This is a genomic window from Roseateles sp. YR242 (assembly GCF_900109745.1).
Classification (GTDB): domain Bacteria; phylum Pseudomonadota; class Gammaproteobacteria; order Burkholderiales; family Burkholderiaceae_C; genus Roseateles.
Genome location: NZ_FOAV01000007.1, coordinates 57672 through 173014, shown reverse-complemented (window position 1 = coordinate 173014; position 115343 = coordinate 57672). Strand labels below are relative to the sequence as shown.

Sequence of the window (115343 nt, the reverse complement as noted above, 5' to 3'; positions counted from 1 at the left end):
GATGCTGCGCGCCTGGGCCGCACCTTCGGCCATGCGCACGCGGGCCACGCGGTCGGCCTCGGCCTCCAGCTGGCGTTGCTCCACCTGCCGTTGCTTGAAGGGCAGCACATGCTTCATGGCTTCTTCCTGGCCCCGTGCGGCAATCACCTGCTCACGCGCGGCCGCCTCCGCCGCCGTCTCGCGGCGCACCTTGTCGGCGGCGGCTTCCAGCTCGGTCTGCTTGACCTTCTTTTCCTGCAGCTCCAGCGTGTAGCGCATCTTTTCGCTGGCCAGGCCTTCGGACAGCAGGTTCTCCAGCCCGGCACGGTATTCCGGCGGCAGGTCCACATTGCCGATGTCCACGCCCCGCAGCACGATGCCGTCCGCTGCCAGCTTGCGCCGCAGTTCGGTCTCCAGCGCCTGCTGGATGACGCCACGCTGGGTGGAGAAGATCTCGCGCACGGTGTGGGTGGCAATCTGGCGGTAGAGGATGCCCTGCAGGGCCGGCGCGATCACCTCGCCCTCGATGTCGTCGGGCAGGCTGGCCGCCAGCACGGACAGGCGCGTGGTATCGACCGACCAGCGCACCGTCAGGTCCAGGCCCAGCGACAGGCCTTCCAGCGACTGCAGCGGTGCTTCACCATTGGCTCGGGCAAATCGCGTGGGCCGGAAACTGCGGTCGCGCAGCGGCAGGTCGCGCACCACATGCAGGCCAGGCACCACCAGCACGGTACCGCTGCGGGCCTCCAGCACGCCCCCGCTGAGCAGGTTCTGGCGCACGCTGACGTCGCCGCGGGGCACCTCGTGGGCCGGGGGATGCGCCATCAACATGACCACGCCTCCCGCCACCGCAGTGACCCCCAGAAGCCAGGGGGCGCAGCGCAGGGCCCCGCGGCCGGCGTGACGCAGCCCCTGGCCGGAGGGAAGGCCGGCACCAGTGCGACGGCCCGCCCGGGACAGGGCCTGGCGCAAGCGTTGGAGACGGGACGTCGGGATGGACGACGGGGCCGGCGATGGAGCCGGCGTGGGCGCCGACGTCGAGTCCTGCGACGCGTTGCTCGGCTGGTCAGGCATCTGGGGCTGGTTCATGAGGGGTCCTCCGGATCCGCCCTCGCGGCGGAGGGCTGTGGTTGATGTCCGTCATGGTCCGCAGAAGGTCCGGAAGGCTCAATGCAGCCCCCAGTGCATGTGTTCACACCCCGGAAGAAACCTTCACACCCCCGCGCGCCCCGCCTCCCGATAATCCGGGCCATGGCGAATCCCAAGAACCGGGTCGCGGTCATCGAAGACGACCGCCCCACCAGCGAGCAACTGGCCGGCTGGATCCGTGCCGCGCGCCCGGAACTGCAGGTCGACCAATGGTTCGACCGCGACGCGGCCGAAGCGGCCCTGGCCCGGGAGGCCTACGACATGGTGGTGCTGGACATCGAGCTGGGCCGCGAGCGGCATGCCGGCGTGGCCCTGATCAATGCCATCAACAAGCTCAATGCCGGCACGCCGGTGCTGGTGGTGTCCGCGATGCCGGCCGCTGTCTACCGCGGCATCATGAAGGCACTGGACGCCTGGGACTACCTGCAAAAGACCAGCTTCGACGAGGCCGAGTTCACCGACACCTTCCTGGACATCCTGCGCGCCGCCCGAGCCCGCCAGGGCCATGCCGCAACGCCGGTCGCCCCGGAGGCGCTGCAGCTGGACCCCCTGTGGCAACGCAGCCCGTTGTGGCGCGGCCAGCGCATCAATCTGCCGCTGACGGCCCAGCGCATCCTGGCCACGCTGCATCAGCGCGCGCCGCAGGTGGTCTCTTACGAAGAGCTTTATGACGTGGTGAAGAGCGGCCGCACCCGGGACAACGTGCGCAAGCATGTCTCCACGTTGAGGGAGGCGCTGCGCGAGGTGGATGCGAGCTTTGACGCGATCGAGAACGTGCCGATGCGCGGGTTCCGCTGGGCGGGGCCGCGATGATGACGAGGCGCACGCCAGGAACGCAGGCCACGATGGCCGCGCCAGCCCCATGAAGCTGGGCCCTGTCGAACTGCCGGCGCTGGCGGTACCGCGCCTGGGCCTGGCGGCCTTCCGCCGCCGCCTGGTGGTGCACCTGGCCTTTCTGTTGCTGGCGCTGGCCACCATCGGGTTGGTGCTCACCGTGCTGAAGGACCAGAAACAGCGCAGCTACCAACGCTATGCCCAGGGCTTCCGGCAATCGCTGTCGGAGATCGTCCTGCAGCTGCGCCACCCCAGCGGCCAGCTGGCGCTGCTCAATCCAGAGATGGGTACCGGCGATGCCCAGGGCCAGGCGCCCGTGATGCTGCCGTTCTCCGCGATCGATTTTGACGACCAGAACAAGGCACAGCGCGCCGTGGAAATGGCGGGCTGCGGCTTGCGCTGGCCGGATGGCGCGAGCTTGTGCGTAGCCATCGGGTCCAACGCGTTTGCCGGCAGCTTTGTCTATGTGGTGGGCGGGCTGGACCTGCCGTTGCTTCAAGGGCGAGTGCGTGGTGCACTGGACATTCACACCGTGCATCGGGCGCGGGTGACCCTTGCCTTGCGAGGACAGTCTCAGACCTGGATTGCCCCGTTCGAGGCCACGGGCAACGCGGGCGCGGGCCCGCAGCGGGGCCGCCTGGCGGGCTTCGTGGAAACCGGGCCGGGGGCCGAATTGGAACGGAAGTCCCGGCCGGTGCGGGAGTTCCGGGGATGGCTGTGGCGGGATGACGCCTCCGGGCGCGGCTTCTACGCCATCCGTCTGCCGGTCGAGTCCTGGCGCGAGGCGTTGTTCAAGCGTTCGCTGCCGATATGGCCTCCTGAAGACCTGGGCCGGACACGCGTCCGTGTCGAGCTGCTGGGCCCCAGTGCCGACAGCAGCGCGCCCGCACCCGTGTTGTTCGACAGTGCGCGGCCCGGTGCATCGCTGGCCCTCTCGCTGGACCGCCTGGGCGCGGGCCTGCAACCCGGCGAGACCCTGCGCATCGACAAGCTTCCAACGGCCCAGCTGGCCACCCCACAGACCATCGCGGAACGACGCGGACCCGAGCTCTCCGAGCAGGCGCTGCCCTGGCTCATCCCGCTGATCCGCCGCCTCCCGGTGGAGGGGGTGGGCGAAGACCAGGGCCGTTGGCTCAACGCTCATGACGTGGTCACCACGCCCAGCGGCCGCTACCAGCTCACCCTGCGCGGAGACCTGCGCAGCCTGGACCGCCAGCTGGCCCTCGAAGCCCGACCGCTGGCCTGGCTGGCTTCCGCGATGCTGGCGGCGATCGCCCTGGCCTGGCTGCTGGTGGAGCTGGGCCTGATCCGCCGGATTGCCGTGCTGACCCGCCGTGCTGCCGCCGTCAGCTACAACATGCAGGACCCACGTGCCGAGCAGCGCATCGGCGAACTGGACGTGGCCGACCTGCGCGGCAGCGACGAGCTCGGCATCCTGGCCGGCGGTCTGGCCGACCTGCTGCAGCGGGTGAAGGACGGCCTGCGCCGCGAGCAGTTGCGCGCGGAACGGGAACGCGACATGTGGCATGCGGTGGGGCACGAGATCATGTCGCCCCTGCAATCGCTGATGCTGCTGCACGGCGCGCCGGATGACCCGAGCCACCGCTATGTGCAGCGCATGCAGCAGGCGGTGAAGGTGCTGTATGGCAGCGCACCGCCCAGCGAGGCCCTGGCCAGTGCCAACCTGCATCCCGAGGCGCTGGATCTGGTCGCCTTCTGTTCCGAGGTGGCCGCCAACGCGCATTACGCCGGCATCGACAACGTCACCTTTGACAGCCTCCTGCCCGCACCCCAACTGGTCCGCGCCGAAGCCTATGCGCTGGAAGATGCCGTCACCCATGTGTTGCGCAATGCCCAGCGCTACCGCGTCAGCGGCACGCCCATTGCCCTCACCTTGCAGGCGGCCGAGCACAGCCAGCCCGGCATGGTCGTGCTCGGCATCCGCAACCAGGGTCCTCCCATCGACCCCGTGCTGCTGGACAGGATCTTCGAGTACGGTGTGTCGGATGTGGATCCGCAGGCGAATGGCGAGCGCCGAGGCCAGGGGCTGTTCGTGGCCAAGACCTATCTGTCCAAGATGGACGGCAGCATCCAGGCGCGCAACCTGCCCGATGGCGTGGTCTTCGAGCTCAGCCTGCGCACCGTTGCGGCGGCTGGATGAGTCACCCCCACATCAGGAGTTGCCCATGCCCATGAATCCCCATTACGCCCTCACCGAGCCACTGCGCGATGCCGTGGACACCCTGTCCGGGGAAGGCCCCGTGCTGGTGGAGTTCGGTGCGCCCTGGTGCCCCCATTGCATCAATGCCCAGCCGCTGCTGGAAGCCGCCTTCGAGGGCGGCCATCCGGACCTGCGCCACATCAAGGTGGAAGACGGCAAGGGCCAGGCGCTGGGGCGCTCGTTCAAGGTCAAGCTCTGGCCCACACTGATCTTCATGAAGGACGGCCAGGAGGTGGAGCGTCTGGTCCGTCCGACCAGCGAGCAGGCCATCCGCGAGGTGCTGCAGCGCATTGATGGGGTCTAGCGGGCCTGGGCCCTGCGCGGTCGCCATCGCCGGCCCGTTGGGTCTCGGAGCGTGGAAACACCCAGCGTCCCAGCGTGGATGTTCCGATCACGCGACAATGTGGCCATGACTCAAGCCTCCTATGTCCTGCTGCCCAAGGACGGCCCTCCCGACCTGCTTTTTGTGCTGCTGCACGGCGCAGGTGCCGATGGCGAACAGATGCGCCCGCTGGCGGAAGCCCTGCACCGCCAGTACCCGCGTGCGGCCCTCGTGCTGCCCAACGGCTTTCAGCCGTTTGATGCCATTCCCGGCGGTGGCGCGGGCTTCCAATGGTTCTCCGAGGAGGGCGATGAGGCGCTGCGTGCACTGCGCCTGACGGCCGCCGTGCCCCCGCTGGTGGCGCTCATTCGGCAATGGGCCGTGAAGCTGGAACTGAGTTGGGAACGCGTGGCATTGGGCGGCTTCTCCCAGGGCGCCATGCTGGCTCTGGAAGCGCTGCAGCAGGAAGAGGCGCTGGCGGGGCGGGTGCTCGCCTTTGCCGGCAGCTATGCCTATTGGCCGCAGCACGCACCGCAGGATGTCTGCATCCATCTGCTGCATGGCAAGGATGACCCGGAGCTGCCTTACCCGCCGCTGCTTGATGCAGCCAAGGAATTGATGTCCCTGGGCGCCGACATCACAGCGGACGTGCTGCCCCATGTGGGCCATGAACTCCACCCTCAGCTGATCGAGCGCGCCATGGAGCAGCTTCGCACCTTCATCCCCGCGCGCCTGTGGCGCGAGGCGGTCCTGACGGCCGCCGAGCAGGACAAGACCGAGCCGCGCCACTGAGCACGGGCGGGTCAGTCCAGCGACACCTCGGCCCGTACCGTTCCAGCCCGCTCGGCGCTGGCCGACACATGGATGCGGGTGCCCTTGGGTGCCCGCACCACCCATTCGCCCACGGCGCGGTCGCCGGTGATCTCCCGCTCCGGCAGGAAGGCCAGTTGCGACTGCCGGGGCGCATGCCCCTCCAGGTGCGGCCCTTCCATGCGGAGCTTGCCGCTGACCAGGCTGATGGCCGGGTCCGGCTGCAGGTGGATCTCGAACATCACCCCCCGCACCTGCTTGCGTGCCAGCGCCTGCTTGGTGACATAGGCGGGTAGCCAGCCACTGTTGGCCACGGCCAGCCGCACCCGCCAGGTGTCGGGCCCCAGTGCCCGCACTTCCGTACGCAGCAGCTCCAGCCGAGGCAGGCTCAAGGCGATCTGCGTCATCCAGGCCGGGAAACGCGCAGCCTCCCGCTCGCGCAGGTGCGCCGGCGGGTTGCGCCAGAAATTCATCTTGTCCCAGCCGCCGATCTCCACCTCGCCCAGTTGCGGATGCAGGAAGGGCCGCCAGTCCACATAGGCCTGGCCCTCGCAGGCCTCATCGCTCCACTTGAGCAGCTTCAGGTCGTCCTCCACCGGATGTTCCCGGAACCAGTCGATCCACTTGTAGCTCTCGACCCCGGCCTCCTTGTTGGGGGACCAGAGTTCCACCACCCAGAACAGTGCGCCCAGGTGTTCGTACACCCAGTCCTGCGTGCCGGTCACCACTTCCTTGGGGTGGTACTTGAACTCGTGCCAGATGCTCACCACCGGGTAGCCGGTGTGTTTCTCGCCCAGGGCGGAGAAACGCTGGAAGGTCCAGAGATCTTCGGGCGGCATGTCCTCGTCCGGCCGGGTGCCGCAGGGCCGCAGGATCACGCCGCTGTAGGTGTGGAAACTCACTGCCGCACCGATGTTGGGGTGGCTGACCAGGAACTCCACCATCGCCCGCACCTCAGGCTCGCTGGCTGGGTAAGGGCCAGCCCCGGGCTGCTCGAACTCCTGGCGCCAGCCGGCGGGAAAGTTGCGGTTCAGGTCCAGGCCTTCCGGGTCCTTGTTGACCCGGATCGACAGCCCGTCGTGATTGAGCAGCGTCCCTTCCGGCATCAGGCGGTAGTACTCACCACCGAATTCACCTGGCTCGCGCGCCACCATCAGGCGCGGCTCGGTCGCATGCTTCTTGTAGGTGCCATGCGGGTCACGCACCCGCATGGAGAGGATGCGACCGTCGCCATCGATGTCCTCGACGGTGAGGCCGTCCACCGGTGCCTCGTCGTAGGGATACCGTCGCGTCGAGGAACGGATGTGGCGGGGGGTATCCGCCAGCGCCAGCTCGGCGCCATCCGGGTTGAGGCGCGGCACCAGGTAGATGGCGCGGGTGTCCAGCAGGTGCGTGGCCTGCGCGTCGGTGCCGTAATGGCTGACGAGGTGGTGCAGGTAGTAGAGGCAGGTGGTGCAGGCCGTGAGTTCAGACGCGTGGATGTTGCCGTCCAGCCAGAACGCGGGCTTGTCGATATCGGCACCGGTGGCCGTGTTGGTGAGGATCACCGCCCAGATGTCCCGCCCTTCATGGCTCTTGCCGATGGAGCGCACGGACACCAGGTTGGGGCAGGCCTGGACATAGGCCATCAGCAGCGCCGTCAGCGCCTCGTACCGGAGGAATTCGTCGAAGCGGGGCGAGGGCAATGCGGTCATGGAGATCCCTGGTCAATCGGTGTGACCGGGTGATTGTGCCGAGAGCGGGGGATCCCTGCACGCCTTCACTGACCCTTGAACAGCCCCTGGAACTGCCGGGAAACCGGCAGCTTCTCGGTGTGGCCCCTGAGGCTGAGCTGCATGGTGTTTTCGTCCAGGCGGGTGGCTGTGGTGATGAAGCGGCTGTTGACCACCACCGAGCGGTGCACCTGCCAGAACAGCTGCGGGTCCAGGTCGGCGAGCAGTTCCTTGAGCGCGGTTCGGATCCAGGCTTCACCGTCCCGATGCACGACGCGGGTGTAGCGGCTGTCGCTCTGGAAGAACAGAACGTCCTCGGGTGCGATCAACTGCACCTCGCGGCCCTGGCTGGCCTGGATCGGGCGCATGGCCGGCCGATGGGCGGGCAGCAATTGCCGCAGCAGCTCCAGCGTGGCGGCGGGCAGGGCCGCCTGTGGCCCGGGCTGCGCCGATGGCGGCAGCCCCTGCCCTGACGGCGTCTGCGCCGGGTTCAGCCGCGTTGGCAGGCGCTGCAGGCACTGCTCCAGGCGATGATCCTCGACCGGCTTGAGCAGGTAGTCCACCGCGCCCGCATCGAAGGCGGACAAGGCGTGATCGCCGTACGCCGTCACAAACACGACCTGCGGCGGCTCGGCCAGTTGCGCCATGCGCTGGGCCACCTCCAGCCCGGAGAGGCCCGGCATGCGGATGTCCAGGAAGCACAGTTGCGGCTCCAGGGCCAGGCAGTCATCCCAGGCATCAACACCGTTGGCGCACTGGGCGACGATCTCCAGGCCCGGCGCCAGCCGGCTCAGCGCCGCACGCAGCTGCTCGCGCGGGCCTTCTTCATCGTCGGCAATCAGGGTGCTGAGCTTCATGCGGGATCCAACGGGGTTGTGGTCACTTCATGGACGGCTGCATGGCCTGATTCAGGGCCGGATGCTTGGCTGACTTCGCGGGCAACAGCATGGGCAACTTCCCGGGCGGACAGTGGCCATTCGATCCATGCCAGGCAGCCTGGCGCAGCGGCTTCCAGGCCCATCTGCGCGGCGCCGCCCGACTGGGCCGCCAGCCGCTCCCGGGTATTGGTCAGGCCCAGGCCGTCGCAGGTGCCGGGCGCCAGGCCCGGGCCGTTGTCCCGTACCTCCAGGCGCAGCCAGCCCCCACCGTCGGCCACACTGGCACTCACGGTCACATGGCCGCCGCGCAGGCTGGGTTCGATGCCGTGGGTGATGGCGTTTTCGGCCAGCGTGAGCAAGGTGCCCGGTGGCAAGGTGACGGTGGCCAGCAACGGCGCAGGGACGGCGTCCACCGCCATCGCCCAGGTCAGCCGGGTGCCCAGCCGGGCCTGCATGATGTCCAGGTAGCTGCTGACGATCTGCAGCTCTTGCGCCACCGGCAGACGGTCGTGCTCGAACATCGGCAGCGTGGCCCGCAGGTAGCGGGTCAGTGAGCGCAGCAGTGGGCCGCCGCGGGCGTCCTGTGTGTCCACCCAGTGCTGCAGGGAGGCCAGTGTGTTGAACAGGAAGTGCGGCTGGATCTGGGCGGCGGCCAGGCGCTGGGCCAGGGCCACGCGCTGCTGCTGCTCATGCTGCTCGCGCAGCCGCCCCTCCAGCTGCTGCGAGCGGTACAGGGTGAGGAACCACCAGGAGGAGAGCATCAACGCCAGGCCCCCGGCCAGCAGGGGCATGGTGTCTCGCATCAGCGCGCGTTGACCCAGCTGCACCATCACCAGCGGAATCAGCCCGGCCACGATACCGGCCATCACGGAGGCCCCGTTGAACCGCGTACGGCTGGGGTGGCGCCAGATCCAGCGAGCGCCCCACAGGCCGGCGCTGGCGCCCACCAGGGCCGCCACCAGTACAAAGCCGCCCACGGCATCTGGCAGGAATTGATAGAAGCACAGCACCAGCACCACGACGTTGCTGTAGACATAGCAGTCGATGCCGCGCGACCAGCCACCGCCGCCTGCACGGGCCAGTTCGGCGTCTGAGAAAACACGCCGCGGCCCGGGAAAGATCCATTGGGTCCAGTCGATCCTCGGGGCTTCGGGCATGGTGTGAAGGCTGCTCATGGGGGCCAAGTCTAGGCAGGCCAGGCTCGCGCGGCCGTGGCCTGCGGCGAATGGCGGCTGGGCGGGACGAGTGGGGGAAGAGAACGACGGATTGGCCGTGGTTGGATGGCGGTGAGGCAGAGCTTAGGCGGCAGATGGGCGATGTTGGGCGATGGTTCGGCGGTTGTCAGGCGCTGGCGGCCCGGCACGCCCGATTCAGCAGAGCGCCTCACCCCCCTGGAACACCTTCAACTCTCCCGGCTCGATGGCGCACCAGGGTTCGTCCCGTGTCAGGGGCTCCGTGGCCACGATGGCGATGCGGTCGCTGTCCGTGTTCTTGGCGGAGAGGTCGATGCTGAGGTCTTCGTCCTGCAGCGTCACCGGGCCGAAGGGCGGCCGGCGCAGCAGGTAGTGCAGCCGGGTGGACCCGTGCGCCCACAAGGCCTGGCCGTTGGACAGCAGCATGTTGAAGGTGCCATGCCGGTTGAGCTGGGGCAGCAGTTCCCGCAGGGTGTGGTTGAGCTCTTCAATGGCCGGCATGTCCGCATGGGCCTTGGCAAGCTCCTGCATCAGCCAGCAGAAGGCACGTTCACTGTCGGTCTGGCCCACGGGGCGGAAGGCGGCATGCAGGCGCGGCTGGAAGGCCTTCAGGTCGCCGTTGTGGGCGAAGACCCAGTACCGGCCCCAGAGTTCGCGTACAAAGGGGTGGGTGTTCTCCAGGGAGATCACCCCCTGGGTGGCCTTGCGAATGTGGGCGATGACCACGTCGCTCTGGATGGGGTAGTGCTTGACCAGCTCAGCCAGCGGCGAGACCCGCGCGCTGTGGTGGTCCACGAAGTGCCGCAGGCCGCTGCCTTCGAAGAAGGCGATGCCGAAGCCGTCCTTGTGCTCGTGCGCGCGCGTGGCCAGGCCGGCAAAGCTGAACATCACATCGGTGGGACGGCGGGCATTCATGCCCATCAGCTGGCACATCGGGAGACTCCGGGAGATCTTGGCAACTTCGGTGACGGCCTCAGGAAAGGTCAGAGGCCGCCGATAAGCGTAGCTTATTCAAGGAACAGCCGGCTCAGCCCCTTCAGGCTCACAAGATTGCCGGGATTGCTGGTCTCATTCAACACACCGGCCATGCGGGCCAACAGACGCGGGCTCTTCTGGGCGCGCCAGATGAGCAGGTCCGCCAGCCAGGGGAACCGGTTGACGCGGTTGCCGCGCTCGTAGAGGTCGTACCTGGGCTGCAGGGCACGCAGGCCTTGCTCGTAGGTGGCGCGGACGGTGGCATCGTCGCTGCGGTGGGCCAGGATCGCTTCTGCGGCCAGCAGGCCGGTTTCCATGGCCTTGCCTATGCCCTCGCCGGTGAAGGAGTAGGTGGAGCCGGCTGCCTCGCCCACCACCAGCAGGCCGGGGCGGGTCCAGCGGGCGCCCTTGAGGGTGCAGCGCAGGGGGGCGCCCTTGAGCTCACCGATCAGTTGGCCTTCGGCCATGAGGCGCTTGGCGGCGGGGTGGTAGCTGACAAAGGCGTCAAAGATGGCGCGCAGGTTGACGTCCTTCTTCTGGCCCTTGCCGGCCAGGTCCTGGTGGCTGTCGGTGACGCCAACCCCGATGTTGAAGCTGCCGTCAGGGGCGGGAAAAATCCAGCCGTACCCGGGTTGGACGGGCTTGCACCAGACAACTTCCAAGGCCTTGATCTCGCTGACCAGCGCGGGGGCGTGGACGTAGCCGCGCAGGGCCACACCGCTGGGGGTGTGGCGCTCGCACATGCCGGCAGCGGTGAGGGCCTTGGGGACCGCGCCGGTAGCCAGCAGCACCCAGTCGGCCTCGATCTCGTGGGTCAGGCCGTTGATGAGGAAACGGGCGCCACGCACACGGCCCTGGGCGTCTTCGAGGGGAGCCTCGAAGCGGGCAGGGGAAAGGAAACGGGCGCCGGACTCCTGGGCCGCCAGGTTGAGGATTTCGTCCAGCTGCTTGCGGGGGAGAACCGCCAGGTGGCCCGGGACGTCCAGGGCGCCACCCCGGGGGCCGACACACCGGACATGGCCGGAACGCTGGGCCTTGGCCATGACCCGCTCAAGGAGCCCCAGGCGTTCGAGAACCTTGTGGGCATCAGGGATGAGGCCGTCACCACAGATCTTGTCGCGGCCCAAGGGGTGCTGGTCGGCCATCACGACGTCCAGGCCGGCGCGCGCCAGCCAGCGGGCAGCGGCGGAACCGGCGGGGCCGGCGCCGATGATGAGGACCTGGGTGCGGGAAGGGAGTTCTGTGTGCGCGTCAGTCATGCGCGTGATTCTCGCCGAGTGAAGCGTTCGGTCGCGTTTTTGCTGGGGTTTGATCGAGAAGCGCTGGTGTTGGGGAGGGACACATGGTTTGGCAAGCAAAAAGGGCCCCCGAAGGGGCCCTTTGCATGGTGCTTGAGTTCTGAGGGATCAGAAGTCGTACGAACCGCGGACGTAGAAGGCACGGCCGGTCGGGTCGGTGAAGCGCGGGTCGTAACCAGCCTGGAACACGGCCTGTTGATACGACAGCGGGGGATCACGGTCGAACAGGTTGCGCACGCCGGCCGTCAGCGACAGGGTCTTGATCGGCTTGTAGCTGCCGAACAGGTCCCACGTCGTGTACGACGCCACGGTATTGGTTTCACCAGCGGCCGTGGACGGATCATCCTTGTAGGACGACTTGAAGTGGCCGGTCACGCCCACGGTGTACTTGTTGGCGTAGCTCCAGATGGCGTTGAGGTTGTGCTGCCAACGGAACACCGGGCCCGCGCCCATGTACTTGCCCACGTTCTGGATCCAGGGACCGTCCTGGTATTCCTGGAACTCGTACTTGGCGACGTAGGTGCTGTTCAGGCCGAAGGTCAGGTTGCCGTAGGCCGTGCGCAGACGGTAGTTGCCGTTCAGGTCGAAACCATTGGTGTTGTTGCCACCCAGGTTCTGCTGACGGGTGTCCACATAGCCGCAGGTCGCGCCCGGGCAATCCTTGGTCGCCTGCGACAGAGCGCCAGAGCCGTTGCGATGGTAGAACTGGCTGAACTGGTCGTAGTTCGCCGGGTCGTACAGCGACGCTTCACCGATCACGCCGATCAGGTTCTTGACGCGGATCCACCAGAAGTCCACACCGAAGGACAGGTCGGTCGTCGGCGCAAACTGGAAGCCCAGGGTCGCGCTCTTGCTCTTTTCCGGCTTCAGTTCGGCGTTGCCGCCGTTCATGGCCGTGAACTGCGTGTCGCAGTTGATGTTGCCGTCGGCACACAGGATCGGGTCGCTGACCGTGCCGGTGTTGGTGAACGTGTTGGCAGCGTGCAGTTCATGCAGCGACGGCGCACGGAAACCGGTCGAGGCCGAGCCACGGATCAGGATTTCCTTGTTCGGCTGGAAGCGGAAGCTGACCTTGGGGTTGGTCGTGTTGCCGAAGTCGTTGTACTTGTCGTAGCGAACGGCACCGGTCACGTCCAGCATCGAGGTCACCGGCAGGTTCAGCTCGGTGTAGACCGCGTAGACCTTGCGCTTGCCCACGACGCTGGTGGCCGGATCCACACCGGTGGAGTCATACACCAGGGTGGCGTAGTCCGAGTTCGCCTTCTGGGTGAACTTTTCCTGGCGATACTCGGCGCCCACGGCGACAGCAGCAGCACGGCCAGCATTCAGCCAGTCACCCAGTTCACGGCTGGCGTGAGCGTCCAGGTTGTAGGTCTCGCCCTTGCCGTACATCAGGGTGCCCAGAGCGGCCGCATCACGGACGTACTGGATGGCCTCGTCGGACTGGTCACCAAACGGGTTGATGATGCCCTTCGTCACGCCGTCGGCGATCAGGCTGCCGTTGGCGTAACCAGCGGTCAGCTTTTCAGTGACACGGTTCTGGTTGTAGCTCAGGCCGGTGGAGTAATCCCAGCCGGACACCGTGCCATCCAGCGTCAGCAGGTAACGCTGCTGCTGGTTGATGTTCTTGTCCTGGCGAGGACCGCTCACGGTGTCGCGCCATTTCACGACCAGCGGCTGCGAAGGATCGAGTGCAGCGTTCGTCGGCCAGAACGGGTTGTCGGACGTCATGCTCAGCGAGCCGTACGGCACCGGCGCAATGGTCGTTTCCACGACGCTGCGGGTGATGAAGTACTCGGCGCCCAGCTGGTGGTCGTTGTTGAGCTTCAGCGTGCCCTTCAGCATGCCGGAAGCGCGCTCGCTCTTGGGGATGTAGTCCACGAAGGACGACGTGGTCATGCGGCAGAACTTGCCAGCCTTGATCAGGTTGGTACCGTTCGTGCAGTCCGGAGCAGCGGGGTTGTACACCACGTCGCCGTCGCCCTGGTAGTAGTTGGCCGGGTCGGTGTTGGTGGACAGGCCACCCGCGTAGCGGGTGTTGAACGGACGCTGGCTGCCGCCAATGTTGTCCTGCTTCTGGTAGTCCACGAAGCCGAAGATGTTGAAGCCCTGCTGGTCCAGATCGCCCAGGCCATAACCCACGTTGAAGTTGGCCGTCTTGCCACCAGCGTGCTGGGGCGAGTCGAAGCCGATGTTCAGCGTGCCGCCGGTGTAATCCTTCTTCGTGATGAAGTTGATCACGCCGCCGATGGCGTCGGTGCCGTACAGCGAGGAAGCGCCGTCACGCAGCACTTCGATGCGTTCGATGGCCGCCAGCGGGATCATGTTCAGGTCGGGAGCCGAACCGTCGAACGCGTTGTTGGCAATACGACGGCCGTTCAACAGGACCAGGGTCTTGTTGGCACCCACGCCGCGCATGTCGGCGAAGGAGGCGCCACCGGTGGACGAACCCACCGACTGGCTGGTACCGAGGCTCGACTGGCTGGCCGTCAGCGTGCTCAGGATCTGCTCGACCGTGGTGAGCCCTTGCTCACGGATCTCGCTCATCTTGAACGTGGTCACGGGGACCGAGCTTTCGGCATCCAGGCGCTTGATGGCGGAGCCGGTGACAACCACCCGCTCCAGCGTCGTTTGCTCGGTTTCTTGGGCCAGCGCCGGGAAGGTCGCAGCCGCAACAATGGTGGCCACTGCCAGGCTCACCGCATTCAGCTTGTGCATCTACACACTCCTACGTGTCGGTCCTCCGGCCTTCTGGGCTGCGGACCACAAACAAAAAACCCCGCGGGCAGGCGAGGCGTTGCTGGAGTTTGCAGACTTTTTCAATTCTGAGGAGGCAACTGTGCGCAGTGCGCATAAAGCACCACCAATAATGGCCAAATTGACATAAAAGCCAGGGTTATCACCGACAGGTTTCTGTTTTGTCGGTCGCAGTAACGCGACAGAGTTGGCGCTTTACACGGCTTTACTTGTACGATTTCCTGGGTTATTTCTGACGGTGTGCTGACGCTACAAATCGATCTGCCATCACCTGCGGCCTCCATGGCTACGAGGTGCGTGCGGTGGATCGCACGTTTTGCCGCTCGCCCTGCGCGCCAAACGCACGCGTACTACATGCGTGCGGCGTATGGCTGCGGTGTTATTTGCAAAGCGTACCGACGAATAAAAAAAGGGTCTCCGAAGAGACCCTTTTGGGGGCGCCGCCAGACTTTCGTGCAGCGCGCGCAAGAGGCCAGTCGGCCTGGTCAGAAGTTGTACGTACCCCGGACGTAGAAGGTGCGGCCGGTCGGATCCGTGTAGCGCGGGTCGTACCCGGCCTGGAAGACCGCCTGCTGGTAGGACAGCGGCGGATCACGGTCGAACAGGTTGCGCACACCGGCCGTCAGCGACAGCTGCTTGGTGGCCTTGTAGTTGCCGAACAGGTCGAAGGTTGTATACGAGCCGACCGTGTTGGCCGCGCCTTCATCGGTGGAGGCGTCATCCTTGTACGACGACTTGTAGTGGCCGGTCAGGCCCACCGTGTAAGTCTCGGCGTAGCTCCACACGGCCGTCAGCGTGTGCTGCCAACGGAACACCGGGCCGTTGCTGGCGTAGGTGCCCACGTTCTGGATCCACGGGCCGTTCTGGTACTCCTGGTACTCGTACTTGGTCACGTAGGTGCTGTTCAGGCCGAACGTGAAGTTGCCATAGGGCGTGCGCAGGCGGTAGTTGCCGTTCAGGTCAAAGCCGTTGGTGTTGTTGCCACCCAGGTTTTGCTGACGCACATCCACGTAGCCGCAGTTCTCACCCGGGCAGGCATTGCCACTCTGGGACAGCTCACCCGCCGAGTTGCGGTGGTAGTACTGGCTGAACTGGTCGTAGTTGTCGGCGCTGTAGAGCGATGCATCGCCGATGGTGCCGATCAGGTTCTTGATGCGGATCCACCAGAGATCAATGCCGAAGGCCAGGTCAGCGGTCGGCGAGAACTGCATGCCCAAGGTCGCGCTCTTGCTCTTCTCGGGCTTGAGTTCGGAGTTGCCGCCGTTCATCACGATGAACTGCGTCTTGCAGTTGATGTTGCTGGCGGTCGTATCCGGGCAGTTCACCGGGTCGCTGACGGTGCTGGAGTTGGTGTACGTGTTGGTGGCGTACAGCTCATACAGCGAGGGCGCACGGAAGCCGGTCGAGAGCGAACCACGGAACAGCACTTCCTTGACCGGCTGGAAGCGGAAGCTCACCTTGGGATTGGTGGTGTTGCCGAAGTCGCTGTACTTGTCATAGCGGATGGCGGCGGTCACATCCAGGGTCTTGTGCAGGGGCACATTCAGCTCGGAGTACAGCGCATAGACGCTGCGGCTGCCGACGCTGTTGGTGTTGGGGTCCACACCAGTGGAATCCTGCACCAGGGTAGCGAAATCGGTGTTGGCCTTCTGGCTGAACTTCTCATGGCGCAGTTCGGTGCCCACCGCCAGCGCGGCTTCACGGCCGGCACCCAGCCAGTCACCCAGTTCACGGCTGGCGTGCGCGTCGAAGTTGTAGGTTTCACCCTTGCCGTACAGCAGAGTGCCCGCGACGGCGGCGCTCTGGATGTAGGCAATGCCGTCGGCGGTCTGGTCGCCGAACGGGTTGATGGTGCCATCCGCCACGCCGGAGGCGATCATGTCGCCGTTGGCATAACCGTGGGTCAGCTTCTCGGTAACGCGGTTCTGGTTGTAGCTCAGGCCGGCCGAGTAGTCCCACCCCGCCACATTGCCGTCCAGCGAAGCCAGGAAGCGCTGCTGCTGGTTGATGTTCTTGTCCTGACGAGGGCCGCTGACCGTGTCGCGCCACTTCACCGTGATGGGCTGGCTGGTGTCCAGCGCCGAGTTGTCGGGCCAGTACTGGTTGTCAGACGTCATGCTCAGGCCGGCGTACGGCACCGGCGCGATCTGGGTCTGCACCACGCTGCGGGTCACGAAATATTCGAGGCCCAGCTGATGGTCGTTGTTGAGTTTGAAGGTGCCCTTGAGCATGCCCGAGGCGCGCTCGCTCTTGGGGACGTAATCCACGTAGGACGAGGTCGACATGCGGCAGAAGGTGCCAGCCTTGACCAGGTTGGTGCCGTTGGTGCAGTCGGTGGCCGCCGGGTTGTAGACCGTGCCGCTGCCCTGGTAGTAGTTGGCCGGGTCGGTGCTGGTGGACAGGCCGCCGTCATAACGCGTGTTGTAGTCGCGCTGGCTGCCGCTGATGCTGTTCTGCTTCTGGTAGTCCACGAAGCCAAACAGGTTGAAGCCGTCCTTGTCCAGGTCGCCGAAGCCGTAACCGACGTTGATGTTGCCGGACTTGCCGCCCGACTTCTGGGGCGCGTCGAAGCCGGCGCTGATGGTGCCGCCGGTGTAGTTGTTCTTCGTGATGAAGTTGATCACGCCGCCGATGGCGTCGGTGCCATACAGCGACGAGGCACCATCGCGCAGCACTTCGATGCGCTCGATGGCCGCCAACGGGATCATGTTCAGGTCAGGCGCCGAACCGTCGAAGGCGTTGTTGGCGATGCGACGGCCATTCAGCAGCACCAGCGTCTTGTTGGCACCGATGCCGCGCATGTCGGCAAAAGACGCGCCGCCGGTGGACGACCCCACCGACTGGCTGGTCCCCATGCTGGATTGGCTGGCTGTCAGCGTGCTGAGGATCTGCTCCACCGTGGTCAGACCCTGCTCACGCAGTTCGGTCATCTTGAAAGTGGTGACGGGGACCGAGGTCTCCGCGTCCAGGCGCTTGATCGCCGATCCGGTCACGACCACGCGTTCCAGCGTCTGGTCTGCTTCCTGGGCCAGCGCCGGGAAAGAGGCCGCCGCCACGATGGTGGCCACTGCCAGGCTCACTGCATTCAGTTTGTGCATGTACACACTCCTACGGGGTTCGGTCCGCGTTTCGCCGGATGGGCAGCGCTGGACCACAAATAAAAAGGCCCCGCGGGCAGGCGGGGCGTGCAGGCAGTTTGCAGAGTTTTCGAATACTCGTGGCGGAGTTGGGCGTCAATCGCCCAAAACTGATTGCGAGCGACTTCAGTTCGTCACAAACAAGGGTTTTTCCTTATTAGTTTGGTAGTGGGGACGCCACATACCGCAGCCTTTACTGATCAATTACTTGAGTTTCGAGGCTGGTTTCTCTGCCTCAAATCAATGCGCAGTGCGCCGAATAGGCGCATTCGTGTGAGAAGCCAGACCTGAAACAGTGCGGCGAAACAAAGATCAGCGCAACAGAAATCTTTTGAAATTCAACCACTTGGCAAAGAATCCATCACGCCTTGCGCAGCCGCCCGACATATTTCAACATTCACAATAAATAACGCAAAATGGCGACAAACACAAAATTCCGAATAGTTTCGCGAGATGAATTTGATGCCTACTCTGTGTCGGCATGAATATAAAAGTGGTCACCATCCTCGTGGATAAACCTCAATAAACCAACTGGGGGTTCACGGCCAGTGGAGTTCGACGGGTATCTCTCGTCGCCCCGATTCATGCAAATATCTGAACAATCTTCCAGGACAAAGAAAAAGCCCGTGGAGATGGACCCCACGGGCTTGTTGGCAACGGTGGCAGGCAACGAAGCCTGCCAGCAGTGAGCGCTCAGGTCTTACTGGAAGGCATAGCGCAGCGTGGCACGCCATTGACGGCCACGGGGGTCATACAGGCTGAAGTCATACAGCGCGGTGGTGCTGAACCCCGGGTCGTACGGCGTCAGACGATCGAACACATTGATCACCCCGATGCTGGCCTGCAGCTGCTTGGTCACGTTGTAGCGTGCAAACAGATCCAGGGTGGTTTGGGACCTGACATGCTCGGGCAGCACACCGTTCTGGAAGCGCGGGTCCTGCGCCACCATGTAGCTGGCCGCGGCGGCCTCCTGCCGGATATGGTGGGTGTAGTTCACCGTGCCGGTCAGCGCCCAAGGGCCGTAGTCGAAATCGATGGACGCGTTGCCACGAATGCGGGGGATGGTGTTGCTGCCGCCGTTGGTCCCCACGTATTCCTCGCCGTCTTCCTTGAACGACCGGATGTAGTTCAAGGCGCCATGGAAGGTGAACTTGCCGTAGCTGGTCGGCAGGCGCCAGGTGCCGTCGATGTCCACGCCACTCGTGGTGCGCTGGGACAAGTTCTCGTAGTTCGACAGGATCGTCGTTACGAAGTTGGTCTCAGGGTCACGAATGATGATGTTCGAGGTCGGGCAGTTGGGGCCGCCATCCGGGCAGGATGCGTCCACCAGGTCCTGGAAGTCCGGTGACGCCACCACATTGCGCCAGTTGATGAAGTAGAGATCGACACCCAGGTTGAAATTCTTGTTGGGCTCGAACACGATGCCGAAGGTACGGCTGGTCGACTTCTCGGCCTTCAGGTTGGGGTTGCCTGCAAACATGCCGGACACGCTCCGGACCACGCCGTCTTCCGGATCCTCCACCGAGGTGAAGAAGGTCGCCACCGAGGGCGAGATCTCCGGCAGCGTCGGCGCACGGAAGCCCTTGCCCCAGTTGGCGCGCAGCAGCAGGCCGTCCGTGGGCTTGAGCTTCAGGCCTACCTTGGGCGTGGTGGAGCTGCCGTAGTCGCTGTAGTGGTCATACCGCAGTGCCGCCTGAACCTCGATCGCCTTGATGAAGGGCAGCGAGAGTTCCGAGAACACCGAGTAGTTGTTGCGGCTGCCGTTGGTGGCGGTGATGCCCTGGCCCAGGATGCCGCCCTCTTCAGCCAGTTCGGTTGGTTGATCCTTCAGCTTCTCGCGCCGATATTCGGCACCGACGGCCAGACCGATCTCACCACCGGGCAGGTGCCCGAAGGTGGTGTTGGCCTTGGTGTCGATGAAGGTCATGTCCGAGGTGGACACCCGCTTGTTGCTGAGCCGCAGGGCGTCACGCACCGCCTGGCTGTTGGTGGTCCAGCGGTCCAGGTTGTAGAGGCTGGCGGTCGACACCGGGACGGGCGGCTGAGGATCCGTGCTGACGCCAAAGGTGGCCGCCGTTCCAGCCAGCGGCATCAGGTTCACGTTGTTCTGTTTCGTCTTGGTGCGGGAATAGCCCACCGCACTGTCCAGGTCCCACTTGCCGACGCTGTAGCTGGCACCGGCAAGCAGACGCGTGGAATCCGAACGGATGTCCGCGTCGCGCGTGCCCAGGTCGTTCATCACGCCCGTGTAGCGCGCGTTGGTCGAGAACGGATTGCCCGCCACACCCGGCGCGAAGGTGATGTTGTAGGTGTAAGGCGTCAGCGTGTCATTGGCCCCCGGGGTCAGACCGGTGGTGCCGGCAAAGAAGGGGGCCTGGAAGGTTTGGAAGGTGTCCACCCGGCTCAGGCCGAGCTCCACATAGGCGGTCGCTTCCGGCGACAACTGCTTGGTGGCACGGGAAATCAAGCCATAACGCTCGGTGCCCGGCAGCGCCGTGAACTGGTCCTTGTAATCACGGGTGCAATAGGTGTTGGTCGCAGCCGATTGCGGACCCGCCGTGGCCAGCGTGGTGTTGATCAGGCCGGCTTCCAGTGCCTGCGGGCCGGTCATCACCGTGCCGCCGCAATCGGTAATCGCCTGATAGTTATTGGTCAGTGCACCGGCTGCGGAAAGCTGGCGCCAGGTGCCGCCCGTGGTGAGCGCCTGGAAGTTGCGGCCGCCGGCGTACTTGCGGAAGTCGCGTGTCTTCCCGAATTCGGTGTCGCCCTGCAGCAGCAGGTCGCGCTTGTAATAGTCCAGGGCCGCAAAGACGTTGTAGCCGTCGGAGGCCAGGTCCCCAAAGCCACCAGCGCCCGTCACACGGTAGTCATTCTTGCCTTCGAAGTAGCCGCTGGAGGCCGTGACGTCAAAGCCCTTGAAGTCCTTGCGCAAGATGATGTTGACCACCCCTGCGATGGCGTCCGACCCATAGATGGCAGAAGCCCCGTCCAGCAGGATGTCCACCCGCTCCACCGCACTGCTGGGGATGGAGTTCAGATCCACAAAGGTGTCCTGCAGGTTCTGGGCGAAACCGTAGCCGGCGACACGGCGGCCGTTCAGCAGCACCAGGGTGGTCTTCTGACCCAAGCCACGCAGCGAGATGCCGGCAGCGCCGGGCGCGAAGCTGTTGCTGAAGCTCTCGCCAAAGCTGCCCGAGTTGGAGGGCAGGTTGCGCAGCACCTCGGCCACCGTGGCCTGGCCCGTGCGTTCAATCTGGTCCCGCGTGATGACCTGCACCGGCGAAACCGTCTCGGCATCGATGCGCTTGATGTTGGAGCCGGTCACTTCCACGCGCTGGAGCTGGGTGGTGCCCGGCGGCGTGGTGGTATCGCCCTGGGTCTGGGCAAACACTTGCGTACCGTAAAGGCTGGCGGCCAACGCGGTCAGCGTCAACCCGAGCTTTGATGGTGTATTCATAGCCTCTTCCTGACAGAAATGGGTCGTAGACCGCCCCAGTGTGTCGGTTGAGCAGAATGCCACAGCCTCGCGGCAACACCACTTGACAAGGCTTCACGGTGCGGAATGCCACCACCCGGAGACAGTCCTGGCGTGAGCGAACTCTCCTAAAAACCGCATCTGTCGAGGCCGCACGTCTGTGGTGCGCCGTACGCCGGTGGGGAAAGTGATGAGAAAGGCGCGCCCCGGAAATGCGTCCGGCGTACGTTTGCGTTGCCTTTTGCTGACACAAAACGTCTGAGTTGTTAGTACTTTGTTGCGAGCCGGTCACACCCCGTGGGTAGCTCGCGCTCCTGGCGCCCCTCAATCGAGGTGGCAAGGTGGCGCCAGCACCGGCGAAAAAAAACGCGACACCGGGATCCGGTGTCGCGTCTGGTCTCAGGCAAGCTCACACCGGTCATCCGGCGTGAGGTCGCTTCAGCTCATCAGAAGTTGTAGCTGCCCGACAGGTAGACAGTACGGCCCAGCGGGCTGGCGTAACGCGGGTCATAGCCCACTTGGTGGCCGGACGAGTTGCGCAGCGTCAGCGGAGGCGCCTCGTTGGTCACGTTGTTGATGCCCAGACGGAAGTCCAGCGCCTTGCTGTAGCGGTAGGTGCCTTGCCAGTCGAAGGTGATGTACTCCGGCACTTGCAACTGAACGGTGGCGGGCTGGTTGGTCGCGACATCCCGCACGCTGGCGGCAATGTCCGTGTACCCGGAACGATAGTTCACGCGGATCAGGTTGCTGACCTTGCCCGAATTCAGGTCGAAGGTCGCGCGAGCGATGTTGCGGAACACCACCGAAGCATCCACACCATACTTGCCCATGCTGCTGGTGAACACGTTGTCGGTACCCGGCATCGTGTACTCCGACTTGATCATGTAGGTGCCATTGATCGTGGTCGTGAGCTTGCCCAGACCGTCGATGTTCAGGCGGCCTTCCAGCTGCCAGTCCAGGCCTTTGTAGACAGACTGACCAATGTTGGTCGAGAGCGCCATGAACGCGTAGTACGGGTTCGTCTCGGCCGGCAGTTGATAGGTCGTGAACAGGGAGGCGTACTTGGTCGGATCCTTGAAGGCCTGGTCTGCGGACACGGCGCTCACCGCATCACGCAGCTTGACCTGCCAGTAGTCCACGCTCACACCGAAGTTGCGGGTGGGGTCGAAGCGCACACCGAAGGTCGCCTGCTTGGACTTCTCGGGCTTCAGGTTCTCGTTGCCACCGGAAAGCTGCGTGTACTGGGACTTGCCGCCCTTGCAGGGAGCAGAGCCGCTGCCGTCGCCAGGGAACGGGCAGTCGTACTGGGAGGCGGTCACACCGTTGGTCACCAGGGGCTGGGCGATGTCCAGCATGTCCGGTGCCTTGAAGCCAGTGCCGTAGGAACCACGGAATAGCAGGGCGTTGTTGACCTTGTAGCGGGCCGACACCTTGTAGGTGGTGGCCGATTCGTCACTACCGAAGTTGCGGGCGTTCAGCGCGTCCTTGATCTTGGTGATCGTGTCGTAGCGCAGCGCGGCGTTCACTTCAAGGTCCTTGACGACCGGGATCACCAGTTCGGCGAAGGCACCGTAGTTGTCACGCTCCAGGTCATATGCCGGGTTGGCAGCGAAGTTGTAGATGACGCCGTTCACAGCATCGTCAGATGGCGTCTGCTTGTAGTGGTAGTTGCGGAAGTCCACACCCGCACCCAGCTTCACCTCGCCTGCAGGCAGGTTGAAGATGGTGCCGGACGCGCCACCGTTCACGGCCTTCATCGTGGTGGAGGCCTTGCGGATAGAGCCGTGATAGATGGAGTCGTCGATCTTGGCTTGCGTGGCTGCATCCACATTGCCGGTGGGAACAAACGGGTCGATCACACCGCTGGAAATCAGGCTGTTGAACTCGGCCTTCTTGAAGTAGCCACCGATGTACTTTTCGTTCAGCGAGTTCTGCGACCAGGTGGCAGAGGCGTTCACGTCCCAGTCGCCGATGGAGCCTTCAGTGCCGATGGCGATGTGCTTGCCATCGGTCAGGGTCTGTGAGTCACGGGTGCCGAAGTCATTTGCACGATAGTTGGCGGTCACCGTGTCGATGTGCGCAATCTGGTTGGCCGTCAGGTACGGCTGCACATACTTGGTGAACAGCGGCGAGGTGGTGGAGATCGCGATGGGCACCGGGTTCGCCGCGATACGGGCGATCACGTCGGTGCGGGTGTAGATCAGGTCGGAGAAGACCTTGAAGTTCTCGCCCACCTTGGCTTCACCGGACGCAAAGAACGAGTCCCGCTTCGTTTCAGGATAGACGTCGATGGTGCCGACGAAGTCATAACCGCAGTTGGCCGTACCTTCCTTGGAAGTGGAGCCGGCCGGGATCGTGTTGGTCAGGTTGTAGTAGTTGTTCGGTGCGCAGGTGCCATTGGCCTGACGATACGGGTTGAACTGGTAACCCTTCAGGACGGCCACCGTGTCGGCCTCGGTCGGCAGGCGCTTGAACGTGACGGCTGCGTTGGCCGGGTCGGCCGAGGCGCTGGTGCGGTCGTAGACGTAGTTCCGGCCATTGGCGGAGAACGGAATCCAGGCCGTACTGGCGAACGCACGGTCGCCCGATTTCATGGCGTCCTGCTCGTCATGGCGATAGGACGTGACCAGGCTGAAGCCGTCGCCGCTCAGGTCGCCGAAGCCGTAGCTGATGCTGGCGGTCTTGGCCGTGGCGCCATTACCCACCGGGTTGCTGTAGTCAACACTGATGTTGCCGCCCTTCTGGTTGCGCTTCAGCACGAAGTTCACCACGCCAGCGATGGCGTCCGAACCGTACAGCGCAGACGCACCGTCCGTCAGCACTTCGATGCGCTCGATGGCGGACATCGGGATGGAATTCAGGTTGATCCGCGAGCCGGAGCCCGTGGGGGCCAGACGGCGGCCGTTCACCAGCACCAGGGTGTAGCTCTCGCCGATGCCGTGCAGCGAAGCCGTCACGATACCGCCGGAGTTGGAGCCAATGGAGATGTCGCCGATGGTGAAGCCCTGCATCGCAGGAATACGCTGCACCAGGTCCGCCACGTTGGTGGTGCCGGTGGCCTTGATTTCCTCGGCGGTGATGATCTGGACGGGCAGCGAGCCTTCGTTGGCGAAGCGCTTGATGCTCGAACCGGTGATCTCGATACGCTCCAGTTGCTGGGTTTGCTCCTGAGCGTGGGCGGCCATCGAGACCACCAGAATCGCTGCTGCCGCGCTGATGGCGCGAATATGCGGCTTGTTCGCCATGTTGAAAAATCCCGAAAGTTTGTAATGCACGCCCGGATTCACCGTTGGTTAACGGAGCACACCGTTTGTGAACAAAACTTTACGGGCAGGCATGGCGTTTGCAGCCCCCGGGCGGACCCTTATTGCCCAGGCAAGGCAAACGCTTCAGTACGCCGTTACTTTTCTCATTGGCGAAGTCTTAGACCCTTTTCTAGGCAATTTTGCACCATAACAGTGCTCACTGAACTGCCTTCGCCTGTTGGCGCCAAGCATGCAGCAGCGGCTCGGTGTAGCCGGAAGGCTGCTCCCTACCGAGGAAAACAAGATCCAACGCCGCCTTCAGCGCCAGGCTTGCCTGCGGATTCACCGCCATGGGGCGGTAGAGGGGGTCGCCCGCGTTTTGGGCATCCACGACCACTGACATGCGGGTGAAGGTCTCAGAAACTTGTTGTTCAGTGACGACGCCATGCAGTAACCAGTTAGCAATGTGCTGACTTGAAATGCGCAATGTTGCACGGTCTTCCATAAGACCGACCCCATTGATGTCAGGCACCTTCGAGCAGCCCACGCCCTGATCGATCCACCGTACGACGTACCCCAGGATGCCCTGGACGTTGTTGTCGAGCTCCTGCTGCTTCTCGGCCTCGCTCCATGTGGGGGCCGCCGCCACCGGGATGGTCAGGATCCGGTCCAGCAGGGCGTTGAAGTCTTCCTGGGCCGCCACGGTTTCCAGCTCACGCTGGACCGTCGCGACGTTGACCTGGTGATAGTGCAACGCATGCAGGGTGGCCGCCGTGGGGCTGGGCACCCAGGCGGTGTTGGCACCGGCCTTGGGGTGGGCAATCTTCTGCTCCAGCATGGCCGCCATCAGGTCCGGCATGGCCCACATGCCTTTGCCGATCTGGGCACGGCCGCGCAGCCCGGCGGCCAGGCCCACCAGCACGTTGCTGCGCTCATAGGCCTGGATCCAGGGGCTGGCCTTCATGTCCCCCTTGCGCAGCATCGGGCCGGCCAGCATGGCGGTGTGCATCTCGTCCCCGGTGCGATCCAGGAAGCCGGTATTGATGAAGGCCACGCGGCTGGGGGCGGCGGCAATGCAGGCAGCCAGGTTCACGCTGGTGCGCCGCTCCTCGTCCATGATGCCCAGCTTGACGGTGGAAGCGGGCAGGCCCAGCAGCTGTTCAACTCGACCGAACAGCTCGTTGGCAAATCCGACTTCCGCCGGGCCATGCATCTTCGGCTTGACGATATAGATGGAGCCTTGGCGGGAGTTGCGCAGGCCGCTGCCAGAGAGCTGCTTCAGGTCATGCAGCGCGATCAGCGTGGTGACCACCGCGTCCATGATGCCCTCGGGGATCTCCTGGCCGCCCTCGATGAGGATGGCCGGGTTGGTCATCAGATGGCCGACATTGCGAACAAACAGCAGCGAGCGGCCCGGCAGCACCACTTCCGCGCCACCATTGGGGGCCTGGTAGCGGCGGTCCGGATTGAGGCGCCGGGTGATGGTCTTGCCGCCCTTGGCGACTTCCTCGGTCAGCGTGCCGCGCAAGATGCCCAGCCAGTTGCGGTAGGCCAGCAGCTTGTCCTGCGCGTCGACGGCGGCAATGGAATCTTCCAGGTCCAGGATGGTGGACAGCGCTGCTTCCATGAGCAGGTCGGACACACCGGCCGGGTCGGTCTTGCCGATGGCGGATTGACGGTCAATCTGCAGCTCGATGTGCAGGCCGTTGTGGCGCAGCAGAACGGCCGTGGGGGCGGCGGCATCGCCCAGAAATCCCACGAATACGGCCGGATCAGCCAGGCCAGCCACGTCGCCGTCGCGCAGGGCCACCGACAATCGGCCGCCCTCCACCCGGTAGCCCACGGCATCCGCATGCGAGGCACCCGCCAGCGGTGCCGCCTGGTCCAGCACCTGGCGGGCGAAGGCAATGACCTTGGCCCCACGCACCGCGTTGTACCCACCGGCGCGGGTGGCGCCATCAGTCTCCGGGATTGCATCGGTGCCGTAGAGCGCGTCGTACAGCGAACCCCAACGGGCGTTGGCGGCATTCAGTGCATAACGGGCATTCAGGATCGGCACGACGAGTTGCGGGCCCGCCTGGATGGCCAGTTCCGCATCGACATTCGAAGTCGTGGCCTTGGCACTGTCGCCCACTGGCACGGGCACCAGGTAACCGATCTTCGTGAGGAATGCCTTGTAGGCCACCATGTCCTGGATAGGGCCGGGGAAGCTGCGGTGCCAGGCGTCGATTTCGGTCTGCAGGCGGTCCCGCTCCTTGAGCAGCGCCGCGTTCTTCGGCGCCAGGTCATGGACCAGGGCGTCGAAACCCGCCCAGAAAGCGGCAGGGTCCAGGCCCGTGCCCGAGAGGGCTTCGGTTTCGATGAAGCGAGCCAGTTCGGCGTCGATCTGGAGGCGGTGTTGCTGAACGCGAGTGGTCATGGTGTCTCCCCGGCTGGGCGTCAATGTCATCAATATCAATAGACCGCCATAGGCGGCGAGGACGGCAGGCTCTGATGCGCGGTGCAGGGCATCAGGCTCCCGTCTGGAGCTTGGCTCCAATGCCGATGACTGTAGGACAGGCGCAGCCCCGGATTGGTGACCGCCGAAAGAAGAGATCCCTGACTTTTTTGCACAAATAACAACGATCAGGGCAGTGATTCATGACGACAGGCGGCGCAACGACCACAATGGCCGCTCATGGACCGCCTCAAACAGATTGAGTCCTTCGTGCTGGTTGCCACCAAGGGCAGCCTGACCGCCGCAGCCCAGGCGGAGGGGGTGGCGCCGGCGGTCATGGGTCGGCGCATCGACGGGCTGGAATCCCGACTGGGCGTCAAGCTGCTGTTGCGCACCACCCGCCGCCTGAGCCTCACGCACGAGGGCATCGCCTTCCTGGAAGACTGCCAGCGCCTGCTGACCGAGTTTGCCAATGCCGAGGCCAGTGTCAGCGCGGGCGGGGTGAAGGCCAGCGGGCATCTCCGAATCACTGCGCCCGCCGGCTTTGGCCGGCGTCACGTGGCGCCGCTGGTGCCGGATTTCCTGGCGCGGCATCCCGAAGTCAGCGTGTCGCTCAACCTGAGCGACCGGGTGGTGGACATCGTCAACGAAGGGTTCGACTGCGCCGTGCGCGTGGGCGACCTGAGCGATTCCAGCCTGATCAGCATGCGGCTGGCCGACAACCGGCGGCTGTGTGTCGGGGCGCCGGCCTACCTCCAACGAGCGGGGGTGCCCAAGCACCCCACCGACCTGGCCCGGCATGAATGCCTCACGCTCAGCTCGGACGCCAGCCAGACACGCGGCTGGGCCTTCCGTGTGGACGGCCAGGTTCAGCATCTGCGCCCGTCCGGCCGGCTGGATTGCAGTGACGGCCAGGTGCTCCATGATTGGTGCCGGCGCGGCCTCGGCCTGGCCTGGCGAAGCACCTGGGAGGTGGCTGACGAGATCCGCAGCGGGCAACTGGTCAGCGTGCTGGACGACTTCGCCGCACCGCCCAATGGCATCTTTGCCCTGGTCCCTCAGCGCAAGCACCTGCCCTTGCGGGTGCGGCTGTGGATTGATTTCCTGAAACAGCACTACGGCAATCCGACCTATTGGGGAGCCTCCGGGGAAACCCCGGGGGAAGCCCCCGCGACACCCAACCCTTCCGTGGAGACCGCATGAACCTCGAAGCCCTGCTGGCCGCCCTGCACATCCTGGCCATCCTCAGCCTGGTGGTGTTCCTGAGCAGCCAGGCGGCCTTGTGCCGCACCGAATGGATGAATGCCGCGGTGGTCCGGCGCCTGGCGCGCCTGGACATCATCTACGCCGTGACGGCGGTGGCGGTATTGCTGACGGGCCTGGCCCGCACCTGGCTGGGCATGAAGGGCGCGGGCTGGTATTGGCATCAGCCACTGCTACACCTCAAGTTGACCCTGTTCATCGTGGTGGGCCTGATCTCCATCAAGCCCACGCTGACCTATCGCCGCTGGGTCAAGACGCTGGATGCGGGCGGTGGCCTGCCTGCGGAGCACGAGATCCGTGCCACCCGGAAGCTGGTGATGGTGGAAGCCCACATCGTGATGCTGATCCCGATTGCCGCCGTGTTGCTCGCCCGCGGCGTTCTTACAAAGGGTTGAATGCGCCGCTACCCGTTCACCGCGCCTCTCTCTCGTCAGAACGGGCAGAACGCGCCGCAGGCGCCGTTCAAGTGGGGCTCTGATTAGCGACGAGGGCCACCGCCGGGCCGCCCCAAGGTGGCCCTCAGCCCCCCCGGGGGGCGGATGGGCGGGCCCGAGGCCCGAACAGCCGGGGGCTCACATCCCCACCAGGGCTCTTCTATGCAAGGCATCGCGCAGAACACGCGCAGCGTCGTTCAAGCGGGGCTCTGGTTAGCGAACAGGGCCACCGCCGGGCCGCCCCAAGGTGGGCCGCAGCCCCCTCGGGGGGCGGGATGGACGGGCCCGAGGCCCGAACAGCCGGGGGCTCCAATTCATGCCGAGAGGCATTCCTTGAGGAAGGCCTTGCGGTCGTCGCCGGTCTTCTTCTTGTCAGACGCTTCCTTGTTGCAGCTGGCCATCTTCTCCTGCTGCGGCGTCATCTTGTGCTCCGGCTCGGACTTGCCAGACAGGCAGGCCTTCATGAAGACCTTGCGGTCATCACCCGTCTTGCCCTTTTCCTTGGCCTCCTTGCTGCACGTCCCCATGCGCTGCTGCTGCGGCGTCAGCGGCTTCTTCTTGTCGTCTTGCGCATAGGCGGGAGCCAGCGCAGCCACGGACAGCAACGCGGCAGCGGTCAGGCTGGTCAAGGTCTTGTTGGTCAACGTCTTCAAAGTCAACTGGGCGCTCATCTCACTCTCCTACAGGGTTGGGGGAAGGACCTCATGGCAGTGAAACACAGCAACGATCGGCTCTCAAGCCGGGTTGACCTTCGTCATGCCGGCCACCGACTCACATGATCCGGCGGGGATGAGCCAGCGTCTCATGGGCCAGATGCAGGCGGCGCACCAGCACCTGGATGAAGGCCCGGTCAAAGCGATGCTGGCACTCGGGGCTGAGCTGAGACAGTGAGTCCGGCGTGAAGGACACCGTGGTGCACAGATCGGTCACGCGGATGTCGGTGCTGTGCCGGCGCAATTCGGGGTTGGGAGCCAGGTAGGCCATTTCGCCCACCGAGGTGCCGCCCCCCAGCGTCGCCACCAGCGCGCCGTCGCGCCAGACCTCCACCTCGCCCTGCGCGATGATGTGGAAGGTATTGCCCTCCTGGCCCTTCTTGAACAGCAGGTAGTCCAGCGGGTAACGCCGCCAGCGCGCCCGGCGCACCACCTCCCACAGCTCCACATCCCCGAAGTTGGCGAAGAACTCCAGCCCGCGCAGCAGGTTGAACCGCTCCGAATCCTTGACCTCGTTGAGACGCGCCAGCGGCACCAGGTGGCGCGCCACCAGCTCGGACAGGGCCAGGCCAAAGGCCTCCCAGTCCGGGTAGCGCTCATGCGGATGCTTGGCCAGTGCCTTGAGGATGACGGCATCCAGCTCCGCCGTCACGCCGCCACGCTGCCCCTGCATGGGCTGCGGCGCCTGGTGGTAGATCTGATGCATCAGCGCCATCTGGTTGGGCGCGTCGAAGGGCGGCCGGCCACAGACCATGTGGTACAGCACCGCACCCAGGGCATAGATGTCGGCCTGGCAACCCACATCGCCGCCCTCGATCTGCTCCGGGGGCATGTAGGCCAGCGAGCCCACCCGGTGCACCTGCGTCATGTCCGCATTCAGGTTGAGCGCGCTGCCAAAGTCGCTCACCTTCACATCGGTCACCTGCCCGCTGCTGTCCAGCACCGCCAGCAGGTTGGCCGGCTTGATGTCCCGGTGCACCAGGCCCTGGCGGAACACATAGGACAGGGCCATGGCGCACTTGAATCCCAGTTCCACGATCTGGTCCAGCGGCAGCAGCCGGTCATTGCGGCAGAAATGCTTGAGGGTGACGCCATGGACATATTCCATGACCAGGTAGGGCGCTGACCCGTCCTGAACCGCGTCCAGGATCTGCACCACGTTGGGATGCTGAAGGCGCCCTGCCAGCGCCGCTTCGGAGGCAAAGAAGCGGTTGCTGAGCGTGTCTTCCTCCGGCCCCTGCCCGGCCCAGCTGCGCATGCGCTTGATGGCAACCTCCTGGCCGCGGAAGTCGTCCATCGCCAGGAAGACGTCGCTGGTGGCCCCCTCCCCCAGCCGGCGAAGGACTCGGTACTTGCCGATCTGCTCGGGCAGGTCCACCCCGGGTGAACCACCAGCCTCGAGTGGGCGACTGTGACTGGGGTGAAGATCGTCGGAAGCACTCATCGTTAGAGGCATCCTGCCCCACAGGGTGTCGAGCGGCAAGTGGAATGACGGTCTATTACAGGGCATGCCCCCTAAAATGCGACACATGATCCAAGCCAAGCAGGAATTGCTCGAAGCCCTGGGGACTGTCCTCCAGGCCTTGAGCCAGGACGCCGTTGCCAGCGGCGCGTTGGCCGCCGCCCCCGCGGCCGCTTTTGAAACGCCCAAGCAGGCCAGCCACGGCGACTACGCCTGTACGGCGGCCATGCAGCTCTCCAAGGCCTTGCGAAAGAACCCGCGCGAACTCGCGCAGACGCTGATCGCACAGCTGCAGGCGCAGCCGGCCGTCCAGCGCTGGGTGGAAGCCCTGGAAATCGCGGGCCCGGGATTCATCAACCTGCGCCTCACGCCGGCGGCGCGCCAGGCCGTGATTGGTGAGGTGCAGACGGCGCAGGCCCGGTTTGGCGAACAGCCGGCCCGTACGGATTCCGTGCTGGTCGAGTTCGTCTCCGCCAACCCGACCGGCCCGCTGCACGTGGGTCACGCTCGCCAGGCCGCCCTGGGCGACTCGCTGTGCCAGCTCTTTGGCACCCAGGGCTGGAAGGTCAACCGGGAGTTCTATTACAACGATGCCGGTGTGCAGATCGCCACCCTGGCCAACTCCACCCAGGCGCGCCTGAACGGCATCAAGCCTGGGGACGCCGGCTGGCCGGAATCCGCCTACAACGGCGACTACATTCAGGACATCGCCGACGCCTTCCTGCGCAAGGAAACCGTCAAGGCCGACGACCGCGAATTCACCGCCTCCGGCGACATCAACGACCTGGACAGCATCCGCCAATTCGCGGTGGCCTACCTGCGTCATGAGCAAGACCTGGACCTGCAGGCCTTTGGTTTGCGCTTCGACAACTACTTCCTGGAATCCAGCCTCTACACGGGTGGCCAGGTGGAAGAAGCCGTCTCGCGCATGATCGCCAACGGCAAGACCTTCGAAGAAGGCGGCGCGCTGTGGCTGCGCTCCACCGACTATGGTGACGACAAGGACCGCGTCATGCGCAAGTCCGACGGCACCTACACCTACTTCGTGCCGGACGTGGCCTACCACGTCAACAAGTTCAAGCGCGGCTTCTCGAAGTGCATCAACATCCAGGGCACCGACCACCACGGCACGATTGCCCGGGTGCGGGGCGGCCTGCAGGCCACCGGCGTGGGCATCCCCCAGGGCTTCCCGGACTACGTGCTGCACAAGATGGTGACGGTGATGAAGGGCGGCGAGGAGGTCAAGATCTCCAAACGGGCCGGCTCCTACGTCACCCTGCGCGACCTGATCGACTGGACCAGCCGGGACGCGGTGCGTTTCTTCCTGATTAGCCGCAAGGCCGACACCGAATTCATCTTCGACGTCGACCTGGCGCTCAAGGCCAATGACGAGAACCCGGTCTTCTACGTGCAGTACGCCCATGCCCGCATCTGCTCCGTGCTGCGGGCCTGGGAAGACAAGGGCGGCGACCTGGCCGCGGTGGGCCAGGCCGATCTCGGCCTGCTGACCGCGCCGACCGAATTCGCGCTGATGCAGAAGCTGGCGGACTTCCCCCGCATGCTCACCAGTGCGGCGGAAGACCTCGCGCCGCATGACGTGGCGTTCTACCTGCGCGATCTGGCCGGCGCCTTCCACAGCTACTATGCGGCCGAGCGTTTCCTGGTCGATGACCCCGCGCTGACCCGGTCCCGCATGGCGCTGCTGGCAGCCACCCGTCAGGTGCTGCGCAATGCGCTAGCGGTGCTGGGCGTGTCCGCCCCGGAAGCGATGGCTCGAGATAACCAGGAGCATCAATGAGCAAGGAGAAACAGCGCGGCGGCTTCGCCATGGGCCTGATCGTGGGCCTGTTGCTGGGGCTGGGCATTGCGCTGGGGGTGGCGTTGTATGTCACCAAGGCACCGGTCCCCTTCATCAACAAGCTGCCTCAGCGCACGGCCGAGCAGGACGCACAGGAAGCGGAGCGCAACCGCAACTGGGATCCGAATGCCCCGCTCGCGGGCCGCGCTGGCGCCAAGGCAGCCTCCGGCGTCGTCACAGCGGCACCGGCGGTGGTTCCGCCAGCGGCCACGCCGGCACCGATACCAGCAACTCCCGCACCCGCGACAGCGGCCACGCAGCCGGTCACGCCGCCAGCAGTGGACGGGCGTGCGGCCAATACCGCCAAGGTGGATGCCAGCAAGCCGGCGGACAAACCCGTTGACAAACCTGCCGACAAGCCAGCCGATGGCACCCGTGCGGGCAGCGGCTACTTCGTGCAGGCGGGGGCGTTCACTCGCATGGAAGATGCGGAGCAGCAGCGCGCCAAGCTGGCCATCCAGGGTTTTTCCGCCAAGGTGATGGAGCGTGAGCAGTCGGGCCGCACCGTCTACCGGGTGCGCCTGGGCCCATTCGACAGCCGCGATGAAGCCGAAGGCCAGCAGAAGAAGCTGGAGTCGGCCGGCATCGAAGCCAATCTGGTGGCGGTGCAGCGCTGAATTAATGTCAGCCTAAGTTTGATTCCCTAGCATCGCGGCGCCGGTTCGACCGGTGATCCGCAAAGGAACTTGAAGATGAAGCGTCGCGAATTCACCCACCTGTCCGCCGCCTCGGCTCTGGCGGCCGGCAGCGCCGGTGGCTTGCTGGTCACCCAACCGGCCCTGGCCCAGGGGGGCCCGGTCGAAGGCCGCCAATACCAGAAGCTGGCCAACAAGATCCCGGGCGCCGCGCCCGGCAAGATCGAGGTCATCGAGTTCTTCTGGTATGGATGCCCGCACTGCTACGTCTTCGAGCCCACGATTGAAGCCTGGGCCAAGCAGTTGCCGGCGGACGTGACCTATCGCAAGGTGCATGTGGCCTTCCGCGAAAACGTGAAGATCCACCAGCGCCTGTTCTTCACGCTGGAAGCCATGGGCAAGGAAGCACAGGTCCGCCCGGCCATCTTCAATGCCATCCACCGCGGCGGGCAGGCCCTGACCGACCCCAAGGCCATGGCGACCTTCCTGGCGCCGCTGGGTGTGGATTCAGCCAAGTTCCTGGAGACCTACAACTCGTTCACCGTGCAGACCAAGTGCCTGCAGGCGACCAAGCTGCAGGACAGCTACAACATTGACGGCGTGCCCACGATCGCCATCGGTGGCCGCTTCCTGACCTCCCCGGCCATGGCGGGTTTCGGCCTGCGCGCAAGCGAGGAAGAGCTGGGCCAGCGAGCGATCGCTGTCGCTACTTTCCTTCTCGAACAATCCAGAAAGTAAGGCCCCCCAGTCGCTCTCGCTCCTGCCACCAGGGGGCGCCACCCGGTGGCCTGGCAAAGCCAAAGGACTCTGGGCCCCCCAGTCGCTCCCGCTCCTGCCCCCTAGGGGCGCCACCCAGTGGCCTGGCAAAGCCAGATCCACGGGTGTGGCTTGGGGATGCTGGGGAGGATCCATGGTTGTGGCCTTGGATGCTGGGATCCGCGGGGTGGGCCTGGAAGCGGGTGCGCTGATGTGAATGAAAGAGGCGCCTTCGGGTGCCTTTGTTGTTTCGGCTATGGGGAATGCCCTTGGTCGGGGCCAGTAATGCTTCTGCAGCCCGGAGCGGGGCCTCCACCAAGCGCGAAGCCTGCAGGAGTTCGGAGCGGGCACAGTGCTCGTCTCGCGGCTAATTGACCACAGACGCCCTCGAGATAGGGCCGGCACGCCTCCTGTGACTTTCCATCGCAGGGCTAGAATGGCTTGCAAGTTTTGTGCCGCCAGGATTCCACCATGCCCCTTCGCCGCCCCCTGATGTTGTCCGGAGCACTCGCCCTGGCGTTGGCCGTGCCCTGGGCCCAGGCTGCCAAGGACGACCGCCAGAAGCCCTTGAACCTTGTCTTTGACAAGGAAGGCGCCGTCGACAAGGCCAAGCAACGGGCCGAGTTCAATGGCAATGTCATCCTGACCAAGGGCTCCCTGATGCTGCGCGCCGAGCGCATGGACGTCCAGGAAACCAACGACGGTTACTACACGGCCTACGCCAATGGCGACACCAGCCGCCAAGTGCAGTTCCGGCAGGACCGGGACACCCCGGGTGAGCGCATCGAAGGGCGTGCCGACCAGATCGAGTACGACACCCGCAGCGAAACCATCCGCCTGGTCGGGAATGCTGAAGCCAAGGTCATGCGGGGCGACCAGCTCATGCAGACCATGGCGGGTGCCACCCTCAATTACGACAACCGGACGGAGCGGCTGCTGGTGGAAACCGGCGCGTCCTCACCGCATCCCTCCGGCCGGGGGCGTGTGGTGCTGATGCCCAAGAACGCGCCCGCCGAACCCGCCTCCGCCGCCAGTGCCCCCTTGGGTCTGCGCCCCAGTCTCAACCTGAACTCGCGCCAGCCCCAATGAGTGAAGCCCGTGCCTCCACCCCCAGGAGCCGCCTGCAGGCCTGGGGGCTGCAGAAGACTTATGGCGTGCGCAAGGTGGTCAAGGATGTCCACCTGGATCTGCACAGCGGTGAAGTGATTGGTTTGCTGGGCCCCAATGGCGCCGGCAAGACCACCAGCTTCTACATGATCGTGGGTCTGGTCCGCGCCGATGCCGGCGAGATCCAGATCGACGGCCAGCCCGTGCAGCGCCTGCCCATCCACCAGCGTTCGCGTCTGGGATTGAGCTACCTGCCGCAGGAAGCCTCCATCTTCCGCAAGCTCAATGTGGAAGAGAACATCCGTGCCGTGCTGGAACTGCAGCGCGACGACCAGGGCAAGGCCTGGCCGACTGCGCGCATCAATGCCGAGCTGGACAAGCTGCTGCAGGAGCTCTCCATCGAGAAGCTGCGCGACACCCCGGCGCCGGCACTTTCCGGTGGCGAACGCCGCCGGGTGGAAATCGCCCGCGCCCTGGCCACGCAGCCGCGTTTCATCCTGCTGGACGAGCCTTTCGCCGGCGTGGACCCCATTGCTGTCCTGGAGATCCAGCGCATCATCCGCTTCCTCAAGCAGCGCGGCATTGGTGTGCTCATCACGGACCACAACGTCCGCGAGACCCTGGGCATCTGCGACCGCGCCTACATCATCAGCGAGGGGGCGGTTCTGGCGGAAGGTACGCCGCAGCACATCGTCGAACATCAGGACGTGCGCCGGGTCTACCTCGGCGAGCACTTCCGGATGTAAGCGCTGGAGCGACGATGAGGCCGACGCTACAGGTACGCCTGTCCCAGCATCTTGCGCTGACGCCTCAGCTGCAGCAGTCCATCCGTCTGTTGCAGCTTTCCACGCTGGAGCTTCATCAAGAGGTCGAGCAGATGCTCGCCAGCAACCCCTTGCTGGAAGCCGAGGAAGAGCATGACGTGGGGCCGGCCCCGACGCCGCCGGAACGGGTGGCGGAGCGTGATGACCGCCAGACCGAACGAGACGAGCGCACGGCCGACGCTGGTGACGCCGAGGCGGGTGGTGAGGCCGGCGGTGCCGAAGAAATGCGTGCCGAAGACTTCGGCACCACCGAGCGGGACGACTGGGAGAACGGCACGGAGCGTGACGACTTCGACGGCATTCGTGAGCAGCCGTCGAGCGCATCGAATTCAGGCGGCGACGATGACGAGCGCCCCGAGACCGAAGCCCCGGATGCTTCGCTGCAGGATGTGCTGCGCGGCCAGATGGCGGGCATGCACCTGGGCGAAGTGGACCGTGCGGCCCTGCTGGCGCTCATTGAATCCCTGAACGACGACGGCTACCTCGAAGACCCGCTGGAGGACCTGGTCCTGGCCCTGCTGGGTGAAGAGGCGGACGAAGAGCAGCGGGAAGACCTGCTCGACACCTTCAAGTGCGCGCTCAAGTGGCTGCAATCCATGGAGCCGGCGGGTGTGGGGGCCCGCGACCTGGGCGAGTGCCTGGAACTGCAGCTGCGCACCCATCCCCGCTCACCTGAACAGGCCCTGGCCATCGTCATCTGCCGCCGCCACCTCGAACTGCTGGCCAAGCGCGACTGGCGCCGGCTCATGTCCCTCACCGGGGCGGATGACGAGTTGCTGCGTGGTGCGCAGGCCATGATTGCCACGCTGGAGCCCAAGCCTGGCCGCCGCTTCGCCCGCAGCGAAAACCGGCCGGTGGTGCCTGACGTCATCGTGCAGAAGGCGGGTCGCGGCTTCCGGGTCATGATCAATCCGGATGTCCTGCCCAAGCTGCGCATCAACGACCTCTATGCCCAGGCTTTGCGGGCCACGCGCGGGGGCGTCAGCAACTCGCCGCTGGGTGGGCAACTGCAGGAGGCGCGCTGGTTCATCAAGAACATCCAGCAGCGCTTCGACACCATCCTGCGGGTCAGCGAGGCCATCGTGGAGCGCCAGCGCGGCTTCTTCACCCATGGCGAGCTGGCCATGAAGCCGCTGGTTCTGCGCGAGATTGCGGACGAACTTGGTCTGCACGAATCCACCATTTCACGCGTCACCACGGCCAAGTACATGTCCACGCCGTGGGGCACCTTCGAACTCAAGTATTTCTTCGGTTCCAGCCTCTCCACCGAAGCGGGCGGCAATGCCTCTTCCACGGCGGTGCGTGCCCTCATCAAGCAATTCATTGCTGCGGAAGACACGGCCAGCCCGCTCTCGGACAGCCAGCTCTCCACCATGCTCGGTGAACAGGGCATCACCGTGGCCCGGCGCACGGTGGCCAAGTACCGTGAAGCGCTCAAACTGGCGCCAGCCAATCTGCGCAAGGCTCGCTGATTCACCGAGGCTCGGTCTGCGCGTTGCCGTTCGAGGCCGCCTCACGCGGTCATCAGTCGAGGGCCGTTGCCTATCTCGGTTGCGGGAGCTGCCGGTCCGGGGGGTATTTGCGCAAATATTAGGGGGAGACCGCGGAGCGGGCGGAGGACATGGAGCCAATGCCCCCCGGACCGGCACTTCCCGCGCGCAGTCAGCCTCCCCCAATGACATGCAGCGAACCGCCTCCCCCCACTTGAAGCACGGTGGGACAATCCCCCTAATCCGCACGACACCCGACGTCGTGCAACCTGCCCCCATCTCCCCCCAGACTGTCGCGATGTCCGCCCCCTCCTTCCATCTGTTCCTCCCCTGCCCTGCCGGCGTCGAAGCCTGGCTGGAAGAAGAAGTCCGCGACATCCTCTCCGCGCAGGAGTGCCTGGAGGGGCCTCGGGCATTCCGAGGCGGTGTGGGCCTGCTTGGCACGCTGGAGGCGGTGATGCGCCTCAACCTCCACAGCCGCCTGGCCCAGCGCGTGCTGGTGGAGGTGGCTTACGGCGAGTACTACCACGAGGACGATATCTACGCCCTCGCCAACCGCATCGACTGGAGCGCGTGGATCACGCCCAACCAGACCCTGCGGGTGGACACCACCGCCCAGCACTCCCCCCTGCACAGCCTCAACTTTGCGACCTTGCGCGTCAAGGATGCCGTCTGCGACGTCATGCGTGAAATCACGGGCGAGCGCCCCAGCGTGGACACCCGCTGGCCGGACCTCCCACTGCAGCTGCACCTCACCGAGCAACACGCCACCCTCTACGTGGACAGCTCCGGCGAGCCGCTGTTCAAGCGTGGCTGGCGCGAAGACAAGGGCGACGCGCCGCTGAAGGAAACCCTGGCCGCCGCCATGCTGGCGGCCGCCGGCTGGAAGGGCACGCCCGAGCAGGGCGGCGCCCTGCATGACCCCTGCTGCGGCTCCGGCACCATCGTGGTCGAGGCGGCCACTATTGCCTGCGGCATCGCCCCGGGCATCCAGCGCCGTTTCGCCTTCGAAAAGCTGCGTCCCTTCCAATCGCTGCTGCCTGCCTGGCGCAGCATGAAGGACGAGGCCCGCGCCAACGAGCATCCCCCGGCCGTGCCGCTCTTCGCCAGCGATGTCGCCTTCCGGATGGTGGACTTCGCCCGCCGCAACGCGCAGCGGGCTGGTGTCGAGTCTTACATCCAGTTCAACGGTGGCGACGCCCTCGAGCGCCCGGCGCCCAAGCTGCCAGCCGATGTGCCCGGCACCCTGATGCTCAACCCGCCCTATGGCGAGCGCATCGAAGTTCGCGGCAAGGCCGGCACGGGCAGCCAGCGCGCCTCCTTCGAGCCCCTCTCCGAGGAACGCGACGCGGGTGACGACTTCTTCCCTCGCCTCTCGGCGCATTGGAAGCGTGCCTACACCCAGCACGAAGCGGGCTGGACAGCCTGGCTGCTGTGCCCGGAAATGAAACTGCCCAGCAAGATGCGCCTCAAGGAGTCACGCCGCATTCCCATGTGGAATGGCCCCATTGAGTGCCGTCTCTTCAAGTTTGATCTGGTCGCCGGATCGGCCCGCAAGCCAGCGGCAGAGCCGGGTGATCGGGGTGAACCTGTTGAACGGGGCGAAGCAGGCAAGGCGGGCGAGGCGGATTAAGCCGACCCGCCCAACGCCACCCATCCCAGCACCGCCAGCGGTGCCGTGTCCGCCCGCAGGATGCGGGGGCCGAGTTGCACCGCCTGGAAGCCGCGCGCGCGGGCGGATTGCTCTTCATCCGCACTGAGCCCGCCCTCCGGGCCGCTCAGCACAAGGATGGGCCCCTGCCCTTCACGGGCGCGTCGGGACAGCGGCTCCGCCGCCACCGGGCTCAAGAGCCAGCGGCGCTCCTCGGCCGCCTCCGCCGCCAGTGAGGCCAGCCATGCGGACAAGGTCTGCACCGGCGCCACCGTCAACGGCCGTGTCCGCCCGCACTGCTCGGCCGCAGCCACCGCCACGCCCTGCCAGTGCGCCTGCTTCTTCTGCGCCCGCTCGCCACTGAGCCGCAACACCGAACGCTCGCTCATCAGCGGCTGGATGGCCACCGCCCCCAACTCGCAGGCTTTTTCCACAATGCCGTCCATGCGGTCGTTGGCGGGCATCACCACCGCCAATGTCACCGATGGATGCAATTCACGGTCAACGCTGTGGCGCTCACGCAGCACCACGCGGACCTCGCTGCGGCCCATGGCCGTCACTTCCGCCGTCCACTCGTCGCCGCTGCCGTCAAACAGCGTGACCTGGCCGCCGGGTTGCAGGCGCAAGACCTGCACATGGCGGGCTGCCCCGGCCGGCAGGGCGAAATCTTCTTCAGACGCAGCCGCCGCCAGCGGCTGCTCCACAAACAGACGCGACACCAGGCTCAACCCTTCTGCTTGCCTACCCAGTCCGCCAGCGTAGCGAGGTACTTGGCCATGAACGCTTCGGTATCGGGCTTCACGAAACCACCGTCGGCATTGAACATGTCGGCCGCGCCGCCCACATACATCTCGGGCGTCGGCAAGGTGGCCACATTCAGGCACACCAGCACCTGGCGCAGATGGTGATGGGCGCCAAACCCACCCAGCGCCCCCGGGGACAAGGTGATCAGACCGGCGGGCTTGCCATTGAAGGCATTCTGGCCATACGGCCGCGACCCCACATCCAGCGCGTTCTTCAACACCGCTGGAATGGACCGGTTGTATTCAGGGCTCAGGAAGAGCACGGCATCCGCCGCCTTGATGGTGGCGCGGAACTCGGCATAACCGGCCGGCGGCGAGGCGGCCTCGTCCTCGTTGTAGAAGGAGAGATGCCCGATCTCGACGATCTCGAGCTGGAGGGAAGGCGGTGCGATCTTCTGCAGCGCCAGTGCCAGCTTGCGGTTGAACGAGGCTTGTCGCAGGCTGCCGATCAGCACCGCAACACGATAGGGCGTGGACATACGTGCTCTCCTGGGGTGAATTCAGTTGAATCCCAGTGTCTCACGCAGGGCGTGGGCCGCCGCATCTCCCTTGGTCGCGCGGACACGGTCCACCACGTCCAGCGCCAGGGTCTGCAGCTGTTCGAAGTCCTGGCACTGCTCCACTTCCAGCGCCATCCGGTAGCCCTTGAGCAGCCCCTGCTGTTTCGCAAACACGGTCAGCGCCGTGTAGAGCTGCTGGAAATCCAGCTGCGACACGGGCGCGCCCATGGGGCGCGTTGAACTCACAGGCACCGAGCGGGTCGAGGGCGGCCCCCCCACGGCGGGCGCCGCTGGCGCTGCCGGGGCAGCCACGGATGCTGGTGCAGGTGCTGGCGACGATGCCGGCTCCGGCCCCAACGGGGCTGGCCGGCTCAGGGCCGCAGCAGCCACAGACGAGATCAGGCCGTGCTGCAGCAGCAATTCCAGATCGGCGGGTGCGGCGCCTTGCACCACCCCCACCCATTGCCCCCCGGTCTTGCTCGGGTCGATCACCAGCAGCAGGTTGCGCGCAATCCGGGCCTGCACCAGTGCCCTCTTCTTAATTTCCGCTCGTCCGGCCTCGGACTTCTCGTAGCGTTCTTCCAACACGGCCTCGCCTCCTCAGGAGCGCGAAGCTTAGGCTGTCACGGGCGCTATGCGGCCAGGGAAACTGCTACTTTTTGTCGCGCAATTCACGCCGTAGCACCTTGCCCACCGGGGTTTTCGGCAGCTCGGTGCGGAACTCGATGATGCGCGGACGCTTGTAGCCGGTCAGGTTGGCTTCGCAGAAGGCCTTGACGTCCGCCTCGGTCAGCGCCGGATTCTTGCGGACGATCACCACCTTCACGGCTTCACCGGCCTTTTCATCCGGCACACCGACTGCCGCACATTCCAGCACGCCCGGCATCAGCGTCAGCACATCCTCGATCTCGTTCGGGTAGACGTTGAAGCCGCTGACCAGGATCATGTCCTTCTTGCGGTCCACGATGCGGAAATAACCCCGCTCGTCCACTGTGCCGATGTCGCCGGTGCGGAAGAACGCGTCCGGCGTCATGACCTTGGCGGTCTCGTCCGGGCGTTGCCAGTAGCCCGCCATGACCTGCGGGCCACGGATGGCGATCTCGCCGGAGCTGCCGGCCGGCACTTCCCGGCCGTCGTCGTCCAGCAGCGTCACCTCGGTGCCGGGCAGCGGCAGGCCGATGGAACCGGTATAGGCGGTGCTGTCGGTCGGGTTGCAGCAGGCCACAGGCGAGGTCTCGGAAAGACCGTAGCCTTCCACGATCGGGCAGCCGGTCTTTTCCAGCCACAGCTTGGCCGTGGCTTGCTGCACGGCCATGCCGCCGCCCACCGAGATCACCAGCCCGCTCCAGTCCACCGTGCCGAAGGACGGATGGTTGGCCATGGCCATGAACAGGGTGTTGACCGCCGGCAGGCTGTGGAAACGATGCTTGCTCAGCTCCTTGAACACCGCCGGCAGGTCGCGCGGATTGGGGATCAGCACGTTGCAGCCGCCCACGCGCATCGACAGCATCAGGTTGGTTGTGAAACCGAAGATGTGATACAGCGGCAGCGCACAGATGCTGACCAGTTGCTCGCCCTGGGGAATCTTGCGCAGCGCCGGCTGGTACCAGGCCTCGCACTGCAAGGTGTTGGCCACCAGGTTGCGGTGCAGGAGCACCGCACCCTTGGAGACGCCGGTGGTCCCGCCGGTGTACTGCAACACTGCGATGTCATTGGGGCCGATGGCCGGACGCTTGTAGGTCTGGCTGCGGCCCTTGGACAGTGCGTCGTTGAAGCGCACCGCGGTCGGGAGCTCGAACGCCGGCACCAGCTTCTTGACCTTGCGCACCACGTAATTGACGACGGCGCCCTTGGCAAAGCCCAGCATGTCGCCCATCGAGGCCAGCACCACATGCTTGGTCGGCACATGGGCCAGCACCTGCTGCAGCGTGGCGGCGAAGTTCTCGATGATGACGATGGCCTTGGCTCCAGCGTCCTTGAGCTGATGCTCCAGTTCACGCGGCGTGTAGAGCGGGTTGACGTTCACCACCACAAAGCCGGCGCGCAGCACCGCAGCCACGGCCACCGGGTATTGCGGCACGTTGGGCATCATGATGGCCACGCGGTCACCCTTGTCCAGGCCCAGGCCCTGGAAGTAGGCCGCCAGCGCACGGGAGGCCTCGTCGATCTGCGCGAAGCTGACCGACTTGCCCAGGATCTTGTAGGCCGGCCGGTCCGGAAACTGCTTGAATGCCGTCTCCATCAGCTCGACCAGCGACGGGTAGACATCCGCATCGATCTCGGCGGGCATGCCCTCCGGATAGTGCTTCAGCCAGGTTTTCTCCATTGTTATGTCTCCAAGGTACGGCGCAGATTCTCGCTTATCCCTGCGCATGCCCCATCAGGGGATTCGATAGACCGCACAACAGCCACCGAACGGCAACAAATGCGACTTTGATGGGGACAGATGAAACCAGAACCGTACGAACTAGGGTGGGTTCACTACTCAGTAGCGTCGCGAACTTTGCGCAAGGTCAATCCTGCGCTTCTTGGGTCAGCGCAGCGGCATCCACACCATCAGTTCCGTGCCAGGCCCTCCGGGGCTGTCGGTCGGCACACGCCATTCGATGCGGGCAGAGATGCGCTCGGCGCGGCGGCGCATGCCACGCAGGCCGTTACCCTGCCGCAGTTGATCGGGCAGACCACAGCCGTCGTCGGCAATGGTGAGCGCCACACCCGCACCATCCGCATCGACTTGCGTGGCAAAGCGCACCCGCGTGGCGCGGGCGTGGTGGATCACGTTGCTGAGGCACTCCTGCACGATGCGGATCAGTTCGCGCCCGCCCGTGCCCCGCAGCACCGGCACCAGTGGAACATCTGCCAACTGCCAGTCCAGCGCCAGCCCCGCAGCGCCCAGACGCGGCCCCATGCGGTGGCGCAGGTTGGCCAGCAGCAGGGTCAGATCCCCATCGGTCACGGCCAGTGCATCCACGGTCAGGCGCATCTCGCGAATGCATTCATCCAGCACCTCCACCAAGGCTTCCGACGGCACGCCACGTTCAGCACTGAGGCGCGCGGTGACGAGCTGGGAGCCCAGGCCGTCATGCATCTCCTGCAACAGGCGTTCACGCTCCTGGGCCGCCGTTCGCTGGCGCTCGCTGTCCTGCAGTTCCAGCCAGCGCGCTTCCAGCTCTCGCGTGCGGTCATCCAGGGCGCGTTCCAGCACGGTGCGCGCCTCAGCCTGGTCTCGCAGCGACCGGACAAAACGGCGCTGCAACGCCACGCCGGCCATCGCAATCAGCACGGCATGGCCGATCACGTTGATGTCCACCACATTCAGCTGCTGGGACGCCACCAGCGAGAAGTAGCTGACATACAGCCACACCCAACCCGACAAGGCCACCGCCAGGGCCCCCACCAGCGGGGCGCCCTGCCGGCTGACCAGGGCGGCCCGCGCGGCCAGCAGGGCGGCGCCCAGCAGCACCAGCAGGCGGCTGCCCAAGGCCCACCAGGGCCAGGGCGTGCGGAAGTCCGTCCAGCTCCATCCCATCAGGGCCGCCGTGCCGTCGATGAGGGTGCCCGCCACCAGATAGGCAATCACCACCACCAGCAGCCAGCGTTCATCGTGGCCGGTAAACCGTGCCACCAGAAACAGCAGCAACGCCTTGGCCACCACGTCGGCCACATCTAGCGTGACGCGCCACCACGGCGCAGGCAGCAAGGCGCCGTTGAGCAGATAGGGCGACAGCAGCAACGCCAGGCACAGGCAGAAGAGCCCGGTGACCCCAAACAGCCACTCCTGCCGCAGGGCCAGCCACACCAGCACCATGAACAGCCCGATGGCCAGGCCGATGAGCGCCGTCGTCACCCGGACCACCTGCCAGAAGCGCCGCCCTTCCTGCAGGGAACGCATTTGCGGCGCCGGCCCGAGCAGGGGCGCTGACAGGCCTGCCCCTTCGAAGCCAGGTCTGGCCAGGCGCACGCTCAGCCGGTGGACACCAGCGCCCAGCAATGCCGGAGGAATGCTGACCTGCATGCGTCGTCCAGCCAGCAGCAGGCCGCGTTGCGCCATGTCGTCCTCATCCTCGGCCGAGAAGCCCTGGCCCATGCTGGAATGCGCCAGCAACTGGCCGTCGAGGTAGATGCTGGCCGCTGGCCGATGCTGAATCACCAGCCAGTACGGTTGCTCCGCTGCCTGCGCCAGACGGAAGTCCATGGCGAACCACAAGGGGCCTGGTGCCTCGGATTCATGGATCTGCAGCGGCAATGGCCGCAACGTACGCCCGAAGACCTGGGGGGACGATGCGGCTGACGGCCGAACGTCATCGGTCAGCGGCGCACTGGCCTGTGACGCGCCAGGCACCTGTGCGGGGTCGAGCGCACTGCCCGCCAGCAGATGCGCCTCGGTCAGGCGCACCACTTGCGGCGGCAACGAGGTCCCGTATTGCTGCGAGAGCAGGTGCACCACCCACAGCAGGGCCACCGGCAGCGCCAGCAGCAGGACCAGCCGGCGTGCGCCCGTAGCCGACATCAAGGCTCACTCCACGGCCTTGAGCATGGCTTCAACGACCTTCTTGGCGTCGCCGAAGACCATCATGGTCTTGTCCATGTAAAACAGCTCGTTGTCCAGGCCGGCATAACCAGCAGCCATGGATCGCTTGTTCACGATGATGGTGCGGGCCTTGTAGGCCTCCAGGATGGGCATGCCATAGATGGCCGAGCCCTTCTGCAGGGCTGCGGGGTTCACCACGTCGTTCGCGCCGAGGATGATGGCCACATCCGTCTGGCCGAATTCCGCATTGATGTCTTCCATCTCGTGCACCTGGTCATAAGGCACCTCGGCCTCCGCCAGCAGCACGTTCATGTGGCCAGGCATGCGGCCGGCCACGGGGTGGATGGCATACCGCACCGTCACGCCCTTGTCGATCAGCTTCTGGGCCAGTTCCTTGACCGCATGCTGGGCGCGTGCCACCGCCAGGCCATACCCGGGCACGATGATGACGCTCTCGGCATTGCCCAGGATGAAGGCGGCATCGTCCGCGCTGCCGCTCTTGACGTTGCGCTGCACGGCCGTGCCGGTGCTGGCGCTGGCCTCCGCACCGAAGCCTCCCAGGATCACGTTGAAGAACGAGCGGTTCATCGCCTTGCACATGATGTAGCTCAGGATGGCGCCCGAGCTGCCCACCAGCGAGCCGGCAATGATCAGCATGCTGTTGTTGAGGGAGAAGCCGATACCGGCCGCCGCCCAGCCGGAATAGCTGTTGAGCATGGACACCACCACCGGCATGTCCGCGCCGCCGATGGGGATGATGAGCAGCACGCCCAGCGCAAAACCCAGCACCGCCACCAGCACGAAGTCCGTCCAGCTCTGCGAATGCCAGAAGCCGAAGATAAAGAACAGCGCCGCCACGCCCAGCGCCAGGTTCAACCAGTGTTGCCCGGCGAAGGCGACGGGGGCGCCCTGGAACAGGCGGAACTTGTATTTGCCGCTGAGCTTGCCAAATGCGATCACGGAGCCGGAGAACGTCACCGCGCCGATGAAGCAGCCCAACGCCAGCTCGATCCGGTTGCCTCCGGGCAGCGGCTCGCCCGGCTGCGCGATGCCCAGCGCATGCGGCTCGGCCACGGCCGCCACCGCGATGCACACGGCCGCCAGGCCGATCATGCTGTGCATGAAGGCGACCAGTTCCGGCATCTTGGTCATCTCCACCCGTTGCGCCATGACCGCACCGACACCGCCGCCCATCACCAGCCCGGCCAGCACCAGGCCAAAACCGCCGGCATGCCCGCCCGCCAGCTTGACGATCAGCGCGCCGGTGGTGAACACCGCAATGGCCATGCCGGCCATGCCAAACACATTGCCGCGGATGGAAGTGGTGGGGTGGGATAGGCCCTTCAGCGCCTGGATGAAACAGACACTGGCCACCAGGTACAGCAGCGTGACGAGATTCATGGACATGGGCAGCTAGCTCCTAATCGCGGTCATTCGCGGTGGGTAACGCATCCCTGCGGGGGGGTCGGACAAGGCACTCGGTGGACGAGCCGCCGATCTACTTGCGCTCTTTCTTCTTGAACATCTCCAGCATTCGCCGCGTGACCAGGAAACCCCCGAAGACATTCACTGCGGCCAGGGCGACTGCCACGGTGCCCATGACCTGCCCCAGCGTGGTCTCGGTCAGCGCCGCGGCCAGCATGGCCCCCACGATGACGATGGCGGAGATCGCGTTGGTCACCGCCATCAGCGGCGTGTGCAGTGCGGGGGTCACGGTCCACACCACGTGGTAGCCCACGTAGATGGCCAGCACAAAGATCGTGAGGTTGATCAAGGTGGGAGAAACGACATCCATCGGAAACCTCCAGGATTGACAGAAGACGCTGGGCAAGAGATCAACTGCGAAGCAAACGGCCCTCATGCGCCACCAGGCAGGCGGTGACGATGTCGTCGTCCGGCGGCAGGGTCACGCCGGCTTCGCCGGTCAGCACCAGCTTGAGAAAGTCCAGCACGTTGCGGGCATACAGCGAGGAGGCATCGGCCGCCACCAGCGCTGGCAGGTTGGTCTCGCCGACCAGCGTGACCCCGTGCTTGACCACGGTTCGCCCCGGCTCGGTCAGCGGGCAATTGCCACCGGCCGGCGCGGCGATGTCCACAATCACCGACCCGGGCTTCATGGCGCGAACCATCTCCTCGGTCACCAGCACGGGCGCTGCGCGGCCAGGAATCAACGCCGTGGTGATCACCACGTCCGCCTGCGCCACGCGTTTGGCCACCTCCAGTTGCTGGCGCGCCAGCCAGCTGGGCGGCATGGGCCGGGCGTAACCGCCTACCCCCTCCGCAGCTTCCCGCTCTTCGGCGGTCTCGAACGCCACGTCGATGAACTTGGCGCCCAGGGACTCGACCTGCTCCTTGACCGAGGGCCGCACGTCCGAAGCCTCGATGACCGCGCCCAGCCGCTTGGCGGTGGCAATGGCCTGCAAACCAGCGACGCCGACTCCCAACACGACCACCCGTGCCGCCTTGATGGTGCCGGCGGCTGTCATCAGCATCGGGAACAGACGCTGGTAGTGGAAGGCGGCCAGCATCACCGCCTTGTACCCGGCAATGTTGGCCTGGCTGGACAGCACATCCATGCTCTGCGCCCGGGTGGTGCGCGGCGCGGCCTCCAGCGCAAAGGCGGTGAGGCCGGCGTCCGCCAGCCGTTGCAGGCCGTCTCGGTCAAATGGGTTGAGCATGCCCACCAGGGCGGCGCCACGCTTGAAGGCGGGCCACTCGTCCGGACCGGGGGGCCGCACCTTGAGCACGAGATCGGCCCCCAGGGCCTGCGCCGAGCTGCCCACCTCCGCGCCAGCGGCGACATAGGCCTCGTCGGTGGCACTGGCCTGGACGCCGGCACCCGCCTCCACCAGCACGCGGTGCCCTTGCGCCACCAGCTTCTTCACCGTCTCCGGTGTGGCGGCGACACGGGTTTCCCCGGCCGCGGTTTCACGCGGTACACCGATCAGCATCTGGAACTCCTCCAAGTCTGAGTGCGGGAAGCAGCATCCCACCGTGCCCGCAGGGCAAGACGCCTGGGTCGCACGCTTCGTTCAGTGCTGTGAGTGGCGACTTGCGCCCCATCCCGGATCGGGGCTGCCTCGGCTTGCGGGCGTCATGCAGAGGTGCCCTAGCTTAACGGCGGGATTCGTGCGAATGGCGCACCCTGGTGACAGGGATTTCACTATGACGCCGGGGTAGGATGGCCTTCTGAAACAAAACTACATGCTGTACCGAGTTGTGTGAACCGGTCCACCGGAGTCCGAGCCGCACGTTAATTGGGTGTAGAAAGGAGCCACCATGCTCAAGCACATTCTTGTTTCCTCCGCATTGGCCGTGACCGCTCTGGCGGCACCGGTCCTTTCCCAAGCTGCGGATGTTGGCGTCTCCGTCAGCATTGGCCAGCCGGGCTTCTATGGCCAGATCGACATCGGCAACACCCGCCCGGAAGTGGTCTACGCCCAACCGATGATCATTGAGCGCGTGGCCGCTCCTCCGCCGCCCGTCTACCTGCGTGTGCCTCCGGGCCACCAGAAGAACTGGAAGCGCTACTGCGGCCAGTACGGTGCCTGCGGCCGTCCGGTGTATTTCGTGCGCGACAACTGGTACAGCAACGTCTATGCGCCGCAATATCGCCGCGACCACCCGCACGGCGGCCCTGGCCCGCGTGGCCCGGAATATCGTGACGACCATCGTGGCCCGGACCACGGCCGTGGTCCCGACCGCCGGGACGACCGTCGCGATGACCGCCGTGATGACCGCCGCGACGATCGACATGACAACCGTCGCGACGACCGCGGTCCGGATCGCGATCACCGCTGAGCCGACATCGGCACCCCTGATGCAAAAGGGCCCCTCGTCGGGGCCCTTTTTGCGTTCATGGGCTCCTCGGCGCCCATGCGTTGATAGGCCATAGGCCCTTCAACCCTGCACCAGCCTCGCCCGCTCCAGCATGGCCCGCAGCAGCACGTTGCACCCCGCCTCGATGTGATCGGGCTGCGCGTCCTCGATCTCGTTGTGGGAGATGCCGTCCTTGCACGGGATGAAGATCATGCCGGCTGGCGCCAGCCGCGCCATGTAGACCGCGTCATGCCCCGCGCCCGACACCACCGGCATGCTGCTGTAGCCCAGCGCCTCGGCCGCCGAGGCCACCGCCTGGATGCAGTCGCCATGGAACGGCTGCGCCGGGTAAGCGCTCACCGGGTGGATCTCGATGGACAGGCCGGTCTCGGCCGCCAACGCAGCGGCCCGGGCGCGGATGTCCGCATCCATCGCTTCACACAGCGCATCAGTGGCATTGCGCAGGTCGATGCTGAATTTCACCCGGCCCGGGATGACGTTGCGGCTGTTGGGATGCACCTGCACCATGCCGACCGTGCCCCGACCATGAGGCGGATGCCGATGCGCACAGGCCACCACCTCCTGCATCAGCCGGCTGGCCACCTGCAGCGCATCCTTGCGCAGCGCCATGGGTGTGGGGCCCGCATGCGCCTCCATGCCGGTCACGATGCAGTCATACCAGCGGATGCCCAGCACACCGGTCACCACACCGATGGTCTTGCCGTGGTCCTCCAGCACCGGGCCCTGCTCGATGTGGGTTTCGAAATAGCTGCCGATGGGATGGTCGCCCGGCGTCTGACTGCCCACATAGCCGATGCGCGTCAGCTCGTCCTTGACGCTTTTGCCGTCCACGTCGGTGGCGGCATAGGCATGGTCCAGCGTGAACGCGTTCGCAAAGACCCCGGAGCCCATCATCACCGGGACGAACCGGGACCCTTCCTCATTGGTCCAGAACACCACCTCGATGGGCGCTTCGGTCTGCACCCCATGGTCATTGAGCGTGCGCACCACTTCCAGGCCGGCCAGCACGCCATAGTTCCCGTCGAACTTGCCCCCGGTCGGCTGGGTGTCGATGTGGCTGCCCGTCATCACCGGCGGCAAGGCCGGGTTGAGCCCTTCGCGGCGCATGAAAACATTGCCGATCTGGTCCACCGTGACCGTCAGGCCGGCCTCGCGGGCCCAGCGGGTGACGAGGTCACGGCCCTGGCGGTCCAGGTCGGTGAGGGCCAGACGGCACACGCCCCCTTTCTCGGTGGCACCGATGCGGGCCAGTTGCATCAATGAATCCCAGAGGCGGGATCCGTTCACACGCAAGGTTTGCAGCGAGGTCATGTCGGCTCTCCGGAAGGTTCAGGTGCGGACAACCGCAGTGGGGGTGAGATCCAGGTTGCGGCGCTTCTGGGCATCGAATTGCGGGCCGAACGGCGGTCGCTTCAGGTAGCGGCCGGCACCCTGGCGCGCGCGCAACTCACCGTCGATGAAGACCACCTCGCCCTGGCTGATCGTCACCCGGGGGATACCGCGCACCTCACGGCCCTCGAACAGGTTGAAATCGCCCTTGGAATGCTGGGTGCTGGCAGAGAGCGTCTTGTGGCCTTCTGGATCCCAGAGCACCAGGTCTGCGTCCGCTCCCTCGGTGATGCAGCCCTTGCGCGGGTACATGTTGAACAGCTTGGCTGCGTTGGCGGACGTGGCGGCCACAAACTCGCTGGGCGTGAGGCGTCCGGTATTGACACCGGCGTCCCACAGCACCGTCATGCGTTCCTCCACGCCGCCGCAGCCATTGGGGATCTTGGCGAAGTCCTGCCGGCCGGCCGCCTTCTGGGCGGCGCAGAAGGTGCAGTGGTCGGTGGCGGTGGTGTGCAGGGTGCCTGCCTGCAGGGCGCGCCACAGGTGTTCCTGGTGCTCCTTCGAGCGGAAGGGCGGGCTCATCACATGCGCGGCGGCGCGGGTGAAGTCCGGGTCCCGATAAACGCTTTCATCAATGAGCAGGTGCCCCGCCAGCACCTCGCCGAACACCCGCTGCCCACGCGCCCGGGCACGCGCGATGGCCTCGGCCGACTCGATGCAGGAGACATGCACCACGTAGATCGGCACGCCCAGCACGTCGGCAATGGCAATGGCGCGGTGGGCGGCCTCGCCCTCCACCATCGGCGGGCGGGACAAGGGGTGCCCCTCCGGCCCCGTGATGCCCATGCGCGCCACCTCCTGCTGCAGCAGGTAGACGAGTTCCCCGTTTTCCGCGTGCACTGTGGGCATCGCCCCCAGCGCCAGGGCGCGGCGGAAGCTGTTCACCAGCGTCTCGTCGTCGCACATGATGGCGTTCTTGTAGGCCATGAAGTGCTTGAAGCTGTTCACGCCCTCCTCGGCCACCAGGCGGCCCATGTCATCGTGCACGGTCTCGTCCCACCAGGTGATCGCGACGTGGAAGGCGTAGTCCGACGCCGCCTTCTCGGCCCAGCCGCGCCACTTCCAGTAGGCATCGAGCAGCGGCTCCTTCGGTGAGGGGATGACGAAGTCGATGATGGTGGTGGTGCCGCCCGCCAGGCCTGCAGCGGTGCCGGTGAAGAAGTCGTCCATGGTGACAGTGCCCATGAACGGCAGCTGCATGTGCGTGTGGGGATCGATGCCGCCGGGCAGCAGGTATTGGCCGCTGCCATCGATGTGCTGGGCGTGGCTGGGCGCCATCGCCTGCGCACGCGGGCCCACGGCGGCGATCTGTCCGCCCAGAGTCAACACATCGGCCTCGAACTGGCGGTCGGCATTCACCACCGTGGCGCCACGGATGAAAAGGGCGGTAGGGTTCATGGGAGTCTCCTTGGCTGCGATGCGATCGGGGGGCGCCTGCTTCCAGCTGGCTTCAAGCTTGTTTCAGTACAGGTGCACGGACCCGACCCAGCATGGCAAGGTAATAAACCACCGCCGCGATGGCCAGGCCCGCAAACCACGCGTAGGTGTAGAGCTGCTGGAAGGATTCACCGACGGACGGGAAGGCCGAGGGGAAGGCAGCATGGAGGAATCCCGGGACGTTGGGAGCCACGCCCAACACAAAGGCCAGTACCGCAGCCCAGTTCCAGCCGCCCCGGTAGCTGTAGGCGCCCTGATCGCGATAGAGCTCGTCCACCTCCAGGCGGGTGCGTCGGATCACGTAGTAATCAACGATCAGGATCCCGGCGACAGGGCCTAGCAGCGCGGAGTAGCCGATCAGCCAGGTGAAGATGTAGCCCTGCGTGGAGGCCAGGATCTTCCAGGGCATCATCAGGATGGCGATGGCGGCGGTGACGATGCCGCCGATGCGATAGCTGATGCGCGCCGGGTTCAGGGCGGAGAAGTCATACGCTGGCCCGACCAGGTTGGCCGCCAGGTTCACACTGACGGTATCCACCAGCAGCACCACCAGCGCGATGAGCACGGCGGCCCCTGTCATGCGGCTGGCCAGGTCCACCGGATCCCAGATGGCCTTGCCGTAAATGACCACGGTGGCGGAAGTCACGATCACCGCCAGCCCCGCCAGCAGCCCCATGGGCGCGGGCAGGCCGAGCGTCTGGCCGATGAGCTGATCGCGTTGTGTCTTGGCGAAACGGGTGAAGTCCGGGATGTTGAGCGCCAGCGTGGCCCAGAAACCCACCATGGCGGTGAGCGAGGGCCAGAACACCGAAGCGAACTGGCCTTCCTTCTTGCCGCCCGGCGAGAAGGCGGAAGGCTGGTCCAGGACGGGCCCGAAGCCCCCTGCCTTGCTGTAAGCCCAGTACAGCAGCACCAGGCAGATCAGGATCTTGATCGGCGCCGTCCAGGTCTCCAGCTTGCGGATGGCTTCGATGCCATGCAGCACGTAATAGAACTGCAGCCCCCAGAACAGCAGGAAGCACAGCAGCTGGGACAGGCTGATGTCCAGGCCGGGCAGCGGTTCGCCACCCAGCGGATGGCCGATGAGCACGCCAGCCAGCGTGTGGATCATCATGCCGCCGAACCAGGTCTGGATGCCGTACCAGCCGCAGGCCACCAACGCCCGCAGCAAGGCAGGCAGACGGGCCCCACGGGTGCCGAACGCGGCGCGGGCGAGAACCGCATAGGGAATGCCGTAACGTGCGCCGGCATGGCCGATCAGCAGCATGGGCACCAGCACGATGAGGTTGCCCAGGAACACCGTCAGCACCGCCTGGCCGGCGGACATGCCGGACTCCACCAGGCTGGCCGCCAGCGTGTAGGCGGGGATGCACATCACCATGCCCACCCACAGCGCGGCAAAGTGCCACCAGCGCCAGGTGCGCTGAGCGGCCGTGGTGGGGGCCAGGTCGGCATTCCACAGCGCCTGTGAGCGCTGCTGGTCGGAACTGCTGCTCATGCGTTTCTCCTTGGGGGCCCTGCTGGGTTGGGAAAGGGACTGCGATGGCATGCGGGCCGGTGCAACATCCATGCAAGGGTCATGCCCCGGGGATCAGAGGGGCGTGAAGGCTCAGGCGGCCACCCGCGATGGATTGTTGGGATGGGTGGTCCAGTTGGCGTAGTCAGCGCTGACGGCATGGCCGGTCCGCTGGTCCACCTCGCCGGGCTTGAGCACCCGCATCGTGATGGTGTCCGGCACCGGGCACATCGAGACGCAGAGATTGCAGCCCACGCATTCGGCCTCGTTGATCTCGAAGCGGCGCGCGCCCGGCGTGGTGGTGGCGAAGATCGCCTGGTGCGAGGTGTCCTCGCACACCACGTGGCAGCGGCCGCACTGGATGCAGCTGTCCTGGTTGATCACTGCCTTCTCGACATGCTGCAGGTTGAGCTGGTTCCAGTTCTTCACCGTGGACACGGCGCGGCCCCGCATGTCGTCCAGCGTGGCGTAGCCTTGCTGGTCCATGAAGTTTTCCAGGCCACTGCACAGGTCCTGCACGATCTTGAAGCCATACACCATGGCGGCGGTGCAGACCTGCACCGTGCCTGCGCCCAGGGCGATGAACTCGGCGGCGTCGCGCCAGGTGCTGACACCACCAATGCCGGAGATGGGCAGGCCGGTGGTGGCCGGGTCCCGGGCGATCTCGGCCACCATGTTCAGGGCGATGGGCTTGACCGCCGGGCCACAGTAGCCGCCATGGGAGCCCCAGCCTGCGGTGGAGGGGCTCATCACCATGCGCTCCAGATCCACGCCAATCACCGAGTTGATCGTGTTGATCAGCGAGACGGCGTCGGCGCCCCCGGCGGCAGCGGCGCGGGCGGGTTGGCGGATATCCGTGATGTTGGGCGTGAGCTTCACGATCACGGGCAATCTGGAGTAATGCTTGCACCAGGCCGTGACCATCTGGATGTATTCCGGCACCTGGCCCACGGCCGCGCCCATGCCGCGCTCGCTCATGCCGTGCGGGCAGCCGAAGTTGAGTTCGATGCCGTCCGCGCCGGTGTCCTCCACCTGCGGCAGGATGGACTTCCAGCTCTGCTCCTCGCAAGGCACCATCAGCGACACGATCATGGCGCGGTCCGGCCAGGCGCGCTTCACGCGGCGGATCTCCTCCAGGTTGGTCTGCAACGGCCGGTCCGAGATCAGCTCGATGTTGTTGAGGCCGAGCACACGCCGGTCGGCGCCCAGCAGCGTGCCGTAGCGGGGTCCATGCACATTGACCACGGGCGGGTCCTCGCCCAGGGTCTTCCAGACCACCCCGCCCCAGCCGGCCTCGAAGGCCCGCACGACGTTGATCTCCTTGTCGGTCGGCGGCGCGGAGGCCAGCCAGAACGGGTTGGGGCTGCGGATGCCCAGAAAGTTGCTGCTGATGTCGGCCATCGTGGTCTCCCGGGTCAGGCGCTGAGGCCAACGACAGATGCTGCGGATGCTGCAGATGCCGCAGAGGCGGCGCCAGCAGCTGCGAGGGCAGTCCCGCTGCCGGGGGCGTGGGTAGCGTTCATGCGCAGGTCTGCATCGATGGACACGGCGGCTCGCTTGCCGTGTTCGACGGCTTCGACCGTCAGGTCCTGGCCACCGAAACGGCAGTCGCCACCGGCCCACACGCGGCTCAGCGACGTGCGTCCGTCCTCGTCGGTCAGGATGCGACCGGCGCGTCGTTCGAGGGCATCGCCCAGGGGTTGGGGCAGGAAGCTTTGTCCGATGGCCTTGAGCACCATGTCGGCCGGCAGGTGAAGGTGGTCCTCCGTGAGCTGCAGCTTCCCGTCATTCATGAGGGTCCGCGCCACCTGCACGCCGGTGAGGTGGCCGCCCTCGCCTTCAACCGCCACCGGCGCCATCCAGGTCAGCAGCCGCACGCCGTTCTTCAGCGCCCAGTCCTGTTCCACCGTGGAGGCGGACATGGACTCGCGGCCACGGCGGTAGACGATGCTGACCTCCTCCGCGCCGAGCAGCCGGGCCTGCACGGCCGCATCGACGGCGGTCATGCCGCCACCCACCACCACCACGCGGCGCCCCACCGGCACGGTGGCCGGTGCGTTCTGGCGCAGCGTGGCGATGAAGTCCACCGCGTTCATGAGCCCGGGCAGCGCGGGTTCGGCGATGCCCAGGGCGTTCACCCCGCCCAGCCCCAGGCCGAGGAAGACGGCATCGTGGCTCGCCAGCAAGCCGTCCAGCGTGAAGTCCCGGCCGAGTTGCTGATCACAGCGGGGCGTGATGCCGCCGATGGACAGCAGCCAGTCGATCTCGCGTTGGGCGTACTGATCCACCGTCTTGTAGGTGGCCAGACCGTATTCATTCAGGCCACCCAGCTTGGGGCGCGCCTCGTAGAGGAACACCTCGTGGCCACGGCGTGCCAGACCGTGGGCGCAAGCCAGGCCGGCCGGGCCGGCACCCACCACAGCGATACGGCGGCCCGTGGATGCGGCACGCTGAAACAGCGGGGCGCCGGGATTCTCGAAATGCGCATCCGTGGCGAAGCGCTGCAGCAGGCCAATCTCCACGGGCTTGCCGTCCTTGGCCATGCGCACGCAATCACGCTCGCACAGCTGCTCGGTGGGGCAGACGCGTGCGCACATGCCGCCCAGCGGGTTCGACTCCAGGATGGTCTGCGCGGCGCCGCGCAGGTTCTCCTGCGCGATGCGGTGGATGAAGCTGGGAATGTCGATGCCGGTCGGGCAGATCTGTGTGCACGGGGCATCGAAGCAGTAATAGCAGCGTTCCGCCTCCACCAGCGCCTGGGCCCGTGTGAGCGGCGGGTGCGCATCGGAGAAGTGCTGGTCGTACTGCGCATCGTCAAGCCGGCCGGCGACCAATCCGTCGCTGAGATGGCGGCCGTCGGCACTGGGGGTGACGGACATGGAAGGCTCTCTCGTGTTGGGGCGTCGCCATGTTTTACTGGTTGGTAAGTTTTGACCAGTTGGTGATTTCCCGCGCTCGCGAAAAGCACCGATCGACGACAGCCCCGATGGGATCGACCCATCCGGGTGCATGACCCCTTCTTTTGTGACGCGATGCACCACCGTCGCGCCGCCATCACCGTAGCAACGCCCCGGCCTGGGGATTCCGTGCCCCGTCATCGCACAAACGAGGGGGCCCTGCCGCCGGGACCGTCATCAAGAACGAGCACAATGGCGGCCCATGAAAGAAGCCGACCTTCTGGAGCAACGTCCTGTCCGCGCCACACGTGTGCAGAAGGAGCAGCGCATCCTGGTGGAGGCCGAGCGTCAGTTTGCGCAGTTCGGCTTCGAGGGCGCGTCGCTGGAGACGATTGCTGCCGCAGTGGGCATCAGCCGCCACAACCTGCTGTATTACTTCCCCAGCAAGGACGCGCTGTACCGGCGCGTGCTGGACGACGTGCTGGATCAATGGCTGGCCGGCATGGGGGCGCTCTCGGCGGCGGAGGACCCGGAGGCGGCCGTGAGCGCCTACATCGCAGCCAAGGTGCGCAACTCCCTGGAGCGGCCGACCGGCGCCAAGATCTTTGCCAAGGAGGTCATCGCCGGCGCGCCGCGTTATGCCGATGTCATCCAGGCCCGCGTGCAGCCACTGCTGCAGGCAGATGTGAAGACCTTCGAGCGCTGGGCCCGGCAGGGCCGCATCGCCAAGCTCAATTTCACCCACCTGATGTTCATCATCTGGTCCACGACCCAGGCCTACGCGGAACTGGGCGCGCAATTCGCGCTGCTGCTCGGCAAACCCGAGCTGGAGCCCAAGGACTTCAAGCAGGCCGAGACGCTCATCACCCGGCTGGTGGTGGCCGGCCTGCAACAGCATCCATCGACTTGAGGAGACCCATGACCGAACGCTTCAAGCCCAGCGTGACCGTCGCCGCCGTGATTGAACGCGACGGCCGTTACCTGCTCGTGGAGGAACAGACCTCCGAGGGGCTGCTGCTCAACAATCCCGCCGGGCATCTGGAACAGGGCGAGTCACCCGTGGAGGGCGTCATCCGCGAGGTGCTGGAAGAGACCGCGCGCGACTTCACTGCGACCGCCTGGCTGGGCATGTACATGTCCCGATTCCTGCGCCCCGCCCGTGGCCAGGACGTGACCTATGTGCGGGTCGCCTTTGTGGGTGATGTGGGAGAGCAGATTCCGGGGCGGGCGTTTGACGCGCCGATACAGCGCACCTTGTGGATGACGCTGGAGGAAGTGCGGGCCTGCCGCGACCGGCATCGCAGCCCGCTGGTGCTGCAGTGCATCGAGGACCATGCCGCCGGGCGGCGGCTGCCGCTGGATGCGTTGTATACCCATCCATCGCTGTACGAGCCCCCCGTGCATCACTGATCGGGCGGGCGCGCGGGCGTTAGGCCGATCCGCCCGTGCGCGGGCGTGATGTCGAGATGTCTCAAAGCGCCATCGCCGCCGTGATCGCCTGGTCCAGCCGCTCGGAATGGCGGCGGGTGGATTCCAGTTCGTTGATGGCGCAGCGGGAGAGAGTCAGCAAGGCTTCACGCTGACGCTCGCGCAGGCGGCGCGGCAGGCGGTCCAGCACGCACAGGCTGCCCACCACCTCACCACCGGACAGGGCCAGCGGGACGGCGGCGTAAAAGCGCACGTAGGGCGCGCCCTGCACCAATGGGTGGTCGGCAAATCGGGCGTCGTGCCAGGTATCGGGCACCTCCACCAGCGGACCTTCATGCAGGATCTGCGCGCAGAAACCGCGTGAGCGCGGCAACTGGCCGATGGTCAGGCCGGAGGTGCCGATGAAGCGTTGCAGATCCGCATTGATCAGGCTGATGGCCGCCATGCCGCTGCCGCTGATGTCGCAGGCAAGGTCGGCCAATTCGTCGAAGGCCGGGAAGGCCAGGGCCCGCACGTCCACTTCATGGACGGCAGCCAGGCGTTCGGGCTCGTCGGCAAAGATCGGGGGCAGCCAGCTGCGCAGCAGGTCCAGCGCGGACTCCACCTGGCAGCTCTTGTCGAAGAAGCCGGAGATGCCGTGTTCCGAGCAGGCCCGGCGCATCTCCTCGTAATAGCTGTTGCTCAGCACGATCACGCGGGCACCGCAGCCGAGCTGACGGATGGCGCGCAACACACGCAGGCCGCTTCCGGGCTGCAGGGCCAGGTCCATCAGCACGGCGTCCGGCTGGGTCTGGGCGATGACCTGGATCGCGCTTTGTTCGTCGGCCGCCTCGCCCACCACGTGGATGCGTTTTTCTCGCGCCAGCAAAGCCTGCAGTTGGGCACGGATGGTGATGGAACCTTCAACGATCACAACATTCATGATGGAACTCCCTTGTGCTGCCAGTTTGCGGCGGCCGCCCGGGCGGCGGGAGTCAGCGAAACCGGTGGCGGTTGTGAGCGGTGGCGCAAAGCCGTGTCGGTGGTTTGCCTACAGAGGGCGGAGTCGGTGGGGTGGACCGTGGGGAGGCCCCCCGGTTCGTGACAGAACGCACGTGCGCACCCGGCCAAGCCCCCAGCCGGGCGACGGCGGGCGGCATGGCGGACAATCGGCGGCATGAATCCCAAGAAGCAACGCATCGTCGTCGGACTGTCCGGCGGTGTTGATTCCGCCGTTTCCGCCTGGCTGCTCAAGCAGGCGGGGCATGAGGTCGTCGGCATCTTCATGAAGAACTGGGAAGACGACGACGACAGCGAGTACTGCTCCTCGAACATCGACTTCGTGGATGCGGCGGCGGTGGCCGACGTCATTGGCATCGAGATCGAGCACGTCAACTTCGCGGCGGAATACAAGGACCGCGTCTTTGCCGAGTTCCTGCGCGAATACCAGGCCGGCCGCACGCCCAACCCGGACGTGCTGTGCAACGCCGAGATCAAGTTCAAGGCCTTCCTCGACCACGCCATGCGCCTGGGCGCCGAGAAGATCGCCACGGGCCACTACGCCCGCGTGCGGGAGGTGGGCAGCCGGGTGCAACTGCTCAAGGGGCTGGACCCCTTGAAGGACCAGAGCTACTTCCTGCATCGGCTCAATCAGGCCCAACTGCAGAAGACCATCTTCCCGGTGGGCGAACTGCCCAAGACCGAGGTGCGCCGCCTGGCGGAAGAGATCGGCCTGCCCAATGCCAAGAAGAAGGACTCCACCGGCATCTGCTTCATCGGCGAGCGGCCCTTCCGGGAGTTCCTCAACCGTTACCTCTCCCACAAGCCCGGCCCGATCAAGGACGACCGGGGGCGCAAGCTGGGCGAACACGTCGGCCTCTCCTTCTACACCCTGGGGCAGCGCCAGGGTCTGGGCATTGGTGGCATCAAGGAAAAGGGGGCCGCACGGGGGGGCGGAGAACATGAACCCTGGTTTGTGGCCCGCAAGGATCTGGAGACCAACACGCTGGTGGTGGTGCAGGGCCATGAGCACCCGCTGCTGCAAAGCCACAGCCTGGTGGCCAACGACCTCAGCTGGACGGATGAAGCACCCGCCTTTGGCGGCTATGGCGCGAAGACCCGTTACCGGCAGGCGGATGCGGCCTGTGCCCTCACCCCCGGCGACGGTCAGATCCGGCTGGACTTTCCGCAGGCTCAGTGGGCGGTGACGCCTGGCCAGAGCGCGGTGCTCTATGACGGCGAGGTCTGCCTCGGCGGTGGGGTGATCGTCAGCACGCCGCCCGTGAATTGAGCAGGTGGCGTGACCACTCACACGTCTGAAATCCAGCGCTTTGTGGCACGCTAGCGGACTTCCCGGAAACCGCCCCCCGCCTTGGACCGCCTCCTCGCCCGCATCGCCCAGCCCGCCTTTGTGCTGCGCATTGCCGCCCTTGCGGTGTGCCTGCTGGAGCTGGCTTCCGCGGCCTGGGGCCTCATGGGCCACCCCACCGAGCCCTATGACGGGGTGCTGGCCAGCCTTTACCGCCGCATGGGTGGCGACACCCACGACGCCCCCTTCGTCCTCACCTGCCTGGCGCTGGTGGCGGCCTTTGCCTGGCATTTCTGGCGCATTGCCCGCCAACGCCACCTGGACCTGCCGCCGCGCAACGCCCTGCGCCACGTCGTCCTCCTGGACGCCCTGGCCCTGCTCGTCACCCCCGGCCTGCCTTTCCTCGTCACCGTCCTGGGCACGCTGATCCTCAACGTCCGCAAGGCCTTCGGCTTCGCGCTGGCCCAGGTGGTCATCAACGTCACCCTCTACTGGCTGTTCCCCAGCGAAGCGCAGCGCACCGAGCAACTCACTGCCGGCATGCCCTGGTGGCTCAACAGCCTGGGCCTGGCCATTTCCATGGTGGCACTGCACGGCATGGCCTTCGGCCTGGGCCGGCTGGCGGCCACCGAAGCCGAGCGCCGCCGCTGGTTCCAGGCCATGCTGGCGGAACGGGACAGCGGTGAACGCCTTCAGGTGGAGCAACTGCGTTATGCGGAGCGTCTGAGCATGGCCCGAGAGCTGCACGACGTCATGGGCCATCACCTCACCGCACTCAACCTGCACCTGCAGCTCAGCGATGCCCTGCTCAAGCGGCACGACGACGCTGGCGCCGCCCAGGCGGTGGAAAAGGCCCGCCTCGGCGCCGCCGGCCTGCTGGCCGAGGTGCGTGCCGCGGTTTCCCGCGAGCGGGAGAGCCAGCGCATCAACCTGGAAGCCGCGCTACGCACGCTCGCCGAGGGCATTGCCAGTACCCAGATCGAACTGAGCCTGGACCCGGTAGCGCAGGATCTTTCCCCGCGCTGCGCCCACGCCTTGCTGCGCTGCGTACAGGAATCCGTGACCAATGCGGTGCGCCATGCCAGCGCCACCCACGTGCGGGTCACCCTGACCGTCATGGGTGAAGGTGAATCCATGCAGGTTCGTGTGCTGGTTGACGACAATGGGCGGGGCACACGGAAATTGCGCGAAGGCAACGGCTTGAAGGGCATGCAGGAACGCATGGCCGAGCTGGGGGGGGCCATGCGGGTGCTGCGGCACCATCCGGGGTTCCTGATCGAGCTGGATTGCCCACGGTTTGCCTGAGGTTTACCTGGTGTCTGTCTGCCTGGTGTCTGCCTGGATCTGGCAACAGCACGTTGAGTTTGAGGTCGAGGCCTTGAGGAGAAGCGAGATGAGCGAAACGATCAAACTGCTGCTGGTGGAGGACCAGCAACTGGTGCGCGAAGGCCTCAAGGGTCTGCTGGCGCTGCATGAGGACATCCGCCTGGTCGGCGAGGCCGCCGACGGCGCGGAGGCGCTGGAACTGCTGGCGCGTGAACAGCCCGACATCATTCTCTCGGACATGCGCATGCCACGGCTGGACGGCATTGGCCTGATCCGGGCGCTGGCGGCACGGGCCCTCAAGATTCCGGTGGTGCTGCTCACCACGTTTGATGACACGGTGGCCTTTGATGAAGCGGTGCGCGCGGGCGCCCGTGGTTTCCTGCTCAAGGCCATCAGTCCGGACACGCTGGTGCAGGCGTTGCATGATGTGGTGGGGGGTGGCACGGCACTCAGGCCGCTGCTGACAGAACGTATGGAGCGCGCACCGATGGAGCGCGCTTTCAGCGCCACGCCGGAGCCGGAGCCGTTGAGCCCGAAGGAGCTTCAGGTGTTGCGGCTAGTGGCCAGCGGGCGCAGCAATACCGAGATCGCGGCCCTGCTGGGCAACAGCGAAGGCGTGATCAAGAACCACTGCTCGTCGGTGTTCGCCAAGATGGGTGTGCGGGACCGGACGCAGGCGGTCCTTCGGGCGATTGATCTGGGGTGGATCTGAGCCGGGGTGCCGAGAGGGCGCCCACACCTTCAGCGGGAAAGGCGTTGGGCAAGAACGGCTTGTGGGCGTGTCTGGACTGGAGCGGCCCGGGCTTGCAGGAGGTTCTTCAGGACCGCGCCATCAGCGGACTGCGGGGCCGTCGCTGGGCAACAGCCCTTCGGGCACCTGCGAAAGCTGGGCACTTGCCTGGATGGGGCGGATGTTGCGCGGCCGGCCCAGCTCCAGCACCCAATATGGCTGGGCTTGATGCCCTTCGCGGATGTCGCAGGCCAGGCCCACTTCGGTGAAGTCCGCGCCCATCAGGTTCTCGCAATGGCCGGGGCTCTGCAACCACAGCCCGATCACTTCCTCGATGGAATCCGGCCCGGAAGCCAGGTTCTCACCAGCCAGGCGCATCGGATAACGCGCGGCGTCCAGGCGTTCAGCCAACGTGGCCCCGGACAGGCTGGTGTGGGTGAGCTTGTCGCGGCCGGAAAGCTCGGCCGCGTAACGAGAGGCGGCATCCACCAGCGTGGGCTGCCAACGCAGCGGTGCGGCAGCCCCCATGGCCTGTTTGCCGCAGACACGTGCCTGGGCTCGCAAGGCATTCAATTGCTTCAGCACCTGCTCGGTACGCAGGTTCAGATCACACGGCGCGGCAACGGCCGGCGGCGTCAAGATGACGGCTGCGCTCAGCAACGCAGCCAGGGTGGCGGCTTTCATGCCGGCAGTTTCGTGCGGCGGATTTGGGGCAGGGGAAAGCGGACGTAACGGCGGAGGTGGTTCGCGAATTAGTTCACGAATGATGGGCGCCTGCCCGTTCGTCTGCGGGTGACCCTAGTGTTTTAAGAAGCCTTGCCGCGTCTGGGTGCCCTTGCTTCGCTGCCTGTCTCAAGCTTTTCTTCGCCTGAGGGATATCTTTCTCTACTCCTTCTCCGTGGAGCAGGCACCACCCTACTTTGAATTGTGCTTCGAGATGTCCCCGTTCTGCGGCCAATTGAAAGTGGTCATACGCTTTTTTGAAGTTTTTACTCAGGCCAACACCGGTTGAATAACACACCCCAAGGTTGTGAATTGCGTTGGGCTCGCCACAGCGGGCTGCGCGTTTATAAAGCTTCACACCCTCTGCACGCTCCTGTGGAGTTTTGGCGTGCTGCCAATATGAAGCCGCCAACGACGTGGCCGCGCCAGCAGAACCTAGCTTAGCTGCCAGCTTCAATAAGCGGAGAGATTCTTCCGGACACTTTTTTATGCCCTCTCCGTATTCATATGCATCTGCGGCACGCCACGCCATCTCAGCGTCCCCGAGATTGGCACCAGCCAAATATAGCGCCAATGCCACTCGTCTGTTTTTTCCGACGCGGTCTCCGTACGCATATTGCTGCGCGACACGTCCGATATCTTCTAATATGCCGGCATCAATGGTGACCTTGGCCAACAACGGCAATCTTAAATTCAGTTGCGTCATATTACTTTGGCTTGTTTTTTGGCTTCCAGCCGGGCTTATTCGACAAGATCAAAGGCCAAATTTCGCGCGCTCTCCCTGACAGAGGCACAGACAGACGCGCAGACGGCAACTCGCCGCACGCTTCGAGGGGCAGGCAAGTAGGCAACTGTGGTTATTCCTCCCCGGCGATTCCTGGAAAGGAATCGCTAACAAAGACGCGGTTTATGCTGCTGCGTTCTTTGCACTGACGATTCTGTCACGCTAGCAAATAAAAGTCGATGCGTGCAGACACAAACAGGCGCTCAGTACATTCAGCGAGTGGCCAGCAATAGCCATTACACCGTCTTCAATGGAATGCCTGAGTCTGCGGGAATGGTCTCTTGCGGAAATGAGATCTGGTGCCGGGCAACTATCACCCGGGCCCGGACCGAAACCCACTCACCCGGCGCGATTGCCGCAGCATGACATAACGACCCAGGGCGAACGCCAGATAAAGCGCCACCAAGGCCGTCAGGCCGAATGCCTTGGATGACACCACCCAGCCGATGGTGGCCAGATGTGGGCGAAGCAGGAGCAAGGTGCCAACAGCACCGACCATCACGGTCAGCGAGAGCACCGAAGCCAGAATCAAGCGGCGAGACTTCATCAGTTCAATTCAGAGCACAGCCAGCGCAATGCTAGGCCAGGGATGCATAGGCGTTCCAGTGGCCAGCGCCGGACTTGCGCTAATTCAAAAACAGCGGCGAAAAACAAAAGCCCGGCTAGCAGGATGCGAACCGGGCTTGCCGCCGATGTAGCAGGGATCAGAACGGAATGTCGTCGTCCATGTCATCAAAACCGGTCGCCGGCTTGGCCGCGGGGGCCGGTGCGGGACGCGGCGCGCTGCGGGGCGCGGGTGCGCGCGGGCTGTCGAAATCACCGGCATCACGGCCGCTGCCGCCAGCCGACTCACGGCCACCGCCGGATTCACGGCCAGCGCTGCGTTCGCGGCTGTAGCCACCACCACCGCCACCGCCCATCTCATCACCACCATCACGGCCGCCCAGCAGCTGCATGGTTTCGGCAATGATTTCGGTCGTGTAGTTGTCCTTGCCTTCCTTGTCCTGCCACTTGCGGGTCTTCAGGCGGCCTTCCACATACACCGGGCGGCCCTTCTTCAAGTACTCACCGGCGATTTCGGCCAGGCGGTCATAGAACACCACACGGTGCCATTCGGTTTCTTCCTGGCGCTCACCGCCTTCGCGGCTCTTCCAGTTGCGGGTGGTGGCGATGCTCACATTGCACACCGCGCTGCCGCTGGGGGTGTAGCGCAGTTCAGGGTCACGGCCGAGATTGCCGAGGATGATGACTTTGTTGACCGAGGCCATGGTTGCCGTCCGCTTGCGTATGGTTCAAAAATAGTGAGCCGCCCGGGCCCCACTGGGCGGCGCGGCGGCGCTGACCGCAATTATGCCGTCTGGCCCCACCTGCACGGGTTGGTGGAACTTCCTGCGCTTTTCAGGCAACTTGCTGCCGGGCCTGCTTGTTCCGGTACATGGCGGCATCCGCCTCGGCCATCAACGCCTCCAGCTCCCTGGGCTGGCCGGCCTCCATCGCCGCGCTGCCCACGCTGAACGCCAAGGCGTAACCCCGTTGGGAGCGCTGATTGAATGCGTCGAGCTGGATCTGCAGCCGTTCCAGGGCGCGCACCTGGTCATGGATGGCGGTGCCACTCAGCAGGGCAACGAATTCGTCACCGCCGTTGCGTGCCACCACGTCCGAGGACCGCAGACAGGTCCGCATCAGGTCTGCAAAGGCCTTGAGCGCCCAGTCCCCTTCGGCGTGACCATAGTGGTCGTTGACCTGCTTGAAACGGTCCAGGTCAAAGAACAGCAACGTGGCCGGCAACCCCTTGCGCTGGCACAGGGCCAGGACATGCCCGGCCTGGGAGTCAAAGCCGCGCCGGTTGGCCAGGCCGGTCAGTTCGTCCACCATGGCGCCGTACAGCCCGGCGAACTGCTGTTCCACCATGTAGGCGAGATCGCGCAGGGTGGTCTGGTCGTCCAGGTCGAACCCCCGGGGTTCCTGGTCGATCAGGCACAAGGTGCCCAACCGGTGTCCGGACGGCGCGCGCACCGGACAGCCCGCATAGAACCGCACATGGGGTGGCCCCGTGACCAGGGGGTTGTTCACAAAGCGCGGGTCCCGATGCGAGTCCGGCACCAGCAGGATGTCATCGGAAAGGATGGCATGGCCGCAGAAGGAGATGTCGCGCGGCGTCTCAAAAATCGCCAGACCCTGGGCGGACTTGAACCATTGACGGTCCGCATCCACCAGGCTGACCAGGGCAATCGGCACCTGAAAGATGCGTTTGGCCATGCGGGTGATCCGGTCGAACCGCTCGTCCGGGCCGGTGTCCAGGATCTGGAGCACCCGTAAGGTGGCCAGACGGACGTTTTCGTCAGGGGGTAGCGGGGGAGAGATCATGGAATGGCTGCTCCGAAGCCCACCAAATGGGGTTGGCGGGCGTCCTTTGACCGGTCCGGCATTCGTGCCATCACCCGGTCGGGCTTTCTCCTGGACAATCGCGGGCTCCATGAGTCCGCCGAAGCATCATCCCGTTCCGATCAACATCCTGCAAGAGGTGTTCGGCTATAGCGCGTTCCGCGGCCAGCAGGCCGAGATCGTTGACCACGTCACCCAAGGCGGCGACGCCCTGGTGCTGATGCCCACCGGCGGGGGCAAAAGCCTCTGTTACCAGGTGCCGGCCATCGTCCGGCAACGCGCCGGCCACGGCGTCACGGTGGTGGTCAGCCCACTGATCGCCCTGATGCATGACCAGGTGGGCGCGCTGGAAGAAGCCGGTGTTCACGCCGCCTTCCTGAATTCCAGCCAGTCCCAGGAGGAAGCCCAGCACATCGAGCGTGAAATGCTCGCCGGGCGGCTTTCGCTGTTGTACGCCGCACCGGAGCGGCTCAATACCCCGCGTTTCCTGGCCCAGCTCACCTCCTTGCATGAGCGGGGGCTGCTCAGCCTGTTCGCCATCGATGAGGCGCACTGCGTGAGCCAGTGGGGCCATGACTTCCGCAGCGAATACCTGTCGCTGAACCTGCTGCATGAACGTTTTCCGGATGTCCCGCGCATTGCGCTGACGGCCACGGCCGACGACATCACCCGTGCCGACATCATCGAGCGGCTGCAACTGCAGGACTCGCGGGTTTTCATCGCCAGCTTCGACCGGCCCAATATCCGCTATCTCATTGTGGAGAAGGACAAGCCGAAGGAACAGCTGCTGCGCTTCATCCAGGAAGACCACGACGGCGACGCCGGGGTGGTGTACTGCCAGAGCCGCAAGAAGGTTGAAGAGACCGCCGAGTGGCTGCGTGCCGAGGGCGTCTCCGCCCTGGCCTATCACGCCGGCATGGACAGCGACATCCGCCGGCGCCACCAGGACCGCTTCCTGCGGGAAGACGGCATCGTGATGGTGGCCACGGTGGCCTTTGGCATGGGCATCGACAAACCGGACGTCCGCTTTGTGGCCCACCTGGACCTGCCCAAGAACATCGAAGGTTATTACCAGGAAACCGGCCGCGCCGGCCGGGATGGTGAAGCCGCCCAGGCGTGGATGGCCTACGGGCTGGCAGACGTGGTGAACCAGCGCCGCATGATCGACGAGAGCCCCTCTACCGAGGAGTTCAAACAGGTTCAGCGCGGCAAGCTGGACGCGTTGCTCGCGCTGGCCGAGGCCACCGACTGCCGCCGCCAGCGGCTGCTGGCGTATTTCGGCGAGGAGAGCGAGCCCTGCGGGAATTGCGACAACTGCCTGCATGCGCCGGCCACCTGGGACGCCACCGAATCGGCGCGCATGGCCTTGTCCTGCATCTATCGTTTTCGCCAGAACGGCGGCCAGCGTTTTGGTGCCGGTCACCTGATCGATGTGCTGCGCGGCAAGGAGACGGAGAAGGTGCGCCAGTACGGCCATCAGCATCTGTCCACCTGGGCCATTGGCGCCAGCCTGGGCGAGCAGCAGTGGCGCGCGGTGCTGCGCCAGCTGATTGCGCTGGGGCACGTGGTGACGGAAGGGGAGTTCCACACCATCTCGCTGACTGAATCCGCCCGGGCGGTGCTCAAGGGTGAGGTGCAGTTGCTGCTGCGCCAGCCCACCACGCCGGCACGCAAGGGCAAAACCAGCCGGACCGGCACAAGCGGCAAACGTGCCACGCTGGTGGATCCGGAACTGGCACCGGACGCACAATTTCGCTTCAACTCGCTCAAGGCTTGGCGGGCGGAGGTGGCCCGGGAGCATGGGCTGCCCGCCTATGTCATCTTCCAGAACGTCACCCTGGCGGAAATGGCCCGGCAGCATCCACGCAGCCTGGAGGAACTCTCCGGCATCAGCGGCGTGGGCGCCAAGAAGCTGGAAGCCTACGGCGAGGACCTGCTGCGGGTGCTGGGCGCGCATTGATGCGGCGACCTCTCTTCCATGACGGCCCCGCTGCGGGCGCTTCCCCGTCCTGACTATTTCATTTACCAACCAAAACGCCCGGCAGAAGCCGGGCGTTCTTCTTCACACTGAAACAGCGACCGCTGGATTCGGCGCTGAATTCAGAGCTGAGGGGTGGTGCTCACCGCTTCGGCGGCAGCCACTTGGGTGTCTTCGGCGGTGGCGGCGCGACGGCCGGTGATGTAGACGGTGGGCAGGGTCTGCGCCTGGGCGACCACACGCTTGCCGGTGATGTAGACGGTGTCGAGCTTCACCACGGTGGTGGCGGTGCGTTCGTGTTGTGCTTCAGCGTGGCTGATGCCGACGGTCAGGGCCATGGTGGCGACAACGCCAAAGGCGAAGGCCTTGAAGCTGGTGGCGGTGCTGAGGTTGGTGCGGATGGTGTTCATGTCGATCTCCTGGGGGCTGCGTCAGTGGTGGGTCAGTGATTGCAGTGTCGTCATCCGCCCCGCCGTGCTCCAGGCGGAAGCGACGAAGCGGCATGAACACGGCGTGAATTGCAGCCATGGACGATCAGGAGGAAGGTTCAAGCCGTCCGCACCCCCATGAAGCATCAAGGATTCGCCGCAGGGAGCACCACCGTCGGTGGGCGCACCAGAAGACCGGCCTCACGGAGCCGCTTGAGCACGTCAAAGAGCAGATCGCTCTTCACCCCGTAGGCGGCTCGTGGTGAATCGACGAAACCGCTGGCGTTGAGGATGAGGCTGGTGCCGTCCGCAGCGATGCCGTCCATCTGCACATTGGGCGCTGGCGTGGACAGCACCCGGCTGTGGGACTGGAAAGCCGCCAGGATCAGGGTACGGGCCTGATCAAGATCCGTGGCCAGCGGCATCGGCAACTTGAACTGCACCATGCCCAGCGACTCCCCATAGGTGACGTTACGGACAATCTTGGTGATGAACTCGGAATTGGGAACGATCACCGTGGACCGGTCGCCCATCTGGATCTCGGTCGCACGCACATTGATGCGCCGGATGTCCCCTTCCACCCCCGACAGGGCCACCCAGTCCCCCACCTTGACCGGCCGCTCGGCCAGCAGGATCAGCCCGGACACGAAGTTCTGCACCACCGCCTGCAAACCAAAACCGATGCCCACGGACAGCGCACTGGCCACCCACGCCACCCGCTCCAGCCCCACCCCCACCGCCGACATGGCCGCGGCAATCACCGCCACCGCGCCCATGTATCCGAACAGCGTGGTGACCGAGAGACGCATGCCCGCATCCATGCGGGTGGTGGGCATGTAGCGCGCGGACAGCCACTGCTTCAGCAGACGCACCGCCAGCAAACCAAACACCAGCACCAGCACGCCTTGCAACAGCGACATCGGCCGCAGGCTCAACTCACCGATCGACAGCCCCTCCTGCACCCGCCCTGCGCGCGCGAACAGCTCCACCGGCCCTTCGCCGAACGGCGCCAACAACAGCACCACCGCGAACACCCCCACCAGCACGCGCAGGGTGCCCGACATCAGCACCGCCGCTTGGGCGCGGGTGCGGGAGGCAGTCGAGGCCTCGGCCAGTTCTTCCGCGTCATGCGCGTCGGGCGGGTTCGACTCGGAGGCCGCACGGGTGCCGCGCTTGAGCAACCACATGCAGACGTCGTCCACCAGGACCGCGACCAGATACGCCGCACTGAGCACGATCAGCGCCCACACCAGTTGGTTGACGACAAAACTGGCCAGCGCCACAAAACCGATCAACAGCGCCAGCAAGGCCCCCCCGAGCACGACCCACGCGGTGGAACGCAACAGGGAGAGCCACAGGGGCGAGGCCACCGCCTCATCGCCAGTGCCCGGCGTGGGGCTTGAGGCAGAGGCAGAGGCAGAGGCCGAATCCGAGCTCGCGGTCGGCGCTTGCACGGCCCGGCGCTGCGCCAGCCCTAGCGCAGCAGACAGCACGGCGATGAACACCAGCGCCGCACAGCCGTTGACGGCCCACAGCGCGGTGTCGCTGGCATCCAGCGCCGCGACCAGCCGGGTGCAGGCCCACGAGAGCACCACCGTGGAGGCAAACACGGCCGGGAACCATTGCAGGCGCGCGGCCGTGGCGTCCGCGATGGGCGCCAGACGCCAGGAGGGTTTGCGCGGCATCAGCAGCGCCGCGCCCAACCCGTAGACAAAGCCACCGAACCAGACCATGGCTTCGGCGTTGTGCAGCCAGCGATCCAGCCGGTTGGTCGTGGTGTCGCCGTCGCTCAGCACCAGCATCGTGAAGTGGCCGATCAGGCCCGGCGTCAGCATGCGGACCAGCAGTACGCCCAGGGCATACAGCGAGCGGCGCAGCCGACCGGGAGCAATGCGATGCGCGCTGAGATAGGCGACCCCACGCTGCAGCCCGACATGTACCAGCAGCAGCACCACGATGGCGCCAGCCAGGGCCAGCCAGGCGCCGGGCGTCACGCCGGACAACCGTGCCGAGAAGTCCCGGCCGAAGGCGCTCAGGCGTTGCAGGTCCGCGCCACCATCACGCGCAAGGGTGCGCCAGAAGCGCGCGCCGAGCACGGAATCGCCATGTTCGCCGAGGCGCGCACCCAGTTGCGAGCGGCGGCTTTCCAGGGCTGTTGCCGCCGCCTGCTCCGCCTCCACCGCCATCAGCCGCGCCAGCTTGATCTGGGAATCCAGCTTGGAGACCGCAGCCATGAGCTCGGACCGCTGGCGGGCCACATCGGCGGATTCCTTGACGCCGTCCGCAGGCTTGCCGAGTTGGGCCAGGCGGGCCTGCACGTCTTCCAGTTCAGGCGTGAGTGCGGCGGCGGCCTCCTGGGCCTGCGTCTGTGCGGACAGGGCGCGCTTGCGCAACTGCAGTGTGCCGGCCTCATCCAGGGTCTGGTCCTGGGCGGCGCGCACCGCGTCCATGTCCTTGCGGGCCGCCTCCAGCATCTGGGCAGGGTCCGGGGGCGCGTCGGCGGGGGCCTGGGCGTGGACGGCAAATGCGGCGGCCCACAACAGCAGCCCGAGGGTCAACCAACGGGACACCGTGAACCGGGGGGTCGTGCCTGGGGTGCGGCTCGGGACGAGACGTCCTGCGGCTGGGTTCGCCCATGAGGGCCAGCGGCCAGGACGGCGGGTGGCGATGGAAGTCATGCACCGATTGTGACGGCGGGTGGTGCGACGTGTCGGTGCGGACGATGACACAGCGACATCTCGACCCATGAATGCAAAACGCCCGGCCGAAGCCGGGCGTTTGCGAGTGCTTGCGCGCTCCTGATGCAGCGTTCCCGCTGGTGCTCAGCAGAGCTGCGTTGCGCAGGCCACCGTGTTGGCGGCCAGGGTCTCGTCGCGGCCGCGCTGGGAAGCACGGCTGCCGGTGATGTAGACGGTGGGCAGTTGCTTCACTTCCATCTTGTCTGCCCGCTTGCCGGTGATGTAGACCGGTTCGAGCTTGATGATGGAGGCGGTGCGCACTTGCTCTGCCTGGTGATGATGGATGCTCAGGGTCACGGCGATGGTGGCGCCGATACCGAAAGCGAAGGCCTTGAAACTGGTGCTGCTCATGATGATCTCCTTGGGTTTGCTGCGTCAGTGATCACAGTTTCGGCAACGCCCGCCCGTCTTTCCAGGTGCTCGCGACGAATGCGCGGCAATCGGGTGTGAATTGCATCCGGCAACGACGAACGTCTGTCCGCTTCCGCCACCACCGACCCACACCCCCGATCAACAGGGCGTTGTGAGCCGTTCAGCCGCGTCGCCCCTCTCACCATCACGCATCACAGTGATGACGCCCACGCATGCAAGACGTTGGTGCATGACACCTATCAGTCAGGCACCCACCCCTTTTGGGGGGTGCCTGGCCAGGGGCATCCCTTGAGAGGGAGGAAAGAAAAAAGCCCGCCAGAAGGCGGGCTCAAGATGCAGGGGAAAAAGGGCTTAACCGTGCGGCTTGCTGGCCTGATCCGCCTGAGGTCCGGGCGCTGTTTTCGTGGCCAGTTGGGAGGTCAATGGCAGCGGGTGCCCGCCTTCGGCGCGGTCCGCCAGCCAGACGGCAATGACAGCGGCGCTGGCCACGGCGGCCAGGGCGGTGAAAAAGGTTTTGGTGACGTCGCTCATGGGGGCTCCCTGCATGTCGCTCATTGGAAGATTGCTCGGCATTGGCTCAGCATGTTGTTATGGGGTGATCGGTGTCTCGGCGGCATCGAACGGGACGATGGCATGGGACGATGGTCAGTCAATCTCCAGTCGCCGCAGACCACCCTTTGGTTCCAGGAGACGACAGCGCAAGTGGGACTGTGCGCGCACAGCGGTCGGACCACCATGCCCAGGCGACGAATTGCGGACTGGCCGCGATGAACTGCCGTTTCGCTGTCTGAGTGCGGATGATGGCGAAGAAGCCGTCGCACGCCCTCCCTCTTCGTGGGGAGCATCCAGTGCCGTAGCGGGACTATCGGCCAGGTTCACGCCGGCCGCGGGGCTGACGCAGAGGGTTCCTGGACGGGCCATGGGGAAAGCCGTTCCGTGATGGCCTCGACTGCCTGTGGGCGCGCAAAGAAGTAGCCTTGCTGCCACCAGCAGCCCAGCTCCAGCAGGGTCTGACGCTGCTCGTCGGTCTCCACCCCTTCACCCACCACTTCGATGGACAAGGCGCTCGCCATCCCCATCATCGCCTGCACCAGCGCCCGGTCATCCGCACTGCTGGCGATCTCGCGCACAAAGGCCCGGTCGATCTTCAACCGGGCCGGCCGGAGCAGCTTGAGATAAGCCAGCGAGGAATAACCGGTACCGAAGTCGTCCACCGACAGACTCAGCCCCAGGGCCTGCAGCCGGCCCAGGGTTTGCAGGGCGATGTCGGAGTCGCTCAAGAGCGTGCTCTCCGTCAGCTCGATGGCCAGTTCACCGGGCGCCACCCCATGGCGGCGCATGGCGTCCGCCAGGCGTTCCGGCAGCCCCTGCTCGCGAAACTGCAGCGCCGACAGATTGATGGCGATGACACCGGGATGACGGCCGGCCGCCTTCCAGCTGGCCAGTTGGGCACAGGCGATCTCGATGGTCTGCCAGCCCAGGTCCAGGATCAGGCCGGTCTCCTCCGCCAGGGTGATGAAGTGGCCCGGCGCCAGCAGCCCGCGCTGCGGATGCTGCCAGCGCATCAGCGCCTCCAGGCCGCGCCATTCACCGGTGCGGGCATCCACCAGCGCCTGGTAGTGCAGCACCAGCTCCTTGCGTTCCAGCGCCAGCTTGAGTTCGCGTTCCATCTCCAGGCGCTGGGTGGCGGCCTCGTCCATGTCCTGATGGAAAAAGCTGTAGCGGGAGCGGCCCAGTTGCTTGGCCCGGTACATGGCCAGGTCGGCATGACGAACGAGGGTCTCGAAATCCTCCCCGTCCCGCGGGAACAAGGCGATGCCGACGCTGGCCGACACGCTGGCCACACCGCCCGCCAGCTGGAGCGGCGCCGCCAGCGTCTCGATCAGGCGAGCGGCGGCATGGGCCACGTCCTCGCTGTCGGCCCGCATGAGCATCAGGAATTCGTCCCCGCTCACCCGGCAGGCCAGGTCCGATTCCCGCACTGTCTGGCGCAGGCGTTCGCTGGCCTGCAGCAGCATGCGGTCGCCCGCGGCATGGCCCAGCGAATCGTTGATGGCCTTGAACCGGTCCAGGTCCACGAAGAGCAGGGCCAGGGGGCTGCGGCCACGCCGTGCCACCGCCGCCTCATGCAAAAACACCTCTCGGAACAGGGTGCGGTTGGGCAGCCCGGTGAGGTGGTCGTACATGGCCAGCTGATGCAACTGGGCATTCTTGCTTTCCATGTCCGCCAGCAGGCCGGCGATCTGCTCGCCGGCTTCGTCCAGGTGGACACCCAGCTGGCCCAGTTCATCCTTGCGATTCCAGCGCAGGCGCGGCACGGGCCTACGCTGGGCAATGGCGCTGGCCACCTGCTTGAGGCGGTCGATGGGGCGGACCAGCCTCACATACAGCACCAGCAGCACGATGGTGATGCCCGCCAGGATCTGGATCCCCACGATCAGCGCGGTCTGCCGGCGCCCCTCGGCCAGCATGCGCTCCTGCGCCGCATCGTCGAACTGCACCCGCAAGGTGCCCAGCACGCGGTCGTCCTTGCGGATCATGGCCACCAGCGTCACGATGGGCCACTCCGGGCTGCATTTGGCGCGCACGATGGCCGGCGTCTCCGGCCGCTCCTCGCTCAGTTCCACACCGCAGACATTCACATCGGCCAGCAACTGGTCGAGGGCACGCTGAACCGCCGGGCTGTCCACCGTCCACAAGGGGTCCGCCAGCCCGGTGGCCGCCAGGGTGAGCACGGCGGCACGCTGGTTCTCCAGCACCGGCTCCAGGCTGCGCCGCATGACGGAGTCGCTGAAGACCACCAGCAGCGCCGCTGGCGCCACGATCCCCACCACCACCGCCAGCAGGATGACACTGCGCAGTGAAAGTGATGGAGCTTTGAGCTTGATCAAGGCGTGGCGTCAGGCGTAGCGTTGCAGAGGCAGGGCCGTGCTCGCTGGCATTGTGCATCGCGGCCCTGGAGATACCCGCCCTCAGGCAAGGGGGATCCTTGACGGCGGCATCGTCCTGGGCGCCGGGCGATCCCAGGCACGGGCGCTGCCACAGTCCTGGCTCTATCATGGCGAGTTCGCCTCTTGTTGTGTCCAGGCCCATGTCCACGAATGTCTCGCCCGCAGCCACTGCCACTCCCGATGTTGCCGACGCCCTGGAGCAACGGGGGCCATTGACGCCCGGCCCGACGGTGGACAGTGGCCGCGTTCAGCCCGGGACGGTCATCGGCGAAGTGCCGATGATCCGGGTTCGCGGCGCGCGCACCCACAACCTCAAGAACATCGACGTCGACCTGCCGCGCAACCAGTTGGTGGTTATTACCGGGCTGTCCGGCTCTGGCAAATCCAGCCTGGCCTTCGACACGCTGTACGCCGAGGGCCAGCGCCGCTACGTGGAAAGCCTGTCGGCCTACGCGCGCCAGTTCCTGCAGTTGATGGACAAGCCCGAAGTGGATGTGATTGAGGGGCTCTCCCCCGCCATCTCCATCGAACAGAAGGCCACCAGCCACAACCCGCGCTCCACCGTGGGCACGGTGACCGAGATCCACGACTACCTGCGCCTGCTCTATGCCCGTGCCGGCACCCCGTTCTGCCCGGACCACCATCTGCCGCTGGAAGCGCAGAGCGTGGGCCAGATGGTGGATGCGGTGCTGGCCATGCCCGACGAGTCCCGGCTGATGCTGCTGGCCCCGGTGGTGCGGGACCGCAAGGGGGAGTTCCTGGAGCTGTTCCAGGACCTGCAGGCCCAGGGTTATGTGCGCTTTCGCGTGGACGGCCAGACGGTGGAAGTGCCCGACTTGCCGGCGCTGAAGAAGGCGGAGAAGCACGACATCGACGTGGTGGTGGACCGCATCAAGCTGCGCCATGACAGCGCCGACACCCTGCGCCAGCGCCTGGCCGAGAGCTTTGAAGCCGCGCTGCGCCTGGCCGAGGGCCGTGCGCTGGTCCTCAACATGGACACGGCGTCCGAGGCCATCTATTCCAGCAAGTTCGCCTGCCCGATCTGCAGCTATTCGCTGCCGGAGCTGGAGCCACGGTTGTTCTCCTTCAATTCCCCGGTGGGCGCCTGCCCGTCCTGCGAGGGCCTGGGCCAGGTGACGGTGTTCGACCCGGAGCGCGTGGTGGCCTTCCCCACGCTCAGCATGGCCAGCGGTGCGGTGAAGGGCTGGGACCGGCGCAATGCCTACACCTTCTCGATGCTCGAGTCGGTGGCCAAGCACTATGCCTTCGACATCGAACAGCCGTTCGAAGAACTGCCGCCCACTGCGCAGCAGGTCCTGCTTCAGGGCTCCGGGGAGGACGAGATCACCTTCGTCTACCAGGCTGAGGGGGCCAACGGCCGCAAGCGCAGCGTCAAGCGCGCCCATCCCTTTGAAGGCATCCTGCCCACGCTGCAACGCCGGTTCCGGGAGACCGACTCGGCCACGGTGCGTGAGGAACTGGCGCGTTACCAGAGCGCCAAGCCCTGCCCGCACTGCGAGGGCTCGCGCCTGCGCCGGGAAGCACGCAACGTGCTGCTGCAGCCGGCCGAGGCGCCGGACGGCACGCGCGGCAAACCCATCTATGAGGTGGAGCACGCCACGCTGCGCGAGGCGCTGGCCTACTTCGAACAATTGCGCCTCAAGGGCGCCAAGGCCGAGATCGCCGACAAGGTGATCCGCGAGATCGCCTCCCGGCTGCGCTTCCTCAACGACGTCGGCTTGAACTACCTGAGCCTGGACCGCAGTGCCGACACGCTCTCCGGCGGCGAGGCGCAGCGCATCCGGCTGGCCTCGCAGATCGGCTCCGGCCTGACCGGTGTCATGTACGTCCTGGATGAGCCCAGCATCGGCCTGCACCAGCGCGACAACGACCGCCTGATCGCCACGCTGCGCCGCCTGCGGGACCTGGGCAACAGCGTGCTGGTGGTCGAGCATGATGAGGACGCCATCCGCGCCGCAGACCATGTGCTGGACCTCGGGCCTGGCGCCGGGGTGCACGGCGGCCGCATCATGGCGCAGGGGACGCCGGAAGAGGTTGCGGCGAATCCCAACTCCTCCACGGGCCGCTACCTGAGCGGGCTGGATCGCATCGAGGTGCCGCGCAAGCGCCACTCCCTGGCCGACCTGCCGGAGGCGCGCACGCTCAAGATCGTCAATGCCACCGGCAACAACCTCAAGGGTGTGTCGGCGGAATTCCCCGTGGGCCTGTTGACTTGTGTGACGGGGGTCTCTGGCTCCGGCAAGAGCACGCTGGTGAACGACACGCTGTATGCCGCCGTGTCCCGCAAGCTCTACCAGAGCCATCAGGAACCGGCGCCGTATGACGAGATCGATGGCATGGATGCCTTCGACAAGGTGATCAACGTGGACCAGTCCCCCATCGGGCGCACACCACGCTCCAACCCCGCCACCTACACCGGCCTCTTCACCCCCATCCGCGAGCTGTTTGCGGAAATGCCCACGGCCCGCGAGCGGGGTTACGGCGCTGGCCGCTTCAGCTTCAATGTGGCCGGTGGCCGCTGCGAGTCCTGCCAGGGGGACGGTGTGCTGAAGGTGGAGATGCACTTCCTGCCAGACGTCTACGTTCCCTGCGACACCTGCGGCGGCAAGCGCTACAACCGCGAGACGCTGGAAGTGCTCTACAAGGGCAGGAACATCTCCGAAGTGCTGGGCCTGACCGTGGAGGATGCGCTCAGCTTCTTCAGCGCGGTGCCCACGCTCGCCCGCAAGTTGCAGACGCTGATGGATGTGGGCCTGGGCTACGTGAAGCTGGGGCAGAGTGCCACCACGCTGTCCGGCGGCGAGGCGCAGCGGGTGAAGCTGGCGCTGGAGCTCTCCAAGCGTGACACCGGGCGCACGCTGTACATCCTGGACGAACCGACCACCGGGCTGCACTTCGCGGACATTGCGCTGCTGCTCAAGGTGCTGCACCAGTTGCGCGATGCGGGCAACACCATTGTGATCATCGAGCACAACCTGGACGTCATCAAGACGGCGGATTGGCTGATCGACATGGGGCCCGAGGGTGGCTCTGGTGGCGGCCAACTGCTGGTGGCAGGTACGCCCGAAACGGTGGCGGCCTGCGAGGCCAGCCATACGGGGCGGTATTTGAAGCCGCTGCTGGCGCGGGGCTGAGGGAGGCGCGGCGGCACGACTACAGCGGCGTGCAATCAGCCGATGGAGGTCAGTGGCGTGCCGTCGGTCCGCTCTCGGCCGCCCGACTTCAGCGGCCCGACTTCAGCGAAAACCGCGCCAGCAGCGCCACCAACCCCAGGGCAAACAGCGCCCAGGTCTGTGGCTCGGGCACTGCGGGCGGTGGCGACGGGATTTCCGTTGGCGAGGTATTGGGCGGCAGCACGATCAGGCCTGGGCCTGCCGACGGGGGCGTGAGGTAGCCACCCGCCACGGGGAGGCTCTCCACCGAGGGTGTAGACAGGGCAGACGCACGAGCAAAGCTGCCGGTGTCGCCGTTGCCTGCACCGCCGCCTTCGACATTGGGGGCACCGGCGGCTGGTGGATCGAACATCAGCGGGGTGTTGTCTTCTTCGGTGGATGCGACGGGGGCACCGGCGCCTTTCAGCGGGCCGCGGGTGATGCGGCTGACATTGCGGCACACGGTGGGCACCAGCAGGCACTGGCCATCTTCGCAATACACGAGGCCGCGTTCCAGCGTCGTGTCCTTCCACTTGGCGCGGGAGACGGTCTGGCAGACCTGGCCGGTGCCAAAGTGCATGTCGCGGATGGCGGCGTCGTAGTCATAACGGCCCACGATGGCGTCCCGGCGGATGTCCACGATCTCGTCGTAGCGGCGCTCCTGCATCCGCGCTTTCAGCTTGGCGCGTGTGGCGGCGGGAATGTCCTTGTACCGATCCACGGCCGCCACCAGGTCGCCCATGAAGGGATTGACCCCAGGCCTGTCCCAGGAGCATTGCGGCAACGTCAGGCTCGACGCGGCCAAGGCGACGGTGGCGACCAACGACATGGGTGTTCTCGGTGCGGCGGACTGACCGGGGTCAGACCTTGCCGATACGCGCCGTATCAAGATGTATTCGACGCTTGGTCGCAGTGTAGGGAGCGCGTACAGGTGCGCAAGCACCTGCCCCCTCAGCCGGGGGTGTCGTCATGATGGCGATTTGTCACAGTTGACTCACATATCGCACGGCAGGCCGACATCGTGAACAGGCAGGTAGGGGCGGCGGCCCGCGGCGGCGGCCCGCGGCGGCAGCCGCACAGTCGTCATGGGCATGATCAAGTCCCGCCCTTGGCGTGAGGGACAACACGGACCACTGCGGGATTTCACTGGTATCGTGATGGCGAGATGTACCCCGCTGCCATGTCCGACGCCTCTGCCACCCGTCATGTCCTGTATGTTGAGGACGACCGCATCAACATCGTGTTGATGGAGGAGGTGTTTCGTCTGATGCCTGGGTGGACGCTGCACATTGCGGAAACGGGCGGTCAGGCGTTGGAGATGTTGCCGCGCGTGATGCCGACGCTGGTGTTGATGGACATGAACTTGCCGGACATGAATGGCCTGCAGTTGATGGGCCACGTGCGGGCTGATGCGCGGCTGGCTGGCCTGCGCTGCGTGGCGCTTTCTGCGGACGTGATGGACGACCAACGCCAGCGCGCTCGCGCGGCCGGTTTCCAGGATTACTGGCTCAAGCCCATCGACGTCCGAAAGTTGCGCCAGGCCCTCGAACGGCTTTGAACCCCAGAAGGCGCTCCTCCGGGAACGATTTGGGCACAGCCTTCCGCCAGGGCTCCTCTACGCACGCAGTCGTGCCGAACGCGCGCAGCGCCGTTCAAGCGGGGCTCTGGTATGCGCAGAGAGCCACCGCCGGGCCACCCCAAGGCGGCCCGCAGCCCCTCCGGGAGGCGATTTGCGCCGAGCCTTCCGCCAGGGCTCCTCTACGCACGCAGTCGTGCCGAACGCGCGCAGCGCCGTTCAAGCGGGGCTCTGATTAGCGACGAGGGCCACCGCCGGGCCGCCCCAAGGTGGCCCGCAGCCCCCTCGGGGGGCGGGATGGGCGGGCCCTAGGCCCGAACAGCCGGGGGCCCACATCCCTCCGGGGGCACAAAAAAACCCGCACAAAGCGGGATTTGTTCTGAAGCGAAGGCCCGTAAGGCCTCCAGGCTCAGTCCTTGAGATGGCTGTTGATCAGCTTGGTCATCTCGAACATGTCAGCCTTGGGTTTGCCGAAGATTTCCTTCAGCTTCGCGTCTGCAATGATGACGCGCTTTTGCGCTTCGTCCTGCAGCTTGTTCTTCTTGATGTATTCCCAGACCTTCTTCACCACGTCGGTCCGCGGCAGCGGCGTAGCGCCGACGATCGCGGCCAGCGCGGGGCTGGGGGTCAGGGCCTTCATGAAGGCGGCATTGGGCGTACGCTTCTTTGCAGGAGCTGCTGCCTTCTTTGCAGGGGCGGCGGCCTTCTTGGCGGGAGCAGCCTTCTTTGCAGGAGCTGCTGCCTTCTTCGCCGGGGCCGCCTTCTTTGCAGGAGCCGCCGCCTTCTTCGCCGGGGCCGCCGGTGCCGCCTTCTTGGCCGCCGGCGCCTTCTTGGCGGGCGCGGCCTTCTTCGCAGTTGCCATTTCGATTCTCTCCATCAAGGGTTGTTGATGTGCCGGGCCCTGGTGAAGGTCTGACGCCTTCGGTACTCGTTAGCACCCTGCGCGGGCAATGGTACTGCGGGCCTTTCTCATTGAGAAGGCTTTACTAGGGAGAAAACGGCCCCGAAGTCAACGCCGGCCCCCCTGTTTGTCGCGGTCGCGCATCATTTGATGGCTCGGAGCGATGCTGGAGCTAGGCTGGAGCGATTACGGCGCGTGGCGAGAGCGCGGTGCACGCACGATCAGAGCGACCTCAGCAATGCTTCAGTAGACGTCTCTTCGATACCGACCCTGCTGGATCAATGCGTCCACAACACCGTCGCCCACGGTCTCGCGCAACACCGCGTCCACGGCGCCGGCCATGCCTTGAAGGCTGCCGCACACATAGATCGCTGCACCATCGGCCACCCATTCGCGCAGGCGCTGTGCGTGTCGGGCCAGCAGATGCTGGACATGGACGCGCTCGGCCTGGTCGCGGGAGAACGCCCAATCAACATGGCGCAGGACACCCGCTCGTTGCCACGCTTCGATCTCGTCGCGGTAGTGCGCGTCGTGGGCCGATTGGCGCTCACCGAAGAGCAGCCACGCTGGCGCAACCGGGCGGGTCGACGCCGGCACGGTTGATGCCTGCTCGGCAGACCTGGCCTGCAAGTGCGCACGTAGGCCGGCGAGCCCGGTCCCGTTGCCAATCAGAATCAAGGGGCGCGCCGCGTTCTCGCCAATGCGAAAGCCCGGATGCGCACGCAGCCGCAGCGGCACCAAGCCGCCAACAGCCAGTTGATCCGTGAGCAATCCGGAGGCCCGGCCCAACTCACCGTCGTCCCGGCGGGTCTGGCGCACCATCAGCTCCACGCAGCCGCGCGTCGGCAATGAGGCGATCGTGTATTCACGCGGTCGGCCGGGGTCGGCATCCGGGAGCACCTGCACCAGATCCCCGGCGGCCCAGTCCGGCAGCGGCTCACCGTCAGGCGGCAACAGCGCCAGATGGAACACCGGTCCACCCTGGCTGCCAGGATTGAGATGGGTGCGGGCGGCCAAGCGCCAGGGTTGGAAGATGGGCCCGGCCCAATCGGCGTTATTCGCCTGATCAGCGTGATCGGGCATATCCGCCGTGCCGGCGACATGGCTCAGGCGTTGGCGCCAGGCGGTGATCGCCGCAGGGTCGGCGCGGTCCACCTCGATCCGATCAAACAAGGGCACGGCACCCTGGCGCAGGAACCAGGCATCCACGGCGCGGCCGAAGCCGCAGAAGTGCGCATAGGTCCGGTCACCCAGCGCCATCACGCCAACCTGCAAACCCCGCAGATCCAGTGGCTGATCGTCCGCCATGAAGTCGCGGGCAAACGTCGCGGCGCTGTCCGGTGCATCGCCTTCGCCATAGGTGCTGGCGATGACCAGCGCGTGGCGCGCCGTCAGCAGGTCGGCACGCTGGAGCTGCCCCAACGCGCAGACGCGCACCGGCATGCCGGCCAGGTGCAGTGACTTCGCCGTCTGCCAAGCCAGTTCCTCGCCCTGGCCGGTCTGGCTGGCGTGGAGCACCAGCACGGTTGGGCCGGCGTCGGCAGTGGGCAGCAAGGCGGCCGCTTCGACGGCTGCACGCCGCTGCAGGCCGCGGTGGCGCCACCACACCGCCGCACACAACACAACATAGAGGAGGACAAACAACAGCGCAAGCGCCAGGCGGGACCAGATCACGGGAGAACCATCAAATCAGAAGCTCACGCAGCGCCGACGAAAGCTGCTCGTCGAAACCACCGCCGGACCGCCGGGTCACCAGCAGCGCGGCCAGGCCCAGGCGCTCGGCCAGGGCCAGACCTTCCGCCGGGCCCAGCACCATGAGGGCGGTGGACCAGCCGTCGGCCCACATGGCGCTGTCGTGGATCACGGTGACGGACGCCAGGCCATGCGCCACCGGCCGGCGGTCGCGCGGGTCCACGGTGTGGGAGCGGCGCTGCCCCTGTGCGTCCAGGTAGAACTTGCGGTAGTCGCCAGAGGTGGCAATGGCCAGGCCATGCAATGCCACCCGCATCGGGGCGAGCCCACAAGCTTCGGCGGGTGGCTCGAGATCCACCCACCAGGGTTGCCCTTCCGGCTTGAGGCCCGCACCGCGCAGTTCGCCGCCAATCTCCACCAGGTGGTTCGGCAGTCCGAGCGAGGTCAGCAGCGCGCTCACGCGGTCCACCGCGTCGCCCTTGGCAATGGCGGAGAGATCCAGGGTGAGGCCACCCGGCTGGATCAGGCGCTGCTCCGAGGCATGCCAGACAAGCGTGTGCCACCCGCAGTGGGCTTGCGCGCAATCGGCCTCTGAGGGCGGCCGGAACCCTGCATCATCGTGACGTGGCCAGCGGGCGGAGGGGCCGGAAGGGCCGAATCCCCACATCGACACCAGTTCGCCAGCGCTGGGGTCGTAGGCCCCACCGCTGGTTTCAGCGATCTGCAGAGCAGCCGCCAGCACCCGGGCGAAGCCTTCCGGCAGCGCGTGGCTGGATCCGGCCGGTGCGGCGTTGAAGCGGCTGAGCAGCGAGTCCGGTGTCCACTGGCTCATCTCGGCAATGACGTCTTCGCAGACACGCATGATCGCCGTCTCGATCGGCGACAGCCGCAGACCGGCCGGGCCGATGACGGCCACCGACCAGGTCGTGCCCATCGTCGCGCCTGCCAGGCGGTGCACCGCCTGGTCGAGCGAGGGCGGCGCGCCCTCGATCTGAAGAGGTACCAGCACCCGGGGGGCCAACGCCTCCTGAAGCGGGGCAGGCCTTTGAGCCCCCATCGCCGTCGCGCTCACGCCAGGCCCTTACTTGGGCAGCACTTCAAAGGTGGCGCTGACGCTGGCACGCTGCAGCGGCGCTTCCCGGGTGCCACCGGCGGCACCGGGACCACCCCGGGCACCCGCATTGGCCCCGATCCAGTAGCGACCGGGTTCGCTCCACGCCACCGTGAACTCGCCTTGCGCGTCCGTCTTCAGGCTCACCTCCCCCAGCTTGTAGCGGTAGCGGTTGCCCTCACGCAGCACCTTCACCGCCACATCGGCAGCCGGCTTGCCATCCAGCACCAGGCGGAACTTCGTCGTGTCCCCATGGCTCAAGTCAGTCGCCTGGCCCAAGGGCAGCAGCTCCAGGCCCTGACCTTCCGGCGCGAACTGCACCTTGCCCGGCTCTTCCTTGCTGACAAAGGTCTGTTGGCGATTGGTCATCAGCGTCAGTGAGGTGATCTCCGCATCCGCCGGCACGTCCTTGGCCAGGGTGGCCGGCGTGCTGCGAAAACGCTTGGTCTCGGTGCCCTGCTTATAGCTGCCCATCAGCGACTGGCTCAGATTGCTGATGCGATAGGTGCCGTCTTCCGGCAGCTTCACGTCGAAACTCTCGCGGTGGCGGGCCGTGCTGCGGTTCTCCGCTTCCAGGCTCTGACCGTTGGGGCCGGTGATGCGCAGCGTCTCCAGCTTGAGGCCACGTTCGAAGTTGAACAGGTCCTCGGAAACGGCCGCATCCACGGACACCACACCATCACGGCTGGTGACGTTGGCGCTGTTGGGCAGCAGCCAGAGCATGTGGGCGCTGGCGGACAGCGGCAGCAGCGTGGCGGCGGCCAGGGCCAGCGGGGCCAGGCGCACGATGAGCCTGGAAGCAATGGCAGGGGATGCAATGGTCTGGTTCATGGCTTGTTCCTCTTTCAGGCTCAGGGCTTGGCGGTCAGTTCAATCGCACCGAGCTCATGCTCGCCTTGCACCGTGGCCTTCTGCTCCGACTTGATCGGCCAGGTCAGCGGCACGCGTTGCACCTCACGCCCACCGGCTTCACGGCCGGACTCCACGACGATCTCGTACTTGCCCGCCGGCAGGCTGGCCAGGCTGGGGTGGTTGTCCAGGTTGAGGACCTGCTCGCCGGGCGCACGCGTGGCGCCGCTGATACCGTCGGCCGGCACCGTCAGGTTGCGGCCGCCCTGGCGCCACCACTGGCGCATGTCGCGCAGCCACTTGGTGCCGGCATTGTTTTGCTTCTTGATGTCGTACCAAATGGCCAGTTGTGCCACGGCAGGGCCGGACTCGCCGGCCTTTTCCACCCACACGGCAACATAGGGACGGTGATATTCCGCGACGTTCAGGCGCGGCAGTTCCAGCTTGAGCTGGACGGTGGCGGCCCAGGCCGAGGAGCCGGCGGCCAGGGTGCCGAGCGCGCCGAGCGCAATGAGGGAGCGACTGGTGGAGCTGTTCATGGTCTTCGTTCGTGATGCGTGAATCGGAGGGAAGAGGCCTGGCGATGGCTCGGCGGGAAGTGGGTTTGTCGTTTTGTTGTGTTGCTGTCTTGTGTGTGGACACCAGCATCGCGTGGATACCGGGTTGGGCCTCAGTGCATCAGCAGCAGGGCCAGCAAGGCTGGAATGAGGAAACCCAGCCCGACGATCGGCCAGGTGCTGGGCCGGCTGACCGCATGGAATTTGAGGATCAGCAGCCCGGTGATGGAGAACAACAGGCAGGCCACGGCAAAGATGTCGATGAACCAGCTCCAGGCCACGCCGGCATGGCGCCCTTTGTGCAGGTCGTTGAAATACGAGATCCAGCCACGGTCGGTGTCCTCGAACTCCACCTCGCCGGTGGCGCGGTCGATGCGCACCCAGGCGTCACCACCGGGGCGCGGCATGGAGAGATAGATCTCCTCGCGGGACCATTCGGCCTCGCGGTCGTCCACGGCGCGGCCCAGGGCCTGGCTGAGCCAGTCGCGCAGCGGCGTGGGCAGGGCGACCTTCTGGTCCTTGCTCCTCGCGTCCGCCTTGCCGTGCTGGTCATTCCCCTCGTCAGGGCGAACAGCCGCCATCAGCGTGTCCGGCACCTGCGCCTGGCGGTTCACCACCGTGGGCTTGGACTCGATGCTGGCTGCGTGGTTGAGCGTGATGCCGGTGGCAGCAAACAGCAACATGCCGATCAGGCACAGCGCGGAGCTGATCCAGTGCCATTGATGCAGGGTCTTGAGCCAGGCCGCGCGGGCTGCGGGGCCCTTGGTGACGGCAGGGGTTGCGGTGGCGGCGGCTGGCGTGGAAGGGGTCTCTTGGGACATCAGGTGTCGGCCCAGAGCCGCAGCAGGTTGTGATAGTGGCCGGTCAGCGTGGTGGTCTCGGCGTTGTCGCCCAGCGTGGCCCGCAGGCGCTGAATGGTCTGGTCCAACTCGAACATCATGTGGCGCTGCCAGTCCTGGCGGATCATGCTCTGCGTCCAGAAGAAAGCGCAGACACGTACGCCACGGGTGACCGGCATGACGCGGTGCAGGCTGGTGCTGGCGTAGACGATCATGTCGCCGGCCGGCAGTTTCACTTCGTGCGTGCCGTAGGTGTCCACCACCTCCAGCTCGCCGCCTTCGTATTCCTCCGGCTCGCACAGGAAGAGCGTGGTGGAGACATCGCTGCGCAGCGGCTGCGACGAGCCCTGCTGGCGCATGATGGCACCGTCCACATGGAAGCCGTAGTGCTCGCCCCCTTCATAGCGGTTGAACAGCGGCTCCAGCGTGCGCAGCGGCAAGGCGGCGGAGATGAACAGCGGGTGTCGCTTCAGCACCTGCTGGATGTGTTCCGCGATCTGTTTGGCCACCGGGTGGTCCGCCGGCATCTGCCGGTTCTGCTTGACCTTGGCCCCCTGTTCACCCACGGTGGCCCGACCGTCGGTCCAGTCGGCGGCATCGAGCAGGCGGCGCATCTCGCGGACGTCCTCCTTGCTGAGCACTTCAGGGATGTGAAGAAGCATGTGGTTCTCGAAATATCGGCAGCTGCAATGGCACAAAGGCCTGCCCCCGCCATGACTGCTGGCGGGGGCAGGCCTGCAAACCCTACACCATGAAGCTCAGAAACCGATGTTGGCGGAGAGGCTCACGGCACGAGGAGCGCCCAGGGTCAGGCGGCTGCCACCATTGTTCAACGAAGACATGTATTCCTTGTCGAACAGGTTGGTGACGTTCAGCTGCAGGCTGACATTCTTGTTGACGCGGTAGGCGGCCATGGCGTTGGCGACCGTATAGGCCGGCAGCGTTGCCAGGCCGGTGCTGGCAGGCGCGGCCACCGTGACCACCCGCTTTTGTTCGGCGGTGTGGCTGACACCGCCACCCACGGTGATGTCACCCCACTGATAGGAGGTCCACAAGGTGGCGGACCACTTCGGCGACCACTGCACGCCATCCGTCTGCGTCTGCACACCAGTGGTGGCATTCGCGGAACGCTGGTTGATCTGCTTGGTGTTCATGGTCTGGACACCGGCCGTGACCTGCCAGAAGTTGGTCAGTTGGCCCACGGCGGCCAGTTCAATGCCCTGCACGCGGGTCTTGCCGCCTTGCGTGGCAACGCCGGTCACGGAGTCCACGCTGACCTGGCCGTCGTTGTCGCTGCGGTAGAGCGCCGCCGTCAGGTTCAGCCGCTTGTTCAACAGGTCCCACTTGGTGCCCAACTCGTAGTTCTGGGTTTCCTGCGGGTCGGCGGCGGTGGATTGCTGGCCGGTCGCCGCCAGCTGGAAGTTGGTGCCTCCGGGCGGGGTGATCGAGTTCGCAGCGGCCACATAGACGGTACCGTTGTCGGCCAGCTTGTACAGCAACGCCGTGTTCCAGCTGGTCACCCACTTGGACGTGTTGAAGGCAGCGGTCGCAGTGGCGTACTTGGCGGTGTAGTGGTCGCTGCGCAGGCCCAGGGTCAGCTTCAGCGCCTCGGTCAGTGCCAGCGTGTCGAGCGCGTAGATGGCCTCGGTGGTGGTGCTGCCGGACGTGTCGCTAGCGGTATTGCGGACCGAGCCGCCCAGTTGCACATTGGGGTTGGGGTTGTAGAGGTTGGCCGGGTCGGCGGCAGTCGCCGTGAAGGCGCGGTTGTCCTGGCTTTCGTAGGTCAGCTCGATCCCGGTGGCCAAGTCATGCTTGACACCGGCTGTGGCGAAGCTGGTGGTCAGGCTGGTCTGGTTGGTCAGGATCTCGTTGGTCTGATTGACACGCTGACGCGAGCGGCTGACGGTCCAGGTGCTGGGGTCCGCAGGCGTGACCGCTGTGATGGTGTTGACACCGGTGACCATGCGGTCCATGAAGGTGCGGCCATAACGGGCGATATTGCGCACGGTGGTGCCATTGCCCAGGTCCATTTCCAGCTTGGTGGTGACCATGTCGGCCTTCACGTCCTCATAGTCATGGACGCTGCCGTAGAAGTTGCTGGTGTCCACCTTGGGCGCGGCCAGCAGCGCTTCACGCGCGGCACCGGTATACGTGGCGCCCAGCGTGTAGCCAGGCCAGCCGATCGAAGGAATGCCACCGTCGGGCAGGTTGTTCTGCCGCACGTGCTGCGAATAGACATAGAAACGGGTGGGCGTTCCCAGGCCAAAGGCCACGGAGGGTGCAAAGCCATAGGTCTTCTTCTTGACCTGGTCGCGGCCCGGCACGCCGAAGTCCTGCCACACACCGTTCAGCCGGACGGCGGTGTTCTCGCCCAGCTTCTGATTGACGTCAACGGAGGCGCGCTTGCGATCGGCATCGCCGATGGTGGCGGTGCCTTCGATGAAGGTGTCGGCCTGCGGCAGCTTGGTGATCAGGTTGATGTAGCCGGCGCTGGCAGCACGGCCGGTGTCGGCCCCGGCGGGGCCCTTCACCACTTCGATCTGATCGGTGTTGAAGATGTCGCGCGTCACAGCGCCCAGGTCGCGGATACCGTCCACGAAGGTGGACGTACTGGCGGAGAAACCACGCATCCGGAAGGTGTCGCCGGCGGACGTGTTGCCGTTCTCCCCCAACTGCATCGTGATGCCCGGGGTGTTCTGCAGGGCTTCCACCAGGGAGACCGCCCCCTGCTCACGGAGCACTTCCTTGCGGATCACCTGGATGGTCTTGGGCGTTTCCAGCAGCGGCTGGGTCAGCTTGGAGGAAGCGCTCTTGTCGACCTTGTAGTCGGAGGTGGCGGTACCGTCCACCTTCACCGTGGGCAGGAAGGTGCTGCTGCTGGCGGAGGGTGCGGTGTCGGCCGCGGCCGGTGCTGCGGCGGGGTCTGCCTGCGCGGCCAGCGGCAGGGCGAAGGACGCGGCGAGCGCAGCGAGGGGGGCCACCGCGTGCTTGCGGCTCTTGATGTACGTAGCCATGGGGAAGAGAGCTCCGAAGTTTCTTGTAGAAATGGATCGAATCGGCTCTGCTGGCTACGTGCAAATCGGCCTTGCCGGCGGCGCTCTGTGGCGCACCTGATGCAAGGCCCCTCCCCGTGTTCACGACTGGCTGGCGGCAACTCGTTCAGATTCCGTCGCCGGAACCGAAGGGCTAGATGCTAGTCATTCTCATTTGGCCATGTCAAAGACTTCATGTCATGAATGACATAGATACGTGGTGACCACACCACGAAAACTGAACTTGCACGTCGGAAAAACGAAAACGGGCACCGGTAAGGTGCCCGTGGCGGAAAGCGCGTAGATCAGGTCAGTTGCTGCGGCTCGTGCTGCGCGGGCAACTTAGGGGCGGTACGCAAGCTCAGCCACATGGTGAAGGCCAGGATGCCCACCACCACTCCCAGCGAGAACAGCACCGGAATCTTGATCACATCGATCAACATCATCTTGCTGCCGATGAACACCAGCACCACCGCCAGGCCGTAGCTCAGCAGATGGAACTTGGACGCCATGGCCGCCAGCAGGAAGTACATGGCGCGCAGGCCGAGGATGGCGAAGATGTTGGAGCTCAGCACGATGAAGGGGTCGGCCGTGATGGCAAAGATGGCGGGGATGGAGTCCACCGCGAAGATCACGTCCGTCATGCCCACCAGCGCAATGACCAGCAGCATGGGCGTTGCCAGGCGTTTGCCGTTTTCGATGGTGAAGAACTTTTCGCCGTCGAACTTCTGGCTCACCGGCAGCACCTTGCGCAGCAGCTTCAAGGCCGGGTTGCTTTCCAGATCCGGCTCCTGGCCAGCGGCCCACCACATCTTGATGCCGGTGATCAGCAGGAAGGCCCCGAAGAGATAAAGCACCCAGTGGAACTGTGCGATGAGCCAGCCGCCCACCAGGATCATCACCGTGCGCAGCACAATGGCGCCGATGATGCCCAGCATCAGCACCCGCTTCTGGTAGGCGCTGGGCACCGCGAAGTAGGTGAAGATCATCAGGAAGACAAAGATGTTGTCCACCGCCAGCGACTTCTCGATCAGATAGCCGGTGATGAACTCCAGGGCCTTGGTGTTGGCCAGCTCCACGCTGCCCGTGCCATCACGGACGGACCACCAGAGCAGGCCGGCGAAGGCCAGGCTGAGCGCCACCCAGACGGCGGACCAATTGATCGCTTCCTTGACGGACACCTCATGGTCGCCCTGCTTGCGCAGCACCACAAAGTCCAGAATGAGCGCCAGCACCACGATGCCGACGAAGACGGCCCACAACCAACTTGGCACGATCGTGCTCATGGAAACCCCTTGCAAGTCTGGCGCTACCGCGGATGTTGCGCCATTACCGAGACAACCGCCTGCCAGATGAGGACAGGCGCCTAACGGCCGAAAGGTCTTGCAAGGCTGGAGGAAGGATGCGGAGATCCAGGTTCCAGGTGCAGCGTCCGGCTGTCCGAGGACAACGTATTGACGAACCACTGCCGCGGCGGGGCGCCGCGTTACTACTCCCCTTTCGGAAGATTCGGATTATGCATATGCATCAAGTGTTGCAACTTCGGTTTTTTCTACTTGCGGCTACCGGTATGCTGCGCGCATGAAGACCTTGATCCGTTGGTTGCTGCTGGCCGGCGCCCTGCTGCTGGTGGCGCATCTCTACCCCGGCGTGCAGGTGAAGAGCTTCACCACGGCTTTGATTGCGGCGCTGGTGCTGGGGCTGTTCAACACCATCCTGCGGCCAGTGCTGGTGCTGCTGACCCTGCCGGTCACGCTGCTGACGCTGGGCCTGTTCCTGTTCGTGATCAATGCCCTGCTGTTCTGGGCCACGGCCACGGTGCTGGATGGGTTCACGGTCGCCGGCTTTGCAGCGGCGCTGATCGGCTCGCTGATCTACAGCCTGTGTGGCATGGCGATCGATGTCGTGATGGAGCGGCTGTTCCCGGACGCCGAGTAAGCGCAGCCGCAGCCATACGCCAGACAGAAAAAGGGCCTGGCGCTGTGGCGTCCAGGCCCTTGGGCATTCCAGGAATTCCCGCTTGATTCTCCGCTTGATTCCCGCTGGTGCCGTCGCCTCAGGGCTCGGCGCCGACGGGCACGCCCCGCGGGTACATCTCGGCCAGCATCTGGCGTTGCTCATACAGCAGGCTGCGCAGGCGGGCATCGATCACCGACGCTTCGATCTGGTCCGAATCCCGGCTGCGCGACTGCCTCAGCGCCGAGCGCATGCGGTCGATGGCACCGTTGATATCACCCAGTGCGGCGCGGGCTTCGCCTTGCGCGCGCACCGAGCGCAGGGGCTGGTTCAGTTGCTGCCACAGCGGCGCAATCTCCTGCCAACCCAGGGAATCGGCGCTGTTCAGGCTCAGGTAGGTTTGCAGCGAATCCACCACGTCGCGCTTGATCTCGGGGCGGTCGTCCGCCTTGGCCAGTTCCGCCTTCAACATCAGCATGGGACGAGAACGGTCGCCCTTGAGGGCATCCAGCGCTGCAAAACCCGCCGCGGGCTTGCCTCGGGCCAGCTCGAACTCCGCGTGGAGGAAGACCATCATGCGCTGGGCGCCGGGGTCCGCTCCCAGCAGGCCGGCGATGGCGTCCGCGGTCTTGAGCGTGGCCTCGGCGCGGGAGAAGTCCCGCAGCTTGATGGAGGCCAGCGCGCTGGTATAGCGCGCGGCCAACTGGTCCGTGCGGGCCCCCTGGCGCGCACCGGCATCCAGGCCCTGCAACTGGCGCCAGGCTTCGGCGCGCTGGTCCATCAGCACCTTGGAACGCGCCGCCATCAGCGCGTGTTCGGTGGTGCCCACCAGCTTGGTTTCGGCATTGGTGCCCAGGCGGGCGCGGGCCTCGCCAATACGCTCGCTGGTCAATGGGTGGCTGCGCAAGTAAGGGTATGCGCCGGAATCCATCAGGTGATAGGCCTGCTCCATGCGTTCGAACATGCTGGCCATGCCGGCGGGCGCATAACCGGCCTGCGTCATGACCTGGAAGCCGACCCGGTCGGCCTCCCGCTCCATGTCCCGCGAGAAGTTCAGCGAGGCCTGCGCAGCCGCCGCCTGGCTACCCAGCACCGCCGCCTGGACGCCATCCGTGCTGCGGCTGCGGGCGGCGGCCAGGATGCCCAGGATCATGCCGGCCGTGGCCAGCATGGAGTTGCGTGAATCCCCGATGATGCTGCGCGCAATGTGGCGCTGCGTGATGTGCGAGAGCTCGTGCCCCAGCACTGAGGCCAGTTCATCCCGCGCGCCGGTCATGGCGATCAGGCCCAGGTGCACGCCGATATAACCGCCGGGCAGTGCGAAGGCGTTGACCGACTTGTCTCGCACCAGGAAGACTTCCCACGCAAAGCGGTCGGCGGTGTCGTCACTGATATTGCCGAGGCGGCGCGCCGCCTTCACCAACGGGTTGAAGGTGCCCTGTACATATTCGAGCAGCAGGGGGTCGTCGATGAAATCGGGATCGGGGCGGATCTGGCGCATGACCTGGTCGCCCAGCTTCTTCTCCGCACCGATGCTCACCTCGGCGGACACGGAATCTCCGAGGGCCGGCAGGTTCACCTGCGCCCATACGCTCTGGCTGAGCAGCGTGACGCTCAACAGGGCCGCCAGGCACCGCCGGCCACGGCTGACGGAAGAAGCACCACCCCGGGAAGTGGGCACGCTGGAATTCACTCGCTTCAAAGCATCTCCAAGACCACGATCTATCATGGCGCTATGACGGTTTCGCGATTGTTGCCCTATTTATGAGCTCGCCTCTCACCCATTTTGACGCCGAGGGCCAGGCCCATATGGTGGACGTTGCCGGCAAGGATGTCACCCACCGCATCGCTCGCGCCGCGGGACGTATCCGTATGCTGCCAGAGACCTTGGCCTTGATCATGAAAGGCGAGGCAAAAAAGGGAGACGTGCTGGGTGTGGCCCGCATCGCCGCCATCCAGGCCGCGAAGCGGACTTCAGACCTGATTCCCTTGTGCCATCCGCTGCCCATCACGCGGGTCGCGATCGAATTCGAGGTCGACGAAGCGGCCAGCGCGGTGGTGTGTATCGCCCAGGTGGAGACCCTGGGCCGCACCGGTGTGGAAATGGAAGCGCTGACCGCCGTGCAGGTCGGGCTGCTCACCGTCTACGACATGTGCAAGGCGGCGGACCGCGGCATGGTGATGGAGCAGATCCGGGTGCTGGAGAAGCATGGCGGGAAGTCGGGGGATTGGGTGGCGCAGGTCTGAGCGCCCCGCCAGGGCCTCGGCACGGTTCCGCGGCAGCCCCGCTCCAGCCCCAACCGAGTCAGCGCATTTCCTGGAACTGGTAGACCCGCGACGGTGGGTCACATTGGAACGGGCGCGGGTCGAGCTTGACTGTCTCCAGTGCCTTGCATTCCGCGAAGAACTCGTCGCCCACCGGATTGCGGAATTCCTTGAGACGCTGAGCGACAAAGCGCGCCTTGTCGGTCTCGCCCACTGCCGCGAGAGAACGCGCCCAGGCGACCATGAGCCGCGTGTCGATCAGATGGTGGCCTGTGCGCTGCGCCGCCACCAGGGCCTCTGCGCCCGGGGGCAGTACGGTCGCCAACGCGTAGTCCGCCTGCAGGTCAAACAGCGGCGAGCGCTGGCCGATGGCCATCCGCTCCTCCAGCGAGGCCGCGCCCTGCGGCGGCGCGTAGATGTGCACGATGCGCAGGTAGTCCCAGACCGTCACAGGCACCAGCAACACGGTGATGGCGCCGAGGGTGACCAGGTCCCAGCGCTTGGCCCGCGGGGATGCCACGGATGCCACCGCGGCTGCGGGGGCCGAGACGGCATCGGCACTCACGGTGTCGCCTTTGGCCGGCCGCACGAAACACAGGCCCAAGGCAAATGCTGCCGGCAGCAGGAAGTAGGCATACCAGAGCGGATATTCCGACATGCTGTGCAGCCCGATCATCAGCACGATCATGAAGGCGCACAAGCCCGCCCCGCGGCGGTCCGCATGGCCGCGGAGGCCGGCGACTACAAAACCCACCACCAGCAGCACGATCACCAACAGGCCCAGCGGCCAGCCCATTTCCGCCAGCAGCTGAAGCACGATGTTGTGGCAATGATCGAAGAAGGCGACCGGACGGTCCGGGAAGGGCGTCATGGTCCAGGCGAAATTGAAGTCGCCCCAGCCGGTGCCGGTCCAGGGGTGCTGCTTGAGCAGCGACCAGGTGTTGCGCAGGATCGCGAGCCGGGATGGCGAGCCCGCGCCTTCATCGCTCAGGCGGGACTCTGCGCCAAAGGCGTGGCCACTGGCATGGGTCCACCAGCGGACCAGGCCCCAACTGGCCGCAAACATGACGGGGGTGAGCGCCAGCACGATACGCGGCCCTTTGCGCAAGCGGGCGGCGGCGGGGCGCCCCCAGGCCAGCAGCAATTCAGTCCAGCCCCAGAGGGCCAGCAGGCCAACGCCGATGAAGCCGGTGCGCGATGCGCTGAACAGCACACACAGCACAAAGAGGAACAACAGCCCCCCCAAGGCGACGGCAGCGCGCACGCCCCCCCGCAGGCGCCGTTCGAGCCAACCGCCCTGGGCCAACCACACGGCAGCAACACAGCTCCAGAGCAGCAGGCTGGCCAGATGGTTCGGCTGGCGCATGTTGCCCACGGCCCGGCCTGCCAGGCCGGTGCGGGCGATGACATTGCCATCGGCCCATGAGGGAATGAAGAACTGGACGAAGCTGACAACGACGCTGAGCAGGCCGGCAGTGACAAGGGCCAGGCAGAACAGGGTGAGGATGGATTCGCGCTGATCTTCGCGGACAGCGCGCGCGGTCTGCACCAGCACCCAGGCCCCGAACAGCATGGCCCCGCCGGCCAGGGCCATGGACCACGGCAGGTCGTTGATGACGGGGGCGGACAGGGCCACCGCCAGCATCACCAGCAAGGCGATGCTCACACCGTCCAACCGCCAGCCGCGTTGCAGCGCGCCGCCAACGCCCAGGCCGATCAACGCCAGGCCGAAACCGAAGAAGGCCAGCAACTGGTTGTAGAGCGTGGCGGACGGTGTCTGGTTGAAGGCGAGCATCGGCGCCAGGGTGACGCCGATCAGCAGGCCGAGGAGGGTGAGGGGGTGGCGGTGACCAGCGGGGGCGGCCGCTTGCGTTGCCGCAGCATGGGCCGCAGCGGCAGCGTCAGGCGTCGAATCGGGAGCGGCAGAGGCCGGCGTCGTCGCGGCGATCGTCATGAGGGGTCCAGGTCGGGCAGACAGGGCGGAACTCTAAACCTTCCTGAGAGCCCTAACGATCAACGCATTTCGCTGGGCAGGTAGTTACGCGATGGTGGTGTGCACTGGAACGGCAGCGTCGTGTGCGCCTCTTCAGCCAGCTCGCATTCCTTGAAGAACGCATCTCCCAGCGGATGATGGAATTCCCGCAGGCGGTCGGCCAGGTAACGAGCCTTGTCAGTCTGGCCCGCGGCGTTCAGCGAACGGGCCCAGGCGACCATGAGACGGGCGTCGATAAGGCGGTGACTGGCCTTGTGCGCCGCTTGCAGTGCCAGGGGACCCGGCGGTAGCACCGTCGCAATGGCGTGATCCGCATGGAGGTCGAACAACGGGGAGCCATCACCTGCGGCCAGTCGCTCGACCAGCGGGGCGGCACCAGGCCGTGGTGAATAGATATGGACGATGGTCAGATAGTCGATCACTGCCCACGGCACCAGAATCACCATCAGGACACCTGCAAGCGCGAAGTCCTTGCGCTGTACCGGGGTATCTTCCTTAGGATCTCGCACGGGACGCTCTGCAGGATTGCGCAGCACGCAGAGCCCATAGGCGAATGCCGTCGGCAAAAGGAAGTACGCGTACCAGAGCGGGTACTCGGACTGACTGTGGAGGCCGATAACCAACACAATCATGAACGCACAGACGGCGGCACCCTGACGATCTGTCACGCTTCTCCATGCTGCCAAACCGGCGGCTGCCAGCAGCAGCAGCGATGCGACGGCGCCCAACGGCACCCCAAGCTCCACCACGAACTGCAGGAACACGTTATGGGTGTGGTCTACAAAGGCGGTATAGCGATGCGGGAACGGCGTCATTGTCCAAGCGAAATTGAACTGACCCCACCCCGTTCCGGCCCATGGATACTGCTTCACCAGTTCAAAGGTGTCCCGCAGGATCATCAGGCGTTCTTGCGATTGAGCACCTTGTGTGGTGAGGCGCGTCTGGCCGAAGAAGGCCAAGCCATGAGTCTCAGCCCACCACGACACAAAGCACCAGCCAAGGCCCCACATCACCGGCATCAACAGGATGGCGATGCGCACACTGCGCGTGAGACGTGCCCTGCCGGAGCGGGCGAGCACCGCGTCAACAAGGGCCCAGATCACCACGAGCAAAATGCCAATGGTGCCCGTGCGAGAGGCACTGAAAAGGATGCCCAGCACCAGTAGCCACAGCAAGACACCCAGCGCAACGACGGCGCGCCTGGGTGTGCCAAGCCGGCGTGCCAGCCAGCCGCTCTGGGCCAGCCACACAGCGCCTACACAGCTCCACAACAGCAGGCTGGCCAACTGATTGGGCTGGCGCACGTTGCCCACGGCACGACCTTCATTGTTGGTATGGGCAATAAAGAGATCGTCTGTCCAGCCGGGCTGGAAGAACTGGACCGCCCCCACGACGGTACTCAGCAGACCTGCCAGCACGAGCGCCAAGCTGAACATGGTCAATATGTCTTCGCGCATTTCCCACCGCACCGCACGCGCCGCCTGCAGGGTGAGGAAGGCGGTCACCAACAGCGCTCCGCAACTCAGTACCCCAGATAGCGGTGCACCGTGCGTTACCGGCGATAACAGGGTGATCAGCAACAGCAGCAACAGCAGGAGGCTGCCCCCATCCAGCAAGCGCCAACCTGCGTGCAATGCCCCACCGAGGCTCAAACCAATCAGCACCAGGCCGAAGCCGAAGATGGCCAGGAGCTGGTTGTACATCGATGGCGCAGGCAGGTCACTGTAGGCGAACAGCGGTGCCAGCACGACACCGATAAACAGTCCGACTAGCGTGACAGGGTGGCGATGCATAGCAGAGGTCGACGCAGCAATGGACATGTCGTTTGAGGCTCGGACGATCTAGGCCCGCCTGATGCAATCAGAAATTATTGATGGGCGCAAAACCGACGGGGTCTCCCGAGGTCTTGTTCAGCAGCACCGACCAGTCCATGCGGTGGGCCAACATGGGGACATACACCAAGTTCTGCGCCGGCTGGCCAGTGCGGCTGATGGCCTCGACAACAGCTACGCCCTCCTGTGGGTGCTTGGCCAACCAGTCGTCCACCGGATGGGCCACCTTGAGCGCCTGACGGCGGGCTTCATCGTCCCAGGCCCGCCAGTAGGTGGGACGCGCGCCGAGATCGGCGCCATTCATGCCCATGACGATGGCCTCAAGCCGTTGATCCTCCCGCGGCGTGGCGGTATTAACCAGACGTGGTCCGGTCATCGACAACGAGCGGAATTCCGCTGCGGCCTGGGGCAGCTCGGTCTCTACCACTTCAATGGCCGATGTAACGCGGAAGCGATCCACTTCCAATGCCAGCACGACTGGACGTGCCAAGTACACCGCATGGAGCCCATAACCCAACGCGCACAACTGCAGCGTAACGATGATGGCCAGGTCTCGCCGCAGTTCTTTGCGCGGCTTGTTGAGGTTGAATACGGCCAGCGTCAACATCGGGCCGATGACCACGTCCACCGACATCAGGATGAACAGCAGGTTCTCCCCGCCCGACACGATTCGGTAGGGCCAGGGATACCAGACAAAAAGCACCACCGATGCTGCGATGGCGGCCACCGCCAACGACGAGATCAGATGAATGCCAGCGGCGCGGAGTCGATGATGCCAATTCATAAGAGTCAAAACCAGCCAATGATCCAGAAGCGTGGGTTGGGATTGGTTGTCTCGCCATGCGCTGCATGCACCGCGCCGGACGTACCGAGGGTCGGCTGGGAACTGTGCAGCACTTCGCGGTAGCTCTGCACTGTCATCCACAGCATGGCTGCAACAACCAGCCATGGTAAGCCCCCCCGAGCGCGAGACCAGGTCGATGAAGTGGCGATACCCGACGCAGGTGCGGCATTTGTGCGCTTATCTGCGCGCATGGCCAGGACCATGGCGATAGCCATGGCGATCCAGAGCTGGGACACGGGCATCACGAAATTGCCAGAGAACGCGGCGTCTACAGCGATGCCGATCAAGGCGCCCCAAAGGCCGACACCGACATTGGTGTGTTGCTCTGGCAGCGTACGCAATGCTCTAAGAGAAGCTGCGAACCAGCGGCCGGCCCCCAACAGGATCAGGATCGTGGCCGGTGCCCCATACTCCGCGAGCAGTTGGAAGTAGAGGTCGTGCGGATGCGCAGCTTCGCCGTTGTACCAATGCGAGAAATGCATCGGTCCGACGCCGAGCCAAGGGGATGTTTGCCACAATTTGACGGCCTGGCCGATGAGATAGTCCCGGTAATGGACATGGGCGAACTGGTCCGGGTCTATGACGTAGCCGGCCGGTCGAAACCACAGCAAATAACACACCCACATCAACAGCATGCCCACGATCGTGGGGGGGACGGTACGTCGCGCATACGGCAAGCCACGCCGGCCAAATGCCCATAGCCCCGCGAGCAGCCCCAAGAGCAATGCTAACAATGTGGCGCGTCCATACGTGATGAACAGCAGCATGCCGCCCAGCACCAGTGTCGCCCAGGCCAACTGCCGCCACCGCTTCGAGCTGTCATCGGCGGAGACGATGGCGACAAGCGGCAATGCAACGGTTTGTGCGTGATTCAGGAAGCGAGGATTATCGAAGCCGACCAGTGCAGCCCAAGGTTCGCTCAGGTTGCCTTCGAGAACTGACACCGCCAGTAGCAGAAGCACCAGGACCGAATGTGCCATTGCACCAAGCACCAGGGTCCTTAGAACGGCTCTGCGCGTTTGCGTATTGGCCATCGCGTTGGCCATGGTTTGCGCCCATGCCCACAGCCCAACGAAGATCAGCAGTTCGCGCAGAGCGATGGTGGGATAGGCAGACAGTAACGTCGAAGCTGAGACCAGAACGACCAGCGTGCCGCTGACAATGAGCGTGGACCATCGTGAGTTTTGCCGAAGCTGGACTCTGGTCCCGTGCCAAGCCCAACACGTTGATGCCAGCAGGAGCAACGCCAACTGAACCCCACGGGCAAAGTCGTGGGCTGCCAGCCCCATACCCAACAAGGGATAGGCAATCGGGATTCCCCAAGGCAGACAGGCAGCCCCAACAGCGGTTCGGTTCATAAGCAAGGTGGCAGAGGTCTGGCAGGTCCCGCGCATTAAAGCAGAGGCCCAAGACAAAAGGGAGCCCGGAGGCTCCCTTTGAACTTAAGCAGAAAGCCTGCTTAGGTGCGCTTGCAAGCAGCGCTCAGGTATTGGTTGGGGATCGTGGCGTTCGTGCCGCACACCCAGGCCAGGGTCAGCGACGAGGCGCTCACAGTGCCCACCAGGGTCAACGTTTGTTCGTTAACGTCGGAGCCAATGTTTTGAGCCTTTGCCGTCAGGGTTGCCGTGTCGGCGTCGGTGGCGGTAGCGCCTGCGGCAGTGTCGCCGGTCGGGGCGTAAACGATCGACTTCACGTACTTGCTGGTGCCGCTGGCGCCCAGTTCCGACACGGTCGGCAGGTGGGCGTTGGTCGTCAGGTATTCCTGAATCGGGTTCTTGAAAGCCGACAGAGCCAGCACCAGTTCGCTGATCTTGGCCTTCTTCATGTAGTCAGAGTAAGCCGGCAGAGCCACGGCAGCCAGAATACCGATGATCGCCACGACGATCATCAGTTCGATCAGGGTGAAACCCTTTTGCAGAGTGCGCTTCATAAATTTCCTAAAGAGGTGAGGGGTGAGACTCCCGACATTGCGCAGGAGGCGTGCCAGCCTCTCCAGGACCAGAGATCGTGATCTACGTCACGACTTTTTTGACTTCGTCGCTTGAATCCGTGACGAATTTGGTCACCCTGAAGGACCAAAAATGAAAAAGGGGCCCAAAAAGGGCCCCCTTGTATCAGAGTGTTCGAAGCAATTAGGTGCGCTTGCAGGAGGCGCTCAGGTATTGGTTGGGAATCGTGGCGTTCGTGCCGCACACCCAGGCCAGGGTCAGCGACGAAGCGCTCACGGTGCCCACCAGGGTCAATGTTGCGTTGTCAACGCCGGACCCGATGTTTTGAGCCGTTGCTGTCAGAGTTGCCGTGTCGGTGTCGCTGGCGCTAGTGCCCGCGCCCGTGTTGCCAGTCGGGGTGTAAGCGATCGTCTTCACGTACTTGCTGGTGCCGCTGGCGCCCAGTTCCGACACGGTCGGCAGGTGGGCGTTGGTCGTCAGGTATTCCTGAATCGGGTTCTTAAAAGCCGACAGAGCCAGCACGATTTCGCTGATCTTGGCTTTCTTCATGTAGTCGGAGTAAGCCGGCAGAGCCACAGCGGCCAGGATGCCGATGATCGCCACAACGATCATCAGTTCGATCAGGGTGAAACCCTTTTGGAAAGTACGCTTCATAGAGAACTCCTAGGAAAGAAGGGAGGGGTCGGTAGAGACATCCCTTCTGATCGCAGAGCTCATGCCAGCGCGGTTCAGGTGATTTGATGTGCGCTACCGCACGAACTGTCCGCGACTGGGGATTTGCAAGTGACTATTTTTGTCTGGAAATGAACAAAGTTCGCAAGACGGGCGACATACGACCAAAAGTGTCATTTTTGTTGATCGCTGGTCGAACGAAATTGCGATTTCCGATACTGCGGAAGGGCCTTTGGGGCCACTTTCACAGGTTCAGCTTGCCGAGCGGCACGCGACCGTGAGGTATTTGTCCGGAATGGTTCCAGCACACGTCCAGTCCACAGCCGCATTTGTCAGGCCGGCGCCGCCAGTCTTGCCCGTGAGGACCAATTGCGTCCCGTCCAGGTCCGAACTGATAGAACCGGCACGGACCTGGGCGGTAATGGAGACTTCGCTCTCGCTGGCCTTCTCATAGGTCACGCTCTGGACATACTTGCTGGACTGCGCCGACAGATTCAGTTGATCTGCCGTCGGGAACGAGGACGCCGAGTTGACGTACTCCAGCACCTGCGCCTTGGGCGGCGTCAGTGCCAGCATCACCTCCGTGATCTTGGTCTTCTTGGTGTAGTCCGAATAGGAGGGCAGCGCGATCGCTGCGAGGATGCCGATGATGGCCACCACGATGATCAGTTCGATGAGGGTAAAGCCTTGTTGGGTGCGTTTCATGGTGGCGCCAGCGGGTCAGTGAGATCACCCGTATTGCAGGGGCCATGCCAGCCTCAAGTACGTCTTCATTCCCCCGCCGTCCAGAGGCAAAGCGCCGCGTGCTTGTCAGTAATGTGACAAATTGCGCCCCTCAGCACTGCCCAGCTTGGTCGCTATACAGACGAGAGGCCACAAAGTGTCAGGGGCCTTCGGGCGCTTGCTCGGGTCTTCAACCCAGCTCGAATTCCTGGAAATGCTCCAGCGCCGTCACCCGATGCGCGGACTTCAGGGCTTCCACGGCGGCCATCACGGCGGCCCGCTCGCCCGGCTTGATGTGGGTGATGTGCACCCGCACCGACGGTGTCTTCAGCTTGGTGAGCTCTTCACCCAACGTGATGGGGCAATGATGCTGGCTGATACCAGCCAGCTCACACTCATCGTTGCCAAACGCGCACTCGATCACCAGATCGGAAAGCTTCAGCTCACCCAGGCGCTTCCACAGCGCCGGATTCGGCCCCGTGTCCCCCGTGAACACCCAGTGCGCACCCGAACCCGGGTTCACCGCAAAACCCACGGCTGGCACGGTGTGAGCCGCACTCAGCACCTCGATCTCCCGACCACGCCCGATGTCCAGACGATCGCCGATGGCGAACTCATGGAAAGTCAGTGCTGGCTTCTCAATGGTTGGCAACCGGGTGAAGTCGGGCCAGATCACGCCGTTGAAGATGTGGTCCTTCAGCGCCTTCAGCGTCTGCGGCAGCGCATGCACCTGCACGGCCGGACGGCCTTCTTGCGCGCGGCGGCGCTGCACCGTGTCGGCCAGCAGCCCGATGGACAGCACATGATCCAGGTGGGAGTGCGAGACAAAGATGTGGTCAATCCGCGCCATCGCTTCCAGCGACAGCTCGCCCACGCCGCTGCCGGCGTCGATGAGCACATCGTCGTCGAGCAGAAAGGAAGTGGTTTTGTGCCCGGCCGCCATGGCACCGGCGCACCCGAGCACGCGAATCTTCATGCGCTCACTGTAGGGCCACCCTCGGCGCTTGCTAAGCGCTGAATTGGAGATTCCCCGGCTTTTTGCCTTAGGTTACGACTTCCCAACGGGATGCCGTGAAAACCTCCACGTGTAGGCAAACGCCCTACAACGCGCGCCCCTGGTGGGATACCGCTGTCCAGCGTGCGGTAGCGCGCTCTGGGCCCATTCAATGGCGGGGAGCGCGCCCTTGGGTCAGCCCTGCATGAACTGCATCTGGGTGCCGGCCAGCTCAATCACGTCGCCGTTCTTGAGCGGTACGGACTCGGCTGCCAACGGCGCGCCGTTCACCACAGGACGGACACTGCCTTCCACATGGGCAAACACATAACCGCTGGGCCGCTTGGTGATGGAGGCCACCTGCACGCCGGGCTTGCCCACGGTCGTGACCACCTTGCTCAGGGCCACCTCGCGGCCAGCCGCCGGGCCATTGAGCACCTTGATAGCCGCCGGCGCAGCCGTTGTGGCACCGGCACCGCCGCTCAGCCCACCGAACGACGAGGGAAGGCCAAAACCGCTGCTCGGGGCGGATTGGCCCGGGCGCAGGATCATGGTTTTTTCGTAATCGGCGTTGTCCTCGACCAGATACTTGATCTTGTACTTGCCGACCTCGATCACGTCCCCATGCGACAGCAACTGCTTTTTGACAGCCTTGCCATTGATGTAGGTACCGTTGGTCGAGTTGAGGTCTTCAATAAAGACATCCGAACCCACCATCTGCATCACGGCGTGTTCGCCGCTGACCGCCAGATTGTCGATCACGATGTCGTTGTAGGGGCGCCGACCCAGTGTGGTCTTGTCCTTGGTGACCTGCACCTCTTTGATCACCACACCGTCGAGCGAAACCACCAGTTTGCCCATCTTTGACCTCGTGTCCTGTCTATAGTTGTGATGGCGCGCTCAGCGACGCCCGTGGTTACGACTGAAGGGCCACCACGCCCACGGCTTGGTACGACTTTCCGCGCGAACCAGAACGATCGCAATATTATCCTTGCCGCCCATGTCATTGGCGGCGTCCACCAGCGCCTGTGCTGCCTCAGGAAGGTCTGCGTGACTCTGCAGGATCTGACCCACAGAGGCGTCATCCACCATATCAGACAGCCCATCGCTGCACAGCAGAATCTGGTCACCGGGTTGCAGTTCATGCTGGTGGATTTCCAGCATGACGGTGTCTTCCACCCCCACAGCCCGTGTCACCAGATTCTTGTTGCTGGAAAACACCGCCTCTTCAGGCGTAAGCAGACCAGCATCGATCTGCTCTTGCAGTAACGAATGGTCTCTGGTCATTTGCACCAGCTGACCGTCACGCAGCCGGTAGGCGCGGGAATCGCCCACGTGCCCCATGAGCACACTTTGCTCCCGGAAAACCGCCACCACCAAGGTGGTGCCCATTCCGGCATATCGGGGATTCGTATTGGCGGCGTTGAATATCGCCCGGTTGGCGTTGTCCACGCAGATATCCATGGCCCGCCGCACGTCCGCGTCGGACGCATGCTGGCCGGCCTCCGCCAGCCACCTGCCCAACTCCGCCTTGATGAAGGAGGTCAGCATCTGGCTGGCCACCTCCCCGGCGTTGTAGCCGCCCATGCCGTCTGCCAGCACCGCCAGCCCCACACCGGGTTCCAGGGCGATCGAGTCTTCATTGTTGTCGCGCACGCGTCCGGTGTCGGTGGCGCTGAAGAACTCCAGGGTCATGTCTTGCTGGCGGGATCGGCTGGGGGAGGATGATTGTGCACCGCGTCTCCAGTGTGAAGGCGTAAAGTTTCCTCGAAAGCCAGCCCCGTTGTCGGGGGGGTTGTCGCTTCAGCACCATCAACGGTGCGGTCTGCGCTACCACTTCCGGGGGATGTTGACGCCGAGCCAGGGGAATGGGTCGATGGGATGTCAGGCGGGTTGCCGGTACTGCCCGCCAGTTCCGCCGGCACTTCCGCCAGCACGGCTTCCAGATCCTGGGCCAGCTGTTCGCCCGATTGATACCTCAGCTCAGGCCGTTTTTCCAGGGAAAGCGCCAGCACCATGGCCAGGGATTCGGGCAATTCCGGTCGGAACTGCCGCACGTCGGGTGGGCGTTGGGTGGCAATCTGCTGCATCAGTGCGGCCATGGAGTCCGACTGATGAGGCAAGTGCGCTGTCAAAAGCTGAAACAACATGACGCCTAAAGAATACAGGTCGCTGCGACCATCCACCTTCAGGCCAGCCAGTTGTTCCGGGGACATGTAGGACGGCGTTCCCAGCACCAAGCCGGTCCGGGTTCGGCTACCGTCCGCCACGCGGGCGATGCCGAAGTCCATGATCTTCACGCTGCCCGATGGCCGGTCCAGCATGACATTGGCAGGCTTGATGTCGCGGTGCACCACGCCATGGCTGTGGGCGTAATGCAGCGCCCGCGCCAGGCGGGCCACCAGCAGCAGCACTTCCCTCAGGGGCAAGCGCTGAGCGGCCCGGGTGTGGTGGCTCAGGTCGTGGCCGACCACCAGCTCCATCGCAATCCAGGTGTCGCCACCACTCTCGCCGGCATCCAGCACGCGCAGGATGTCCGGGTGCTCAAGATGCTGCGCGGCACTGGCCTCGCGCATGAAGCGCTCTCGAACGTCCAGCAGGTCCTCGGGGGCGAACTCCCGCTGCAGGGAGAGACGCTTGATGGCAACAGCCAAGCCGTTGCGGCGGTCCACGGCCTGGTGAACCATCGCCATGGCGCCGCGGCCGATTTCTTCGCCCAGGTCGTAGTTGTCCAGCTTGGCGCTGGCCATCCGGGGCATGGGCTGAGTGGTCGGCAGCGCGCTGGGCGGATCATCATCCGCAGACCGCGGGGCCGCTCGACCCAGCAGTCGCTTGAAGAACCCAGCAGCGCTCATGACATGGCTGACCTTTCGTCAGGCTTCGGACGGGCGACGGCTGGCCAGGGCCTTGCCGACCCCCAACACCAGCAGTGCGCCAAGCACGCCAGCACCGTATTGCAGCCAGGTCACCACCACGGTCGTGCCCGGCTTGCTACCAGGCTGGCTGGGGACCCAGCCACTCAGGGCCGGGTCGGTCACCAGCATGGTACCCGCAATCCAACCCAGCAACATGGCGCCCAGGACGATCACGGTGGGGTAGCGGTCCATCAACTTGATGACCAACTGGCTGCCCCAGACGATGATGGGAATGGAGACCAGCAGGCCAAAGATCACCAGGATCAGTTGATGGCCATGGCCCGCACCTTCGGCCGCGCCCGCGATGGCAATCACGTTATCGAGCGACATGACGAAGTCGGCCACGATCACTGTCTTGACGGCCGCCCACAGCTTGTCGCTGGCCTGGATGTTGGCATGGTCTTCTTCGTCCTCCGGCAGGATCAGCTTGATGCCGATCCAGAACAGCAGCAAGCCACCGACCAGCTTCAGGAAGGGCAATTGCAGCAGCTGCAGCGCGAAGAAGATCAGCACCACCCGCAGGACGATGGCGCCGGCCGTGCCCCACAGAATGCCCTGGGTGCGCAGCTTGGGCGGCAGCTTGCGGCAGGCAAGCGCTATCACCACGGCGTTGTCGCCGCCGAGCAGGATGTCGATCGCGATGATCTGGAGAACCGCCAGCCAGAACGGGGCGTGGAGAAGCATGTCCATATGCGAAGACCTGCTGGGCGCGGCGCGGAAACGTAGCACCCAGATAAAAGCGGTTGGGGGCACCAATGACAAGAGGGGCACAAGGCCCCTCCTGAATCGTCGGCGGAAGCTGACGCATTGTCCGCGTCACCCCCCTGGCTCTCCGATGCGTGGAATTACGCATCAGACGCCGCAACAGGTTTTTCCTGTGTCACTCAGAGCCCTTGCGGGTTACCCCGCCTTCCGGATCACCCCTTCTTTGGGGCGGCCCGGCGGAGGCCCTCAGCCACAGGGACCTGTCCTTTTTACAGCAGGCCCTTGAGCAGCTTGCCCATTTCCGACGGGTTGCGCGTGATCGTGAAACCGCACTCTTCCATGATGGCGAGCTTGGCATCAGCGGTGTCAGCGCCGCCGGAGATCAGCGCGCCGGCGTGGCCCATGCGCTTTCCGGGAGGGGCGGTGACGCCGGCGATGAAACCGACCACCGGCTTCTTCATGTTGGCCTTGCACCAACGAGCGGCTTCGGCCTCGTCCGGACCACCGATCTCACCGATCATGATCACGGCGTCCGTATCCGGATCGTCGTTGAAGGCCTTCATCACGTCGATGTGCTTCAGACCATTGATGGGGTCACCACCGATACCGACGGCGGAGGACTGGCCCAGACCCAGATCGGTCAGTTGAGCCACGGCTTCATAGGTCAGCGTGCCGGAACGGGACACCACACCGATACGACCCTTGCGATGGATGTGACCGGGCATGATGCCGATCTTGATCTCTTCGGGGGTGATCAGGCCAGGGCAGTTGGGGCCCAGCAGCAGTGTCTTCTTGCCGCCGGCGGCTTCCTTGGCGCGCATCTTGTTGCGCACTTCCAGCATGTCGCGCACGGGGATGCCTTCGGTGATGCAGATGGCCAGGTCCAGGTCGGCCTCGACGGCTTCCCAGATGGCAGCAGCAGCACCGGCGGGCGGCACGTAGATCACCGACACGGTGGCGCCGGTCTGGGCAGCAGCTTCCTTGACCGTACCGTAGATGGGGATCTCGGAGAACTTCTCACCGGCCTTCTTGGGGTTCACGCCGGCCACGAACGCGTTCTTGCCGTTCGCGTAAGCCTGGCAGCCCAGGGTGTGGAACTGACCGGTCTTGCCCGTGATGCCCTGGGTGATGACCTTGGTGTCCTTGTTGATGTAGATGCTCATGTCGTATTCCTTGGCTGGGTCTTCGGCTTACTTGACGGCAGCGACGATCTTGGTCGCGGCTTCGGCCATGGTGTCGGCGGAGATGATGGGCAGGCCGGACTCGGCCAGCATCTTCTTGCCCAGCTCTTCGTTGGTGCCCTTCATGCGCACGACCAGCGGCACAGACAGATTGACGGCCTTGCAAGCCGTGATCACGCCTTCAGCGATGGTGTCGCACTTCATGATGCCGCCGAAGATGTTGACGAGAATGCCCTTCACGTCGGGATTCTTCAGCATGATCTTGAAGGCTTCGGTGACCTTCTCGGCCGTGGCGCCACCGCCCACGTCCAGGAAGTTGGCCGGCTCGCCGCCGAACAGCTTGATGGTGTCCATGGTGGCCATGGCCAGGCCGGCACCGTTCACCAGGCAGCCGATGTTGCCTTCCAGCGAAATGTAGGCCAGGTCGAACTTCGAAGCTTCGACTTCAGCCGGATCTTCTTCGTCCAGATCGCGATAGGCCACGATTTCCGGGTGACGGAACAGCGCGTTGGCGTCGAAGTTGAACTTGGCGTCCAGCGCAACCAGGTTGCCCTTGGAGTCGCAGTTCAGCGGGTTGATTTCAACCAGCGACGCGTCGGTGTCCATGTAGCACTTGTACAGCTTGGCGAACAGGTCCACGGCCTGGTCCACCGAAGCACCGCTCAGGCCGATGGCCGCGGCAATCTTCTTGGACTGCTCGGTCGTGATGCCGGTCAGCGGGTCGATGTACTCGGTGATGATCTTCTCGGGCGTGGCGTGAGCCACTTCCTCGATGTCCATGCCGCCTTCGCTCGAAGCGATGAACGCCACCTTCTGGGTGCCACGGTCGGTCACCAGCGAGACGTACAGCTCGTTCTTGATGTCCGCGCCTTCTTCGATGTAGAGGCGGCGAACCTTCTGGCCTTCCGGGCCGGTCTGGTGCGTGACCAGCTGCATGCCCAGGATCTGCTCGGAAAGCGCCTTCACGTCATCCAGGCTCTTGCCCAGCTTCACGCCACCGCCCTTGCCGCGACCACCTGCGTGGATCTGCGCCTTGACCACCCACACCGGGCCGCCCAGCTTTTGCGCGGCTTCCACCGCCTCTTGCACCGTGAACGCGGGAATACCGCGCGGAACCGGCACGCCGAACTGGCGCAGGATTTCCTTGCCCTGGTACTCGTGAATCTTCATAGGGACGTCTCGCTTGATGAATGATCAGGAAGAGAAAGCCGAGGCCGCAGCGCCACCACCGTGACGACGGCTCGGGTAATGAGTTTGCATGTGCACGGCCTTGTTGACAGCCTTGGGCGCAGGATCCAGGTCTCGACAAGGGACCGCCAGGCTGGTGGAACCAGCTGATCCTGAAAATCCGACTGACCAATAGGCGTGGTCGTCGGCGATGCGACGATCCGGCCGGTGGCGTGCGGAGGAGGCGATGGAAGACATAGACCCGATGCAAACACGCAAAAACAGGCCCGCGGCCGATGGCCAGCGGGCATGTTTGCGAAGCCGCCAATGTAGCATGCTGCGTCGCATCAAGGCTTTCATGGGAATGACACGCGCCCAGGGATGCTCGAAATAGGGGCGTCCGACTAGGATGCGCCGGGCGAACTGCAATCATTTCGCTGCGCCGTGGTGCACCAGCGTTGCCGACCACGCCGACAAGCCCTTCGCCAGATACTTGGACAGGTTGTTAGTAGACAGGTAGTCAGACAGACACTTGGCACCACGCACTTGGCCAAACTCTGCCCAACTCTGGCCGCTTCGGCCAGGGTGGACTTGAGAATGTCCCGAAAGCCGGGGGCGCGTGGCGCGCCGCCGGACAGCGCGTCTAGTCCTGAACCTGCTCACCGGCACGCACGGCTCGGATGGCGCGTCGACAAAGTTCCGAGCCAAAACCCCGGCCCATCAGAAAGCGCATCTGCCGTGCTTCTGCGGCGGCATCCAGTTCTGTTGCCGCACCGAACTTCCGGCGCAGCAACTCGCAGGCGCGACCGAGTTCAGACTGCGCCAGAGCGGCGCGCTGCTCGGCATCCAGGCTCAGCCCGTGCTGGGCCAACTCCTGTTCGATGCGGCGTTGCCCCCAGCGGGAAGCACGGGCATGCAGACGAGATTCCACAAAGCGTGATTCGTCCAGATAGCCCTGGGCCCGCACCCAGACCAAAACGGCCTCCACCTCCTGGCTGACGTCCGCCGTGTCCGCTTCGTCGTCCAGATCTACCGCAGTGACGGGATCGAAGTCTTCGAGGAGGCTGGCACTCAGCGGGGCATGGGGGGGATGGGCGAGATGGGCGCTTTGGGAAGCCACAGTTGTGACCATACTTCGGGCCGTATCTCTGGCTGCATCTCTGGCTGCATCTCTGGCGATGCGGCCCAGCTTGCGCCGCAACTCCAGTTCACTGTGCTCCCGCTGTGCCAGCAACGCCACGGCACGGGCTCTCAGCGAGAGCGGCTGCCTGGCCATGCGGCGCCTTATTCAGCGGCCGCGACACCCAGCAAGGGGATGCCCAGCGAGTCGCGGATCTTGTTCTCGATTTCCACCGCCAGATCGGCGTTCTCACGCAGGAACTCGCGGGCGTTGTCCTTGCCCTGGCCGATCTTCTCGCCGCTGTAGGCGTACCAGGCACCGGCCTTGTCCACGATCTTGGCGGTCACCCCCATGTCGATGATTTCGCCTTCGCGGCTGATGCCTTCGCCGTAGAGGATGTCGAACTCGGCGGTCTTGAACGGGGGAGCCACCTTGTTCTTCACCACCTTGACCTTGGTTTCGGAACCAATCACCTCTTCACCCTTCTTGATGGAGCCGATGCGGCGGATGTCCAGACGCACGGAGGCGTAGAACTTCAGCGCATTGCCGCCGGTGGTGGTTTCCGGGGAGCCGAACATCACACCGATCTTCATGCGGATCTGGTTGATGAACACAACGGTGCAATTGGTCTTCTTGATGGTGGCGGTGAGCTTGCGCAGCGCCTGGCTCATCAGGCGGGCCTGCAGGCCGGGCAGGGCATCGCCCATTTCGCCTTCGAGTTCGGCCTTGGGGGTCAGCGCGGCGACCGAGTCGATGATGATGAGGTCCACCGAACCGGAGCGCACCAGCGCATCCACGATTTCCAGGGCCTGTTCACCGGTGTCGGGCTGGCTGATGAGCAGGTCTTGCAGATTCACGCCCAGCTTCTGCGCGTATTGCGCGTCCAGTGCGTGTTCCGCGTCGATAAAGGCGCAGACGCCTTGCAGCTTCTGCATCTGGGCGATGACCTGCAGCGTCAGCGTGGTCTTGCCGGAGGATTCAGGGCCGTAGATCTCGATCACACGGCCGCGGGGCAGGCCACCCACACCCAGCGCGATGTCCAGGCCCAGCGAGCCGGTGGACACAACCTGGATGTCTTCAATCTTCTCGCCTTCGCCCAGGCGCATGATGGAGCCCTTGCCGAACTGCTTTTCGATCTGGGCAAGAGCGGCCTGCAGGGCCTTGGCTTTTTCACCGTTCTTTTCGGGTTGGGCGTTTTTGACGGGGGCGTCCATGAATCATCTCCGGTTGGCTGCGCGGATTATGGCTGTAAATCTGTATATCTGTACAGTGGTTGTACAGTGATTCCCAGCCACCCCGTCGCGGTTGCAATGAAGGCATCCTAGGTCTCCACTGGCTCATGGGGTGAGCCACCCCCTCCCCAACCCATCCAAGGAAGGATCTCGCCGGCCACTTTGGAGCGAGCGGCCGCTGGTGGCCAGGCTGGCAAACGCCTACAGCGGGCGCCACGGGGGCTCCCTAGAATCAACTCATTAGAAAATGATAGGGGACAAACCAATGCGCATCTTGATTGCGGAAGACGATCAGGTCCTGGCCGACGGTCTGCTGCGCTCGCTGCGGGCATCCGGCTGTGCCGTGGATCAGGTCAGTAGCGGCAGCGAGGCGGATGCCGCGCTGGCCTCCCACGAGTTCGACCTGCTGATCCTGGATCTGGGTCTGCCTCGACTGCATGGCCTGGAGGTGCTGCGGCGTCTGCGCGCACGGGGTTCGGCGTTGCCGGTGCTGATCCTGACGGCCGCGGACAGCATCGAAGAGCGCGTCAAGGGGCTGGACTTGGGCGCTGATGACTACATGGCCAAACCCTTCTCCCTCCAGGAGCTGGAGGCCCGGGTGCGTGCGCTGACCCGGCGTGGCCTGGGCACCGCGTCCAGTGTCATCAAACATGGACCGTTGAGCTTTGATGCCACGGGGCGCGTGGCCTACATCAACGAGCAGATGGTGGAACTCTCGGCCCGGGAGCTCTCCTTGCTGGAGGTCCTGCTGCAACGAGCAGGCCGGCTCGTGAGCAAGGACCAACTGGTGGAGCGCCTGTGTGAATGGGGTGAAGAAGTCAGCAACAACGCCATCGAGGTCTACATCCACCGCCTGCGCAAGAAGATCGAGCAAGGCCCCATTCGCATCGCCACTGTCCGTGGCCTGGGCTATTGCCTTGAAAAGATCCCCGGTTGACCCACCACGCTCCCGGCCCCGGCCGGCCGGCGACTGCCACGGAACCTGGACCTGGGCTGCCCGATGCACATAGTCGCGCAGAGTGCGCGTAGCGCCGTTCAAGCGGGGCTGGTGGTTGACGCTGTGGGCCGCCACCGGGCTGCCCCAAGGCGGCCCATAGCTCGCTCGTGCGGCGGGTTTCCCGCGCCCGAGCGTCGGCAGTCCGGGGGCTAGCCAATGCATCGTTCCCTGTTCGGCGAAATCCTTGACTGGATGCTCGCCCCGCTGCTGGTGATCTGGCCGATCAGCGTAGCACTGACCTGGCTGGTGGCGCAGGGCATCGCCAACAAGCCCTATGACCGTGAACTCGGCGAGATGGCGCGCACCTTGGGCCTGCAGGTGGCCACAGAACCCGGCCCCGGCGACAACCGCGCGGGCCGCTCCCGCTACGCCCTCGCCCCCGAAGCCGCCGCCCTGTTGCGTGCGGACGAGTCCGACACCATCTATTACCAGGTCCTTGGGCTGCGGGGCGAACTCCTCAGCGGCGACCAGCTCCTGGCCATCCCCGAAAGAGAGCCACCGGTCGTCCCCTGGGAACTGCACTTCCGCGATGACGAGATGGGCAACGAGTCGGTCCGGGTGGCGTTCCTATGGGTTGCCCCCGAAGGCTCGGCGGGTAGCGACCGGATGATGCTGGTGCAGGTGGCGGAGACACTGGGCAAGCGCTCGCGGCTGACCAACGAGATCATCAAGGGCGTGATCCTGCCGCAGTTCGTCATCCTGCCGCTGGCCGTCCTGCTGGTGTGGCTGGCACTGGCGCGCGGCATCGCGCCACTCAACGAGCTGCAGCGCCGTATCCGCTCGCGCGACAGCTCCGACCTCAGCCCCATTGACGAGGAGCGTATCCCGGACGAAGTGGCGCCGCTGGTCCAAGCCATCAACGACCTGCTGGAGCGGCTGGACCAGTCCATCCGTGCGCAGAAGCACTTCCTCGCCGATGCCGCCCATCAGCTCAAGACGCCGCTGGCAGGGCTTCGCACCCAGGCCGAACTGGCCCAGCGCGAGATCGATGAAGGCCGCGGCTCCCCGGCGGACCTGCGGCGCTCGCTGCAGCACATTGCGCTCTCCAGCCAACGTGCTGCGCACATGGTCAACCAGTTGCTGGCCATGGCCCGGGCCGAGGACCAGGAACACGCCTCCCGCCGCAGCGAAGTCAGCCTGCCGGTGCTGGCCGTGGAGACGGTGCGCGACTTCGTGCCCCGCGCCATGGAAAAGCGGTTGGACCTCGGTTACGAAGGGCCGGAGCCCGACCTGGCCAGCCTGCGGCTGAATGGTCACCCTCTGCTGATCCGGGAACTGATCCGCAACCTCGTGGACAACGCCCTGCTCTACACACCGGCCGGCGGCACCATCACCGTTCGTGTGGTGGAGGATCCGTTCGGCCAGGTCTGCGTGTTGCAGGTGGAAGATTCGGGCCCGGGCATCGCGGAATCGGAGCGGGAGAAGGTCTTCCAGCCGTTCTACCGCGCGCTGGGCACCAATGTGGATGGGTCCGGCCTGGGCCTGGCCATCGTGCGGGAAATCGTGCAGCAGCACGAGGCCGAGATCAGCGTGGACGACACCCGTCCGCGCCGCCAGGCAGAGGCCGAAGGCACCGGCCCGGGCGCCCGCTTCACGATCCGGTTCCCGGCTCACCCGCAGAGGGGTTAGGCGCGGCGCACGCCCGTCGTGCAGGACTTGCAGGTCCCCTAGCGCTGGGTCGCGCCGCGGCTTCTGGCGATGGACATCAGCATCCCCAGCGCCAGCCCCAACGTCACCATGGCCGTCCCGCCATAGGAGATGAAGGGCAGCGGCACCCCCACCACCGGGAGGATGCCGGTCACCATGCCCATGTTCACGAACACATAGGTGAAGAAGCTCAGCGTGATCGCCCCCGCCAGCAGGCGGGAAAACAGGGTGGGCGCCTCATGGGCAATGGCCAGCCCGCGCAGGATCAACGCCGTGAAGCCTGCCAGCAGGCCCAGCGCACCGATCAGGCCGAACTCCTCGCCATAGGCCGCAAAGATGAAGTCTGTGGTGCGTTCCGGAATGAATTCCAGGTGGGTCTGCGTTCCCTTCATGAAGCCCTTGCCAGTCACGCCGCCCGAGCCGATGGCAATCTCGCCCTGGATGATGTGGAAGCCTTTGCCCAGCGGATCCTTGGTCGGGTCCAGCAGCGTGCAAACGCGGTCCTTCTGATATTCCTTGAGCACCGGCCATTTCACGTCCGGCTGGCAGATCTTGTCTTCGCTCATCACCAGGGTGGTAATGCCGGCCGCGGCCAGCACCAGGGCCGGCAGGATCAGCTTCCAGGACAGGCCGGCAAAGAAAATCACGTACAGGCCGGCCGCCAGCACCAGGATGGCGGTACCCAGGTCCGGCTGCTTGGCAATCAGCCCCACCGGTACGGTCAACAGCACAAAGGCCGCCACGAAGTCGGGCAGGCGCAATTGCCCCTCGCGCTTCTGGAACCACCAGGCCAGCATCAGCGGCATCGCAATCTTCAGCATCTCGGAGGGCTGGAACTCCAGCCCCAGCCGGATCCACCGTGTAGAGCCCTTCTTGGTAATGCCGAACAGCGCCACCGCCACCAGCAGCACCACCCCCAGGGTGTACAGCGGCACGGCCGCCTGCATCAGGCGCTGGGGCGGCACCTGGGCCACCACGAACAGCACGATCAGGGCCAGCACGCCGTTGCGCAGATGGTCCACGAAGCGTGTGCCATGGTCATAACCGGCCGAATACATGCACATCAGCCCCAGCCCCATGATCCACAGAAGGGCCAGCAGCAGCGGCAGGTCGAAGCCAGCAAACAAGGGCCGCAGACGCTGAAGCCAGCTGGGCTTGTTGAAGACGGCACTCATCGTGAAGCTCCCGGGCTGGGTCGCGACGCTGCACGCGAGGCGGGTGGCGGCGCGGCCGGAGGGACATGGGCAGAGGACGGCGGCGTACCGGGCGGCGTGCCCGGGGTCGGCGTCAATGCGGGTGCGGGTGCAGGTGCGGCCGCAGCCGCCGGAGCAGATGCAGATCCAGGTGCAGCACTCGCGGCATCCGACGCTGCACCGGCGGCACTTGCGGCGTTCGTCAACTGCCCCGGCAGCGGCACATCCACCGCCCTGCGCGGCGTGCCGATCGGTGCGGTGGTCTGGCCCAACTGGGTCTTGGCGATGTCTTCCTCGCTCGGATACTGCCCCTCCAGCACATAGTCAAACACCCGGCGGGCGATCGGTGCCGCTGACGTGGAACCGAACCCGGCGTTCTCCACGATCAGCGCCAGCGCAATACGCGGAGCGTCATACGGTGCGAAGGCAATGTAGAGCGAATGGTCGCGCTTGCGTTCATCGGCCTTGATGCTGCTGTACGTCTGGCCGGCACGCAGGCTCACCGCCTGCGCCGTGCCGGTCTTGCCGGCGCTCTGGTAGGCCGCCCCCGCAAACACGGCGCGGGAGGTCCCCTCCAGCGTCACGTCGTGCATGGCGTTGCGGATCACGTCCACATCCGCACGTCGCAGCGCCAGCGGCTCCAGCGCATCGCTGGCGGTGCGCTGCTCGGTGTGCTTGACCACATCCTCGATCTCCCGCACCAGACGGGGCCGGAAGCGCTGGCCGCCGGTGGAGAGTGTGGAGATGGCCGTGGCCAGCTGCAGCATGGTGAAGTTGTTGTAGCCCTGGCCGATGCCCAACGAGATGGTCTCGCCGGGGAACCATTTCTGCTGCTCCGGCCGGCGGAATTTCTTCTTCTTCCACTCAATGGACGGCAGATCCCCGGTCACTTCGCCCTGCAGGTCGATCTCGGTCTTGCGGCCAAAGCCGAAGGGCTCCAGCTGGTCATGGATCAGGTCCACGCCCATCTCGTTGGCCAACGAATAAAAATAGACGTTGGAGGAGGTGACGATAGCCAGCCGCATGTCCTTCGGGCCGGCGCGGTCGCCCTCGGCGCTGCCGAAGGTGCGGCCGCCAAAGCTGTAGGTCAGGTTGTCCTGGATCACCAGGCTGGGCGACCGCTTGCGGGTGTTGAGCGCCGCCATGGCCATATAGGGTTTGAAGGTCGAGCCCGGCGGGTAGGTACCGCGCAGCGCCCGGTTCAGCAGCGGCTTGTCGATGTTCTCGTTGAGGTCGCGCCAGTTGTCCGCATCAATGCCGTCCACAAACAGGTTGGGGTCGAAGGCCGGCTTGGAGACAAAGGCCAGCACCTCGCCCGTGCGCGGGTCGATGGCCACCAGGGCGCCACGGCGCTCTCCGTAGAGCCGCTCCACCATCGCCTGCAGCTTGATGTCGATGGACAGGTGCAAGGTGTTGCCCGGCGTTGGCGGCCGGTTGCGCAGGCGCCGGATGGCGCGCCCACCGGCGCTCGTCTCCATCTCCTCGAAGCCGGTCTGGCCATGCAGCTCGCGCTCGTAGGCCTGTTCCAGCCCCAGCTTGCCGATGTATTCGGTGCCGCGGTAGTTGGAGACATCCTCTTCGGGCCAGTCATCCATGGCCTTCTTTTCGGCCTGGTTGATGCGGCCGATGTAGCCCAGCATGTGGCTGCCGGCCTCGCCCATGGGGTAGCTGCGGAACAGCCGCGCCTTGATGTCCACACCAGGGAAGCGGAAGCGCTGGGCGGCAAACCGGGCCACCTCGGTATCCGTCAGCTTGGTGCGGATGGGCAGGGACTCGAAGTTCTTGCTCTCTTCCATCAGCCGCTTGAAGCGGCGACGGTCGCGCGGCTGGATATCGATGACCTTGGTGAGCTGGTCGATGGTGTCTTCAAGATCCGCCACCTTGGACGGTGTGATTTCCAGCGTGTAGGCCGAGTAGTTGCTGGCCAGCACCACGCCATTGCGATCCACGATCAGGCCGCGGTTGGGCACGATGGGCACCACCGAAATGCGGTTGGATTCAGCGCGCTCCAGCAGCGTGTCGTGCTGCGCCACCTGCAGGAACAGCAGGCGAGACACCAGCAAGGCAAAGCAGAACAGCACGAAGATGACAGCCGCGACCAGCCGTAGCCGGAAGCGGGACAACTCCTGGTGCAGGTTCTTCAGAACCGTCATGACCGGCGGATCCCTTCAGCTCACAGCGGTCGGTGGGCGTCGGGGTCCGGTGCCCGGCGTTGCGGCGCCAGCAGCAGGACCGCCGCCACTGGCCACAACGCCGACTCCAGCACGGGGGCCAGGAACAGGCTCCAGCCCGGCCACATGCCGCCCACCATCAGGCGCACCACCACCGCAATAACCTGGGCCAGCAGGAACAGCGGCAGCACATGCACGGCCTGGGCACTCAAGGAGAACCACAGCAGGCGGCGATGCAGGGCCACGGCACCGAAGGCGAGCAGGCTGTACGCCAGCGCATGCTGGCCCAGCAAGGCGCCGTGATGCACGTCAATCATCAGCCCGAAGAAGAAGGCCCAGCCCACACCCACACGGCGGGGCTGGTGCACGTTCCAGAACACCAGGGTGAGTGCCAGCACA

The 115343-nt window shown here is 65.2% G+C and carries 93 protein-coding genes and 1 pseudogene (2 of these 94 cut by a window edge); 26 read left to right on the top strand and 68 right to left on the bottom strand.

Going from position 1 to position 115343, the window contains the following annotated elements; genetic code table 11:
• On the bottom strand, positions 1-1068 hold the 5' portion of the coding sequence (locus BMY53_RS15070; RefSeq protein ID WP_255370211.1) for an SPFH domain-containing protein. It extends 318 nt beyond the left edge of the window; 1068 of the gene's 1386 nt are visible here — the first part of the coding sequence; its start codon is at positions 1066-1068; its stop codon lies off the left edge, out of view.
• A 162-nt stretch (positions 1069-1230) separates the two neighbouring features.
• On the opposite strand from BMY53_RS15070, the gene BMY53_RS15065 reads away from it, so the two are divergent.
• The 4 genes from BMY53_RS15065 to ypfH all read left to right on the top strand — a co-directional run bounded on the left by BMY53_RS15065 (position 1231) and on the right by ypfH (position 5297).
• A complete protein-coding gene (locus BMY53_RS15065) occupies positions 1231-1941 on the top strand; it encodes a response regulator (protein WP_092947309.1) in 711 nt (236 codons plus the stop codon).
• 49 nt (positions 1942-1990) lie between these two features.
• Complete coding sequence (locus BMY53_RS15060) at positions 1991-4123, top strand: sensor histidine kinase (protein WP_092947308.1); 2133 nt, start codon at positions 1991-1993, stop codon at positions 4121-4123.
• 25 nt (positions 4124-4148) lie between these two features.
• Complete coding sequence (locus tag BMY53_RS15055) at positions 4149-4487, top strand: thioredoxin family protein (protein WP_092947307.1); 339 nt, start codon at positions 4149-4151, stop codon at positions 4485-4487.
• A gap of 105 nt (positions 4488-4592) precedes the next feature.
• Positions 4593-5297 (top strand): esterase, encoded by a 705-nt coding sequence (ypfH, locus tag BMY53_RS15050; RefSeq protein ID WP_177200892.1) that lies wholly within the window; start codon positions 4593-4595, stop codon positions 5295-5297.
• 11 nt (positions 5298-5308) lie between these two features.
• Here the strand turns inward: ypfH and BMY53_RS15045 are convergent, their stop codons facing one another.
• The 10 genes from BMY53_RS15045 to BMY53_RS15000 all read right to left on the bottom strand — a co-directional run bounded on the left by BMY53_RS15045 (position 5309) and on the right by BMY53_RS15000 (position 26404).
• A complete protein-coding gene (locus BMY53_RS15045; RefSeq protein WP_092947305.1) occupies positions 5309-7009 on the bottom strand; it encodes a M14 family metallopeptidase in 1701 nt (566 codons plus the stop codon).
• A 65-nt stretch (positions 7010-7074) separates the two neighbouring features.
• Positions 7075-7884, bottom strand: coding sequence for a LytR/AlgR family response regulator transcription factor (locus BMY53_RS15040; protein WP_092947304.1), 810 nt, complete (start codon positions 7882-7884; stop codon positions 7075-7077).
• A complete protein-coding gene (locus tag BMY53_RS15035; RefSeq protein ID WP_092947303.1) occupies positions 7881-9080 on the bottom strand; it encodes a sensor histidine kinase in 1200 nt (399 codons plus the stop codon). Before BMY53_RS15035 ends, BMY53_RS15040 begins: the two co-directional genes overlap by 4 nt.
• 195 nt (positions 9081-9275) lie before the next feature.
• A complete protein-coding gene (locus BMY53_RS15030; RefSeq protein WP_092947302.1) occupies positions 9276-10031 on the bottom strand; it encodes a class II glutamine amidotransferase in 756 nt (251 codons plus the stop codon).
• Positions 10032-10105: 74 nt separating this feature from the next.
• On the bottom strand, positions 10106-11332 hold the full coding sequence (locus BMY53_RS15025) for an NAD(P)/FAD-dependent oxidoreductase (RefSeq protein WP_092947301.1): 1227 nt from the start codon (positions 11330-11332) through the stop codon (positions 10106-10108).
• A gap of 147 nt (positions 11333-11479) precedes the next feature.
• Positions 11480-14089, bottom strand: a complete 2610-nt coding sequence (locus tag BMY53_RS15020; RefSeq protein WP_092947300.1) for a TonB-dependent receptor — start codon at positions 14087-14089, stop codon at positions 11480-11482.
• A gap of 524 nt (positions 14090-14613) precedes the next feature.
• Positions 14614-17226: a TonB-dependent receptor gene (locus tag BMY53_RS15015; RefSeq protein ID WP_092947299.1), complete on the bottom strand. Its 2613-nt coding sequence runs from the start codon at positions 17224-17226 to the stop codon at positions 14614-14616.
• 739 nt (positions 17227-17965) lie between these two features.
• Positions 17966-20722 (bottom strand): TonB-dependent receptor, encoded by a 2757-nt coding sequence (locus BMY53_RS15010; protein WP_092947298.1) that lies wholly within the window; start codon positions 20720-20722, stop codon positions 17966-17968.
• Positions 20723-21186: 464 nt separating this feature from the next.
• Positions 21187-23985, bottom strand: a complete 2799-nt coding sequence (locus tag BMY53_RS15005) for a TonB-dependent receptor (protein WP_092947297.1) — start codon at positions 23983-23985, stop codon at positions 21187-21189.
• A gap of 217 nt (positions 23986-24202) precedes the next feature.
• Positions 24203-26404 (bottom strand): malate synthase G, encoded by a 2202-nt coding sequence (locus BMY53_RS15000; protein ID WP_092947296.1) that lies wholly within the window; start codon positions 26402-26404, stop codon positions 24203-24205.
• Positions 26405-26662: 258 nt separating this feature from the next.
• Here BMY53_RS15000 and BMY53_RS14995 point away from each other — a divergent pair, with 258 nt between their 5' ends.
• Both BMY53_RS14995 and BMY53_RS14990 read left to right on the top strand, forming a co-directional pair.
• Positions 26663-27625, top strand: a complete 963-nt coding sequence (locus BMY53_RS14995) for a LysR family transcriptional regulator (protein ID WP_092947295.1) — start codon at positions 26663-26665, stop codon at positions 27623-27625.
• Entirely contained in the window at positions 27622-28080 is a 459-nt protein-coding gene (locus BMY53_RS14990) for a DUF2214 family protein (RefSeq protein WP_092947294.1), read from the top strand. Before BMY53_RS14995 ends, BMY53_RS14990 begins: the two co-directional genes overlap by 4 nt.
• A 353-nt stretch (positions 28081-28433) precedes the next feature.
• Here the strand turns inward: BMY53_RS14990 and BMY53_RS14985 are convergent, their stop codons facing one another.
• Positions 28434-28790, bottom strand: a complete 357-nt coding sequence (locus tag BMY53_RS14985) for a PsiF family protein (protein WP_092947293.1) — start codon at positions 28788-28790, stop codon at positions 28434-28436.
• A gap of 100 nt (positions 28791-28890) precedes the next feature.
• Positions 28891-30276 (bottom strand): serine/threonine-protein kinase, encoded by a 1386-nt coding sequence (locus BMY53_RS14980; RefSeq protein WP_092947292.1) that lies wholly within the window; start codon positions 30274-30276, stop codon positions 28891-28893.
• Between the two features lie 85 nt (positions 30277-30361).
• Between BMY53_RS14980 and argS the strand changes: the two genes are divergently transcribed.
• The 7 genes from argS (at position 30362) to BMY53_RS14945 (ending at position 38597) form a co-directional block, all read left to right on the top strand.
• Positions 30362-32092, top strand: a complete 1731-nt coding sequence (gene argS, locus BMY53_RS14975) for an arginine--tRNA ligase (RefSeq protein WP_092947291.1) — start codon at positions 30362-30364, stop codon at positions 32090-32092.
• A complete protein-coding gene (locus BMY53_RS14970) occupies positions 32089-32769 on the top strand; it encodes an SPOR domain-containing protein (protein ID WP_092947290.1) in 681 nt (226 codons plus the stop codon). Before argS ends, BMY53_RS14970 begins: the two co-directional genes overlap by 4 nt.
• A gap of 75 nt (positions 32770-32844) precedes the next feature.
• Positions 32845-33525 (top strand): thiol:disulfide interchange protein DsbA/DsbL, encoded by a 681-nt coding sequence (locus tag BMY53_RS14965; protein WP_092947289.1) that lies wholly within the window; start codon positions 32845-32847, stop codon positions 33523-33525.
• Between the two features lie 489 nt (positions 33526-34014).
• Entirely contained in the window at positions 34015-34632 is a 618-nt protein-coding gene (gene lptA / locus BMY53_RS14960; protein WP_143074088.1) for a lipopolysaccharide transport periplasmic protein LptA, read from the top strand.
• Positions 34629-35396, top strand: a complete 768-nt coding sequence (gene lptB, locus BMY53_RS14955; RefSeq protein WP_092947287.1) for an LPS export ABC transporter ATP-binding protein — start codon at positions 34629-34631, stop codon at positions 35394-35396. Before lptA ends, lptB begins: the two co-directional genes overlap by 4 nt.
• A gap of 14 nt (positions 35397-35410) precedes the next feature.
• Positions 35411-36946, top strand: coding sequence for an RNA polymerase factor sigma-54 (locus BMY53_RS14950; protein ID WP_092947286.1), 1536 nt, complete (start codon positions 35411-35413; stop codon positions 36944-36946).
• A 316-nt stretch (positions 36947-37262) separates the two neighbouring features.
• On the top strand, positions 37263-38597 hold the full coding sequence (locus tag BMY53_RS14945) for a THUMP domain-containing class I SAM-dependent RNA methyltransferase (protein ID WP_092947285.1): 1335 nt from the start codon (positions 37263-37265) through the stop codon (positions 38595-38597).
• On the opposite strand, the gene BMY53_RS14940 is transcribed toward BMY53_RS14945, so the two are convergent.
• From BMY53_RS14940 to BMY53_RS14905, 8 genes are all read right to left on the bottom strand, one after another.
• Positions 38594-39337: a 16S rRNA (uracil(1498)-N(3))-methyltransferase gene (locus BMY53_RS14940; protein WP_092947415.1), complete on the bottom strand. Its 744-nt coding sequence runs from the start codon at positions 39335-39337 to the stop codon at positions 38594-38596. The two genes, BMY53_RS14945 and BMY53_RS14940, sit on opposite strands and share 4 nt — an antisense overlap.
• Before the next feature lie 2 nt (positions 39338-39339).
• Complete coding sequence (locus BMY53_RS14935; protein ID WP_092947284.1) at positions 39340-39897, bottom strand: NADPH-dependent FMN reductase; 558 nt, start codon at positions 39895-39897, stop codon at positions 39340-39342.
• Positions 39898-39918: 21 nt separating this feature from the next.
• On the bottom strand, positions 39919-40506 hold the full coding sequence (locus BMY53_RS14930; protein ID WP_092947283.1) for a hypothetical protein: 588 nt from the start codon (positions 40504-40506) through the stop codon (positions 39919-39921).
• Between the two features lie 64 nt (positions 40507-40570).
• Positions 40571-42244 (bottom strand): long-chain-fatty-acid--CoA ligase, encoded by a 1674-nt coding sequence (locus tag BMY53_RS14925; RefSeq protein WP_092947282.1) that lies wholly within the window; start codon positions 42242-42244, stop codon positions 40571-40573.
• A gap of 207 nt (positions 42245-42451) precedes the next feature.
• The gene (locus BMY53_RS14920) at positions 42452-44428 is read right to left on the bottom strand and encodes a sensor histidine kinase (RefSeq protein WP_092947281.1); all 1977 of its coding nucleotides are present in this window, start codon (positions 44426-44428) and stop codon (positions 42452-42454) included.
• Positions 44429-44434: 6 nt separating this feature from the next.
• Positions 44435-45856, bottom strand: a complete 1422-nt coding sequence (locus BMY53_RS14915; protein WP_092947280.1) for an NAD(P)(+) transhydrogenase (Re/Si-specific) subunit beta — start codon at positions 45854-45856, stop codon at positions 44435-44437.
• 91 nt (positions 45857-45947) lie between these two features.
• Positions 45948-46244: an NAD(P) transhydrogenase subunit alpha part 2 gene (locus BMY53_RS14910; protein WP_092947279.1), complete on the bottom strand. Its 297-nt coding sequence runs from the start codon at positions 46242-46244 to the stop codon at positions 45948-45950.
• Between the two features lie 40 nt (positions 46245-46284).
• Positions 46285-47400, bottom strand: coding sequence for a Re/Si-specific NAD(P)(+) transhydrogenase subunit alpha (locus BMY53_RS14905; RefSeq protein WP_092947278.1), 1116 nt, complete (start codon positions 47398-47400; stop codon positions 46285-46287).
• A 328-nt stretch (positions 47401-47728) separates the two neighbouring features.
• Here BMY53_RS14905 and BMY53_RS14900 point away from each other — a divergent pair, with 328 nt between their 5' ends.
• Positions 47729-48250 carry a hypothetical protein gene (locus BMY53_RS14900; RefSeq protein ID WP_092947277.1) on the top strand — a complete coding sequence of 174 codons (522 nt, stop codon included), beginning with the start codon at positions 47729-47731 and terminating at the stop codon, positions 48248-48250.
• Positions 48251-48349: 99 nt separating this feature from the next.
• Here the strand turns inward: BMY53_RS14900 and BMY53_RS14895 are convergent, their stop codons facing one another.
• The 5 genes from BMY53_RS14895 to BMY53_RS14875 all read right to left on the bottom strand — a co-directional run bounded on the left by BMY53_RS14895 (position 48350) and on the right by BMY53_RS14875 (position 55510).
• Positions 48350-49600 carry a Zn-dependent hydrolase gene (locus tag BMY53_RS14895; RefSeq protein WP_092947276.1) on the bottom strand — a complete coding sequence of 417 codons (1251 nt, stop codon included), beginning with the start codon at positions 49598-49600 and terminating at the stop codon, positions 48350-48352.
• 18 nt (positions 49601-49618) lie between these two features.
• Positions 49619-51076 (bottom strand): dihydropyrimidinase, encoded by a 1458-nt coding sequence (hydA, locus tag BMY53_RS14890; protein ID WP_092947275.1) that lies wholly within the window; start codon positions 51074-51076, stop codon positions 49619-49621.
• Between the two features lie 52 nt (positions 51077-51128).
• The gene (locus BMY53_RS14885) at positions 51129-52613 is read right to left on the bottom strand and encodes an NCS1 family nucleobase:cation symporter-1 (protein WP_092947274.1); all 1485 of its coding nucleotides are present in this window, start codon (positions 52611-52613) and stop codon (positions 51129-51131) included.
• Positions 52614-52724: 111 nt separating this feature from the next.
• Entirely contained in the window at positions 52725-54032 is a 1308-nt protein-coding gene (preA, locus tag BMY53_RS14880) for an NAD-dependent dihydropyrimidine dehydrogenase subunit PreA (protein ID WP_092947273.1), read from the bottom strand.
• Positions 54033-54046: 14 nt separating this feature from the next.
• Positions 54047-55510 carry an NAD(P)-dependent oxidoreductase gene (locus BMY53_RS14875; RefSeq protein WP_092947272.1) on the bottom strand — a complete coding sequence of 488 codons (1464 nt, stop codon included), beginning with the start codon at positions 55508-55510 and terminating at the stop codon, positions 54047-54049.
• A 280-nt stretch (positions 55511-55790) separates the two neighbouring features.
• Here BMY53_RS14875 and BMY53_RS14870 point away from each other — a divergent pair, with 280 nt between their 5' ends.
• Both BMY53_RS14870 and BMY53_RS14865 read left to right on the top strand, forming a co-directional pair.
• The gene (locus BMY53_RS14870) at positions 55791-56438 is read left to right on the top strand and encodes a TetR/AcrR family transcriptional regulator (protein WP_092947271.1); all 648 of its coding nucleotides are present in this window, start codon (positions 55791-55793) and stop codon (positions 56436-56438) included.
• 8 nt (positions 56439-56446) lie between these two features.
• A complete protein-coding gene (locus BMY53_RS14865; RefSeq protein ID WP_092947270.1) occupies positions 56447-56938 on the top strand; it encodes an NUDIX hydrolase in 492 nt (163 codons plus the stop codon).
• A 61-nt stretch (positions 56939-56999) separates the two neighbouring features.
• Here BMY53_RS14865 and BMY53_RS14860 read toward each other — a convergent pair whose 3' ends face one another.
• On the bottom strand, positions 57000-57878 hold the full coding sequence (locus BMY53_RS14860) for a response regulator (RefSeq protein WP_092947269.1): 879 nt from the start codon (positions 57876-57878) through the stop codon (positions 57000-57002).
• A 234-nt stretch (positions 57879-58112) separates the two neighbouring features.
• On the opposite strand from BMY53_RS14860, the gene mnmA reads away from it, so the two are divergent.
• The 3 genes from mnmA (at position 58113) to BMY53_RS14845 (ending at position 61281) form a co-directional block, all read left to right on the top strand.
• Positions 58113-59225, top strand: coding sequence for a tRNA 2-thiouridine(34) synthase MnmA (mnmA, locus tag BMY53_RS14855; RefSeq protein ID WP_092947268.1), 1113 nt, complete (start codon positions 58113-58115; stop codon positions 59223-59225).
• A gap of 81 nt (positions 59226-59306) precedes the next feature.
• Entirely contained in the window at positions 59307-60548 is a 1242-nt protein-coding gene (locus BMY53_RS26715) for a sensor histidine kinase (RefSeq protein ID WP_092947267.1), read from the top strand.
• Positions 60549-60636: 88 nt separating this feature from the next.
• The gene (locus BMY53_RS14845) at positions 60637-61281 is read left to right on the top strand and encodes a response regulator (protein WP_092947266.1); all 645 of its coding nucleotides are present in this window, start codon (positions 60637-60639) and stop codon (positions 61279-61281) included.
• A 120-nt stretch (positions 61282-61401) separates the two neighbouring features.
• Here BMY53_RS14845 and BMY53_RS14840 read toward each other — a convergent pair whose 3' ends face one another.
• The 5 genes from BMY53_RS14840 to BMY53_RS14820 form a co-directional block, all read right to left on the bottom strand.
• Positions 61402-61983 (bottom strand): CAP domain-containing protein, encoded by a 582-nt coding sequence (locus BMY53_RS14840; RefSeq protein ID WP_092947265.1) that lies wholly within the window; start codon positions 61981-61983, stop codon positions 61402-61404.
• 73 nt (positions 61984-62056) lie between these two features.
• The gene (locus tag BMY53_RS14835) at positions 62057-62728 is read right to left on the bottom strand and encodes a tetratricopeptide repeat protein (protein WP_092947264.1); all 672 of its coding nucleotides are present in this window, start codon (positions 62726-62728) and stop codon (positions 62057-62059) included.
• A gap of 391 nt (positions 62729-63119) precedes the next feature.
• A complete protein-coding gene (locus BMY53_RS14830; RefSeq protein ID WP_092947263.1) occupies positions 63120-63353 on the bottom strand; it encodes a hypothetical protein in 234 nt (77 codons plus the stop codon).
• A 157-nt stretch (positions 63354-63510) separates the two neighbouring features.
• Positions 63511-64074 carry a single-stranded DNA-binding protein gene (locus BMY53_RS14825; RefSeq protein WP_092947262.1) on the bottom strand — a complete coding sequence of 188 codons (564 nt, stop codon included), beginning with the start codon at positions 64072-64074 and terminating at the stop codon, positions 63511-63513.
• A gap of 130 nt (positions 64075-64204) precedes the next feature.
• Positions 64205-65173, bottom strand: coding sequence for a sensor domain-containing diguanylate cyclase (locus BMY53_RS14820; RefSeq protein WP_092947261.1), 969 nt, complete (start codon positions 65171-65173; stop codon positions 64205-64207).
• Positions 65174-65282: 109 nt separating this feature from the next.
• Between BMY53_RS14820 and recQ the strand changes: the two genes are divergently transcribed.
• The gene (gene recQ / locus BMY53_RS14815) at positions 65283-67151 is read left to right on the top strand and encodes a DNA helicase RecQ (protein ID WP_092947260.1); all 1869 of its coding nucleotides are present in this window, start codon (positions 65283-65285) and stop codon (positions 67149-67151) included.
• Positions 67152-67291: 140 nt separating this feature from the next.
• Here recQ and BMY53_RS14810 read toward each other — a convergent pair whose 3' ends face one another.
• The 5 genes from BMY53_RS14810 to BMY53_RS14790 form a co-directional block, all read right to left on the bottom strand.
• Positions 67292-67579: a hypothetical protein gene (locus BMY53_RS14810; protein WP_092947259.1), complete on the bottom strand. Its 288-nt coding sequence runs from the start codon at positions 67577-67579 to the stop codon at positions 67292-67294.
• A gap of 164 nt (positions 67580-67743) precedes the next feature.
• Positions 67744-70167: a DUF3772 domain-containing protein gene (locus tag BMY53_RS14805; RefSeq protein WP_177200891.1), complete on the bottom strand. Its 2424-nt coding sequence runs from the start codon at positions 70165-70167 to the stop codon at positions 67744-67746.
• A gap of 252 nt (positions 70168-70419) precedes the next feature.
• Complete coding sequence (locus BMY53_RS14800) at positions 70420-70686, bottom strand: hypothetical protein (RefSeq protein ID WP_092947257.1); 267 nt, start codon at positions 70684-70686, stop codon at positions 70420-70422.
• Positions 70687-71058: 372 nt separating this feature from the next.
• Positions 71059-71238 (bottom strand): hypothetical protein, encoded by a 180-nt coding sequence (locus tag BMY53_RS14795; RefSeq protein WP_143074087.1) that lies wholly within the window; start codon positions 71236-71238, stop codon positions 71059-71061.
• Between the two features lie 344 nt (positions 71239-71582).
• Positions 71583-73598 (bottom strand): putative bifunctional diguanylate cyclase/phosphodiesterase, encoded by a 2016-nt coding sequence (locus BMY53_RS14790; protein ID WP_092947255.1) that lies wholly within the window; start codon positions 73596-73598, stop codon positions 71583-71585.
• A gap of 338 nt (positions 73599-73936) precedes the next feature.
• Between BMY53_RS14790 and uvrA the strand changes: the two genes are divergently transcribed.
• Positions 73937-76813 carry an excinuclease ABC subunit UvrA gene (gene uvrA, locus BMY53_RS14785; RefSeq protein ID WP_092947414.1) on the top strand — a complete coding sequence of 959 codons (2877 nt, stop codon included), beginning with the start codon at positions 73937-73939 and terminating at the stop codon, positions 76811-76813.
• Positions 76814-76901: 88 nt separating this feature from the next.
• Here uvrA and BMY53_RS14780 read toward each other — a convergent pair whose 3' ends face one another.
• Positions 76902-77660, bottom strand: a complete 759-nt coding sequence (locus tag BMY53_RS14780; RefSeq protein ID WP_143074086.1) for an MHFG family PEP-CTERM protein — start codon at positions 77658-77660, stop codon at positions 76902-76904.
• A gap of 351 nt (positions 77661-78011) precedes the next feature.
• Between BMY53_RS14780 and BMY53_RS14775 the strand changes: the two genes are divergently transcribed.
• On the top strand, positions 78012-78389 hold the full coding sequence (locus BMY53_RS14775; protein ID WP_177200890.1) for a response regulator: 378 nt from the start codon (positions 78012-78014) through the stop codon (positions 78387-78389).
• Positions 78390-78816: 427 nt separating this feature from the next.
• Here the strand turns inward: BMY53_RS14775 and BMY53_RS14770 are convergent, their stop codons facing one another.
• The 9 genes from BMY53_RS14770 to BMY53_RS14730 form a co-directional block, all read right to left on the bottom strand.
• Positions 78817-79269 (bottom strand): SWIB/MDM2 domain-containing protein, encoded by a 453-nt coding sequence (locus tag BMY53_RS14770; protein WP_092947252.1) that lies wholly within the window; start codon positions 79267-79269, stop codon positions 78817-78819.
• 282 nt (positions 79270-79551) lie between these two features.
• Complete coding sequence (locus tag BMY53_RS14765) at positions 79552-80982, bottom strand: sulfite reductase subunit alpha (protein WP_092947251.1); 1431 nt, start codon at positions 80980-80982, stop codon at positions 79552-79554.
• A 10-nt stretch (positions 80983-80992) separates the two neighbouring features.
• A complete protein-coding gene (locus tag BMY53_RS14760) occupies positions 80993-82009 on the bottom strand; it encodes an FAD:protein FMN transferase (RefSeq protein WP_255370210.1) in 1017 nt (338 codons plus the stop codon).
• A 72-nt stretch (positions 82010-82081) separates the two neighbouring features.
• Positions 82082-82942, bottom strand: a complete 861-nt coding sequence (locus tag BMY53_RS14755; protein WP_092947249.1) for a DUF4198 domain-containing protein — start codon at positions 82940-82942, stop codon at positions 82082-82084.
• 20 nt (positions 82943-82962) lie between these two features.
• A complete protein-coding gene (locus tag BMY53_RS14750) occupies positions 82963-83499 on the bottom strand; it encodes a DUF2271 domain-containing protein (RefSeq protein WP_092947248.1) in 537 nt (178 codons plus the stop codon).
• A 131-nt stretch (positions 83500-83630) separates the two neighbouring features.
• Positions 83631-84338 carry a PepSY-associated TM helix domain-containing protein gene (locus tag BMY53_RS14745; protein WP_092947247.1) on the bottom strand — a complete coding sequence of 236 codons (708 nt, stop codon included), beginning with the start codon at positions 84336-84338 and terminating at the stop codon, positions 83631-83633.
• On the bottom strand, positions 84338-85018 hold the full coding sequence (locus BMY53_RS14740; protein WP_092947246.1) for a Fe2+-dependent dioxygenase: 681 nt from the start codon (positions 85016-85018) through the stop codon (positions 84338-84340). Before BMY53_RS14740 ends, BMY53_RS14745 begins: the two co-directional genes overlap by 1 nt.
• Positions 85019-85114: 96 nt before the next feature.
• Positions 85115-87370: a TonB-dependent siderophore receptor gene (locus BMY53_RS14735; protein WP_092947245.1), complete on the bottom strand. Its 2256-nt coding sequence runs from the start codon at positions 87368-87370 to the stop codon at positions 85115-85117.
• 323 nt (positions 87371-87693) lie between these two features.
• Positions 87694-88674, bottom strand: coding sequence for a TerC family protein (locus BMY53_RS14730; RefSeq protein WP_092947244.1), 981 nt, complete (start codon positions 88672-88674; stop codon positions 87694-87696).
• Between the two features lie 295 nt (positions 88675-88969).
• Here BMY53_RS14730 and BMY53_RS14725 point away from each other — a divergent pair, with 295 nt between their 5' ends.
• Positions 88970-89326, top strand: a complete 357-nt coding sequence (locus BMY53_RS14725; RefSeq protein WP_092947243.1) for a phage holin family protein — start codon at positions 88970-88972, stop codon at positions 89324-89326.
• A gap of 118 nt (positions 89327-89444) precedes the next feature.
• On the opposite strand, the gene BMY53_RS14720 is transcribed toward BMY53_RS14725, so the two are convergent.
• Positions 89445-91025: a M48 family metalloprotease gene (locus BMY53_RS14720; RefSeq protein ID WP_255370209.1), complete on the bottom strand. Its 1581-nt coding sequence runs from the start codon at positions 91023-91025 to the stop codon at positions 89445-89447.
• An 83-nt stretch (positions 91026-91108) separates the two neighbouring features.
• Here BMY53_RS14720 and moaC point away from each other — a divergent pair, with 83 nt between their 5' ends.
• A complete protein-coding gene (gene moaC / locus BMY53_RS14715) occupies positions 91109-91591 on the top strand; it encodes a cyclic pyranopterin monophosphate synthase MoaC (protein WP_092947241.1) in 483 nt (160 codons plus the stop codon).
• Positions 91592-91649: 58 nt separating this feature from the next.
• Here the strand turns inward: moaC and BMY53_RS14710 are convergent, their stop codons facing one another.
• The 17 genes and pseudogenes from BMY53_RS14710 to recA form a co-directional block, all read right to left on the bottom strand.
• Positions 91650-93563, bottom strand: coding sequence for a PglL family O-oligosaccharyltransferase (locus BMY53_RS14710; RefSeq protein ID WP_092947240.1), 1914 nt, complete (start codon positions 93561-93563; stop codon positions 91650-91652).
• A gap of 59 nt (positions 93564-93622) precedes the next feature.
• The gene (locus BMY53_RS14705; protein ID WP_092947239.1) at positions 93623-95422 is read right to left on the bottom strand and encodes a PglL family O-oligosaccharyltransferase; all 1800 of its coding nucleotides are present in this window, start codon (positions 95420-95422) and stop codon (positions 93623-93625) included.
• 40 nt (positions 95423-95462) lie between these two features.
• A complete protein-coding gene (gene tfpZ / locus BMY53_RS14700; RefSeq protein WP_092947238.1) occupies positions 95463-96218 on the bottom strand; it encodes a TfpX/TfpZ family type IV pilin accessory protein in 756 nt (251 codons plus the stop codon).
• A 5-nt stretch (positions 96219-96223) separates the two neighbouring features.
• A complete protein-coding gene (locus BMY53_RS14695; protein WP_177200889.1) occupies positions 96224-97636 on the bottom strand; it encodes an O-antigen ligase family protein in 1413 nt (470 codons plus the stop codon).
• Positions 97637-97737: 101 nt separating this feature from the next.
• Entirely contained in the window at positions 97738-98208 is a 471-nt protein-coding gene (locus tag BMY53_RS14690; RefSeq protein WP_092947236.1) for a pilin, read from the bottom strand.
• Positions 98209-98410: 202 nt separating this feature from the next.
• Positions 98411-98881 carry a pilin gene (locus BMY53_RS14685; protein ID WP_092947235.1) on the bottom strand — a complete coding sequence of 157 codons (471 nt, stop codon included), beginning with the start codon at positions 98879-98881 and terminating at the stop codon, positions 98411-98413.
• A gap of 270 nt (positions 98882-99151) precedes the next feature.
• A complete protein-coding gene (locus tag BMY53_RS14680) occupies positions 99152-99604 on the bottom strand; it encodes a pilin (protein WP_092947234.1) in 453 nt (150 codons plus the stop codon).
• Between the two features lie 208 nt (positions 99605-99812).
• On the bottom strand, positions 99813-100598 hold the full coding sequence (locus BMY53_RS14675) for an MBL fold metallo-hydrolase (RefSeq protein ID WP_092947233.1): 786 nt from the start codon (positions 100596-100598) through the stop codon (positions 99813-99815).
• 213 nt (positions 100599-100811) lie between these two features.
• Positions 100812-101477 carry an FHA domain-containing protein gene (locus BMY53_RS14670; protein ID WP_092947232.1) on the bottom strand — a complete coding sequence of 222 codons (666 nt, stop codon included), beginning with the start codon at positions 101475-101477 and terminating at the stop codon, positions 100812-100814.
• 39 nt (positions 101478-101516) lie between these two features.
• Positions 101517-102311, bottom strand: coding sequence for a Stp1/IreP family PP2C-type Ser/Thr phosphatase (locus BMY53_RS14665; protein WP_092947231.1), 795 nt, complete (start codon positions 102309-102311; stop codon positions 101517-101519).
• Positions 102308-103471, bottom strand: a complete 1164-nt coding sequence (locus BMY53_RS14660; RefSeq protein ID WP_092947230.1) for a serine/threonine-protein kinase — start codon at positions 103469-103471, stop codon at positions 102308-102310. Before BMY53_RS14660 ends, BMY53_RS14665 begins: the two co-directional genes overlap by 4 nt.
• A gap of 18 nt (positions 103472-103489) precedes the next feature.
• On the bottom strand, positions 103490-104221 hold the full coding sequence (locus BMY53_RS14655) for a TerC family protein (RefSeq protein WP_092947229.1): 732 nt from the start codon (positions 104219-104221) through the stop codon (positions 103490-103492).
• A 284-nt stretch (positions 104222-104505) separates the two neighbouring features.
• A complete protein-coding gene (gene sucD, locus BMY53_RS14650; RefSeq protein WP_092947228.1) occupies positions 104506-105399 on the bottom strand; it encodes a succinate--CoA ligase subunit alpha in 894 nt (297 codons plus the stop codon).
• Positions 105400-105426: 27 nt separating this feature from the next.
• Entirely contained in the window at positions 105427-106587 is a 1161-nt protein-coding gene (gene sucC, locus BMY53_RS14645) for an ADP-forming succinate--CoA ligase subunit beta (protein ID WP_092947227.1), read from the bottom strand.
• Positions 106588-107227: 640 nt separating this feature from the next.
• A complete protein-coding gene (locus BMY53_RS14640) occupies positions 107228-107716 on the bottom strand; it encodes a regulatory protein RecX (protein WP_310732117.1) in 489 nt (162 codons plus the stop codon).
• A 54-nt stretch (positions 107717-107770) separates the two neighbouring features.
• Positions 107771-107860: pseudogene (locus tag BMY53_RS26710) on the bottom strand (recombination regulator RecX); the annotation flags it as partial.
• Positions 107861-107868: 8 nt separating this feature from the next.
• Entirely contained in the window at positions 107869-108918 is a 1050-nt protein-coding gene (gene recA, locus BMY53_RS14635; protein WP_092947225.1) for a recombinase RecA, read from the bottom strand.
• Positions 108919-109201: 283 nt separating this feature from the next.
• Here recA and BMY53_RS14630 point away from each other — a divergent pair, with 283 nt between their 5' ends.
• Both BMY53_RS14630 and BMY53_RS14625 read left to right on the top strand, forming a co-directional pair.
• On the top strand, positions 109202-109873 hold the full coding sequence (locus tag BMY53_RS14630; protein WP_092947224.1) for a response regulator: 672 nt from the start codon (positions 109202-109204) through the stop codon (positions 109871-109873).
• A 216-nt stretch (positions 109874-110089) separates the two neighbouring features.
• Positions 110090-111562, top strand: a complete 1473-nt coding sequence (locus BMY53_RS14625) for a sensor histidine kinase (RefSeq protein WP_092947223.1) — start codon at positions 110090-110092, stop codon at positions 111560-111562.
• 38 nt (positions 111563-111600) lie between these two features.
• Here BMY53_RS14625 and rodA read toward each other — a convergent pair whose 3' ends face one another.
• The 3 genes in view from rodA to mreD are tightly spaced (at most 20 nt apart) and all read right to left on the bottom strand, a layout consistent with a single transcriptional unit that may run on beyond the window.
• Positions 111601-112755 (bottom strand): rod shape-determining protein RodA, encoded by a 1155-nt coding sequence (rodA, locus tag BMY53_RS14620; protein ID WP_092947222.1) that lies wholly within the window; start codon positions 112753-112755, stop codon positions 111601-111603.
• Positions 112752-114926, bottom strand: a complete 2175-nt coding sequence (gene mrdA, locus BMY53_RS14615; RefSeq protein WP_092947221.1) for a penicillin-binding protein 2 — start codon at positions 114924-114926, stop codon at positions 112752-112754. Before mrdA ends, rodA begins: the two co-directional genes overlap by 4 nt.
• A gap of 20 nt (positions 114927-114946) precedes the next feature.
• Positions 114947-115343 carry the 3' portion of a rod shape-determining protein MreD gene (gene mreD / locus BMY53_RS14610; RefSeq protein ID WP_092947220.1) on the bottom strand. Its footprint extends 125 nt past the window's final position, so only the last 397 of its 522 coding nucleotides appear in the window; its start codon lies beyond the right edge, outside the window; it ends in the stop codon at positions 114947-114949.

Excerpts from the sequence above, each read along its gene's own strand:
- BMY53_RS15065 (WP_092947309.1), top strand. The coding sequence starts at position 1,231 with ATGGCGAATCCCAAGAACCGGGTCGCGGTCATCGAAGACGACCGCCCC.
- BMY53_RS15060 (WP_092947308.1), top strand. The coding sequence starts at position 1,991 with ATGAAGCTGGGCCCTGTCGAACTGCCGGCGCTGGCGGTACCGCGCCTG.
- BMY53_RS15055 (WP_092947307.1), top strand. The coding sequence starts at position 4,149 with ATGCCCATGAATCCCCATTACGCCCTCACCGAGCCACTGCGCGATGCC.
- ypfH (WP_177200892.1), top strand. The coding sequence starts at position 4,593 with ATGACTCAAGCCTCCTATGTCCTGCTGCCCAAGGACGGCCCTCCCGAC.
- BMY53_RS15045 (WP_092947305.1), bottom strand. The coding sequence starts at position 7,009 with ATGACCGCATTGCCCTCGCCCCGCTTCGACGAATTCCTCCGGTACGAG.
- BMY53_RS15040 (WP_092947304.1), bottom strand. The coding sequence starts at position 7,884 with ATGAAGCTCAGCACCCTGATTGCCGACGATGAAGAAGGCCCGCGCGAG.
- BMY53_RS15035 (WP_092947303.1), bottom strand. The coding sequence starts at position 9,080 with ATGAGCAGCCTTCACACCATGCCCGAAGCCCCGAGGATCGACTGGACC.
- BMY53_RS15030 (WP_092947302.1), bottom strand. The coding sequence starts at position 10,031 with ATGTGCCAGCTGATGGGCATGAATGCCCGCCGTCCCACCGATGTGATG.
- BMY53_RS15025 (WP_092947301.1), bottom strand. The coding sequence starts at position 11,332 with ATGACTGACGCGCACACAGAACTCCCTTCCCGCACCCAGGTCCTCATC.
- BMY53_RS15020 (WP_092947300.1), bottom strand. The coding sequence starts at position 14,089 with ATGCACAAGCTGAATGCGGTGAGCCTGGCAGTGGCCACCATTGTTGCG.
- BMY53_RS15015 (WP_092947299.1), bottom strand. The coding sequence starts at position 17,226 with ATGCACAAACTGAATGCAGTGAGCCTGGCAGTGGCCACCATCGTGGCG.
- BMY53_RS15010 (WP_092947298.1), bottom strand. The coding sequence starts at position 20,722 with ATGAATACACCATCAAAGCTCGGGTTGACGCTGACCGCGTTGGCCGCC.
- BMY53_RS15005 (WP_092947297.1), bottom strand. The coding sequence starts at position 23,985 with ATGGCGAACAAGCCGCATATTCGCGCCATCAGCGCGGCAGCAGCGATT.
- BMY53_RS15000 (WP_092947296.1), bottom strand. The coding sequence starts at position 26,404 with ATGACCACTCGCGTTCAGCAACACCGCCTCCAGATCGACGCCGAACTG.
- BMY53_RS14995 (WP_092947295.1), top strand. The coding sequence starts at position 26,663 with ATGGACCGCCTCAAACAGATTGAGTCCTTCGTGCTGGTTGCCACCAAG.
- BMY53_RS14990 (WP_092947294.1), top strand. The coding sequence starts at position 27,622 with ATGAACCTCGAAGCCCTGCTGGCCGCCCTGCACATCCTGGCCATCCTC.
- BMY53_RS14985 (WP_092947293.1), bottom strand. The coding sequence starts at position 28,790 with ATGAGCGCCCAGTTGACTTTGAAGACGTTGACCAACAAGACCTTGACC.
- BMY53_RS14980 (WP_092947292.1), bottom strand. The coding sequence starts at position 30,276 with ATGAGTGCTTCCGACGATCTTCACCCCAGTCACAGTCGCCCACTCGAG.
- argS (WP_092947291.1), top strand. The coding sequence starts at position 30,362 with ATGATCCAAGCCAAGCAGGAATTGCTCGAAGCCCTGGGGACTGTCCTC.
- BMY53_RS14970 (WP_092947290.1), top strand. The coding sequence starts at position 32,089 with ATGAGCAAGGAGAAACAGCGCGGCGGCTTCGCCATGGGCCTGATCGTG.
- BMY53_RS14965 (WP_092947289.1), top strand. The coding sequence starts at position 32,845 with ATGAAGCGTCGCGAATTCACCCACCTGTCCGCCGCCTCGGCTCTGGCG.
- lptA (WP_143074088.1), top strand. The coding sequence starts at position 34,015 with ATGCCCCTTCGCCGCCCCCTGATGTTGTCCGGAGCACTCGCCCTGGCG.
- lptB (WP_092947287.1), top strand. The coding sequence starts at position 34,629 with ATGAGTGAAGCCCGTGCCTCCACCCCCAGGAGCCGCCTGCAGGCCTGG.
- BMY53_RS14950 (WP_092947286.1), top strand. The coding sequence starts at position 35,411 with ATGAGGCCGACGCTACAGGTACGCCTGTCCCAGCATCTTGCGCTGACG.
- BMY53_RS14945 (WP_092947285.1), top strand. The coding sequence starts at position 37,263 with ATGTCCGCCCCCTCCTTCCATCTGTTCCTCCCCTGCCCTGCCGGCGTC.
- BMY53_RS14935 (WP_092947284.1), bottom strand. The coding sequence starts at position 39,897 with ATGTCCACGCCCTATCGTGTTGCGGTGCTGATCGGCAGCCTGCGACAA.
- BMY53_RS14925 (WP_092947282.1), bottom strand. The coding sequence starts at position 42,244 with ATGGAGAAAACCTGGCTGAAGCACTATCCGGAGGGCATGCCCGCCGAG.
- BMY53_RS14920 (WP_092947281.1), bottom strand. The coding sequence starts at position 44,428 with ATGTCGGCTACGGGCGCACGCCGGCTGGTCCTGCTGCTGGCGCTGCCG.
- BMY53_RS14915 (WP_092947280.1), bottom strand. The coding sequence starts at position 45,856 with ATGTCCATGAATCTCGTCACGCTGCTGTACCTGGTGGCCAGTGTCTGT.
- BMY53_RS14910 (WP_092947279.1), bottom strand. The coding sequence starts at position 46,244 with ATGGATGTCGTTTCTCCCACCTTGATCAACCTCACGATCTTTGTGCTG.
- BMY53_RS14905 (WP_092947278.1), bottom strand. The coding sequence starts at position 47,400 with ATGCTGATCGGTGTACCGCGTGAAACCGCGGCCGGGGAAACCCGTGTC.
- BMY53_RS14900 (WP_092947277.1), top strand. The coding sequence starts at position 47,729 with ATGCTCAAGCACATTCTTGTTTCCTCCGCATTGGCCGTGACCGCTCTG.
- BMY53_RS14895 (WP_092947276.1), bottom strand. The coding sequence starts at position 49,600 with ATGACCTCGCTGCAAACCTTGCGTGTGAACGGATCCCGCCTCTGGGAT.
- hydA (WP_092947275.1), bottom strand. The coding sequence starts at position 51,076 with ATGAACCCTACCGCCCTTTTCATCCGTGGCGCCACGGTGGTGAATGCC.
- BMY53_RS14885 (WP_092947274.1), bottom strand. The coding sequence starts at position 52,613 with ATGAGCAGCAGTTCCGACCAGCAGCGCTCACAGGCGCTGTGGAATGCC.
- preA (WP_092947273.1), bottom strand. The coding sequence starts at position 54,032 with ATGGCCGACATCAGCAGCAACTTTCTGGGCATCCGCAGCCCCAACCCG.
- BMY53_RS14875 (WP_092947272.1), bottom strand. The coding sequence starts at position 55,510 with ATGTCCGTCACCCCCAGTGCCGACGGCCGCCATCTCAGCGACGGATTG.
- BMY53_RS14870 (WP_092947271.1), top strand. The coding sequence starts at position 55,791 with ATGAAAGAAGCCGACCTTCTGGAGCAACGTCCTGTCCGCGCCACACGT.
- BMY53_RS14865 (WP_092947270.1), top strand. The coding sequence starts at position 56,447 with ATGACCGAACGCTTCAAGCCCAGCGTGACCGTCGCCGCCGTGATTGAA.
- BMY53_RS14860 (WP_092947269.1), bottom strand. The coding sequence starts at position 57,878 with ATGAATGTTGTGATCGTTGAAGGTTCCATCACCATCCGTGCCCAACTG.
- mnmA (WP_092947268.1), top strand. The coding sequence starts at position 58,113 with ATGAATCCCAAGAAGCAACGCATCGTCGTCGGACTGTCCGGCGGTGTT.
- BMY53_RS14845 (WP_092947266.1), top strand. The coding sequence starts at position 60,637 with ATGAGCGAAACGATCAAACTGCTGCTGGTGGAGGACCAGCAACTGGTG.
- BMY53_RS14840 (WP_092947265.1), bottom strand. The coding sequence starts at position 61,983 with ATGAAAGCCGCCACCCTGGCTGCGTTGCTGAGCGCAGCCGTCATCTTG.
- BMY53_RS14835 (WP_092947264.1), bottom strand. The coding sequence starts at position 62,728 with ATGACGCAACTGAATTTAAGATTGCCGTTGTTGGCCAAGGTCACCATT.
- BMY53_RS14830 (WP_092947263.1), bottom strand. The coding sequence starts at position 63,353 with ATGAAGTCTCGCCGCTTGATTCTGGCTTCGGTGCTCTCGCTGACCGTG.
- BMY53_RS14825 (WP_092947262.1), bottom strand. The coding sequence starts at position 64,074 with ATGGCCTCGGTCAACAAAGTCATCATCCTCGGCAATCTCGGCCGTGAC.
- BMY53_RS14820 (WP_092947261.1), bottom strand. The coding sequence starts at position 65,173 with ATGATCTCTCCCCCGCTACCCCCTGACGAAAACGTCCGTCTGGCCACC.
- recQ (WP_092947260.1), top strand. The coding sequence starts at position 65,283 with ATGAGTCCGCCGAAGCATCATCCCGTTCCGATCAACATCCTGCAAGAG.
- BMY53_RS14810 (WP_092947259.1), bottom strand. The coding sequence starts at position 67,579 with ATGAACACCATCCGCACCAACCTCAGCACCGCCACCAGCTTCAAGGCC.
- BMY53_RS14800 (WP_092947257.1), bottom strand. The coding sequence starts at position 70,686 with ATGAGCAGCACCAGTTTCAAGGCCTTCGCTTTCGGTATCGGCGCCACC.
- BMY53_RS14795 (WP_143074087.1), bottom strand. The coding sequence starts at position 71,238 with ATGAGCGACGTCACCAAAACCTTTTTCACCGCCCTGGCCGCCGTGGCC.
- uvrA (WP_092947414.1), top strand. The coding sequence starts at position 73,937 with ATGATCCGGGTTCGCGGCGCGCGCACCCACAACCTCAAGAACATCGAC.
- BMY53_RS14780 (WP_143074086.1), bottom strand. The coding sequence starts at position 77,660 with ATGTCGTTGGTCGCCACCGTCGCCTTGGCCGCGTCGAGCCTGACGTTG.
- BMY53_RS14775 (WP_177200890.1), top strand. The coding sequence starts at position 78,012 with ATGTCCGACGCCTCTGCCACCCGTCATGTCCTGTATGTTGAGGACGAC.
- BMY53_RS14770 (WP_092947252.1), bottom strand. The coding sequence starts at position 79,269 with ATGGCAACTGCGAAGAAGGCCGCGCCCGCCAAGAAGGCGCCGGCGGCC.
- BMY53_RS14755 (WP_092947249.1), bottom strand. The coding sequence starts at position 82,942 with ATGAACCAGACCATTGCATCCCCTGCCATTGCTTCCAGGCTCATCGTG.
- BMY53_RS14750 (WP_092947248.1), bottom strand. The coding sequence starts at position 83,499 with ATGAACAGCTCCACCAGTCGCTCCCTCATTGCGCTCGGCGCGCTCGGC.
- BMY53_RS14745 (WP_092947247.1), bottom strand. The coding sequence starts at position 84,338 with ATGTCCCAAGAGACCCCTTCCACGCCAGCCGCCGCCACCGCAACCCCT.
- BMY53_RS14740 (WP_092947246.1), bottom strand. The coding sequence starts at position 85,018 with ATGCTTCTTCACATCCCTGAAGTGCTCAGCAAGGAGGACGTCCGCGAG.
- BMY53_RS14735 (WP_092947245.1), bottom strand. The coding sequence starts at position 87,370 with ATGGCTACGTACATCAAGAGCCGCAAGCACGCGGTGGCCCCCCTCGCT.
- BMY53_RS14730 (WP_092947244.1), bottom strand. The coding sequence starts at position 88,674 with ATGAGCACGATCGTGCCAAGTTGGTTGTGGGCCGTCTTCGTCGGCATC.
- BMY53_RS14725 (WP_092947243.1), top strand. The coding sequence starts at position 88,970 with ATGAAGACCTTGATCCGTTGGTTGCTGCTGGCCGGCGCCCTGCTGCTG.
- moaC (WP_092947241.1), top strand. The coding sequence starts at position 91,109 with ATGAGCTCGCCTCTCACCCATTTTGACGCCGAGGGCCAGGCCCATATG.
- BMY53_RS14710 (WP_092947240.1), bottom strand. The coding sequence starts at position 93,563 with ATGACGATCGCCGCGACGACGCCGGCCTCTGCCGCTCCCGATTCGACG.
- BMY53_RS14705 (WP_092947239.1), bottom strand. The coding sequence starts at position 95,422 with ATGTCCATTGCTGCGTCGACCTCTGCTATGCATCGCCACCCTGTCACG.
- tfpZ (WP_092947238.1), bottom strand. The coding sequence starts at position 96,218 with ATGAATTGGCATCATCGACTCCGCGCCGCTGGCATTCATCTGATCTCG.
- BMY53_RS14695 (WP_177200889.1), bottom strand. The coding sequence starts at position 97,636 with ATGAACCGAACCGCTGTTGGGGCTGCCTGTCTGCCTTGGGGAATCCCG.
- BMY53_RS14690 (WP_092947236.1), bottom strand. The coding sequence starts at position 98,208 with ATGAAGCGCACTCTGCAAAAGGGTTTCACCCTGATCGAACTGATGATC.
- BMY53_RS14685 (WP_092947235.1), bottom strand. The coding sequence starts at position 98,881 with ATGAAGCGTACTTTCCAAAAGGGTTTCACCCTGATCGAACTGATGATC.
- BMY53_RS14680 (WP_092947234.1), bottom strand. The coding sequence starts at position 99,604 with ATGAAACGCACCCAACAAGGCTTTACCCTCATCGAACTGATCATCGTG.
- BMY53_RS14675 (WP_092947233.1), bottom strand. The coding sequence starts at position 100,598 with ATGAAGATTCGCGTGCTCGGGTGCGCCGGTGCCATGGCGGCCGGGCAC.
- BMY53_RS14670 (WP_092947232.1), bottom strand. The coding sequence starts at position 101,477 with ATGGGCAAACTGGTGGTTTCGCTCGACGGTGTGGTGATCAAAGAGGTG.
- BMY53_RS14665 (WP_092947231.1), bottom strand. The coding sequence starts at position 102,311 with ATGACCCTGGAGTTCTTCAGCGCCACCGACACCGGACGCGTGCGCGAC.
- BMY53_RS14660 (WP_092947230.1), bottom strand. The coding sequence starts at position 103,471 with ATGAGCGCTGCTGGGTTCTTCAAGCGACTGCTGGGTCGAGCGGCCCCG.
- BMY53_RS14655 (WP_092947229.1), bottom strand. The coding sequence starts at position 104,221 with ATGGACATGCTTCTCCACGCCCCGTTCTGGCTGGCGGTTCTCCAGATC.
- sucD (WP_092947228.1), bottom strand. The coding sequence starts at position 105,399 with ATGAGCATCTACATCAACAAGGACACCAAGGTCATCACCCAGGGCATC.
- sucC (WP_092947227.1), bottom strand. The coding sequence starts at position 106,587 with ATGAAGATTCACGAGTACCAGGGCAAGGAAATCCTGCGCCAGTTCGGC.
- BMY53_RS14640 (WP_310732117.1), bottom strand. The coding sequence starts at position 107,716 with ATGGTCACAACTGTGGCTTCCCAAAGCGCCCATCTCGCCCATCCCCCC.
- recA (WP_092947225.1), bottom strand. The coding sequence starts at position 108,918 with ATGGACGCCCCCGTCAAAAACGCCCAACCCGAAAAGAACGGTGAAAAA.
- BMY53_RS14630 (WP_092947224.1), top strand. The coding sequence starts at position 109,202 with ATGCGCATCTTGATTGCGGAAGACGATCAGGTCCTGGCCGACGGTCTG.
- BMY53_RS14625 (WP_092947223.1), top strand. The coding sequence starts at position 110,090 with ATGCATCGTTCCCTGTTCGGCGAAATCCTTGACTGGATGCTCGCCCCG.
- rodA (WP_092947222.1), bottom strand. The coding sequence starts at position 112,755 with ATGAGTGCCGTCTTCAACAAGCCCAGCTGGCTTCAGCGTCTGCGGCCC.
- mrdA (WP_092947221.1), bottom strand. The coding sequence starts at position 114,926 with ATGACGGTTCTGAAGAACCTGCACCAGGAGTTGTCCCGCTTCCGGCTA.